The 113,250-nt window shown below is 73.8% G+C and carries 104 protein-coding genes; 62 read left to right on the top strand and 42 right to left on the bottom strand.

Annotated elements, in window-relative coordinates; all coding sequences use genetic code 11:
• Positions 1-43 precede the first annotated feature (43 nt).
• Positions 44-763: a GNAT family N-acetyltransferase gene (locus AB0J71_RS29705; protein WP_364417066.1), complete on the top strand. Its 720-nt coding sequence runs from the start codon at positions 44-46 to the stop codon at positions 761-763.
• 106 nt (positions 764-869) lie between these two features.
• On the opposite strand, the gene AB0J71_RS29700 is transcribed toward AB0J71_RS29705, so the two are convergent.
• Positions 870-2,261 carry a PLP-dependent aminotransferase family protein gene (locus tag AB0J71_RS29700; protein WP_364417064.1) on the bottom strand — a complete coding sequence of 464 codons (1,392 nt, stop codon included), beginning with the start codon at positions 2,259-2,261 and terminating at the stop codon, positions 870-872.
• A 70-nt stretch (positions 2,262-2,331) separates the two neighbouring features.
• On the opposite strand from AB0J71_RS29700, the gene AB0J71_RS29695 reads away from it, so the two are divergent.
• On the top strand, positions 2,332-2,784 hold the full coding sequence (locus tag AB0J71_RS29695; RefSeq protein ID WP_364417062.1) for a carboxymuconolactone decarboxylase family protein: 453 nt from the start codon (positions 2,332-2,334) through the stop codon (positions 2,782-2,784).
• 87 nt (positions 2,785-2,871) lie between these two features.
• Positions 2,872-4,068, top strand: a complete 1,197-nt coding sequence (locus AB0J71_RS29690; protein WP_364417060.1) for an MFS transporter — start codon at positions 2,872-2,874, stop codon at positions 4,066-4,068.
• A gap of 209 nt (positions 4,069-4,277) precedes the next feature.
• Here AB0J71_RS29690 and AB0J71_RS29685 read toward each other — a convergent pair whose 3' ends face one another.
• Together AB0J71_RS29685 and AB0J71_RS29680 are read right to left on the bottom strand one after the other, a co-directional pair.
• Positions 4,278-5,102: a PIG-L family deacetylase gene (locus tag AB0J71_RS29685; RefSeq protein WP_352327201.1), complete on the bottom strand. Its 825-nt coding sequence runs from the start codon at positions 5,100-5,102 to the stop codon at positions 4,278-4,280.
• 87 nt (positions 5,103-5,189) lie between these two features.
• Positions 5,190-6,581 carry a tetratricopeptide repeat protein gene (locus AB0J71_RS29680; protein WP_364417058.1) on the bottom strand — a complete coding sequence of 464 codons (1,392 nt, stop codon included), beginning with the start codon at positions 6,579-6,581 and terminating at the stop codon, positions 5,190-5,192.
• 150 nt (positions 6,582-6,731) lie between these two features.
• Here AB0J71_RS29680 and AB0J71_RS29675 point away from each other — a divergent pair, with 150 nt between their 5' ends.
• Positions 6,732-7,961 (top strand): cytochrome P450, encoded by a 1,230-nt coding sequence (locus tag AB0J71_RS29675; protein WP_364417056.1) that lies wholly within the window; start codon positions 6,732-6,734, stop codon positions 7,959-7,961.
• Here the strand turns inward: AB0J71_RS29675 and AB0J71_RS29670 are convergent.
• Genes AB0J71_RS29670 through AB0J71_RS29645 form a run of 6 tightly spaced genes read right to left on the bottom strand, consistent with a single transcriptional unit; the run spans position 7,936 to position 14,545 of the window.
• On the bottom strand, positions 7,936-8,433 hold the full coding sequence (locus AB0J71_RS29670; protein WP_352327198.1) for a MarR family winged helix-turn-helix transcriptional regulator: 498 nt from the start codon (positions 8,431-8,433) through the stop codon (positions 7,936-7,938). The genes AB0J71_RS29675 and AB0J71_RS29670 overlap by 26 nt on opposite strands.
• 45 nt (positions 8,434-8,478) lie before the next feature.
• The gene (locus tag AB0J71_RS29665) at positions 8,479-10,047 is read right to left on the bottom strand and encodes an amidohydrolase family protein (protein ID WP_364417054.1); all 1,569 of its coding nucleotides are present in this window, start codon (positions 10,045-10,047) and stop codon (positions 8,479-8,481) included.
• Positions 10,044-10,754 carry an ABC transporter ATP-binding protein gene (locus tag AB0J71_RS29660; RefSeq protein ID WP_352327196.1) on the bottom strand — a complete coding sequence of 237 codons (711 nt, stop codon included), beginning with the start codon at positions 10,752-10,754 and terminating at the stop codon, positions 10,044-10,046. Before AB0J71_RS29660 ends, AB0J71_RS29665 begins: the two co-directional genes overlap by 4 nt.
• Positions 10,751-12,508, bottom strand: a complete 1,758-nt coding sequence (locus AB0J71_RS29655; RefSeq protein WP_364417052.1) for an ATP-binding cassette domain-containing protein — start codon at positions 12,506-12,508, stop codon at positions 10,751-10,753. The genes AB0J71_RS29660 and AB0J71_RS29655 overlap by 4 nt, the downstream gene beginning before the upstream one ends.
• Positions 12,495-13,352: a branched-chain amino acid ABC transporter permease gene (locus tag AB0J71_RS29650; protein WP_352327194.1), complete on the bottom strand. Its 858-nt coding sequence runs from the start codon at positions 13,350-13,352 to the stop codon at positions 12,495-12,497. The genes AB0J71_RS29655 and AB0J71_RS29650 overlap by 14 nt, the downstream gene beginning before the upstream one ends.
• Positions 13,352-14,545, bottom strand: coding sequence for an ABC transporter substrate-binding protein (locus AB0J71_RS29645; protein WP_352327193.1), 1,194 nt, complete (start codon positions 14,543-14,545; stop codon positions 13,352-13,354). The genes AB0J71_RS29650 and AB0J71_RS29645 overlap by 1 nt, the downstream gene beginning before the upstream one ends.
• A 96-nt stretch (positions 14,546-14,641) precedes the next feature.
• Here AB0J71_RS29645 and AB0J71_RS29640 point away from each other — a divergent pair, with 96 nt between their 5' ends.
• Positions 14,642-15,577, top strand: a complete 936-nt coding sequence (locus AB0J71_RS29640; RefSeq protein ID WP_364417050.1) for a TIGR03619 family F420-dependent LLM class oxidoreductase — start codon at positions 14,642-14,644, stop codon at positions 15,575-15,577.
• Positions 15,578-15,618: 41 nt separating this feature from the next.
• Here AB0J71_RS29640 and AB0J71_RS29635 read toward each other — a convergent pair whose 3' ends face one another.
• A complete protein-coding gene (locus tag AB0J71_RS29635) occupies positions 15,619-16,011 on the bottom strand; it encodes a nuclear transport factor 2 family protein (RefSeq protein ID WP_352330080.1) in 393 nt (130 codons plus the stop codon).
• Between the two features lie 12 nt (positions 16,012-16,023).
• Entirely contained in the window at positions 16,024-16,794 is a 771-nt protein-coding gene (locus AB0J71_RS29630) for a MoaF C-terminal domain-containing protein (RefSeq protein WP_352330079.1), read from the bottom strand.
• A 66-nt stretch (positions 16,795-16,860) separates the two neighbouring features.
• Between AB0J71_RS29630 and AB0J71_RS29625 the strand changes: the two genes are divergently transcribed.
• Both AB0J71_RS29625 and AB0J71_RS29620 read left to right on the top strand, forming a co-directional pair.
• Entirely contained in the window at positions 16,861-17,649 is a 789-nt protein-coding gene (locus AB0J71_RS29625; protein ID WP_364417048.1) for an SDR family NAD(P)-dependent oxidoreductase, read from the top strand.
• Positions 17,650-17,715: 66 nt separating this feature from the next.
• Positions 17,716-18,555, top strand: coding sequence for a DUF1206 domain-containing protein (locus tag AB0J71_RS29620; protein WP_352330076.1), 840 nt, complete (start codon positions 17,716-17,718; stop codon positions 18,553-18,555).
• 87 nt (positions 18,556-18,642) lie between these two features.
• On the opposite strand, the gene AB0J71_RS29615 is transcribed toward AB0J71_RS29620, so the two are convergent.
• Positions 18,643-19,737, bottom strand: coding sequence for a glycerophosphodiester phosphodiesterase (locus AB0J71_RS29615; RefSeq protein WP_364417046.1), 1,095 nt, complete (start codon positions 19,735-19,737; stop codon positions 18,643-18,645).
• Positions 19,738-19,810: 73 nt separating this feature from the next.
• Positions 19,811-21,277, bottom strand: coding sequence for a 5-carboxymethyl-2-hydroxymuconate semialdehyde dehydrogenase (gene hpaE, locus AB0J71_RS29610; protein ID WP_364417044.1), 1,467 nt, complete (start codon positions 21,275-21,277; stop codon positions 19,811-19,813).
• Positions 21,278-21,555: 278 nt separating this feature from the next.
• Here hpaE and AB0J71_RS29605 point away from each other — a divergent pair, with 278 nt between their 5' ends.
• The 8 genes from AB0J71_RS29605 to AB0J71_RS29570 all read left to right on the top strand — a co-directional run bounded on the left by AB0J71_RS29605 (position 21,556) and on the right by AB0J71_RS29570 (position 30,810).
• Positions 21,556-22,815 (top strand): ABC transporter substrate-binding protein, encoded by a 1,260-nt coding sequence (locus tag AB0J71_RS29605; RefSeq protein WP_352328229.1) that lies wholly within the window; start codon positions 21,556-21,558, stop codon positions 22,813-22,815.
• Entirely contained in the window at positions 22,815-24,698 is a 1,884-nt protein-coding gene (locus tag AB0J71_RS29600; RefSeq protein ID WP_364417042.1) for an ABC transporter permease, read from the top strand. The genes AB0J71_RS29605 and AB0J71_RS29600 overlap by 1 nt, the downstream gene beginning before the upstream one ends.
• Positions 24,695-25,384: an ATP-binding cassette domain-containing protein gene (locus tag AB0J71_RS29595; RefSeq protein WP_352328227.1), complete on the top strand. Its 690-nt coding sequence runs from the start codon at positions 24,695-24,697 to the stop codon at positions 25,382-25,384. Before AB0J71_RS29600 ends, AB0J71_RS29595 begins: the two co-directional genes overlap by 4 nt.
• A complete protein-coding gene (locus AB0J71_RS29590) occupies positions 25,381-26,067 on the top strand; it encodes an ATP-binding cassette domain-containing protein (protein WP_364417040.1) in 687 nt (228 codons plus the stop codon). The genes AB0J71_RS29595 and AB0J71_RS29590 overlap by 4 nt, the downstream gene beginning before the upstream one ends.
• Positions 26,054-27,541, top strand: a complete 1,488-nt coding sequence (locus tag AB0J71_RS29585; protein ID WP_364417038.1) for a GMC family oxidoreductase N-terminal domain-containing protein — start codon at positions 26,054-26,056, stop codon at positions 27,539-27,541. The genes AB0J71_RS29590 and AB0J71_RS29585 overlap by 14 nt, the downstream gene beginning before the upstream one ends.
• A complete protein-coding gene (locus AB0J71_RS29580; RefSeq protein ID WP_352330958.1) occupies positions 27,538-28,974 on the top strand; it encodes an aldehyde dehydrogenase family protein in 1,437 nt (478 codons plus the stop codon). The genes AB0J71_RS29585 and AB0J71_RS29580 overlap by 4 nt, the downstream gene beginning before the upstream one ends.
• Positions 28,974-29,834 (top strand): 3,4-dihydroxyphenylacetate 2,3-dioxygenase, encoded by an 861-nt coding sequence (gene hpaD, locus AB0J71_RS29575; RefSeq protein WP_352330956.1) that lies wholly within the window; start codon positions 28,974-28,976, stop codon positions 29,832-29,834. The genes AB0J71_RS29580 and hpaD overlap by 1 nt, the downstream gene beginning before the upstream one ends.
• Positions 29,835-30,117: 283 nt before the next feature.
• A complete protein-coding gene (locus tag AB0J71_RS29570; RefSeq protein ID WP_364390575.1) occupies positions 30,118-30,810 on the top strand; it encodes a GntR family transcriptional regulator in 693 nt (230 codons plus the stop codon).
• Positions 30,811-30,859: 49 nt separating this feature from the next.
• Here the strand turns inward: AB0J71_RS29570 and AB0J71_RS29565 are convergent, their stop codons facing one another.
• Positions 30,860-32,026 (bottom strand): acyl-CoA dehydrogenase family protein, encoded by a 1,167-nt coding sequence (locus AB0J71_RS29565; protein ID WP_364417036.1) that lies wholly within the window; start codon positions 32,024-32,026, stop codon positions 30,860-30,862.
• Between the two features lie 154 nt (positions 32,027-32,180).
• Between AB0J71_RS29565 and argG the strand changes: the two genes are divergently transcribed.
• Complete coding sequence (gene argG, locus AB0J71_RS29560; protein WP_364390527.1) at positions 32,181-33,629, top strand: argininosuccinate synthase; 1,449 nt, start codon at positions 32,181-32,183, stop codon at positions 33,627-33,629.
• A gap of 115 nt (positions 33,630-33,744) precedes the next feature.
• Here argG and AB0J71_RS29555 read toward each other — a convergent pair whose 3' ends face one another.
• On the bottom strand, positions 33,745-33,960 hold the full coding sequence (locus AB0J71_RS29555) for a hypothetical protein (protein ID WP_364417034.1): 216 nt from the start codon (positions 33,958-33,960) through the stop codon (positions 33,745-33,747).
• A gap of 174 nt (positions 33,961-34,134) precedes the next feature.
• Between AB0J71_RS29555 and AB0J71_RS29550 the strand changes: the two genes are divergently transcribed.
• From AB0J71_RS29550 to AB0J71_RS29535, 4 genes are read left to right on the top strand one after another with little or no spacing between them, the layout of a single operon-like run.
• Positions 34,135-35,085, top strand: coding sequence for an ATP-binding cassette domain-containing protein (locus tag AB0J71_RS29550; protein ID WP_364417032.1), 951 nt, complete (start codon positions 34,135-34,137; stop codon positions 35,083-35,085).
• Positions 35,082-35,876 carry an ABC transporter permease gene (locus AB0J71_RS29545; protein WP_364417030.1) on the top strand — a complete coding sequence of 265 codons (795 nt, stop codon included), beginning with the start codon at positions 35,082-35,084 and terminating at the stop codon, positions 35,874-35,876. Before AB0J71_RS29550 ends, AB0J71_RS29545 begins: the two co-directional genes overlap by 4 nt.
• 11 nt (positions 35,877-35,887) lie before the next feature.
• The gene (locus AB0J71_RS29540) at positions 35,888-37,129 is read left to right on the top strand and encodes a histidine kinase (protein ID WP_364417028.1); all 1,242 of its coding nucleotides are present in this window, start codon (positions 35,888-35,890) and stop codon (positions 37,127-37,129) included.
• Positions 37,120-37,764, top strand: coding sequence for a response regulator transcription factor (locus AB0J71_RS29535; RefSeq protein ID WP_352327515.1), 645 nt, complete (start codon positions 37,120-37,122; stop codon positions 37,762-37,764). The genes AB0J71_RS29540 and AB0J71_RS29535 overlap by 10 nt, the downstream gene beginning before the upstream one ends.
• A gap of 13 nt (positions 37,765-37,777) precedes the next feature.
• On the opposite strand, the gene AB0J71_RS29530 is transcribed toward AB0J71_RS29535, so the two are convergent.
• On the bottom strand, positions 37,778-38,605 hold the full coding sequence (locus AB0J71_RS29530; protein ID WP_352327517.1) for a metallophosphoesterase: 828 nt from the start codon (positions 38,603-38,605) through the stop codon (positions 37,778-37,780).
• 116 nt (positions 38,606-38,721) lie between these two features.
• Between AB0J71_RS29530 and AB0J71_RS29525 the strand changes: the two genes are divergently transcribed.
• On the top strand, positions 38,722-39,558 hold the full coding sequence (locus AB0J71_RS29525) for an aldo/keto reductase (RefSeq protein ID WP_352327514.1): 837 nt from the start codon (positions 38,722-38,724) through the stop codon (positions 39,556-39,558).
• A gap of 43 nt (positions 39,559-39,601) precedes the next feature.
• Here the strand turns inward: AB0J71_RS29525 and AB0J71_RS29520 are convergent, their stop codons facing one another.
• Positions 39,602-40,951, bottom strand: a complete 1,350-nt coding sequence (locus tag AB0J71_RS29520; protein ID WP_352327513.1) for an amidohydrolase family protein — start codon at positions 40,949-40,951, stop codon at positions 39,602-39,604.
• Between the two features lie 185 nt (positions 40,952-41,136).
• Between AB0J71_RS29520 and AB0J71_RS29515 the strand changes: the two genes are divergently transcribed.
• Genes AB0J71_RS29515 through AB0J71_RS29495 form a run of 5 tightly spaced genes read left to right on the top strand, consistent with a single transcriptional unit; the run spans position 41,137 to position 46,577 of the window.
• Positions 41,137-41,883, top strand: coding sequence for an ABC transporter ATP-binding protein (locus AB0J71_RS29515; RefSeq protein ID WP_352327512.1), 747 nt, complete (start codon positions 41,137-41,139; stop codon positions 41,881-41,883).
• Positions 41,883-43,601: an ATP-binding cassette domain-containing protein gene (locus tag AB0J71_RS29510; protein WP_364417026.1), complete on the top strand. Its 1,719-nt coding sequence runs from the start codon at positions 41,883-41,885 to the stop codon at positions 43,599-43,601. The genes AB0J71_RS29515 and AB0J71_RS29510 overlap by 1 nt, the downstream gene beginning before the upstream one ends.
• Positions 43,598-44,749, top strand: a complete 1,152-nt coding sequence (locus AB0J71_RS29505) for an ABC transporter substrate-binding protein (RefSeq protein ID WP_352327510.1) — start codon at positions 43,598-43,600, stop codon at positions 44,747-44,749. Before AB0J71_RS29510 ends, AB0J71_RS29505 begins: the two co-directional genes overlap by 4 nt.
• Positions 44,749-45,621: a branched-chain amino acid ABC transporter permease gene (locus AB0J71_RS29500; protein ID WP_352327509.1), complete on the top strand. Its 873-nt coding sequence runs from the start codon at positions 44,749-44,751 to the stop codon at positions 45,619-45,621. Before AB0J71_RS29505 ends, AB0J71_RS29500 begins: the two co-directional genes overlap by 1 nt.
• A complete protein-coding gene (locus tag AB0J71_RS29495; protein WP_352327508.1) occupies positions 45,618-46,577 on the top strand; it encodes an aldo/keto reductase in 960 nt (319 codons plus the stop codon). Before AB0J71_RS29500 ends, AB0J71_RS29495 begins: the two co-directional genes overlap by 4 nt.
• 40 nt (positions 46,578-46,617) lie before the next feature.
• On the opposite strand, the gene AB0J71_RS29490 is transcribed toward AB0J71_RS29495, so the two are convergent.
• Positions 46,618-47,811 (bottom strand): S8 family serine peptidase, encoded by a 1,194-nt coding sequence (locus tag AB0J71_RS29490; protein ID WP_364390520.1) that lies wholly within the window; start codon positions 47,809-47,811, stop codon positions 46,618-46,620.
• A 37-nt stretch (positions 47,812-47,848) separates the two neighbouring features.
• Complete coding sequence (locus AB0J71_RS29485) at positions 47,849-49,081, bottom strand: MFS transporter (protein WP_364417024.1); 1,233 nt, start codon at positions 49,079-49,081, stop codon at positions 47,849-47,851.
• A gap of 64 nt (positions 49,082-49,145) precedes the next feature.
• Here AB0J71_RS29485 and AB0J71_RS29480 point away from each other — a divergent pair, with 64 nt between their 5' ends.
• Together AB0J71_RS29480 and AB0J71_RS29475 are read left to right on the top strand one after the other, a co-directional pair.
• Positions 49,146-50,105: a LysR substrate-binding domain-containing protein gene (locus tag AB0J71_RS29480; protein ID WP_364417022.1), complete on the top strand. Its 960-nt coding sequence runs from the start codon at positions 49,146-49,148 to the stop codon at positions 50,103-50,105.
• A gap of 66 nt (positions 50,106-50,171) precedes the next feature.
• Complete coding sequence (locus AB0J71_RS29475; protein WP_364417020.1) at positions 50,172-51,785, top strand: benzoate-CoA ligase family protein; 1,614 nt, start codon at positions 50,172-50,174, stop codon at positions 51,783-51,785.
• Between the two features lie 15 nt (positions 51,786-51,800).
• On the opposite strand, the gene AB0J71_RS29470 is transcribed toward AB0J71_RS29475, so the two are convergent.
• The 6 genes from AB0J71_RS29470 to AB0J71_RS29445 form a co-directional block, all read right to left on the bottom strand.
• Positions 51,801-53,312: an acyl-CoA synthetase gene (locus AB0J71_RS29470; protein ID WP_364390516.1), complete on the bottom strand. Its 1,512-nt coding sequence runs from the start codon at positions 53,310-53,312 to the stop codon at positions 51,801-51,803.
• Positions 53,313-53,399: 87 nt separating this feature from the next.
• On the bottom strand, positions 53,400-55,559 hold the full coding sequence (locus tag AB0J71_RS29465) for a choice-of-anchor J domain-containing protein (RefSeq protein WP_364417018.1): 2,160 nt from the start codon (positions 55,557-55,559) through the stop codon (positions 53,400-53,402).
• A 119-nt stretch (positions 55,560-55,678) separates the two neighbouring features.
• The gene (locus tag AB0J71_RS29460; protein WP_364417016.1) at positions 55,679-56,665 is read right to left on the bottom strand and encodes an LLM class flavin-dependent oxidoreductase; all 987 of its coding nucleotides are present in this window, start codon (positions 56,663-56,665) and stop codon (positions 55,679-55,681) included.
• A 14-nt stretch (positions 56,666-56,679) separates the two neighbouring features.
• Positions 56,680-57,438 (bottom strand): aminotransferase class IV, encoded by a 759-nt coding sequence (locus tag AB0J71_RS29455; RefSeq protein ID WP_352328792.1) that lies wholly within the window; start codon positions 57,436-57,438, stop codon positions 56,680-56,682.
• A complete protein-coding gene (locus AB0J71_RS29450) occupies positions 57,435-58,418 on the bottom strand; it encodes an adenylate/guanylate cyclase domain-containing protein (RefSeq protein ID WP_352328791.1) in 984 nt (327 codons plus the stop codon). Before AB0J71_RS29450 ends, AB0J71_RS29455 begins: the two co-directional genes overlap by 4 nt.
• Positions 58,419-58,448: 30 nt before the next feature.
• A complete protein-coding gene (locus AB0J71_RS29445; protein ID WP_352328789.1) occupies positions 58,449-59,225 on the bottom strand; it encodes an FCD domain-containing protein in 777 nt (258 codons plus the stop codon).
• Between the two features lie 89 nt (positions 59,226-59,314).
• Between AB0J71_RS29445 and AB0J71_RS29440 the strand changes: the two genes are divergently transcribed.
• The 10 genes from AB0J71_RS29440 to AB0J71_RS29395 all read left to right on the top strand — a co-directional run bounded on the left by AB0J71_RS29440 (position 59,315) and on the right by AB0J71_RS29395 (position 72,682).
• A complete protein-coding gene (locus AB0J71_RS29440; RefSeq protein ID WP_364417014.1) occupies positions 59,315-60,814 on the top strand; it encodes an ABC transporter substrate-binding protein in 1,500 nt (499 codons plus the stop codon).
• Complete coding sequence (locus tag AB0J71_RS29435) at positions 60,811-61,749, top strand: ABC transporter permease (RefSeq protein WP_364417013.1); 939 nt, start codon at positions 60,811-60,813, stop codon at positions 61,747-61,749. The genes AB0J71_RS29440 and AB0J71_RS29435 overlap by 4 nt, the downstream gene beginning before the upstream one ends.
• Positions 61,746-62,579, top strand: a complete 834-nt coding sequence (locus tag AB0J71_RS29430; RefSeq protein WP_364417011.1) for an ABC transporter permease — start codon at positions 61,746-61,748, stop codon at positions 62,577-62,579. The genes AB0J71_RS29435 and AB0J71_RS29430 overlap by 4 nt, the downstream gene beginning before the upstream one ends.
• On the top strand, positions 62,566-63,480 hold the full coding sequence (locus tag AB0J71_RS29425) for an ABC transporter ATP-binding protein (RefSeq protein WP_352328784.1): 915 nt from the start codon (positions 62,566-62,568) through the stop codon (positions 63,478-63,480). Before AB0J71_RS29430 ends, AB0J71_RS29425 begins: the two co-directional genes overlap by 14 nt.
• A gap of 85 nt (positions 63,481-63,565) precedes the next feature.
• A complete protein-coding gene (locus tag AB0J71_RS29420) occupies positions 63,566-64,345 on the top strand; it encodes an ATP-binding cassette domain-containing protein (RefSeq protein WP_364417009.1) in 780 nt (259 codons plus the stop codon).
• A complete protein-coding gene (locus AB0J71_RS29415; RefSeq protein WP_352328290.1) occupies positions 64,342-65,523 on the top strand; it encodes a M20 family metallopeptidase in 1,182 nt (393 codons plus the stop codon). Before AB0J71_RS29420 ends, AB0J71_RS29415 begins: the two co-directional genes overlap by 4 nt.
• The gene (locus AB0J71_RS29410) at positions 65,523-66,659 is read left to right on the top strand and encodes a P1 family peptidase (protein WP_364417007.1); all 1,137 of its coding nucleotides are present in this window, start codon (positions 65,523-65,525) and stop codon (positions 66,657-66,659) included. The genes AB0J71_RS29415 and AB0J71_RS29410 overlap by 1 nt, the downstream gene beginning before the upstream one ends.
• A complete protein-coding gene (locus AB0J71_RS29405) occupies positions 66,656-68,068 on the top strand; it encodes an aldehyde dehydrogenase family protein (RefSeq protein ID WP_364417006.1) in 1,413 nt (470 codons plus the stop codon). The genes AB0J71_RS29410 and AB0J71_RS29405 overlap by 4 nt, the downstream gene beginning before the upstream one ends.
• A gap of 43 nt (positions 68,069-68,111) precedes the next feature.
• Positions 68,112-69,521 carry a WD40 repeat domain-containing protein gene (locus AB0J71_RS29400; protein ID WP_364417004.1) on the top strand — a complete coding sequence of 470 codons (1,410 nt, stop codon included), beginning with the start codon at positions 68,112-68,114 and terminating at the stop codon, positions 69,519-69,521.
• 59 nt (positions 69,522-69,580) lie between these two features.
• Positions 69,581-72,682, top strand: a complete 3,102-nt coding sequence (locus AB0J71_RS29395) for a chondroitinase family polysaccharide lyase (RefSeq protein ID WP_364417002.1) — start codon at positions 69,581-69,583, stop codon at positions 72,680-72,682.
• A gap of 134 nt (positions 72,683-72,816) precedes the next feature.
• Here AB0J71_RS29395 and AB0J71_RS29390 read toward each other — a convergent pair whose 3' ends face one another.
• Both AB0J71_RS29390 and AB0J71_RS29385 read right to left on the bottom strand, forming a co-directional pair.
• Positions 72,817-73,371, bottom strand: coding sequence for a DUF4142 domain-containing protein (locus AB0J71_RS29390; RefSeq protein WP_364417000.1), 555 nt, complete (start codon positions 73,369-73,371; stop codon positions 72,817-72,819).
• 104 nt (positions 73,372-73,475) lie between these two features.
• Positions 73,476-74,240, bottom strand: coding sequence for an SDR family NAD(P)-dependent oxidoreductase (locus AB0J71_RS29385; protein ID WP_364416998.1), 765 nt, complete (start codon positions 74,238-74,240; stop codon positions 73,476-73,478).
• A gap of 151 nt (positions 74,241-74,391) precedes the next feature.
• Between AB0J71_RS29385 and AB0J71_RS29380 the strand changes: the two genes are divergently transcribed.
• The 6 genes from AB0J71_RS29380 (at position 74,392) to AB0J71_RS29355 (ending at position 83,872) form a co-directional block, all read left to right on the top strand.
• The gene (locus tag AB0J71_RS29380; RefSeq protein ID WP_364416996.1) at positions 74,392-75,021 is read left to right on the top strand and encodes a class I SAM-dependent methyltransferase; all 630 of its coding nucleotides are present in this window, start codon (positions 74,392-74,394) and stop codon (positions 75,019-75,021) included.
• 97 nt (positions 75,022-75,118) lie between these two features.
• The gene (locus AB0J71_RS29375) at positions 75,119-75,970 is read left to right on the top strand and encodes an aldo/keto reductase (protein ID WP_364417103.1); all 852 of its coding nucleotides are present in this window, start codon (positions 75,119-75,121) and stop codon (positions 75,968-75,970) included.
• 226 nt (positions 75,971-76,196) lie between these two features.
• Positions 76,197-77,141 (top strand): TIGR01777 family oxidoreductase, encoded by a 945-nt coding sequence (locus tag AB0J71_RS29370; protein WP_352329332.1) that lies wholly within the window; start codon positions 76,197-76,199, stop codon positions 77,139-77,141.
• 73 nt (positions 77,142-77,214) lie between these two features.
• A complete protein-coding gene (locus AB0J71_RS29365; protein ID WP_352329330.1) occupies positions 77,215-77,739 on the top strand; it encodes a type II toxin-antitoxin system prevent-host-death family antitoxin in 525 nt (174 codons plus the stop codon).
• 351 nt (positions 77,740-78,090) lie between these two features.
• A complete protein-coding gene (locus AB0J71_RS29360; RefSeq protein WP_364416994.1) occupies positions 78,091-79,575 on the top strand; it encodes a DHA2 family efflux MFS transporter permease subunit in 1,485 nt (494 codons plus the stop codon).
• Between the two features lie 130 nt (positions 79,576-79,705).
• On the top strand, positions 79,706-83,872 hold the full coding sequence (locus tag AB0J71_RS29355; protein WP_364416992.1) for a hypothetical protein: 4,167 nt from the start codon (positions 79,706-79,708) through the stop codon (positions 83,870-83,872).
• A gap of 7 nt (positions 83,873-83,879) precedes the next feature.
• Here AB0J71_RS29355 and AB0J71_RS29350 read toward each other — a convergent pair whose 3' ends face one another.
• Entirely contained in the window at positions 83,880-85,070 is a 1,191-nt protein-coding gene (locus tag AB0J71_RS29350; protein ID WP_364416990.1) for an alpha/beta hydrolase, read from the bottom strand.
• Positions 85,071-85,080: 10 nt separating this feature from the next.
• The gene (locus tag AB0J71_RS29345; protein ID WP_352327977.1) at positions 85,081-85,371 is read right to left on the bottom strand and encodes a hypothetical protein; all 291 of its coding nucleotides are present in this window, start codon (positions 85,369-85,371) and stop codon (positions 85,081-85,083) included.
• Between the two features lie 110 nt (positions 85,372-85,481).
• Between AB0J71_RS29345 and AB0J71_RS29340 the strand changes: the two genes are divergently transcribed.
• Positions 85,482-86,459 carry an alpha/beta fold hydrolase gene (locus tag AB0J71_RS29340; protein WP_352327978.1) on the top strand — a complete coding sequence of 326 codons (978 nt, stop codon included), beginning with the start codon at positions 85,482-85,484 and terminating at the stop codon, positions 86,457-86,459.
• Positions 86,460-86,511: 52 nt separating this feature from the next.
• Here AB0J71_RS29340 and AB0J71_RS29335 read toward each other — a convergent pair whose 3' ends face one another.
• The gene (locus tag AB0J71_RS29335; protein ID WP_352327979.1) at positions 86,512-86,799 is read right to left on the bottom strand and encodes an iron-sulfur cluster biosynthesis family protein; all 288 of its coding nucleotides are present in this window, start codon (positions 86,797-86,799) and stop codon (positions 86,512-86,514) included.
• Between the two features lie 117 nt (positions 86,800-86,916).
• On the opposite strand from AB0J71_RS29335, the gene AB0J71_RS29330 reads away from it, so the two are divergent.
• Positions 86,917-88,314 carry a methyltransferase domain-containing protein gene (locus AB0J71_RS29330; protein WP_364416988.1) on the top strand — a complete coding sequence of 466 codons (1,398 nt, stop codon included), beginning with the start codon at positions 86,917-86,919 and terminating at the stop codon, positions 88,312-88,314.
• Here the strand turns inward: AB0J71_RS29330 and AB0J71_RS29325 are convergent.
• A complete protein-coding gene (locus AB0J71_RS29325; RefSeq protein ID WP_364416986.1) occupies positions 88,311-88,760 on the bottom strand; it encodes a pyridoxamine 5'-phosphate oxidase family protein in 450 nt (149 codons plus the stop codon). The genes AB0J71_RS29330 and AB0J71_RS29325 overlap by 4 nt on opposite strands.
• A 182-nt stretch (positions 88,761-88,942) precedes the next feature.
• Here AB0J71_RS29325 and AB0J71_RS29320 point away from each other — a divergent pair, with 182 nt between their 5' ends.
• The 3 genes from AB0J71_RS29320 to AB0J71_RS29310 all read left to right on the top strand — a co-directional run bounded on the left by AB0J71_RS29320 (position 88,943) and on the right by AB0J71_RS29310 (position 91,134).
• Complete coding sequence (locus AB0J71_RS29320; RefSeq protein WP_352327982.1) at positions 88,943-89,488, top strand: DUF4142 domain-containing protein; 546 nt, start codon at positions 88,943-88,945, stop codon at positions 89,486-89,488.
• A 14-nt stretch (positions 89,489-89,502) separates the two neighbouring features.
• The gene (locus AB0J71_RS29315) at positions 89,503-90,138 is read left to right on the top strand and encodes a hypothetical protein (RefSeq protein WP_364416984.1); all 636 of its coding nucleotides are present in this window, start codon (positions 89,503-89,505) and stop codon (positions 90,136-90,138) included.
• Positions 90,139-90,243: 105 nt separating this feature from the next.
• Positions 90,244-91,134: a PRC and DUF2382 domain-containing protein gene (locus tag AB0J71_RS29310; protein ID WP_364390499.1), complete on the top strand. Its 891-nt coding sequence runs from the start codon at positions 90,244-90,246 to the stop codon at positions 91,132-91,134.
• A gap of 78 nt (positions 91,135-91,212) precedes the next feature.
• Here the strand turns inward: AB0J71_RS29310 and AB0J71_RS29305 are convergent, their stop codons facing one another.
• The 5 genes from AB0J71_RS29305 to AB0J71_RS29285 form a co-directional block, all read right to left on the bottom strand.
• A complete protein-coding gene (locus AB0J71_RS29305; protein WP_364416982.1) occupies positions 91,213-92,502 on the bottom strand; it encodes a flavin-dependent oxidoreductase in 1,290 nt (429 codons plus the stop codon).
• Positions 92,499-93,467 (bottom strand): ABC transporter substrate-binding protein, encoded by a 969-nt coding sequence (locus tag AB0J71_RS29300; protein WP_364416980.1) that lies wholly within the window; start codon positions 93,465-93,467, stop codon positions 92,499-92,501. The genes AB0J71_RS29305 and AB0J71_RS29300 overlap by 4 nt, the downstream gene beginning before the upstream one ends.
• Before the next feature lie 91 nt (positions 93,468-93,558).
• Positions 93,559-94,302 carry an ABC transporter permease gene (locus tag AB0J71_RS29295; RefSeq protein WP_352329425.1) on the bottom strand — a complete coding sequence of 248 codons (744 nt, stop codon included), beginning with the start codon at positions 94,300-94,302 and terminating at the stop codon, positions 93,559-93,561.
• Complete coding sequence (locus tag AB0J71_RS29290) at positions 94,299-95,093, bottom strand: ABC transporter permease subunit (RefSeq protein WP_364416978.1); 795 nt, start codon at positions 95,091-95,093, stop codon at positions 94,299-94,301. Before AB0J71_RS29290 ends, AB0J71_RS29295 begins: the two co-directional genes overlap by 4 nt.
• A gap of 246 nt (positions 95,094-95,339) precedes the next feature.
• On the bottom strand, positions 95,340-97,055 hold the full coding sequence (locus AB0J71_RS29285; protein WP_352329431.1) for an exo-alpha-sialidase: 1,716 nt from the start codon (positions 97,053-97,055) through the stop codon (positions 95,340-95,342).
• A gap of 247 nt (positions 97,056-97,302) precedes the next feature.
• Here AB0J71_RS29285 and AB0J71_RS29280 point away from each other — a divergent pair, with 247 nt between their 5' ends.
• From AB0J71_RS29280 to AB0J71_RS29260, 5 genes are all read left to right on the top strand, one after another.
• The gene (locus tag AB0J71_RS29280) at positions 97,303-98,193 is read left to right on the top strand and encodes a hypothetical protein (protein ID WP_364390495.1); all 891 of its coding nucleotides are present in this window, start codon (positions 97,303-97,305) and stop codon (positions 98,191-98,193) included.
• Positions 98,194-98,262: 69 nt separating this feature from the next.
• Complete coding sequence (locus tag AB0J71_RS29275) at positions 98,263-98,535, top strand: hypothetical protein (RefSeq protein WP_364416976.1); 273 nt, start codon at positions 98,263-98,265, stop codon at positions 98,533-98,535.
• Between the two features lie 46 nt (positions 98,536-98,581).
• The gene (locus tag AB0J71_RS29270; protein WP_352328235.1) at positions 98,582-99,967 is read left to right on the top strand and encodes an FAD-binding oxidoreductase; all 1,386 of its coding nucleotides are present in this window, start codon (positions 98,582-98,584) and stop codon (positions 99,965-99,967) included.
• 84 nt (positions 99,968-100,051) lie between these two features.
• Positions 100,052-101,620 carry an MFS transporter gene (locus tag AB0J71_RS29265; protein WP_352328236.1) on the top strand — a complete coding sequence of 523 codons (1,569 nt, stop codon included), beginning with the start codon at positions 100,052-100,054 and terminating at the stop codon, positions 101,618-101,620.
• A gap of 25 nt (positions 101,621-101,645) precedes the next feature.
• On the top strand, positions 101,646-102,785 hold the full coding sequence (locus AB0J71_RS29260) for an FAD-dependent oxidoreductase (RefSeq protein WP_352328237.1): 1,140 nt from the start codon (positions 101,646-101,648) through the stop codon (positions 102,783-102,785).
• 36 nt (positions 102,786-102,821) lie between these two features.
• Here the strand turns inward: AB0J71_RS29260 and AB0J71_RS29255 are convergent, their stop codons facing one another.
• Positions 102,822-103,280 carry an Lrp/AsnC family transcriptional regulator gene (locus tag AB0J71_RS29255; RefSeq protein WP_352328238.1) on the bottom strand — a complete coding sequence of 153 codons (459 nt, stop codon included), beginning with the start codon at positions 103,278-103,280 and terminating at the stop codon, positions 102,822-102,824.
• A gap of 95 nt (positions 103,281-103,375) precedes the next feature.
• Between AB0J71_RS29255 and AB0J71_RS29250 the strand changes: the two genes are divergently transcribed.
• The 3 genes from AB0J71_RS29250 (at position 103,376) to AB0J71_RS29240 (ending at position 105,860) form a co-directional block, all read left to right on the top strand.
• Positions 103,376-104,257, top strand: a complete 882-nt coding sequence (locus AB0J71_RS29250) for an LLM class flavin-dependent oxidoreductase (protein ID WP_352328239.1) — start codon at positions 103,376-103,378, stop codon at positions 104,255-104,257.
• A complete protein-coding gene (locus tag AB0J71_RS29245) occupies positions 104,244-104,669 on the top strand; it encodes a nucleoside deaminase (protein ID WP_352328240.1) in 426 nt (141 codons plus the stop codon). Before AB0J71_RS29250 ends, AB0J71_RS29245 begins: the two co-directional genes overlap by 14 nt.
• Positions 104,670-104,894: 225 nt before the next feature.
• Complete coding sequence (locus AB0J71_RS29240; RefSeq protein WP_364417101.1) at positions 104,895-105,860, top strand: acyl-CoA desaturase; 966 nt, start codon at positions 104,895-104,897, stop codon at positions 105,858-105,860.
• Here AB0J71_RS29240 and AB0J71_RS29235 read toward each other — a convergent pair.
• Positions 105,827-106,129 carry a hypothetical protein gene (locus tag AB0J71_RS29235; protein WP_352328241.1) on the bottom strand — a complete coding sequence of 101 codons (303 nt, stop codon included), beginning with the start codon at positions 106,127-106,129 and terminating at the stop codon, positions 105,827-105,829. The genes AB0J71_RS29240 and AB0J71_RS29235 overlap by 34 nt on opposite strands.
• 76 nt (positions 106,130-106,205) lie before the next feature.
• Here AB0J71_RS29235 and AB0J71_RS29230 point away from each other — a divergent pair, with 76 nt between their 5' ends.
• The 3 genes from AB0J71_RS29230 (at position 106,206) to AB0J71_RS29220 (ending at position 108,391) form a co-directional block, all read left to right on the top strand.
• Entirely contained in the window at positions 106,206-106,769 is a 564-nt protein-coding gene (locus AB0J71_RS29230) for a hypothetical protein (RefSeq protein WP_352328242.1), read from the top strand.
• Positions 106,770-106,875: 106 nt separating this feature from the next.
• On the top strand, positions 106,876-107,409 hold the full coding sequence (locus tag AB0J71_RS29225; protein WP_352331068.1) for a copper resistance CopC family protein: 534 nt from the start codon (positions 106,876-106,878) through the stop codon (positions 107,407-107,409).
• Positions 107,399-108,391 (top strand): hypothetical protein, encoded by a 993-nt coding sequence (locus AB0J71_RS29220; RefSeq protein ID WP_352331070.1) that lies wholly within the window; start codon positions 107,399-107,401, stop codon positions 108,389-108,391. Before AB0J71_RS29225 ends, AB0J71_RS29220 begins: the two co-directional genes overlap by 11 nt.
• Positions 108,392-108,412: 21 nt before the next feature.
• Here the strand turns inward: AB0J71_RS29220 and AB0J71_RS29215 are convergent, their stop codons facing one another.
• The 4 genes from AB0J71_RS29215 to AB0J71_RS29200 all read right to left on the bottom strand — a co-directional run bounded on the left by AB0J71_RS29215 (position 108,413) and on the right by AB0J71_RS29200 (position 112,003).
• Positions 108,413-109,609, bottom strand: a complete 1,197-nt coding sequence (locus AB0J71_RS29215) for a hypothetical protein (protein WP_364416974.1) — start codon at positions 109,607-109,609, stop codon at positions 108,413-108,415.
• Positions 109,610-109,718: 109 nt separating this feature from the next.
• Positions 109,719-110,336 carry a pentapeptide repeat-containing protein gene (locus AB0J71_RS29210; protein WP_364416972.1) on the bottom strand — a complete coding sequence of 206 codons (618 nt, stop codon included), beginning with the start codon at positions 110,334-110,336 and terminating at the stop codon, positions 109,719-109,721.
• Between the two features lie 17 nt (positions 110,337-110,353).
• Positions 110,354-111,514: a cation:proton antiporter gene (locus tag AB0J71_RS29205; RefSeq protein ID WP_352329071.1), complete on the bottom strand. Its 1,161-nt coding sequence runs from the start codon at positions 111,512-111,514 to the stop codon at positions 110,354-110,356.
• A 6-nt stretch (positions 111,515-111,520) separates the two neighbouring features.
• Positions 111,521-112,003 (bottom strand): cation:proton antiporter regulatory subunit, encoded by a 483-nt coding sequence (locus AB0J71_RS29200; protein WP_352329073.1) that lies wholly within the window; start codon positions 112,001-112,003, stop codon positions 111,521-111,523.
• Between the two features lie 242 nt (positions 112,004-112,245).
• On the opposite strand from AB0J71_RS29200, the gene AB0J71_RS29195 reads away from it, so the two are divergent.
• Together AB0J71_RS29195 and AB0J71_RS29190 are read left to right on the top strand one after the other, a co-directional pair.
• Positions 112,246-112,890 (top strand): response regulator transcription factor, encoded by a 645-nt coding sequence (locus AB0J71_RS29195; RefSeq protein ID WP_364416970.1) that lies wholly within the window; start codon positions 112,246-112,248, stop codon positions 112,888-112,890.
• Positions 112,891-112,983: 93 nt separating this feature from the next.
• Positions 112,984-113,250: ATP-binding protein (locus AB0J71_RS29190; protein ID WP_364416968.1), on the top strand; the 267-nt coding region annotated here is incomplete at its 3' end.

Here is a 113,250-nt window from a genome sequence, read left to right as displayed (position 1 = left end):
GGAACGGAACCTGGCGGAACACGCCTGTCACCTCCACCGAAGCATGACCGGCGCGACCGTCACGCAGACCGATGACCTCCTGATCGCCGACAGCGGCCTGGACGACGACACCTTCAACATCGTCGCCACGGCCCGCTTCACCGCCGCCGACGCCGAGGCGCGCATCAGCGAGACCGCCCGGACGTTGGCGCGCACCGGCCGCCGTTTCTCCTGGTGGGTGGGGCCCGCCTCGACACCGCCGGACCTCGGTGCTCGCCTGACGGCGGCCGGTCTGCCGGCGTCCGAACGCGAGACGGCGATGTGGGCCGAGCTGGACGGCGCCCTGCCACCGCCCGCCGTCCGGGGGCTGGACATCCAGAGGGTCGCCACGCCGGGACAGCTCGCCGACTACGCCGCGGTTCTCGCCGCGAACTGGGACCCGCCTGCCGACACCGTCCGCCGCTTCTTCGCCCGCGCCGCCCCGCAGGCACTGGCCGCGCACTGTCCGGCCCGGTATCTGGTCGGCTACGTGGACGGCCGTCCGGTCTGCTCCGCCGAAGTGTTCCATCACGCGGGGGTCGCCGGCATCTACAACATCTCCACCCTGGCCACCCACCGCCGACGGGGCTACGGCGGCGCCATCACGCTCGCGGCACTCCGCACGGCCCACGACCGGGATCATCGCATCGCGGTCCTGCAGGCGTCAGCCGACGGCGAGCCCGTCTACCGCCGCCTGGGCTTCCACCCCTGCGGCCACTACACCGAACACCCCGTCAACCCCTGAACGCCGGGCGCTGGTGCACAGCCTCTCATCGAGGGCCCGGTCCCGGTGAGGCGGTGGATGCCGCACTCGACAGCCGTGTGGTGCGGATCTCGTCGGGCCGGCCTCATCAACCCGGTGTCACCGGGGCCGGCAGGGCCAGGCAGAGGGCGTCCAGCGCGGCGGCGAACGCGTGCTCAGCCGGTGTGCCGTACCCGACGACCAGGCCGTCGCGTGCCGGCATGGCGCTGTCCGGATGCCGGTAGGGGCCCAGGCCGTCCAGGGCGAGGCCGAGGCGGCGGGCGGCGCGCAGGGTGGCCTCCTCCGTGCCGGGAGGAAGGTCGAGCACGGCGTGCAGGCCGGCGGCGATGCCGCTGACGGTGATGTGCGGGGCGCGCTCGGCGAGCGTGGCCGTGAGCAGGCTCCGGCGGCGCCGGTAGATCGCGCGCATCCGGCGCAGCTGGCGGTCGTAGGCGCCGCAGGCGATGAAGTCGGCCAGGGCGAGCTGGTCGGTGACGCTCGACCAGAACTCGCGCGAACCTTTGGCGGCGAGCACGTCGTCCACCAGCCGGGTGGGCAGCGCCATCCAGCCGAGCCGCAGCGACGGGGACAGGCTCTTGCTGGTCGAGCCGAAGTAGACGACGCGGTCGGGGTCGAGGCCCTGCACGGCGCCGACCGGTTCGCGGTCGTAACGGAACTCGCCGTCGTAGTCGTCCTCCAGCACCAGGCCGCCCGTGGCGCGGGCCCAGTCGATGACCGCGGCCCGCCGCCGGGGGTGCAGGGCGCCTCCGGTGGGGTACTGGTGCGCCGGCGTCAGCAGGACCGCTCGCACGTCTGTCGCGGGAAGGTCCTCGATCCGGGCGCCGTGGGCGTCCACGGTGAGCGGGACGGTCCTCAGCGCTGCTTCGGTCAGCAGAGACCGGTGGAAGGCGAGCCCGTAGGCCTCGACGGCGACCGGGCCGCGCAGTACCTGGCACAGCAGCCGCAACCCGTGCGCGTACCCCGAGCAGATCACGATGTGCTCCGCCGTGGTGCGTACGCCTCTGGTGCGCGCCAGGTAGTCCACCAGCGCCTGACGCACCTCGGGCCGGCCGCGGGGGTCGCCGACGCCGAAGGCGTCGCTGGGCGCGGCGGTCAGCGCCCGCCGGGCCGACGTGGCCCAGGCCGAGCGGGGGAAGGCGGCGGCGTCGGGGGAACTGGGCATCAGATCATGGACGATCCGCGGGCGGGACGGACGCGCGGGAGCTCGCCGCAGGTCCGGCTCCACCGGCGCGGCGCGGTGCGCGACCTGGGTGCCCGACCCCTGACGCGCGGTGAGCCAGCCCTCCTCGACGAGCTCGGCGTAGGCGGCGGCCACCGTGTTGCGGGCGATGCCCAGGTCCACGGCGAGGGCGCGGTAGGGCGGCAGCCGGGTGCCGGGCGCCAGCCGTCCCGACCGTATGGCCTCGCGCAGGGTCCGCATCAGCCGTACCCGGGCGCCGCCGCTGCCGGTCAGCTCCAGATGCAGGTCGCTGCCGTTCACGAATTGGCCCAGGAAAGAGTCATGAGAATGCACCATATCGTGGGCCGATCACGCTCCTAGCGTGGTGGCCATGACGAACGTCGCCATTGCCGAACGGATGAACCTCTCGCGTGTCGCCCCCAAGGTCTTCAAGGCCGTGCTGGCCCTGGACGCCGCGGCTCGCGAAGGGCTGGACCCGGTGCTGATCGAGCTGGTGCAGATCCGCGCCTCGCAGATCAACCGGTGCGCGTACTGCATCGACTACCACACCGGCGACGCCCGCCGGGCCGGTGAGAGCGAGGCGCGGATCTACCAGCTCAGCGCCTGGCAGGAGGCCGGCCTCTACACCGCGAAGGAGCGCGCCGCACTGGCGCTCACGGAGGCGGTGACCCTGCTGCCGCGAGGAGTCGAGGACGAGGTGTACGACGAGGCCGCGCGGCACTTCGACGACAAGGAACTGGCCCAGCTCATCGCGCTGATCTTCACGGTCAACGCCTGGAACCGCATGAACGTGACCACGCGCAGGACCCCCGGCACCGAGTAAGCCCCCCGTGTCCCTGTTTCCGGGCGGTGGCCGCCTTGTCGCGGCCACCGCCCGCGCCTTGACCACACCCGGAAAGGTCCCCCACCCATGACCACCATCGACGCGAGCTCGCCGGACGCGGCCCAGGGTCCCGGCCCTTCACCGGTCCGGGGCTGGTCCGCGATCCTCGCCATCACGCTGGGCATCTTCGCCCTGATGACGTCCGAACTGCTGCCCGTCGGGCTGCTCACCCCCATCGGCGCCGCCCTCGACCTGTCCGAGGGCACCACCGCGCTCATGGTCACCGTGCCCGGGCTGGTCGCCGCCGTCGCGGCGCCGCTGGTCACCGTGGCCACCGCCCGGATCGACCGCCGCCTGGTGCTGGTCGTGCTGATCGGCATCGTGGGCGCGGCCAACCTCGCTTCCGCCTTCGCCACCAGCTTCGCCGTCGTCCTGCTGGCCCGCTTCCTGATCGGCATCAGTGTCGGCGGCTTCTGGTCCCTGGCCGGCGGCATCGCCCTGCGCCTGGTGCCCGAACGCCACGTGGCCCGCGCCACCGCGGTCGTCTTCGGCGGCGTCGAAACCGCCTCGGTGCTCGGCGTGCCCGCCGGCACCCTGACCGGTGACCTTGCCGGCTGGCGCACCGCGTTCGCCGCCGTCGGCGTGCTCGGCCTGATCTCGCTGGCCTGCATGGTCATCGTGATGCCGAAGGTGGCGCCGCAGCGCACCCTGACGTTCGCGGACCTGCCGCGCGTGCTGCGCACCCACCGCGCCGTACGCACCGGCATCGCCATGACCTTCCTGGCCATCACCGGGCATTTCACCGCCTACACCTTCCTGCGGCCCATCCTCCACGGCGACGGCGTCGCCGACGGCATGGTCAGCGTGCTGCTGCTCGTCTTCGGCATCGCCGGCATCTGCGGCAACTTCCTCGCCGGCGCCCTGGTCGCCACGCGCCTGCGGCAGACCGTGTGCGGCATCGGCCTGCTGCTCACCGCCGCCATGGCCGCCGTCGCGATCGGCAGCCACGATGTCCTGTCCGCGGCCGCGGTCCTGGTCGTCTGGGGACTGGCGTACGGCGCCGTCCCGGTCACCTTCCAGACCTGGATGCTCAACGCCGCCCCTACCGCCACCGAGGCCGCGTCCTCCCTGTACGTCTCGACGTTCAACCTGTCCATCGCCCTCGGCGCCTTCGCCGGCGGCCTGGCGGTCGACGCCGCCGGCCCGGTGAGTGTGCTGTGGATCGGCGGCGCCCTGGCCGTTCTGGTGCCGCCGCTCGTCACCGTCGCGGGCCGCCGGACATGACGACGGCCCGCACCGCCTCAAGGCATTTCACGAACTGCCCATCCTTCGGCAGAGGAGGTGACACGGTCGCGCGCCCGGGAGCGTTTCACAAGCGACCACCCGTGAGACACCGCACGCAGCAGACCACGTCGAGGGCGAACGCCGTTCCACGGGTGAGTGCACATGGGCAGGCACGCGAAATCACCGCGGGACAGTCCAGCGGGGGAGGGTCAGGGGCGGAGGCCGGTGAAGAGGTCTTCCTCGTGGTCGGGGGCGTTGACCTTGTTCAGCTTCCGTTCGAAGGCCTCGTGGGAGAACGCCTGTTGCTGGGCCTCGTCGGGCATGCGGAGGAGGAAGATGTTCTCGCCCTGGCTCTCGTGGGCCTTGAGGGCCTTGAGCTTGCGCTCGACGTAGGGGGTGACGTCGACGACGGCGTTGACCCGCTCGTCGGGGGTGCCGAAGTCGTCGGACGGCTCGAAGCCGCCCAGGTCGACGCCGCTGTCGCGCATCAGCTCGAACATGCGCTTGATCGCCGCCCGGGGGATCGCCGTGTAGTAGAACTTGTCGGGGACGCCGGTCGCCTCGACGGCGGCCACCGTGATGCGGTGGGCCTGCACGTGGTCGGGGTGGCCGTAACCGCCGCCGCCGGTCTCGTCGTAGGTGATCACCACCTGCGGGCGGTAGCGCTCCATCAGCTCGCCCAGCCTGGCGGCGGCCACCTCGACCGGCACGTTGGCGAACGCGTCGGGATGGTGGTTGGTGTCCCAGCCGTCCATGCCGGAGTCGCGGTAGCCGAGCAGCTCCAGGTGGTCGATGCCGAGGTGGGCGACGGACTCGCGCAGCTCGGCCAGCCGCCGCTCGGCCACCCTGGCGGCGTCGTGACCCTCCTCGCCTGGTTTGACGCCGCCCGTGTCGTCACCCTGCTCGCCGTTGGTGCAGGTGACCAGCACGGTGCGGATGCCCTCGTCGGTGTAGCGGGCGAGGACGCCGCCGGTGCTCAGGCACTCGTCGTCGGGGTGGGCGTGGACGACCATCAAGGTGAGTTCCCGATCCATGAAGGGAACCCTACTCGGCGCGTGCGACACTTCCGGCCGCGCGTTCGCGGCGACCGTCAGGGAGAGACGGGCGGGACGAGCAGCGGGTCAGGCCTCGGCGATCAGCGTCGCGGCCCTGCGGCGGGCGACGGCGGCGGCCGCGCGGTCGCCCAGCCCCTCGGCCACCGCCGCCTGCTTGAGCCAGTTGAACGGGCTGCCCGGCCGTACGCCGATGCGCTCGCTCACCAGCGCCCGCGCCAGCTCGTGCCGCCCGCCCCGCAGCGCCGCCTCCAGCAGCGTCTTCTGCACGGCGTCCCGCTGGGCGTGGCTGCCGCCGAACTCGCCGACCCGGTGCCTGATCGGGTGCAGCAGGTCGACCACCGCCGCGAAGTCGCCCCGCCCGTACGCCACCAGGGCCCGGCACACCGGCAACCCCACCCGCATCGTCATCGCGACGTTGGTGACCCCCGGACGGCCCTCCAGCGTGTACGCCTCCCGCGAGGCGATCAGCTTCTCCGCCTCCCCGATCCGCCCGGCCCCCACGTACGACATGACCGCGTGCACGTCGTTGAAGGCGTAGAACGGCTCGGCCATCAGCGGCGGCCACGCGTCGGCCAGGGCCTGCCAGCGTTCGTGCTGGTCGGAGCCCTCCAGCAGGAGCCGCCAGAGCAGCGCGGCGGCGTCCAGCAGCTCCATGGACGTGCGCCCGCCGGCCAGCGCCGCGTCGTGCACCTCCAGCGCCCGCCGCTCGTCGCCGGCCTCCAGGGCGTAGAGGGCGTAGTGCCACCAGGTGTGGACGTTGAAGAACGTGCCGGTGGACCAGTCGCCCAGGCGGGCGTCGAGGTAGCGCACGCCCTCGCCGAAGCGGCCCTGCATCTCGTAGGTGTGCACGACCGCGTGGATGCCCCACACGTCGCGCGGGTCGAGCTCGACGGCGCGCAGGCCGACCTGCTCCGAGCGGTCGTAGTGGCCGGCCTCCTCCAGGCCGAAGGCGTACATGCCGAGCACCTGGCCGAAGTGCCGGTCGTCCTCGTGCCAGGCGGTGAGCGCGCCGCCGATCCGGTCGCGCAGCGAGCGGGCGTCGCCGGTGAAGAAGTCGAGCTGGTGCCCGGCGGCCAGGGCCAGCGCGTCGCGCGGATGGGCGACGGTGATCTCGGCGAGCAGCGCGCCGCAGGTGGTCAGGTCGCCGTCGAGCAGCGCCTGGACGGCCGCCACGTGGGCACGCTCGCGCGGCAGCAGCGACGACTCGTCGGCCTGGCGGCGGAAGGACGCGAACCGGGCCCGCGCGGCACGGGCGCCGGCCGCCTCGGTGGTCAGCAGGTCGAGGTAGGCGGACAGCACGTTGCCCATCGGGAAGCCGGGGGAGTCGGCCAGCGCGGCGGCCGCCTCGGCGGCGACCTCGGCCCGGAAGTGCAGCAGCTCGTCGATCGCCCGGTCGTAGTGGCGCGCGGCGGCGGCGCTCGCGCCGGTCATGGCCAGGCCGTGCTGGTCGGTGGTCACCCGGCCACTGTAACCGCGCGACCGCCGGCGGCTCAGGGCGACGGCCCGCCGGCCGCACAGCTCATTCGCTTCCGTACGACCCCACGACAACCCTTGTCCGGATAAGTCGCCAGCCGTAATGTTTGTGGCCGAACAAGGTGAAGGAGAGCCATGCGCCTGGCAGACGTCGACCTCGCCGACCCCGGCCGGTTCACCGACGGAGTGACCCCGTGGCGCATGTTCGACGTGCTGCGCCAGCAGTCGCCCGTCCACTGGCAGGACGAGCACGGGCACGGCAGGGGCTTCTGGGCGGTCACCAGGCACGCCGACATCGTGGCCGTCGGCCGCGACCCGGAGACGTTCACCTCCGAAGGCTTCACCAACCTGGAGGAGGTCGACGAGCGGCAGGCCGCGATCCGCCGTTCCCTGCTGGAGACCGACGGCCCCCGCCACCACGCGCTGCGCCGGCTGCTGCTGCGCGACTTCTCGGCCAGGGCGGTGGCCGGCTACGAGGTGTTCCTGCGCGGCCTGACCGCCACGACCCTGGACGCCGCCCTGCCCAAGGGCGAGTTCGACTTCGTCAAGGAGGTCGCCGCCGACTTCCCGATCAACGTGCTGGCCCGCATGCTCGACGTGCCCGACACCCAGCGGCTCATCGACTGGGGCAACCAGATCATCGAGAACACCGACCCGGAACGCCTGCGCGACAGCGAGGAGTTCAAGGACCTGCCCTTCCGCAGCCCGGCCTCCCTGGAGGTCTTCGAGTACGGCCGCGAGCTGGCCGCCCGCCGCCGCGGCGGCCAGGGCACGGACCTGGTCAGCCGGCTCGTCAACCAGGAGCCCGTGGACGGCCGGCCGCTGTCGGACCGCGACTTCGACAACTACTTCCTGCTGCTGGTCGTGGCCGGGAACGAGACGACCAGGCACGCCGTCTCGCACGCCATGCTCGCCCTCATGGAGCACCCCGCCCAGCTCGACCGGCTGCGCGCCGACCCGGCGCTGATGCCGCGGGCCGTGGACGAGTTCCTGCGCTGGGCCTCGCCCGTCTACCACTTCCGCCGTACCGCCACCCGCGACGTCACCCTGCACGGCCGCCGCGTCGCCGCCGGCGACAAGGTCGTCATGTGGTACGCCTCGGGCAACAGGGACGAGCGCGTCTTCCCCGAACCCTACCGGTTCGACGTGGGCAGGGACGCCGACGAGCACCTGACGTTCGGCAGGGGCGGCCCGCACTACTGCCTCGGCGGCGCGCTGGCCAGGCTGGAGATCCGGGTGCTGTTCGAGGAGCTGCTGCCGCGCCTGTCGTCGATCGAGCTCGCCGGCGAGGTGCGCAGGATCCGCTCGAACTTCGTCAACGGCATCAAGGAGCTGCCGGTCAGATGCTCTCCAGGTGCTCCATGACGCGCCGCAGGGAGCCGGCCAGCTCGCGCCGCTGATCGCTGTCCAGCTCCTTGACCACGAACGCCTCCTGCCGGTTGAACTCCGGGAACAGCTCGCGCATCAGCCGCTCGCCGGTCGCGGTGAGCGCCAGCATGACCCGGCGGCCGTCCGTGGGGTGCGGGAAGCGCCGCAGGTGCCGGTAGGACTCCAGGGTCTTGACCACGCCCGTGAGCGTGCCCTTGGAGATGCCCGCCTCGGCGGCGACGTGGCGGGTCTCGCTCTCGCCCCAGATCCACACCACCCACATCACCACGAACCCCGTCCAGGTCAGGCCGGTGTCGCGCAGGACGGTCTGCTCCAGGTGGTTGCGGATGGCCGAGGACGCGCGGTAGACGTTCGACACCGCCCACATGGCCTCGAAGTCGATGTTGAGGTCGCCCAGCCGCTGGCCGATGGCCTCCTCGGTCTGGCGCAGCGTGTGGTGTCCCGTCATGGCACGAAAGTATATTCGGTACCTAACAATCTTCACGTCCCCCGCTCACGAACGGGACCAAACGACCCGGCCGCCGAACACCGTCAGGTCCACCGGCGCGGCCACGACGTCGTCGTCCGCCGTCGCCGCGCTGACGCACAGGTCGGCGATCTTGCCCGGGGTGAGCGTGCCCTTCCAGCCCTCGGCGAAGTCCTGCCGCGCTCCGGCGATCGTATAGGTGGCCAGGGCCTCGGCGAGCGAGATGCCCTCGCCGTCCCGGGCGACCAGCGCCGCCACGCCCGCCCGCCAGTCCGGCGCGGTCACCGGCGCGTCGGAGCTGCACGCGGTCAGCACGCCCGCGTCGATCGCCGAGCGGGCCGGCCACTCCTGCTCGGCCGCCCGTGCGCCGAACAGCTCGCGCGTGGTGCCCGACTCGACGCGTTGCAGCACCGGCTGGAGGTTGATCCCGTAACCCAGCTCGCCCAGCGTGGCCAGCGCCTGCTTCGAGGCGAACTGGCCGTGGATCACGTAGTGGCGGGGGTCGGCCCTCGGGTGCTCGCGGGAGATCGCGGCCAGTGCGTCCACGACGGCGTCCACGCCCCGGCTGCCCACGACGTGCACGCCCGCCTGCAGGCCGGCCACGTGCACCAGGCGCAGGATCTCGTCCAGCTCGGCGACCCGCTCGGCGTCCGTGCCGCCGTGCGTGCACAGCGAGCCGTGCCCGCCCGACGGGTACGCCTCCCGCATCCAGGCCGTCTCCGACGGCGGGATCCCGTCGGCGAACACCTTCACGCCCAGCAGTCGGACCAGCCGCTCGTCCACGCCGTCCAGGTCGTCCGGCAGGCGGTCGAGGTAGGCGGCGGTGTCGGCGACCGAGGCGCCCGACATCGGGCTCGGCAGGCCCAGCACGCTCACCCGCGCGGTCAGCTCGCCGGCCCGCGCCAGCTCCGCGTACGCGCCCAGCACCCCCGGCCCCATGCCGCCCGCGAACGCCTCACCGCCGCCCGGCCCGAGGCCCGGCTCGGTGAAGCTGGTGATCCCGGCCCGGTTCAGCTCGGCCACCACCTCGCGCAGCACCCGCCTCAGCCCGCCGGGCGGCGGCGGCACCAGGCGCTGGACCAGGCCCTGGTCCCCGTGGTGCAGCAGGCCGTCGCCGTCGTCGGGCAGCCCGGCCAAGCGCAGCGCGGCGGAGTTCGCCCACGTGGTGTGGCCGGAGAAGTCCTGGAGGAGGACGGGATGGTGGGGGGCGACGTCGTCCAGGTCCGTCCTGGACGGCGACCGGCCCTCGGCCAGCCGGCCGGGGTTCCAGCCGATCCCGCGCACCCACTCGCCGGGGCCGGCGGCGCGCACCGCGGCGGCGACCCGCTCCCGCACCTCGGCGATCGACCCCACCGCCACGTCCACGCAGAACGGCGGGCGGGTCAGGCCGTAGCCGCAGGCGTGCAGGTGGGAGTCGTTGATCCCGGGCAGCAGGACGCGGCCCCGCAGGTCCACCACCTCGGCCGCGCTCCACCCGGCGGCGTCGCCGACGTGCACGATCACGCCGTCGCGCACCGCCACGCCGGTCGCGTACGGCCGCGCCGGGTCCATGGTGAGCACCCGCCCGTTGACCAGCAGAAGATCGGCGTTCGTCATGAATCAGCTCCCAAATAGGCGCGCCTGAGCGCGGCATCCGACTCGCGCAGCGGCGCCGGGTCGCCGCCGTAGGTGATCGCGCCGTGGACCAGCACGTACGCGCTGTCGGCCAGGGCCAGGGCCGCGTGCGCGAACTGCTCGACCAGCAGCACCGCGCAGCCCTCGTCGGCCAGCCGCCGGATCACCGGCAGCAGCCGGCGCACGACGCCCGGGGCCAGGCCGAGCGACATCTCGTCGAGCAGCAGCGCCACCGGGCCGGTCCCGATGGCCCTGGCCAGGACCAGCATCTGCTGCTCGCCGCCGGACAGCAGCCCGGCCCGCACGTCCAGCCGCCGCTCCAGCTCGGGGAACAGCTCCAGCGCCCGCCCGGGGTCGCCGGCCAGGGCCAGGTTCTCGCGCGCGGTGAGCGTGGCGAACACGGCCCGGCCCTGCTCCACGTGCGCCAGGCCGTGCCGGGCCCGGTGGGTGCGCGGCCGGCCGGTCAGCGTGGTCCGGCCGAGCACGATCTCGCCCCCGGCGGCGGGCAGCACGCCCGAGACCGCTTCGAGCAGCGTGGTCTTGCCCGCGCCGTTCGGGCCGAGCAGGACGGTGACCTGCCCGCGCGCGGCGGTCAGCGTCACATTCCTGACGACCGGCTGGCCGCCCCTGGCCACGGTCACGTCCCGCAGCACGAGGTCCATGGGGTCGCCTCCCGTCCGCCCGCTCACGCGGCGGGCTCCTGACCCAGGTAGGCCCGCAGGACGCCGGGCTCGGCGAACACCTCGGCGGGCGGGCCCTGGGCGATGACGCGGCCGAAGTCCAGCACGGTCACGGCCGTGCACGCCGCCCTGACCAGGTCCAGGTCGTGCTCGATGAGCAGGACGGCGGCGCCGTACCGGGCGGGGACCCGGCGCAGCCAGGCGCCCAGCCGTTCGCTCTCGGCGTGGCCGAGGCCGGCGGCGGGCTCGTCCAGCACCGCGACCGCGGGACGGGCCAGCAGCGTCCCTGCCACCTCCAGCAGCCGCCTGCTGCCCACGTCGAGCGCGGCGATCGGGTCGCCGGGCGCCGCCGCCACCAGCCCGGCCAGGCACTCCGCCAGCGCGGCGTCGCTCAGTGGGCGGCGCGCGGCGAAGCGCAGGTACTCGCGCACCGACAGGCCCACCGGCACCCGGTCCTGCTGGAACGTGCGGCGCAACCCGGCCCTGGCGCGCCGGTGGACCGCCGTGCCGCCCCGGGCCCCGGCGACGGCCACGCCGCCGACCTCGACCAGGCCGCCGCCGGCGGGCACGAACCCGCTGATCGCGTCGACCAGGGACGACTTGCCCGCGCCGTTCGGGCCGACCAGCCCGTGCACCTCGCCGGCGAGCACGGTGAGTCCGACGCCGTCCACGGCCACGACCTGGCCGTACCGCACGCCGACGCCCTCGATCCGCAACGCCGGCGGCCGTCCGTCCGGACCGGGCGCGGGCAGCTCGGGGTCAGCCGCCGCGGCGGGCACGGCCGGCGCGGCGCCGGACCCGCGGGCGCGGCTGACGCGGCGGGCACGGCGGGCGCGCAGGGCGGCGCGCAGGCCGTCGCTGATGCCCGAGCCCTGCGTCATCGCCTGCACCGCGCCCACCGCGAAGACGACGTTCGCCCACTGCTGCGGCACGCCGAACCGCCGCAGCAGCTCGCTCACCAGCACGCCCAGCGCCCCGCCGATGAGCGCGCCCTCCGCGTGGTGGGCGCCCGCCATCACGGCCACCGCGTAGGCGACCAGCGACTGGCCCGGGTCGAAGTTGCGCGAGACCACCATGGCGAGCTGTCCGGCCAGCAGCGCCCCCGACGCGCCCGCGATGAAGGCGCTCACGGCGAAGGCGCTCAGCTTGGCCCCCGGCACGCTGGTGCCGGCCGCCGCCGTGGCCCGTTCGGACTCCTTGAGCGCCCGCCACGACGCCCCGAGCCGGGTCCGCCGCAGCACCGCCAGCGCCACCGCCACCAGCGCGAAGACGCCGCAGCAGAACAGGAAGAACTGGCGGTCGGAGGCCAGCCCCGCCGGACGGCCCACCACCACGCCCTGGCTCACGCCGGGGAAGGAGTTGGCGGCCATCACGACGTCCACGGTCGCGGCGAAGCCCAGCGTGACGATCGCCAGGTGCACGCCGCGCAGCCGCAGCGCCGGCAGGCCGATGAGCAGCCCGAACGGCACGGCGGCCAGGCCCGCGAGGGGCAGCCAGACGTACAGGCCGCCGGGGACGCCCCAGACGTTGAGCTGGGCGGTGGTCCAGGCGCCGATGGCGGCGAAGGCCATCTGGCACAGCGACACCATCCCGGCCTGCCCGGCCACCACGCCGAGGCTCTGCAGCAGCACCCCGGAGATGACCGCCGACATCGCCAGGAACACCCAGTACGCCGGCAGCCCGGCGGCCAGCCCGTAGGCCGCCGCCGCCATCAGGACGCCGGCGAGCGCCCACCGCAGCACCGGCCGGTCAGCGGGACGCATCCCACACCTCCCGCCGCCGGCTCCACACGAGGATCAGCAGGATGGCCGCGAACGGCACCACGTCCCGGTACTGCTGCACCACCGCCGACCCCGCGAGCACCCCTTCGAGCAGCCCGAGCGCCAGGCCGCCGGCCAGCGCCCCGGCCAGCCGCCGCAGCCCGCCGAGCAGCGCCGCCGCGCAGGCGGGCACGATGAGCATGCTCAGCGACAGGATGTCGCTCGACCGCACGGGCGCCACCACCAGCAGCACCAGCGACGACAGCGCGCCGGCCAGGGCCCACACGGTCACGGTGAGCGCCCTGGTGCCGATGCCCAGCAGCTCCGTGGTCACCGGACGCTCGGCCATGGCGCGCAGGCGCAGGCCCAGCGGCGTCCGGGTGAGCAGCAGCCAGGTGCCCGCGCCGATCACCACGGCCAGGGCGAGCAGCACGACCGCGCCCTGCGTCACCACGACGCCGGCCAGCGTGGCGACGCGGCCCGCGGCCGGGTTCGGCAGCACCCGGGGCTCGTCGCCGAAGGCGATGTAGGCCAGCGCGATGATCCCGATGAGCTGCGCGATCGACACCGCGGTACGGGTCTGCGGCCCGCTCTCGGCGAACCACCGCGTCATCACGAACCCGCACCCGGCCGACACCAGCGCCCCCGCCGCCACCCCGGCCAGGGCCGCCGCCCAGTACGGCCACCCCGTCCCGGCGAGCGCGGCCATCACGTACACCCCGGCCACGCCGGTCGCCGCGACGGCCAGGTTCACCGTCGCGGTCAGCCGGTACATGGCGGTGAGCAGGAGGCCGAGGGCGGCAAACGTGCCGCCCGCGGCCAGCCCCGAGACCAGGCCCTGGAACATCAGCCGAGCGTCCCCGGGTAGCGCACCCACTCGCGGGTGACCACGTGCCACGCCCCGCCCCTGAGCTGGACGATCTTGCCGGCCCGGTTGGAGAAGTGCCTGGGGGCCTGCCCGAACTCGTACGGGGTGCCGGTCATCGGGGTCTGGACGGGCTTGAGCGCCTGGAAGGCCGCCGTCACCGACTGCCGGGTGATCGGGCCCTTGATCGTCTTCAGCGTGTCCACGAAGTAGGTGGCCGCCAGGTAGCCGCCCTGCCCGAAGGAGGTCAGCGGCACGTTCCTGGAGGTCATGAGCGTGCGCCAGTCCTTCAGCGCGGGCGAGTCGGCCTCGGTGAACGGCTCGAACTCGGCGTTGGCGTACATGCCGTCGCCGTCGGCGCCCAGGGCCTTGGCGACGGCCTCGGTGTAGGGGGCGGTGGTCATCAGCCAGTCGATCCCGCTGACGCCCTGCTGCTTGACGACCTTCATCCAGGAGATCGCCATCGGCTCGGTGCCGTTGTACAGGACCGCCTGGCAGCCCTCCCGCCGGGCCCGCAGCACGAACGGCGTCGGGTCGGAGTCCGGCTTGACCGTGCGGTCGTCCAGGGCGAGCTTCTTGCCGGTGAGCGCGGTCCAGCTCTTCACGGCCCCGCCGTAGGCGTCGTTGGTGTTGCCGAGGATCGCCAGGAACATGCAGACCTTGTCCCGTTTGAGCACCTCGGAGGCGTAGTAGAGGTTGATCGCCATGTTGAGGTACGGGCCGGTGTTCACCGGGGAGATCGCCGGGGAGTCGAAGCAGGTCGGGTCGACGCCGGTGCCCTGGACGGAGACGATCCGCGACTGCTGGTAGAAGGGGGCGTTCACGGCGCAGTCGAGCAGGCTGGCCGAGCCGACCAGCGCCACCACGCCCTGGTTGGTGACGACGTCCCGGGCGGCCTGGGCGGCGGCGGCCGGGTCGCCCTTGTCGTCGGCGCTGACGTACTCGATCTTGTGGCCGTTGACGCCGCCCTGCTCGTTGACCCGGTCGAAGACGGCCTTGGCGGCGGCCGAGGAGTCGGGGAAGGTGACCGCGCCGCTCAGCGAGCTGACGCCGCCCACCTTGATGACGTCGCCGGCGCCGCCGGACGAGGCGGCCGGCGGGTCGTCGGACAGGCCGCACCCGGCGGCCAGCAGCAGGACGGCGAGCGGGACGGCGAGTGCCCTCATGGGGATCATGGGCGACCTCTCTGCGGATTTTGGAGGGATCGTAAGGTGCCAAACGATTGGGTTCAAGAGCTAGCTTGATGAAGATCGTTCGGGTATGAATGCAAGATGAAGCAACCGCGCATGCAACTCGTGCTGTCCGAGAACTGGACGATGACCTCGGCCCGCGACCTGCCGGTGCTGGTCCGGTGGGCACGCGAGGCCGAGAACGCCGGGTTCGACTCGGTCATGATCAGCGAACACCTCGTGCTCGGCCCCGACGCCGGCGCCCGGGGCCGCATGGCCAACCCCCGCGAGTACGCGCTGCCCGGCAACCAGGACCCGTTCACGCCGTGGCCGTACTCGCTGGGCCTGCTGGCGGCCGTCGCCTCGGTCACCACCCGGCTGCGCCTGGCCGCCGCCGCGGTGCTCGCCCCGCTGCGCCACCCGCTGGCGCTGGCCCGCGAGCTCGGCACGCTCGACCTGCTGTCGCAGGGCCGGCTCGTCGTGCTGCCCACCGTGAGCTGGAGCCGCGACGAGTACGCCGCGCTCGGCGTGCCCTTCGAACGGCGCGGCGAGCTCCTCGACGAGCACCTGGAGATCTGGGAGCTGCTCTGGCGGGACTCGCCGGTCACCTACCACGGCCGGCACTACCGGTTCGACGAGGTGTACTTCGAGCCGAAGGCCTACCGGGAGAGCGGGCCCGCGCTGTGGTTCGGCGGCGCGCGGATGAGCGACCGGCTGCTGCGCCGGATGACCCGCTGGGGCAGCGGGTTCAACCCGCTCGGCTACCCGCCCGCCGAGGACATCAAGGCCCTGGCCGACGGCATGAAGGCGGCCGGTCGTGACATCGGCGAGCTGGAGCTGGCCGGCGGCACGCGGGCCGTCTTCCCCGACGCCGTCTCCTGCGCGCCGCTCGGGCCCGCCCTGGAGCACATCCCGGCCCGGATGGCCGAGGGGTACACCACGTTCTGCATCAAGCCGTCGCAGTTCATCGACGACCCGGACGGCGTGGGCGCGTTCTGCCGCGAGGTCATGCGGCGCGTGGGCGAGCTGACCGGCTGAGGACGTCGCGCGGCCGGCCCTCATCCGGCCGCGCGACGGGATCATGGGACGAGCGCCTCCCGGACCAGGGCCGTGTCGGTGAACTGCTCGAACCGGGTGGCCACGCCGTCCTCCAGGTGCCAGACGTGGGTGAAGCGCACCCTCATCGACTTGCCGGTGGCGCGGTAGGTGCCGCTGTAGTGGCCGATCACGACGACCACGTCGCCGCCGTCCACGAACTCCTCCGGCTCGGCCTGGTAGCCGTCCCACTCGCTGCCCAGCTTGGCGAACACCTCCGACAGCACCTGCTGCGGCCCCACGTACGTGCCCGCGTACGGGAAGCCGGCCATCTCCGTCCACCGGGCCTGCGGGCCCAGCAGGGACACGATGCCGTTCACGTCGCCGGCCGCGGAGGCCGCGTAGGAGGCGCGTACGGCGTCGAGATTGTCGCTCATCTGTGTTTCTCCTCAGACCGGTTCCTCACCGGCCGGATAGGTGACCTGACCCAGCGGCTCGATGTGCGCGCCGCCGGGGGAGTGGTGGATCTCGCCCTCGCCCGACAGGCCGAAGAAGGTGCCGACCGTGCGCAGGGCCGTCCAGTCGTAGAGCCAGGTGGCCGCGACCGGGATGCGGAACTCGCGGAAGGTGAACACGTACAGGCCGTCGGCGATCTTCCAGGTGGCGGCCAGGTCGACGTCGCCGTGGCCGCGCTGCGCGCCGGCCAGGCACTGCCAGGCGTAACGCTCGGAGCTGAGGTAGACGTGCTCGTAGAGGTGCTCGGGGCTGTAGCGGTACAGGGCCCGCCGGCCGATCAGCTCGCGGGTCGGCGCGGGCGGCTCGCCGGTGACCTCCCGGCCCTCGATCACGCCGGGCGTGAACGTCTGCGACACCCGCGGCTGCCCCGGGACCGGCTCGGGCGCGATGACCGAGACCACGCGCAGCGCCCGGCCCGTGCTGGTGTGCAGGACGGTGACCGTGTACTCGCGGGGCCGCTCGGCGTGCGCGCGGCCCACGTAGAACAGGTCCTCGCGCATGGCCACGGCCTCGTACGGCTCGGCGGGGCCGCCGTCGGCGTGCAGCTTGTAACGACCGGCGAAGGCCAGGGACGTCTTGCTGCCGTCGTCGAAGGTGAGGTCCACCTCGGTGCCCGCGAGCGCGTACGTGGCCGGCAGGCGATTCGTGGCGATCCCGGGCGCGAAATCGTCCATGTTCTTCCAACCGGCAGGGCGATCGGTCATGGCCGCTCCTTCCTCCACGAATTCGTCTATGAAATCATATAGCTTCCCGTTGTAAAGGAGTAGGCGATGAGGCTCAAGGGAAAGGTCGCGCTGATCACCGGGGCGGGCACCGGCATCGGCGCGGCGACCGCCCGCAGGTTCGCCGCCGAGGGCGCCTCGGTCATGCTGACCGGCCGCCGTCCCGGGCCGCTGGCCGAGGTGGCCGCGGACCTCGGCGACGCGGCGGCCGTGGCCTGCGCGGACATGTCCGACACCGACCAGGCGCGGGCGGCGGTCGAGGCGTGCCTGGGCCGCTTCGGCGGGCTCGACGTGGTGGTGGCCAACGCGGGCGGCCACGGGGGCGGGCCGGTCGGCGAGACCGACGACGCGTCCTGGCGGCTCAGCCTCGACGCCAACCTCAACACCTGCTTCGTGACCTGCCGGGAGGCGCTGCCGGCGCTGGTGCGGTCGAAGGGGGCGATCGTGGTCGTGTCGTCGATCGCGGGCCTGGCCGCCGGCCCCGCCGTGTCTGGATATGTCACGACGAAACACGCGCTCATCGGCCTGACCCGCTCGATCGCCCGCGACTACGGGCCCCAGGGCGTCCGGGCCAACTGCCTGTGCCCCGGCTGGGTGCGCACGCCGATGGCCGACGAGGAGATGGACGTGCTGGTCGCCCGGGACGGCATCACCCGCGACGCGGCGTACGAGCTGGTCACCAAGGACGTGCCGCTGCGCCGCCCGGCGACGGCCGACGAGATCGCCGCGATCTGCCTGTTCCTCGCCTCGCCGGACAGCGCCGTCATGACCGGCAGCGTGGTCGTGGCCGACGGCGGCGCCACCGCCGTCGACCTGCCCACCCTCGCCTTCGACTGATCGTCCACGCCTAGAAGGCCGTTTCCCGGGCAAAGGGGAGTTCTTCGCAAACCCCCAGGAGGAACGGTGAGCACCGCACAGAGCGCGGGCCGCGACGCCATGGACGCGGGCCGTGAGGCCAAGAACGCGGCCCGCAGAGCAGCGGACAGCCCGGCGATGAACACGCTGGCCCGCATCGGGCTGGCCTGCCGCGGCGTGCTGTACGCGCTGATCGGAGTGCTGGCGTTGCAGATCGCCTTCGGCGACGGCTCGCGCCAGGCCGACAAGTCGGGAGCCATCACCACCATCGCCGGCCTGCCCTTCGGGCAGGTGCTGCTGTGGATCATGACGGTGGGCTTCGCCGGGCTGGCGTTGTGGCAGGCGTCGGAGGCGCTGTTCAGTCACCGCAAGGCGAGTGACCGCGCGCAGTCGGCCTTCCGCACCGGCGTGTACGTCCTGATCTGCGTGACTTTGCTGAGCGTGCTGCTGGCCGGTCAGGCCAAGTCCGACGACAAGCAGTCGCAGAACCTGACCAGCAAGCTGCTCGACCTGCCCGGCGGCCAGGTCATCGTCGGCCTGATCGGGCTCGGCATCGTCGCCCTCGGCATCTACTGGATCCACGAGGGCGTCACCAAGAAGTTCGAGCGCGAGCTCGACCTCGGCCGCATGTCGCCCAAGGCCCGCAAGGTGATGGAACGGCTCGGCCAGGCCGGCTACATCGCCCGCGGCGTGATCACCGGCGGCGCCGGCGTCTTCGTCGGCTACGCGGCCGTCACCTTCGACCCCGACAAGGCGGGCGGCATCGACGCCACCCTGCGGCGCTTCGCCGACACGCCGGTGGGGCCGTGGCTGCTCGCGGTGGTGGCACTCGGGCTGCTGCTGTTCGCGGGCTACTGCTTCGGCGAGTCCCGCTGGCGCCGTACCTGACGCGTCCCGGGCGGCGCACGCGCGGCGGGTCCCCGGCACGGGGGCCCGCCGCTTCGTGTGCGCGCCGGGTCAGTGTGCGCGCCCGCGTCAGGAGGGGCGCCCGCTGATCACCGCGCGGCCCATCGCCGGGTCGTCGCAGAACGCGCCGTCGATGCCCAGCTCGACGAGCCTGCTCAGCCAGCCGGCCACGTCGCCGGTGGCTCGCGGGTAGGCCGGGCTGGCCGGGTTCCCCCTGCGGTGGTCGGCGGGAAGCTGGGAGTTCTCGTTGCGGATCGTCCACACGTGCACCTCCAGCCGCCTGCGGTGGGCGTCCTGGACCAGCGTGGTCGGGGGCAGCGTCGCGCCCGAGGCGTCCACCGGGACCACCCGGCGGGTGTCCACGCCGATCCCGGCGGCGTACCGGGCCACCTCGCGCAGCCCGTCGGGGGTCACCATGTCGTCGTAGGTGCGGGTGCTGCCGGCGGCGACCCAGTCGTAGGGCGCGCCGCCCGAGGTGATGAGCTGGATGAGCGGCAGCCGCGTCCGTCCGCGCAGCTCGCGCAGGTTCGCCGTCTCGAAGGACTGGATGTACGCCTTGCGCACGTGGTACCGGTTCAGCACCTCCAGCAGCGGCTCCTCCAGCGACAGGCCGATCGAGTCGAAGTACGTCGGGTGCTTGGTCTCGGGATAGACCCCGACGCCGTGCCGCTGCGCCAGCTGGACGACCTCCTCGAACGTCGGGATCTCGGCCAGCCGGTCGAAGGCGGTGTTGTCCGGCCGCAGGTCGGGCACGCGTTCCCGGGCCCGCAGCGTCTTCAGCTCGGCCAGCGTGAAGTCCTCGGTGAACCAGCCGGTGACCGGCCGGCCGTCCACGGTCCTGGTGGCGCGCCGGTCGGCGAACTCGGGGTGGGCGGCCACGTCGGTGGTGCCGGAGATCTCGTTCTCGTGCCGGGCGACCAGCACGTGGTCCTTGGTGGAGACGAGGTCGGGCTCGATGTAGTCGGCGCCCATGGCGATGGCCGCCTCGTAGGACAGCAGCGTGTGCTCGGGCCGGTGGGCGCTGGCGCCCCGGTGACCGATCACGACGGGGGCCTGGCCGCGGCGCTCGGCCGTGGCGGATGGCGTCTGGGTCAGCACGACAGCGACCGTACCGCCGGCCAGGACGGCGGCCAGCACGCTCGCGAACAACCTGCGCGTCGTCATGCGGGCACGGTAGACCGCCGAGGTGGCCCGGACGTTACGCCCGGGCGCACAGTGATGGACGCGGCCGGCGGGTTCAGCCGAGGCCGAAGCGGGGGATCGGCAGGTCCTCGGTGGCGACGTGCACGATGTGCGCCTCGGTGTAGACGTCGATGCTGTACCGGCCGCCCTCCCTGCCGAGGCCGCTGGCCTTCACGCCGCCGAAGGGCGTGCGCAGGTCGCGGATGTTCTGGGAGTTGATCCAGAGCATGCCGGCCTCGACGGACTGGGCCAGGCGGTGGGCGCGGCGCAGGTCGCTGGTCCACACGTAGGCGGCCAGGCCGTACCGGGTGGCGTTGGCCAGCTCCAGGGCCTCCGTCTCGGTGGAGAAGGGGGTGACGCAGACGACCGGGCCGAAGATCTCCTCCTGGAAGATGCGCATCGCGGGCGTCACGTCGGCGAAGACCGTGGCGGCCAGGAAGTTGCCCTCGGGCAGGCCGTCCGGACGGCCGCCGCCGGCCACCAGGCGGGCGCCCTCCTCGACGCCGGCCCGCACGTACGACATGACCCGCTCGTAGTGCTCGGGGTGGATGAGCGCGCCCAGCTCGGTCGCCAGGTCGTGCGGCGGCCCGACCCGCACCCGCGCGGCGCGCTCGGCGAGCCGGCCCACGAACTCCTCGTAGACGGTGTCCTGGACGAGGATCCGCGAGCTGGCCGTGCAGCGCTCGCCGTTGAGCGAGAAGACGCCGAACACGGCCGCGTCGAGCGCCCGGTCCAGGTCGGCGTCGTCGAAGACGAGCAGCGGGGACTTGCCGCCCAGCTCCATCGACAACGTCTTGAGGCCGGTGGCGGCGTCGCGCATGATCGTCTGGCCGGTGGCGGTCTCGCCGGTGAAGGAGATCACCGGCACGTCGGGGTGGGCCACCAGCGCCGCCCCGGCCCGCTCGCCGATGCCGTGGACGAGGTTGAACACGCCCTCGGGCAGCCCGGCCTCCTCCATGATCTCCGGCAGCAGGCTGGCCGAGAGCGGCGACCACTCGGCCGGCTTGAGCACCACCGGGCAGCCGGCCGCCAGCGCCGGGGCCAGTTTCCAGGTCTCCAGCATGAACGGCGTGTTCCACGGCGTGATCAGCCCGGCCACGCCGACCGGCTTGCGCACGACGTAGTTGAGCTGGGCCGAGCCGACGCGGTAGACGTCCTCGCCCAGGCTGCTGATGACGTCGGCGAAGAAGCGGAAGTTGTGCGCCGCCCGCCGGGCCTGGCCCCTGGCCTGGGTGATGGGCAGCCCGGTGTCGCCGCACTCCAGCTCGGCGATGCGCTCGTCGCGCGCCTCGATGGCCGCCGCGACGCCGCGCAGCACCGCCGCCCGCTCCTCGCCCGGCATCCGCGGCCACGGACCGTCGGTGAACGCCCTGAGCGCGGCGCGCACGGCCAGGTCGACGTCCTCGGCGTCCCCGGAGGCGACGGTCAGCGCGGGGCGGTTGGTCGCGGGTTCCAGCGAGGTGAACGTCTGGCCGGACACGCTGGGCACGTGGGCCCCGTCGATGTAGTGCTCCAGGTTCAACGGGCGATCTCCTTGCACTGGGACGGCGGCCCCCCCGGCCACGGGTGCGATCGATCCCCTGTCGGACGTGCGGCCGGACCGCCACCTCATGGCACTCCTCCTCCGCCCCGCCACGATGGTTTCCCAGGTCGAAGGCCCAGCGGTAGGCCCCTCGCAACCCGTGAAATCGTATAGGACATCGTCGATGATACATGGGGAACCTATGGACAGAAATATCTGATGTCGTACATGATTTGTCCATCGGGGCTGGACGCACGGCGCTTCGAGGAGGGGTGCGCATGCGATGTCCACGACGCCTGGTGTGGTTCGCCGCGATCGCTCTGGTGGTCTCCGCCTGCGGGACGAGCCAGGACGGCGGCGCCGCCAGGACGGCCTGCGGCACGGGCGAGCCCGCCACCGGGACCCCGATCACCGTCGGCGCGATCGTCACCGCGAGCGGCGGCATCGACTTCAGCTCGGCCACCAAGGCGGCCAAGGCGTACTTCGACTGCGTCAACGCCGGCGGCGGCATCGGCGGCCGTCCGGTCGAGTACCTGGTCGAGGACGACGGCCTCAACCCGCAGAAGGCCTCGGCCCTGGCCACCAAGCTGGCCGGCGACCGGGACCTGGTCGCCCTGGTCGGCGGCTCCAGCTTCGTCGCCTGCGGCGTCTCCGGCCCGATCTGGGAGCAGAACGGGCTGTTCGACGTGCTCGCGGTCGGCGTGCCGCGGGCGTGCTTCGAGTCGCCGCGCATCGCCCCGGTCAACGCGGGCCCGAGGGTCAGCGCCGTGGCCGCCGCCCAGTACGCCGTCGAGGTCAAGGGCGCCAGAAGGGTCGCCCAGATCAGCAACCGGGTGCCGGGCGTCGGCGACTGGACCCAGGACGGCGTGCGCGCCTACCTCAGGACCAAGGGCCTGACCTCGGCCGGCGACGTGCTGCACGACCCCGGCGTCAAGGACGCCACCGCCGTGCTCCTCGAAGCCATGCGGGGCCGCCCGGACGCGATCATCCTCCAGGACCCCGCCCCCGACGACGCCGCCATCCTCAAGGCGGCCCAGGCGCAGGGCCTCAAGGACAAGGTCACCTTCGTCTGCCTGACGCCCTGCTACGACACCACCTTCCCCGGCCAGGTCGGCAGCTACTGGGAGGGCTTCGTGTCCAACTCCGAGTTCACCATGCTCGACGCCGGCACCCCCGACAACAAGCTCTGGCGCCGCGTCATGGACGAGTACGCCGACGACAAGGCCCCCCGCGACTCCTTCTCCCAGGGCGGCTTCCTGGCCGCCAAGATCTTCGTCGACACCCTGACCAGGACCGGCGGGACGATCGACCGCGCCTCGGTGAGCCGGGCACTGTCGCAGGTCAAGGGCTTCCGCAGCGACCTGCTCTGCGCCCCCTGGTACTTCGGCCGCGCCGCCCGCCACAACGCCAACCACGACACCCGCTACGTCACGATGAAGGGCGGCGGCTGGTCGAAGATCAAGGACTGCACGCCGACCCAGGACCCCGACCTTGCGCCGCTCCTGCGGGAGGAGAAGCAGTCGGGGCTGACCGGCTGATGTTGCCGTTCGTCATCAGCGGGCTCGCGCTCGGCGCCGTCTACGCGCTGTCGGGCGTGGGCATCGTCGTGCTCTACCGGGCCACGGGCGTGCTCAACCTGGCCTACGGCGCGCTCGGCGCGATCGGTGCGCTGCTGTCCTGGCAGCTCCTGCAGGACGGCTGGCCGGTCGTGCCCGCGCTGGCGGCCGCGCCGCTGCTGTCGGCGCTGCTGTCCGGCCTGTACGGCGGCCTGGTCGGCCCGCTCGTCGCCGCCCGCGACCCGCTGGTCAAGGCGGTGTGCACGCTCGGCCTCGCGCTCATGCTGCTCGGCCTGTGCTACTGGACGTGGAGCGACGACCCGCGCACGCTCACCCTGCCGACCGACACGGCCGGGTTCGACGTGGGCGGCGCCCGCGTCACGCTCACCCAGACGCTCGCGCTGGCCCTGGCCGTGGCGCTGACCGCCGGGACCGCCGTGCTGCTGCGCCGGACCGGCTTCGGCACCGCCATGCGCGCGCTGGCCGACGACCGCGAGATCAGCGCGCTGCTCGGCGTGCCCATCCGGCGGGTCGAGACCGTCACCTGGGCCGCGGGCGGCGCGGTGGCCGGGCTGACCGGGCTGGTGCTCGGCTCGCTGACCCGGCTGGAGGCGGGCACCCTGACCTTCCTGGTGATCGCCTCGCTGGCGGCGGGCGTGGTCGGCCGCTTCCGGTCGCTGCCGGTCACGCTGGCGGCCGGGCTGGCGATCGGGCTGGCCGAGGCCCTGGGCGGGGCGTGGGAGCAGACCGCGCCGTACCGGTCGGTGGCGCCGTTCGCGGTGGCCGTCGCGGCGATCCTGTGGCTGCAGCGCACCGGGGCGCGGGCCAGGCGCGGCGGCACGGTCGAGGTGCGCCCCGCCGACGCGCTGCCGGCGCGGACCCGGCCGCTGCCGCCCGGCGACGCGCGCTCGGTGCTGCGCGTGGTGCTCGGGCTGGCCGCCGGGGCGGCGGCGCTGGCGGTGCTCGTGCCCCTGGCCGTGGACGGCTACTGGGTGCGGGTGCTCACCTCCGCGGTCATCTTCGTCATCCCCGCCGCGGGCATCGCCCTGCTGTACGCCCGGCTCGGACTGGTCTCGCTCGGCCAGGTGGCGCTGCTCGGCGTCGGCGGCTGGGTGGCGCTGCGGCTGGCCTTTGCCACCGGGTGGCCGTTCCCGCTGGTCGTGCTGGCGGCAGGGGCGGTCACCTGCCTGGTCGGCATCGTGTACGGGCTGCCCGCGCTGCGCCTGTCCGGCGTGGACCTGGCCCTGGTGACGCTCATGGCCGGCGGGGCGTTCCAGGTGGCGTTCTCGGCGACCGGGTTCCCCGACGGCGGCCCCGGGTTCCTCGGGCGGGTGGCGGGCAGCGGGACGCAGCAGGCCATGCCGCGGCCCTCGATGGCGGCCTCCGACGCCGGGTTCTTCCGGTTCGCCGTGCTGTGCGCGGTGCTCGCGCTCGTCCTCGTCGTGCTGCACCAGCGCGGGCGGCCGGGCCGGGCGTGGGCGGCGATCAGGAGCGGCGAGGCCGGCGCGCTGGCCGTCGGCGTGGCCCTGACCAGGTACAAGGTGTGGGCGTTCGCGCTGGCGGCGTTCGTCACCGGGACCGCGGGGGCGCTGCTGGCCGCCAACACCGGGCGGCTGGACCCGATCTCGTTCCGGGCCTCGGACTCGGTGCTGCTGTTCGCCGTCGTCCTGGTCGGCGGCGCGTACGGGCTGACCGGCGTGGTGCTGTCCGGCGTGGTCGGCCAGGTCGTGCCCGCCGCCCTCGACGCCGCCGGGCTCGACGGCAACCTCATGCTCGTCGTCTTCGGCGCGGGCACCGTGCACGCCCTGGTCACCGCGCCGCGCGGCATCGGCGGGCAGCTAGAGGACCTGCGGCGGCGCGCATGAGGCTGGAGATCGAGGACCTGCGGGTGCGCTTCGGCGGCGTGCGCCCGCTGGACGGCGTCACCCTGACCTTCGACTCCGGCCTGTGCGGGCTCATCGGGCCCAACGGCGCGGGCAAGACCACCCTGTTCAACGTGTTGTCCGGCTTCGTCCGGCCGGTCTCCGGGCGGGTCACGGCCGGCGGCGCCGACCTGCTGGCGCTCGCGCCGCACCGGCGGGCCCGGTGGGGGCTGCGCCGCACGTTCCAGCAGGAGCAGGTGGTCGCCGAGCTGAGCGTGGCCGGCAACCTGCGCCTGGCCGCCGACCACCTGGGCGGCCCGGACGAGGGCCTGCTCGCGTTCTGCGGCCTGAGCGACCCCGGACGCCCGGCGGCCGAGCTGACGCTGCCGGAACGGCGGCGGCTCGAACTGGCCCGCGCCCTGGTCGGCACGCCCAGGATCGTGCTGCTCGACGAGCCGGCCGCCGGGCTGTCGGAGGCCGAGTCGCGGTCGCTGGCCGAGGTCGTGACGGCCGTGCCGGACCGGTTCGGGGCGCTCGTGGTGCTCATCGAGCACGACGTGGCCCTGGTCGGCGAGGTCTGCGCCACCACGGCCGTGCTGGACTTCGGCCGGCTGGTCGCGGCCGGCCCGACCGCGGCGGTGCTGGCCGACGAGCGGGTGCGCGCCGCCTACCTGGGGGAGGCGCCGTGAGCCTGGAGGTGCGCGGCCTGCGCGTGCGCAGAGGCGGGCGCGAGGTGCTGCACGACGTGACGCTCGACGTGCCGCCCGGCCGGATCACCGCGCTGCTCGGCGCGAACGGCGCGGGCAAGAGCACGCTCGTGCTCGCCGTGGCCGGGCTGCTGCCGGTCGAGGCGGGCACCGTCACCGCCGACGGCGACGAGCTGACCGGGCTGCGCCCCGAACGGGTCCGGGCGCTGGGCGTGGCCGCCGTGCCCGAGGGGCACCGGGTGCTGCGCTCGCTGAGCGTGGCCGACAACCTGCGGGTGGCCGGCCCCGACCCGGGACCGGCCCTGGCCGCCTTCCCCGAGCTGGCCGGGCTGCGCGACCGGCGGGCCGGCACGTTGTCCGGCGGCCAGCAGCAGATGCTCGCCCTGGCCCAGGCCGTCACCGGCGGGCCGCGGTACCTGCTGGTGGACGAGCTGTCCTTCGGCCTGGCCCCCGCCGTGGTGTCCAGGCTCGTCCCCGCCCTGGCCGCGCTCGCCGAGGCCGGCGCCGGGGTGCTGCTCATCGAGCAGTACACCCGGCTCGCCCTGGAGCTGGCCACCCGCGTGCACGTGCTGGACCGGGGCCGGGTCGTCCTGCGCGGCACGCCGGACGAGCTGCGCGGCCGGCTGCGGTCGGCCTATCTGGGAGCGGGCGATGGAGACCTTTGACGTCGTCGTGGTCGGCGCGGGCTCGGCCGGCGCCGCGGTGGCCCGCCGGCTGGCCGACGACGCGGCGCTGCGCGTGCTGCTGCTGGAGGCGGGCGGCCCCGACGTCAACCCCGACATCCACGACCCCGGCGGGGTGTTCCGGCTGTGGGGCGGCCCCGAGGACTACGACTACCGGGTGGCGCCGCAGCGGCGGCTGGGCGGGCGGCGTCCGCACTGGCCGCGCGGGAAGGTGCTGGGCGGCTCGTCCTCGCTCAACGGCATGATCTTCGTCAGGGGCGCGCCGGCCGACTACGACGCCTGGGGGCCCGGCTGGTCGTACCCCGAGGTGTTGCCGTACTTCAAGCGGCTGGAGGACTTCGACCGCGGGCCCAGTGACCACCACGGCGTCGGCGGGCCGGTACGGGTGATCGCCGACTACGCGCCGCACCAGGTCAACGCGGCGATCGTGGCGGCCGCCGTGGAGCAGGGCCTGCCGTTCAACCCCGACTGCAACGGCGAGCGCCCCGACGGCGCCGGGTTCTGCCAGCTCACCATCCGGCACGGCCGCAGGCACAGCACGGCCGACGCCTACCTGCGCCCGCGCTGCGACCGGCCCGTCCTGGAGATCCGCACCGGGGCGCGCGCCCGCCGGCTGCTCCTGCGCGGACGGCGCTGCGTGGGCGTGGAGTACCGCCAGAACGGCCGCCTGCACCGGGTCGGGGCCGCCGCCCAGGTCGTGGTCAGCGCCGGGACCGTCGAGTCGCCGCGCCTGCTCCTGCTGAGCGGCCTCGGCGACGCGGCCGAGCTGCGCCGGCACGGCATCAAGGCGGTGGAGGACCTGCCCGGCGTCGGACGCAACCTGCACGACCACGCGCTCGTCCCGGTGATCGTGGCCGCCCGGCGGCCCGTGCCGCCCGCGATGCCCGGCCTGCAGCCGATGCACAGCCAGCTCTTCTGGCGCAGCCGCCCCGGGCTGCCCGGCCCCGACGTGCAGCCGCTGTTCTTCCACATCCCCCTGTACGACGAGGGCATGACCGGCCCGCCGGACGCCTTCACGCTCATGGCCGGGATCGTCCGGCCGGAGAGCAGGGGGCACCTGGCGCTGACCTCGGCCGACCCCGACGCGCCGCTGCACATCGACCCCGCCTACCTGGAGGCGGCCGCCGACCGCGCGTGCATGCGCGCGGCCGTCGAGCTGTGCCGGGAGCTGGCCCACGCCGCCGCCCTGCGGGAATGGGCGGGCGCGGAGCTGTATCCCGGTGACCGCGAACTGTCCGAGCACATAGAGAGGACCTTGGTGACCTACCACCATCAGGTCGGGACCTGCGCCATGGGAACCGTCGTGGACCAGCGGCTCAGAGTCCACGGCATCGACGGGCTGCGCGTCGCCGACGCCTCGGTGATGCCCGCCGTCACGTCAGGGAACACGAACGCGCCCGCCATCATGATCGGCGAGCGGTGCGCGGACATGGTGCGAGAGGAGATCGGCTCATGACCGGCCTGTACATCGGCGGCGCCTGGGGCCCGGCCGCGGACGGCGCGACGTTCGCCACGCTGGACCCGGCCGAGGCCACCGTGATCACCGAGTGCGCCGAGGCCGGCCCCGCCGACGTGGACCGCGCGGTGGCGGCGGCCAGGGCCGCGCTGGACGACCCGGCCTGGGCCGAGATGCCCGCCGCCGCCCGCGCGAGGCTGCTGTGGAAGGTGGCCGACCTGGTGGAGGAGCACGCCGACGAGCTGGCCGAGCTGGAGACCAGGGACAACGGCCAGCCGCTGGCGGTGGCGCGGAACGTGACCGTCCCCGGCACCGCCGAACATTTCCGATATTTCGCGGGATGGTGTACGAAAATCGAGGGCTCGGTGTTGCCCGTCTCGTACCCCGACACCCTGCACTACACCCGGCGCGAGCCGGTCGGCGTGTGCGCGCTCATCACTCCGTGGAACTTCCCGCTGATGATCGCCGCCTGGAAGCTCGCCCCCGCCCTCGCCTGCGGCAACACGGTGATCGTCAAGCCCGCCGAGCAGACCCCGCTGACCACGGTCCGGCTGGTGGAGCTGATGGCGCTGGCCGGGTTCCCGCCCGGCGTGGTCAACCTGCTGACCGGCGGCCCGGAGACCGGCGCGGCGCTGGCCGGGCACGCGGGCGTGGACAAGATCTCCTTCACCGGCTCGACGGCGGTCGGCCGCTCGCTCGTGCACGCCAGTGCGGACAACCTCAAGCGCCTGACGCTGGAGCTCGGCGGCAAGACCCCGAGCATCATCGCGGCCGACGCCGACATCGACGCCGCGGTGGCGGGCAACGTCCAGGGCGCGCTGTTCAACAGCGGCCAGGTCTGCGCCGCGTACTCGCGCTTCTACGTCGACCGCAAGCGCGTCGACGAGTTCACCTCGAAGATGGCCGCCGCGGCCGACGCGCTCAAGGTCGGACCCGGCCTCGACCCGGCCACCGACCTCGGCCCGCTGATCAGCGAGGACCACCTGATGGCCGTGGACGCCCACGTCCGCAGCGCGCTGTACGATGGCGCGCAACTCGTCACCGGCGGCAGGCGCGCCGAGGGCCCCGGCTTCTTCTACCGCCCGACCGTGTTCGCCGAGGTGACCGACGCCATGGCCGTGGCCCGCGAGGAGGTGTTCGGGCCCGTCATCCCGGTGCTGGCCTACGACGACCCCGACGAGATCGCCGGCCGCGCCAACGGACTGGAGTACGGCCTGGCCGCCTCCATCTGGACCAACGACCTGTCGACCGCCCACCGCCTGGCCGCCCGGATCCGGGCGGGAGCCGTGTTCATCAACATGATCCATGTGCCCGACGCCGCCACCACGTGGGGCGGCTACAAGGCCAGCGGGTGGGGGAGGGAGATGGGCCCGTACGCCATCGACGCCTACACCGAGGTCAAGGGCGTCTGGACGCACCTGGGGAGGGTGTGATGGGAGAGCTCGTCCTGGCAGCCAAGATCACGCATGTGCCGTCGATCTGGCTGTCGATCCAGCCGGGCAGGCACTTCGGCATCCGGCGGCCCGCCGAGCTGGCGCTCACCGAGGTGGGCAGGCGGGCGCGGGAGCTGGGGGTGGACACGTACCTGATCGCCGACACCCACTGGATGAACAGCATCGGCTTCCACCTCAACGGCAAGGAGCGCCACCGCGGCTCCTACGCCAGCCACGAGCTGCCGCACTTCATCCACGACCTGGAGTACGACTATCCGGGCGACCCCGAGCTGGCCGAGCTGATCCGCGCCGAGATCGCCGCCGGTGGGCAGAAGGCGCTCGTGCACACCTACCGCGACCTGGGCCTGGAGTACGCGACGCTGGTGCCGATGCACTTCATGAACGAGGACTCCGCCGTGCGGGTGCTGCCGATCGGCTGCAACATCTACTCCTCGATCGACGAGAACCGGCGCATCGGCGAGGCGCTGCTGCGCGGCATCCGGCAGAGTGACCGCCGGGTCGCCTTCCTGGCCAGCGGCTCGCTCTCGCACGCCTTCCCCTCCAACGAGACCGCCGAGTCGCTGCTCAACGAGGTCAGCAGCCCGCTCAACCGGAAGATCGACATGGCCGTGCTGGACATGTGGGCCGAAGGACGCATCGGCGAGTTCCTGGACATGTTGCCCGACTACAACGTGCGCTGCGCGGGGGAGGGCGCGATGGCGGACACGGCGATGTTGTTCGGGCTGCTGGGGTGGCGGTCGTACAAGGAGCGGGGGGAGCAGTTGTGCCCGTACTTCGGCTCGACGGGAACCGGACAGGTGGTCGTGGACTTCCCCGTGCCCGCGTACGATAAGATCTAAAATCATATGTGAAATAGGACAGACGGAGGTTCTGGATGGCGGGGCTGATCTCCCGGTGGGCCGTCCCCCGCTCCTCCGGCGCCCCGCGCGGACGGGCCGTCCGCGCGGGGGACCAGGCGCCGCGCGTGCTCGTGGTCGGGCAAGATGAGGGGATGACAGCGGGCGTCCAGCGTATCGTCGAGGTGACTCCGGGGGCGGAGCCGGTGAGGGCTCCGGGCGGTCGCGTCGAAGCGCCGGCGGGCGCGGGCTTCCGCGACGCCATCATGAAGGTCCTGCAGAGGTGATGGTGAGCAGCACAAGAAAACCGGCCCAGGCCAAGCGGCCCAAGGGCTCCAAGGCCGAGATCAGCTACGACCTGCTGCGGGCCCGCATCCTCGACGGCACGTACGGCCCCGGCTACCGGCTGGTCATGGACCAGCTCGCCCGGGAGACCGGCGTCAGCACGATCCCGCTGCGCGAGGCCGTGCGCAGGCTGCAGTCCGACGGGCTGGTCGAGGTCGTGCGCAACATCGGCGCCCGGGTCGCCGTCTTCGACTCGGTGCAGGTCGAGCACACCCTCAACGTGCTGGCCCGGCTGGAGGGCTACGCCACGGCCATCTGCGCGCCGCACATGGACGCGGCCAAGATCCAGGAGTCGCGGGAGATCAACGAGCGGATGAAGGAGGCGCTGGAGGAGTTCGACCCCACCTCCTTCACCGCGCTCAACCGCGAGTTCCACTTCTCCCTCTACCGCCACTGCCCCGACGAGCACCTCAACGCCCTGCTGGAGTCGGAGTGGGCGCGGCTCGACCACATGCGCCGCTCCAGCTTCACGTACGTGCCGGGGCGGGCGCGCAGGTCGGTGGAGGAGCACGACCACCTGCTGAGCCTGATCGAGGGCGACGCCGAGGCCGAGGTGATCGAGCAGGCGGCCCGCAACCACAAGATCGCCACCGCCGCCGCCCTGCACACCGCCCAGGTCTCCCGGCAACACTGACCTCCCGGCAGCGCCGCCGTCCTGCGGGGGGCTCTGGCGGTGTCGCGGGTCAGGGCTCCAGGGTGAAGAGCGTCCACTCCTCGCCCTGGGCCAGCCCGGCCAGCTCGCGGCCGCACTCCCGCAGCGCCTGCGGGCCCGAGGTGATGTGCTGGGCGCCGGCGTGCGCGTCCCGGAACAGGCGCTGGAGCAGGCCGTCGCGCAGCGCCGTCGTGCCGCCCGAGGCGTAGGCGAACCCGGCGACCTCGGTGAGCGTCGAGGTGGCGTGGTTGAGCGCGAGCCGCACCATCGTCTCCTGGCGGGTGGACAGCGTGCCGCCCGCGTCAAGGGTGCGTTCGACGTCGTCCCACGTCTCGCGGACCAGGGCGCGCGCCGCCCGCAGGGCCGCCTCGGCGCGGGCGAAACCGGTGTGGAAGGCGTCGCTGACGGCGAGCTGACCCGGACGTCCGGCGCGGGCCGCGACGTGCCGGCCCAGCTCGTCCAGCAGGCGGCGGCCGAGGCCGAGCGCCCAGGCGGAGTGGGCGATCAGCGCCTGGTCCAGCAGGCCCAGCCGGTAGATCGCGCCGCCGCGCAGGGGCTCCCGCTGGGCGAACGGATGCGTGCGCGACTCCGGCACGAAGACGCCGTCGATGGCGTAGTCGAGGCTGCCGGTGGCGCGCAGGCCCAGGACGTCCCAGTTGCCGAGCAACTCGGCGTCCTCGACCGGGGTGATGAAGATGCGCTCCTCGCCGGTGCCCTCCACGACGCCCAGGCTGTGCACGTACTGGGCGTGCGGCATGGCCGAGGCGAAGCCCCAGCGGCCGGTCAGCCGGAAGCCGCCGTCCTCGCACACGGCGGTGCCCGGCCGGGTGCCCTGGCCCGCGAACAGCGGCGTGCGGGGGCCGCCGAAGATGTGCTCGACGGCGTCGTCGCCCAGGTAGGCGCCCGCCGTGCCGTTCTCCAGCGTGGTGGCCATGACGACCCAGCCGGTCGAGGCGTCGGCGTAGGTCAGCTCCTCGAAGAGGCCGAGCAGCTCCGACGGCGACAACTCCGAGCCGCCCAGCGGGGCGGGCAGCCAGATGCCGAACAGCCCGGCCTCGTGCAGGGCGGCCACGACGGGGTCGGTCAGCCGGCCCAGCGCCTCGGCCTCGGCCGCCTCGCTCTCGATCAGCGGGCGCAGGTCGCGGGCGCGGTCCAGGTGGGTGGGGCCGGCTGAGTGCAGTCGCGGCTTGTCGCTCATGTCCCGGTGCTCCTGTTCGTGATCGTCGGCGGTCCTTCCTCCGTCAGATCACGTCCCCACCCGGTTGTCCACCCCGCGCCGGAAATCCCGGTCCCGCACCCGGATGAGGGGCTGGCTTTGCATGAACATGCGTTGCAATGCATAATCTTCTTCTATGTCCAAGGTTCTCACCTCCCTGCCCACCGGCGAGCGGGTCGGCATCGCCTTCTCCGGCGGTCTCGACACCTCGGTGGCCGTCGCGTGGATGCGCGACAAGGGCGCCGTCCCGTGCACCTACACCGCCGACATCGGCCAGTACGACGAGCCCGACATCGCCTCGGTGCCCAGCCGCGCGCTGGCCTACGGGGCCGAGCTCGCGCGCCTGGTCGACTGCCGCGCCGCGCTGGTCGAGGAGGGCCTGGCCGCGCTCACCTGCGGCGCGTTCCACATCCGCTCGGGCGGCCGGGCCTACTTCAACACCACGCCGCTCGGCCGCGCCGTCACCGGGACCCTGCTGGTGCGGGCCATGCTCGAGGACGAGGTGCAGATCTGGGGCGACGGCTCCACGTTCAAGGGCAACGACATCGAGCGGTTCTACCGCTACGGCCTGCTGGCCAACCCCCACCTGCGCATCTACAAGCCGTGGCTCGACGCCGACTTCGTCTCCGAGCTCGGCGGGCGCAAGGAGATGTCGGAGTGGCTGCTCGCGCACGGGCTGCCCTACCGCGACAGCACCGAGAAGGCGTACTCGACCGACGCCAATATCTGGGGCGCCACCCACGAGGCCAAGACCCTCGAACACCTCGACACCGGCATCGAGACCGTCGAGCCGATCATGGGCGTGCGCTTCTGGGACCCCGAGGTCGAGATCCTCCCCGAGGACGTCACCATCGGCTTCGACCAGGGCCGCCCGGTCACGATCAACGGCAAGGAGTTCGGCTCCCCGGTCGACCTGGTCATGGAGGCCAACGCGATCGGCGGCCGGCACGGCCTGGGCATGTCCGACCAGATCGAGAACCGCATCATCGAGGCCAAGAGCCGCGGCATCTACGAGGCCCCCGGCATGGCGCTGCTGCACGCCGCCTACGAGCGCCTGGTCAACGCCATCCACAACGAGGACACCCTGGCCACGTACCACAACGAGGGCCGGCGGCTCGGCCGGCTCATGTACGAGGGCCGCTGGCTCGACCCGCAGGCGCTCATGCTGCGCGAGTCGCTGCAGCGCTGGGTCGGCACGGCGGTCACCGGCGAGGTCACCCTGAGGCTGCGCCGCGGCGAGGACTACTCGATCCTCGACACCACCGGCCCGGCCTTCAGCTACCACCCCGACAAGCTGTCGATGGAGCGCACCGAGGACTCCGCGTTCGGCCCGGTCGACCGCATCGGCCAGCTCACCATGCGCAACCTGGACATCGCCGACTCGCGCGCCAAGCTGGAGCAGTACGCCACGCTCGGCATGGTCGGCACCACCCACCCGGCGCTCATCGGCGCCGCGCAGGCGGCCTCGACCGGCCTCATCGGCGCGATGCCGCAGGGCGGCGCGGAGGCCATCGCCTCGCGCGGCGAGGTCTCCGAGGACGACGAACTGCTCGACCGCGCCGCCATGGAACTCGGCACCGACTGACCGCCCCGGGCCGTCCCCGGGCCGCCCCCCGGGCCGCCCACGCGGCCCGGGACCTCGCTCCGGCTGTGCCACCCGCCCGGCCCCGCCCCGGCCGGGCCACCCGCGAGGGGCGGGGTCAGCCGAAGTCCGGCCGGGGGGCGCGCGGAGCGCTCGCAGCCGCCTCGGCGAAGACGGTCTCCTCGGTGAAGACGGTCGCCTCTGCGTAGGCGGCCGCCTGCTCCGGCACCGCCGGCGGCAGCTCCATGAGCGCCTGGATCGCGGACCTGCGCTTGTCCAGGCCCGCTTCGTCGATGCTGATCCGCCGCCGGTTCCGGCTCTTGTCTTCGGTCATGCTCGGCAACCGTAGTGAGCCGCACGTCAACGCGGGGCAACGGCACCGTCTTGTTTGGGCGCGGCCGCCCCGGCCGGACGGCGCCGCGACCTGGTCTGTTCCGGTTTTCCGCCATCGAGGTCGGCGGCCGGGCCCCATGGTGGCCCGCCCTCCTGCTGCCTAGCGTTGACCCTCGTGATCAGTCTGAAGGGTTTGACCAAGCGGTACGGCGACCGGACGGCGGTGGACGACCTGTCGCTGGAGCTGAGACCCGGCGCGGTGACCGGGTTCCTCGGGCCCAACGGCGCCGGGAAGTCCACCACGATGCGGCTCGTCCTCGGGCTCGACCGGCCCTCGGCGGGCACGGCGCTCGTCGGCGGCGTGCCGTACCACCGGATCAGGAACCCGCTGCGGACGGTCGGCGCGCTGCTCGACGCGCGGGCGCTGCACCCCGGGCGCAGCGGGCGGGCGCACCTGACCGCGCTGGCCCGCAGCAACGGCATCCCCGTGCGGCGGGTGGACGAGGTGCTGGAGAGCGTCGGCATGGCCGGGGCGGCGAACCGCCGGGCCGGGGCGCTCTCGCTCGGCATGAGCCAGCGGCTCGGCATCGCCGCCGCGCTGCTCGGCGACCCGGCGGTGCTGCTGTTCGACGAGCCCGTCAACGGGCTCGACCCCGACGGCGTGCGGTGGGTGCGCCGGCTCATGCGGTCGCTGGCCGCCGAGGGCCGCACGGTGTTCGTCTCCAGCCATCTGATGAGCGAGATGCAGCTCACCGCCGACCACCTGGTGGTGATCGGCAAGGGCCGGCTGATCGCCGACGCGCCCCTGGCCGAGGTCATCGGGCGCAGCTCGCTGACGGCCGTGCTGGCCCGCACCCCGCACGCCGGGGAGCTGGCCGGACGCCTGCGCGCCGCCGGGATCGCCGCCGAGCGCGTCGCCGAGAACGAGGTCGTCGCCACCGGCGCGCCCGTCGAGCGGGTGGGCGACCTGGCCTACGAGGCCGGGATCAGGCTGCACGGCCTGCGCACCCGGGAGGCGTCCCTGGAGCAGGCCTATCAGGAGCTGACGGAGAGCAGCGTGGAGTACGGGACGACGCACGGGTCGGCGCACGGGTCGGCGTACGGGACGACGGAGGCGGGCGCGTGACGGCGGCGTTGTGGCAGGCGGCACGGGCCGAGTGGGGCAAGTTGTGGTCGGTCCGGTCCACGTGGTGGTGCCTGGCCGGCGCGGCGGCGCTCATGGTGCTGACCGCCGTGGCCCTGGCAGCCGCCGCGGCCACCGACGCGGTCCGCGAGGGGGCGCCCGGCGCGCGGGTGACGGCGAGCGAGTCGGTGGTGTCGGCCACGTCGTTCGTGCAGTTCGCGCTGGTCGCCCTGGCCATGCTGGCGATCACGTCGGAGTACTCCTCGGGCGGCATCAGGGTCACGCTGCAGGCCACGCCGGTGCGCGGGCTCGTGCTGGCCGCCAAGGCGCTGGTGGTGGCGCCGGTGATGTTCGCCGCCGGAGTGCTGTCGGGGGCGGTGGCGACGGCGGCGGTCTACGTGGTGCTGCAGGCCGACGTGTTCGGCGGGCTGGTCGTGCTGCCGTTCGGGGAGGCCGTGCGGGACGTGGCGGGCGCGGGCGCGTTCTTCGCCCTGGTGGCGGTGACCACGCTGGGCGCCGGGGCCGCGATGCGCAGCGCGGCGGGCACGCTGACCGTGGTGTTCATGCTGCTCCTGGGCCTGCCGCTGGTGCTGCTGATGACCGGGAGCCAGGCGGCGCTGGACTTCTCGCTGCGCATGCCGACGTTCGCCGGGCTGGCGTTCATGGGCAGCGAGGACAACCTGACCGGCGGGCCCGTCCCGTACTCGGCGGGGGAGGGCCTGGCCTGGCTGCTGGGCTGGGCGGCGGCGGCGCTGGCGGCGGGCTACGCCGTGCTGCGCCGCCGCGACGCCTAGACTTCGGGCCCGTGTCGGACAACTTCGGGCCCATGCCAGGCAACCAGGAGAACACCGGCAGCCGGGCGGTCAAGGCATTCGAGCCCATGCCGGGCAACCAGGAGAACACCGGCAGCCGGGCGGTCAAGGCGCTGGCCGGGGTGCTGGCGGGCATGGGGCTCGGCGCGGTCGAGCTGGCCTTCCTCTGCCTGGCCTGGCCCGCCATCCTGGTCCCGGCCGCGCGCCCCCTGGCCCGGCGCGGCGCGGCGCGGCTCATGGCGCTCGAACGCGCCCGGCTGACCCGGTGGTTCGGCCACCCCGCCCCCACCCGCGACGGCGGCTACGCCTACCTCGCCGCCCGCGCCGCCCTGGGCGTGCTCGGCGGGTACGGCTGCGCCGTCGCCCTGTTCGTCGGCGGCCTGCTGCTGGGCGGCGGGGCGTGGGACCTGATCGTGGGCGGCTCTGACCCCGTCCCCGTCGAGCTGCCGGGCGTCCGGATCGTCACCACCGGCGGCATGCTGGGCCTGACCGGCGGCGTGGCCCTGCTGACGGTGACCGCGCTGCTCGCCCTGGCCGCCGGCGTGCTCGAACGCCGCCTGGCCGCCCACTTCCTCGGCCCCGGCGGCCGGGAGCTCATGCGCCGCCGCATCGCCGAGCTGACCGCCACCCGCTCGGGCATCGTCCGGGCCGTGGACGACGAGCGCCGCCGGATCGAACGCGACCTGCACGACGGCGTCCAGCAGCGCGGCGTGGCCCTGGCCATGCTGCTCGGCCGGGCCCGGCACGGCCACGACCACGAACGGACCGCCGAGCTGGTCGACCAGGCCTACGCCGAGTCCCGCCGCCTCCTGGACGAGCTGCGCAGCGTCGCCTGGCGCATCTACCCCACCGCCCTGGACGAGCTGGGCATCGAGGCCGCGCTGGCCGGGGTCGCCGAACGCGCCGCGGTGCCGGTCACCGTCCACTACGGGCTGTCGGCCCGGCCCGCCACGGAGATCGAGACCGCCCTGTACTTCGTGACCAGGGAGGCGATCACCAACGCGGTCAAGCACGCCCGTGCCCATGACATCCTGGTCGTCGTGGCCGAGGACGAACGGACGGTGAGCGTGGCGATCTCCGACGACGGCGGGGGCGGCGCCGATCCCGCGGGCGGCGGCCTGTCCGGGCTGGCCCGCCGGGTCCTGGCGCTCGACGGCGCGTTCACCGTGGACAGCCCGCCCGGCGGGCCCACGAAGATCGTCGCCACGCTGCCCAAGGAGCCGCCGTGCGGCTGATCCTGGCCGACGACTCCGTGCTGCTGCGCGAGGGCCTGACCCGGCTGCTCGCCGAGGCCGGGCACGAGGTCGTCGCGGCCGTGGGCGACGCGCCCGCGCTGCTGGCCGCCGTCGCCGACCATCGGCCCGACGTGGCGGTGATCGACGTGCGCATGCCGCCCGGCCACAAGGACGAGGGGCTGCGGGCGGCCCTGGAGATCCGCGCGCGCCGGCCCGAGGTGGGCGTGCTCGTCCTGTCCCAGTACGTCGAGCCCCACTACGCCGCCACCCTGCTGGCCGGGCCCGCCGAAGGGCTCGGCTACCTGCTGAAGGACCGGGTCTCGGAGGTGGCCGACTTCCTCGACTCGCTCGAGCGCGTACGCGCCGGCGGCACCGCCTTCGACCCCGAGGTGGTGCGGCGGCTGCTGGCCCGCACCAGCCGCGCCGACCCGCTGAGCCGGCTCAGCCCGCGCGAGTCGGAGGTGCTGGCGCACCTGGCCCAGGGGCTGGTCAACGCGGCCATCGCCGAGCGCCTGCACGTCTCGGCGTCCACCGTGGAGAAGCACGTCAACGCCATCATGGACAAGCTCGACCTGCCGCGCGACACCGGCTACAGCAGGCGGGTGCTGGCGATCCTGCGCTACCTGGAGGGCTGACCCGGGCCGGCGCTCACACGTCGATCACGCGGGGCAGCGCCGGCGGGTTCGGCCGCGGCCGCCACTCACGCGGGTAGCCGAGCGAGACCTCGATGAACGGCACGCCGTCGTGGTGGGTCAGGCGCGGGATGTGCAGGTGGCCGTACACGACGGCGGCGGCGTCGTATTCGCGGTGCCAGCGGGCGGTGCGCTCGGTGCCGCACCACTGCGCGAACTCCGGATGGGTGAGCACCCGCGTCGGCTCGCGGACCAGCGGATAGTGGTTGACCAGCACGGTCGGCAGCCCCGCGGGCCGGGCGGCCAGCCGCGCCTCGGTGTACTCGACCCGGGCCGCGCACCAGGCGTCCCTGCCGGGGTGGGGGTCGGGGTGGAGCATGACCTCGTCGGTGCAGACGATCCCCGCGTCGTAGGCCGTGCGCAGGGCCTCCTCCTTGGTCGTCGCGCCCTCCGGACGCCAGGTGTAGTCGTACAGGACGAACAGCGGCGCCACCGTGACCGGGCCGCGCGCCCCCTCCCACACCGGGTACGGGTCCTCCGGCGTGAGCACGCCGAGATCGCGGCAGAGCTCCACCAGGTACCGGTAGCGCTCCTCGCCGCGCAGCCGCACCGGGTCGCGGGCCGGCGTCCACAGCTCGTGGTTGCCGGGCGCCCAGACCACCCTCGCGAACCGGTCGGCCAGCAGCCGCAACGCCCAGCCGATGTCCGTCGTCAGCTCGCCGACGTCGCCCGCGACGAGCAGCCAGTCGCCGTCCGACCCGGGGCGCAGCTCCTCGACGAACGCGCGGTTGTCGGGATGGTGCACGTGCAGGTCGCTGACGGCGAGCAGGCGGGGAGCGGTGATCACGACTCGGATCGTACGCCGCCCGCGCCGCGATGTGGCGCGCGGTCCGCCGCGCAGGTTGATCATCGCGGCGGCGGGTAGGTACGTCACCTGCCCGCACCACGAAGAGGACCGCCATGACGACCGCGCCGACCCTCGTGCTCTCCGACGGCCGCGCCATGCCGCGCCTGGGCCTCGGCACCTGGCCGATGGACGACCGCCAGGCCCGCCAGGCCGTCGGCCACGCCCTCTCGCTCGGCTACCGGCTGATCGACACCGCCGCCAGCTACGGCAACGAGCGCGGCGTGGGCGCGGCGGTCGCCGAGTCGGACGTGCCGCGCGAGGAGCTGTTCGTCACCACGAAGCTGCGCGGCGCCCAGCACGGCTACGACCTGGCGCTGCGCGGGTTCGAGGAGAGCCGGTCCCGCCTCGGCCTCGACTACGTCGACCTCTACCTCATCCACTGGCCGCTGCCCGGCCACGGGCTGTTCGTCGACACCTGGAAGGCGTTCGTCCGGCTGCGGGAGGAGGGGCTGGCCCGCTCGATCGGCGTCTCCAACTTCACCCCTGAGCAGATCGAGCGGGTGGTCGACGCGAGCGGCGTGTGGCCCGCGGTCAACCAGGTCGAGCTGCACCCCGGCTTCCCCCAGCCCGGCCTGCTCGCCTGGCTCACCGGGCACGGCGTGGCGACCGAGTCGTGGAGCCCGCTCGGCGCCGGCGGCAAGCTGCTCGACGACCCGGCCGTCACCGAGATCGCCGCCGCGCACGACCGCACCCCCGCGCAGGTCGTGCTCCGCTGGCACGTGCAGCTCGGCGCGGTGCCGATCCCCAAGTCGGCCGACCCCGGGCGGATGCGCCACAACCTGGAGGTCTTCGACTTCGAGCTGTCGCCCGAGGAGATGGCGCGCATCTCGGCCCTGGGCGGCGGCGGCAGCCGCCTCGGCGGCGACCCCGACCACCACGTGGAGCTGTAAACCCCAAGAGTGCCCCCCGACGCGCCCCCGCGAGCGGCCCCCGTCAGCGTTCGTAGACGATCCTGCCGTCCACCATCGTCATCGCGACCGGCACCTCGGGCAGGTCGGCCGGGTGCGCGTCCAGCAGGCTGTCGTCGAGCACGCACAGGTCGGCGACCTTGCCCGGCTCCAGCGAGCCCTTCCACGACTCCGCGCCCTCCTGCCAGGCCGGGGTGCTGGTGTAGGCGCGCAGCGCCTGGTCCAGGGCGAGCCGCTGGTCGCGCGCGCCCTCGACGGCCCACCGGGTGGCGGCCGCGGCCACGCCGTGCCGCCAGTCGGGGGTGAGCATGGGGGCGTCGGAGCTGAGGCTGAGCCGTACGCCGGCGGCCAGCGCGTCCCGCACCGGCCAGGCGTGCCCGAGCGCGGCCTGGCCCAGGGCGTCGCGCAGCATGGGGGAGGCGGCGGCGGCGATGCCCGGCTGGGTGGTCAGGCCGATGCCGGCCGCGGCCATCGTCTTGAGGGTGTCCGGATGCAGGACGTCGCCGTGGACGAGGTAGTGGCGTCGCCCGGGGGCTCCGGCCAGGGCGCGGGTGACCGTCCTGGTCGCGCGGCTGCCGGTGGCGTGCACCGCGACCTGGTGCCCGGCCGCGGCGGCGGTCTCGATCATGGTCGTCAGGGCGGTCTCGCGTTCGTCCTCCGAGCCGCCCTCGACCAGCGGGGCGCCGTGCGTGCCGTCCTCGTACGGCTCGTCGCTCCAGGCCGTGCGCATCGGCGGGATGCCGTCGGCGAAGATCTTCACCCCGGTCACCTTGAACCAGCCCGGCACCTCGGCGGGCGGCGTCAGGTCGCGCAGCCCGGCGACCAGGTCGGGCAGTGAGCTGCGCCCGTCCACCTCGGCGAACAGCAGCAGCGCGCTCACCCGCGCCTTGAGCTCGCCCCGCGCGGCCATCCCGGCGTACTCGCGCAGGACCTCGACGCCGAAGCGCCCGCCGCCGTCGTGCTCGCACGGGCCGAGGCCGGGCTCGGTGTAGCTGGTGATGCCCAGGGAGGCCAGCAGGTCGCCGGCGCGCAGGATCGCCGCCCGCCGCTCCTCCTGCTTGCCCAGCCGGGAGTCGGGGACGAGGTCGGCCGTGCCGGTCAGCCGGTCCAGCAGGAGGTCGGGCCAGCGCAGGCCGAGCCACGCGCCGTGCAGGTGGCTGTCGTTGATGCCGGGCAACACCGATCTGCCGCGCAGGCGCACGACCCGCGTCCCCGGGCCCACCATGGCCTGGACCTGCAGTGGAGTGCCGACCCTGACGATGCGTCCGTCCTTGATCGCGATGCCGGACGCGAGATGGCCGGCCGCGTTCATCGTGTGGACGACGCCGCCGGTCATGACCAGATCCGCCGACCTGTTGTCAGCCGCAGATTTCATATCCGCTCCGCTCTGGACACTCTCATTTCCATCCGCATAACGTACATGGAATCAGATACGATTTCGTGCCGGGAGGTGACGATGCCTCTACCTTTCGAGGCACGGCGCATCATCGATCGGGCCCCTCGCGGACCGGCGCACGCGCCGCCGGCCGCCGCGGCCGACGACCGCCGCCGGAGCCGCTGATGGGCGCTCCCGCGGACGACGTCCTCGACGTACGGGGCCTCAGCGTCTCCAGGGGAGAGGTGCCCGTCGTGCACGAGGTCAGCCTCGGCGTCGCGCCCGGCACGGTCACCGTGCTGCTCGGCGCGAACGGCGCCGGCAAGACCACCCTGCTCGACGGCATCGCGGGCCTGGCCCCCGCCGCCGGCACGGTCGCCCTCGCCGGCACGCCGCTGACCGGCCTGCCCACCTACCGCCGCGCCCAGGCCGGACTCGGGTACGCCGAGCAGGCCCGCACCGTGTTCCGCACGCTCACGCTGGAGCAGAACCTGCTGGTCTCCGGCGACGGCGACCCGGCCATGGTCTACGACATCTTCCCCGAGCTGGACCGCAGGCGCACCCTGCCGGCCGCCAACCTGTCCGGCGGCGAGCAGCAGATGCTCGTCATCGGCCGGGCGCTGATCGCCGGGCCCAAGGTCGTCCTCATCGACGAGATGTCGCTCGGGCTCGCGCCGGTCGTGGTCCGCCGCCTGATGGGCTCGGTGCGGGAGCTGGCCGAGCGGGGCATCGGGGTGCTGCTCGTCGAGCAGTTCGCCAACCTGGCGCTGGAGATCGGCGCCCGCGCGTACGTGCTGCGCAAGGGCCGGGTGGTCTTCGAAGGCCCGTGCGAGGAACTGCGCGGGGCGCAGGACCGGCTGCACGAGTTCTACTTCGGCGCCGTCACCGACGACGGCCTCGCCCGGGCGGCCGGCACGGAAGGCGGGAGCTGATGAACGCGCTGCTGAAGACCTGGGGTCCCGGGCTGGGGCTGGCCGTCGCGGCGTGCGCGGTGCTGCCCTGGGTGCTGCCGCCGTACTGGATCTACCTGGCGGTCGCGGCCGTGGTCAGCGGCGTGCTCATGCAGAGCTACGGCGTGATCGTCGGGCGGGCCGGGGTCATGTCGTTGTGCCAGATGTCGTTCGCGGCGATCGGGGCCTGGGTGGTGCTGCGGCTGAACCTGGCCGACGCGCCCGGCGGCTTCCTGCTGTGGCTGGTGCTCGGCGGCCTGGCGGCCGTGCCGGTGGGCGTCGCGATCGGGCTGCCCGCGCTGCGCATCCGGGGCGTCAACCTGGCCGTCGTCACGCTCGGCTTCGCCGTCTCCACCGACATCGTGCTGAACGCCAACCAGTTCCCCGGCACGACCGAGCTGAAGACGCTCGTCCGGCCGGAGCCCTTCTCCTCCGACGCGGCGTACTTCGTGCTGGCCATGGCCGTGTTCGTGCTGATCGCGATCGGCCTGGCGCTGGTCAACCGGACCAGGATCGGGCGGTCGTGGCTGGAGCTGCGGCACTCCGAGCGGGCGGCGGCGGCGCACGGCATCTCCGTGGCCCGCAGCAAGCTCACGGCCTTCGCCATCAGCGCGTTCATCGCCGGCATCGGGGGCGGGCTGATGGCGGGACAGCTCGGCCTCGTCGTCTCCGGAAACTTCGCGATGATGCAGTCGCTGGGGCTGTTCGCGGTCGCCGTGCTCATCGGGCCGCACAACACCGAGGGCGCCGTCCTGGGCGGCGTCTTCGGCGCGGTCATGGCCACGGTCCTGGAGAAGCTGCGCCTGCCGCAGGACCTCGGCGGCATCCTGTTCGGCGTCATGGCGATCTTCGCCCTGCGCAGCGGGGTCAGCCAGACCGACTTCACCCGCGCCCGCCGGCGCGAACGGGCCGCCCGCCCCCTGCTGGAGGCCGCGTCCGCCGCGCCCGCCGCGGAGCCCGCCCCGCTTCCCCCGGCGGCGGGCGAGGGCAACGTGCTGGAGATCCGCGGGCTGAGCGTGCGGTTCGGCCAGGTCGTCGCCCTGGACGGGGTGGACCTGACCGTGCCCGCCCTCGGCGTCTCCGGCCTGATCGGCCCGAACGGCGCCGGCAAGTCCACGCTGATCTCCGCGGTCACCGGCTTCGCCGCCCGCTACGAGGGCTCCGTCGTGCTCGCCGGGCAGCCACTCGACCGGCTCAGCCCGAGCGTCAGGGCCCGGCGCGGGCTGCGCCGCACGTTCCAGACCACCGCCATCGCCCCGGAGCTGACGCAGGAGGAGTACCTGGCGATCGTCGCCGGGCGGCGCCTGCCCAGGCAGGAGACGGAGGAGGTGTTGCGCTTCTTCGGCTGCCCGCCCGGTGAGGTGCCGGTCTCGATCCTCGACGCGGGCACCAGAAGGCTGCTCGACGTCGCCGCCGTGATCGCCGCCAGGCCGAAGGTCGCGCTGCTCGACGAGCCGGCCGCCGGCCAGTCCGCCGCCGAGTCGCTGCGGCTCGGCCGCCGCCTGGCCCAGGTCCCGGCCCGCTTCGGCGTGTCGATCCTGCTGGTGGAGCACGACATGGATCTCGTACGAGCCGCCTGCGGCCAGGTCACGGTGCTGGACTTCGGGCACGTGATCGCCTCGGGGCCGACGCTCGACGTGTTGGACGCACCGGCCGTCAGGGCCGCCTACCTCGGCACCGTCTTGGAGGAGACATCGTGAAACGCGTACTCGTGGCCCTGCCCGTCCTCGGCCTGCTGACCGCTCTGACGGCCTGCTCCGGCGGCTCGGGCACCGACGGGCCCATCAAGGTCGGGGCCGTCAACGGCGTCACCGGCCTGTTCCAGACTCCTGAGGTGCCGCAGGCGGTCAAGGCCGTCTTCGAGGAGGTCAACAAGGCCGGCGGGATCAACGGCCGCAAGATCGAGCTGATCAGCAAGGACGACGCGATGAACCCGCAGCGCTCCACGGAGGCGGCGCGCGAGCTGATCGACTCCGAGGAGGTCGTGGCGTTCGTCGGCTCCTCCAGCGCCGTGGACTGCGGGCTCAACCGCGCCACCTACAGCAAGGCCCAGATCGTCTCGATCCCGGCCGTGGGCGTGGACCCGGCCTGCTTCACCAGCCCGAACATCGCGCCGGTCAACCCCGGCCCGTTCAAGCTGCTGACCGCGATGCTCTACTACGCCTCCGAGACGCTCAAGCACGACAAGGTGTGCCTGGCCTTCACCGTGCTGCCCGGCAGCGGCGGCGGCATCGACGCGGCCATCAAGGAGTGGAGCGACATCACCGGCAAGACGCTGACCGTCAAGGACACCTCGGTGGGACAGGGAGACCCGACGCCGTACCTGGTCAAGCTCAAGAGCGGCGGCTGCCAGGCGGTCGTCTACAACGCCCAGGTCGGGCCCTGGTTCGCCCAGGCCAAGACCCAGGGCATGCAGGACGTCGACTTCATCCTCATGGCCAACGCCTACACCGACGCCAACGCCGCCCTCATCCCGGCCGGCATGAAGGCCCAGGCGGGCACCGAGTGGCAGCCGTACACCGACGAGACGCTGCCGGGCAACGAGCGGTGGGCGAAGATCGTCAACGACAACAAGATCCAGAAGACCGCGTTCAGCCAGGGCGGGGTGATGGCGGCCGACGTGTTCGTCCAGGTCCTCAAGACGATCAAGGGGGACATCACCCGGGAGTCGGTGACCAAGGCGTTCAAGTCGATGCAGCCCATCACCTACCCCATGGTCGGCACGCCCTGGGTGTTCGGCCCCGGCCAGACGCACAACCCCATCGAGGGCAGCCGCTTCGTCAAGGCCGAGAACGGCAAGTGGACGGTGCTGCCCGAGGGCTTCATCGTCCCGAAGCGGAACGGCTGATGCTCGACTCCGTGGTCGCGGGCCTGACCAGCGGCGGCGTGTACGCGCTGCTCGGGCTCTGCGTCGTCCTGACCTACCGGCTCGTCGCGGTGGTGAACTTCGCGATGGCGGCCGTGGGCGCGATGGGCGCCTTCGTCATGGTCACCCTCACCGACGCCGGCCTGGACGTCTGGCTCGCGCTCCCGCTCGGGGCGCTGGCCGGCGGCCTGGTCTCGGCGCTGCTCGGCCTCGGCCTGGTGCGCTGGTTCGGCGAGCACGACCTGCGCACGAAGGCGGCCGTCACCGTGGCGGTGTTCGTCGCGCTGATGTCGGTCGGGCTGCGGCTGTTCGGCAACAACACCAGCGGCGCGCGGCGCTTCCCGCAGCCGTTCGACGCGCCCGCCTTCACCGTGGGCGAGGTGGTCGTGCCGCAGGCGGTGCTGGTGTCGTTGTCCTTCGCGGTGCTCATCACGGTCGGCGTGGGGCTGCTGCTCGGGCGCACCCGGGTGGGGTTGCGGCTCCAGGCGCTGTCGGAACGACCGGCCACCGCGCAGGTCGTCGGCATCCCCGCGCCCCGGCTCGCGCTGGCCGTCTGGGTGGCGATCGGCGCGGTCAGCACGCTGGTCATCGTCCTGGTCGCGCCGCGGCTCGGCGGCGACTTCTCCACGCTGGGCAACCTGGTCACGACCGCGCTGGCGGTGGCCATGGTGGGGGCGTTCAGCAGCCTGTGGCTGACGCTGGCCGGTGGGCTGCTGCTGGGCTGCCTGGAAGGGGTGACGGCCTCGCTGGAGGCGGTGCAGCAGTACCGCGGGGTGCTGCCGTTCCTGGTGATGGTGGCGTTGTTGTGGTGGCGCAGCCGCCACCAGGTCTGGGACTCGGAGGCCAACGTATGACGGTCAAGGTCCCCCAGCGCCAGATCGGCGCGCACGGCCCCGAGGCGTCGGTGTTGTCGCTGGGGTCCTGGCACACCTACGACCGGATGGACTTCGGCGCGGCCGTCGAGCTGCTGCGGCACGCCGTCGAGATCGGCGTCAACCTGTTCGACGTGGGCGTCTACGGCCTGCCCGGGCAGCGGCCGGTCTTCACCGACGTGCTCTTCTCGGCCATGGTCAGGGCCGCCGGCCTGGCCCGCGAGGACTACCTGCTGTCGGTCAAGCTCTGGCTGGACGACCATCCCGGGCGTCCGCTGCGCGACCAGCTCGAACGCGCGCTGCTGCGGGCCGGCACCGACCACGCCGACCTGGCCGTGGTCGGCGACGTGCACCGGGACGACCTCGACCTGCGCCGCCTGGCCCGCGAGCTGGCCGCGCTGGAGGCCGAGGGGCTGCTCGGCTGCTGGGGCGTCAACAACTGGTCGGCCACCTCGATCCTGACCATCCGCAACCACGCCCGCGACCTCGGCTCGCCGGGGCCGCAACTGGCCCAGCTCAAGTACAACCCGTGCCGCCGCTCGATCCCGGAAGGGGTGCCGTTCTCCGAGGTGTTCGACGCCGGCGTCTCGCTGCAGGCCAGCGACGTGCTCGAAGGCGGGCTGCTGGCGGGGAAGGACAGGCCCGCCCGGCCGGTCTTCCCCGACCCCGGCGGCGTGCGCGCGCGGGCCGCGACGGCCGCCGCCGGGCTGGCCGAGGTGGCGGCCGGGCTGGACGCGACGCCCGCGCAGGTGTGCGTGGCGTTCTGCCTGACCCATCCGGCGGTGGCCAGCGTGCTGTTCGGCGTCACGAGCACGGCCCAGCTCGCCGACAACGCGGGCGCGCTCGCCCTGCTCGACCGGGTCGGCGCGGCCCGGCTGCGCGAGCTGGCCGCGCCGTTCTGGGCCGACGCCGACACGGTGGACCCCGAAGGCCCCTGACGGTCTCACCACCGCGGCCGGGGAGACCGGCCGTGCCGGCTCAGCGGGGGGCCTGGACCAGCCCCGCCCCCAGGTCCGCGGTGTCGGCGTCCGGGACGAACACGTCCGTCGCGGCGGTCAGCAGCAACCGGCCGGTGACCGCAGCGGCCCGCGCGCGGTCGCTGCTCGCCCGCAGCTCCTGCCACCACAGCGCCGCCGCCCCGGCCACGTGCGGCGCGGCCATGCTGGTGCCGCTCTTGCTGGTCAGCCCGCCACCGGTACGGGCCGAGACCACGTCCACGCCCGGCGCGCACACCTGCGGGAAGGTGTTGGAGAAGCGCGCGACCCCCAGCCGCCCGGACGGCAGCCGCTGCACCGCGCCCACGGCCATCATGCCCTCGGCGGCCGACGGCAGCTCCGGCCCGACCTCGAAGTCCGGCCGCAGCTCCCGGTGGCTGGCGTTCCCCGTGGCCGCGACGACGATCGTGCCGGCCCCGAACGCCGCCCTGGCCGCGATCATCCGCATCAGCGAGTCGTAGAGCCGCAACGTGGCCCGGTACGACTCCAGCGCGATCGACGTGGCCAGGAACTGCGGCAGCCCGCGCTCCTCCAGCTGCCGCATGGCGGCCGGGAAGTCGATGCCGAGCGACATGGTGATGACGTCGGCGTCGTTCCCCAGCGCCCAGAGCAGGCCCTTGACCGTCTCGGCGGTCGAGCCCTTGCCGTCGTCGCCGAGCACCTTGCCGATCAGCGCCCGTTCCACGCCGGGCGCGACGCCGATGCGCATGCCGTCGACCGGGCGGCCGAAGACGGTGCCGGCGCAGTGGGTGCCGTGGCCGACCTTGTCGCCCCGGCCGGACCCGGTGAAGTCCTCCTCCACCAGCGTCATCCCGGTGAAGGCCGGGTGCGTGGCGTCGATGCCGGTGTCGAGGACGGCGACCACCGTCCCCGCCCCCGTACGGCTGGAGGCGTCGGCGCCCAGCGCCCGCACCCCCCACGTGACCTGCGCGCCCGCCTCCGCCTCCGGCGGCGGGGCGTCGACGTCCTCGGGCGCGCCCGGGACGGTGGTCGGCATCGGCCGGGCGACCGCGGCCACCGACGGGTCCCGCGCGAGGTCGGCCACCTCGCGCTTGCCGAGTCCGGTGACCTCGACGTGCGGCTCGCTCGGCGGCTCGGCCACGGCGGCGGCCCGCTCGAACGGCGCGGCCATGCGGGTCCTGCTCAGATCGCGCAACACGATGAACTGGTCGGCCATCGTCTTCCCCTCCCGGGAGTAGCCCACCCCTGTGATGTCAGGCGTACTCCTGCAGGGGTCGCCTGGCAACAGCCCGTGCTCGCCGGCCCGCGGCGAGCACGGCCACGATCGCCAGCAGCAGCCAGGCGGAGGTGAGGACGATCAGCCAGGTCCATCCGGCGTGGCCGTAGACGGCGCTGCCGGCCGTGCCGCCGGCGCCGCTGCCGAGGTAGTAGCACAGGGTGTAGATCCCGGCGGCGCGCCCGCGGGCGGCCGGCGGGGCCTGCGCGGCGACCCACGCGTTGGCCACGGCGTGCGCGGCGAAGAACCCGGCGGTCAGCACGGCGAACCCGGTCACGACCGCGGCCAGGGGGCCGAGCGCGGTCAGCGCCGAGCCGGCGGCCGTCACGGCCAGGGCGGCGACCAGGGCCGCCCGGCGTCCCAGGCGGTCGGCCAGCCGGCCGGCGGCGGCCGAGGAGGCGGTGCCGAGTGCGTAGGAGAGGAAGACCAGGGAGGCCGCGGCGGGGGAGAGCGACAGCGGGGGCGCGGACAGCCGGAAGGAGGCGGCGTTGTAGAGGGCGACGAACGCGCCGACGCCCAGCGCCCCCACCGTGTACGGCGCCAGCAGCGCCGTCCCGATCCGGCCGCCGCCCCCGGCCCGTGGGGCGCGTCCGGCGGGCTCCGGGGCGGGCGGCGGGGCGGGCAGCGGGGCGGGCTCCGGGGCGGGCAGCGTGCGGGCCGCGTACGCCGAGCAGAGCAGCGACCCGCCGGCCACCACCAGCAGCGCGCCCCGCCACCCCCACGGCCCGGCGGCGAACCCGGCGCCCAGCCGGCCCAGCATCCCGCCCACCGAGTTCCCGGCGATCATCACGCCCACCGCCCCGGCCAGCCTCGTCGCCCCCACCAGATCGGCCAGGTAGGCCGCCCCGACCCCGGCGAACCCGGCGACCGCCACCCCCTGCGCCGCCCGCATCGCCACCAGCACGGGGAACGTCGGCGCCAGCGGCAGCGCCAGCCCGATCAGCGCCGAGGCCAGCACGGACCACACGATCATCCGCCGCCGCCCGACGACCTCCGCCAGCGCGGCCAGCGGCAGCACCGCCACCGCCAGCGCCGCCGTGGCCACGCCGACGGCCAGCGACGCGCCGCCGGGGTCGAGCCGGAAGTCGGCGGCCAGCTGCGGCAGGACGGGCTGCGGCGCGTACAGCAGGGCGAAGGAGGAGACGCCGGCCGCCGCCACGGCCGGACCGGCCCGCCGGGTGCCGACTCGTTGAGCTTCGATGACCGCCACGCCTGGAAACGCTAAGCAAGGCTAATAAATACGTCCAATGCGGAAATAGGCGATAATTCATGCTGTGGTGGATGAATACGAGCTCGTGGACGAGCGGCTGGCCGCCGGGCTGGCTCCCACGCTCGCCCTGCTGGCCGCCGTGGGGGAGACCGGGCACGTCACGCGGGCGGCCGAGCTGCTCGGCATGCCGCAGCCCACCGCCAGCCGCCGCCTGGCCGCGCTGGCCGACCTGGTCGGCGCGCCGCTCGTCGTCCCGTACGGGCGGGGCATCCGCCTGACCAGGGCCGGGCGCGTCCTGGCCGCCGCCTCCGGCCGGGCGCTGGCCACCATGGAGTCGGCCGCCCGCGAGGTGCGCGAGGAGATCGACCCCGGCAGCGGCCGGATCGTGCTCGGGTTCCTGCACCTGCTGGGCCGCACGCTCGTCCCCTCGCTCATCCGGGGCTTCCGCGAGCACCACCCGGGCGTGCGGTTCAGCCTGGCGCAGGGCTCGCGCCAGGACATGCTGCGCGCGCTCGCCGAGGGCGAGATCGACCTGGTGTTCGTCGCGCCCCTGCCCGACGGCGACCCGGGCCTGGCCGGGCACCCGCTCGCCGACCAGGAGCTGGTGCTGTCCGTGCCGCCCGGTCACCGGTTCGCCGGACGCGCCCGGGTGCGGCCCGCCGAGCTGGACGGGGAGGAACTGGTGACGCTCGAACACGGCTACGGCGTCCGCCAGATCACCGACGACCTGTGCGCGGCGGCCGGGTTCACGCCCAGGATCGCCTTCGAGGGGCAGGAGTCGGAGACCGTGCGCGGCCTGGTGGCGGCCGGGCTCGGCGTGGCCGTGCTGCCCCGGCTGACGCCCGCCGAGGGCGTCGTGCAGATCCCGCTGTCGCCCCCGGTGTTCCGGACGATCGGCGCGTGCTGGCCCGCCGGGGCCCGGCTCACGCCCGCCGTGCGCGCCTTCCTGGACCACGTGCGCTCCGGCGCGGCCGACGTCGGCCCGGGGTTGCGGCCCTGCCGACACCCGTCCTCGCAGAAGTAGTTGACGGCTCATCGATTCTCTATGGAGGATTCAGCTGCACACGCCCTTCTGCGGATGGGGACGACCATGCCTGCCGAGTCGTTCAACGCCGGCGTCCATCTCACCGACCGCCTGGTCGAGGCCGGGCACGGCGACCGCGTCGCCGTCACCGGGCCGCTGGGCGCCATGACCTACGCCCAGCTCGCCACGCACGTCGCCGAGCTGGCCGGCGGGCTGCGGGTGATGGGCGTGCGGCCGGAGGAGCGCGTGCTGCTCGTCCTGCCCGACCGGCCCGAGACGCTGATCACGATCCTGGCCGTGCTGCGGATGGGCGCGGTCGCCGTCCCCGTGCCGGCCCTGTACGACGGGGCCGAGCTGGGCGCGCTGATCCGCGACTCCAGGGCGCGGGTCGTCGTCTCCGCGCCCGAGTTCGAGCCGGCCGTGCAGGAGGCGCTGCTGTCGGCGCCCGAGGTCGTGGCGCTCGTGCTCACCGACGCGAGCCAGGCCCCCGGCCACGTCGCACGCATCGCCACCGCGACCGGAGGGGGCCCGGCGGCGGCGGTCGAGCCGGGCGTGCCGGTCTGCCTGTGGTCGGACGTGCTGGAGGCCGGCCGGGGCGCGACCGGCTCGTACGACACCTGGCCCGACTCGCCCGCGCTGTGGCTCTACACCGCCGGCACCACCGGCGCGCCCAAGGCGGCCATGCACCGCCACGGCGCGCTGCGCGACGTCTATGAGGGGTTCGGGCGGCAGGTGCTCGGCGTGCGCCCCGAGGACAGGTGCCTGTCGGCGGCCCGGCTGTCCTCCGCCTACGGGCTCGGCAACTCCCTGATCCTGCCGCTGGCCGCCGGCGCGACCACGATCCTCGACCCCGCCGCGCCCACCCCGGCCGGCGTGGCCGAACGCCTTCTGGCCGAGCGCCCCACCCTGTTCTTCGCCGGCCCGTCGTTCTACGCCGCGCTGCTGGCCGCCGAGGCCCCGAAGGACGCCTTCGCCTCCGTCCGCCTGGCCGTCGCCGCGGGCGAGGCGCTGCCCGCCGAGCTCCACCGCCGCTTCACCGGCCGCTTCGGCGTGGACCTCATCGACGGCCTGGGCTCGGCCGAGTCGCTGCACGTCTTCCTCTCCGGCCGTCCGGGCCGGGCCCGCCCCGCCGGCTCGGGCGCCGTCGTGCCCGGCTACGAGGTGCGCCTCCTGGACGACTCGGGCGCGCCCGTCCCCGACGGCGAGCCCGGCCACCTGTACGTGCGCGGCGACTCGATCGCCACCGGCTACTGGTGCCGCACCGCCGCCACCCGCCAGGCGTTCCAGGGCGAGTGGCTGCGCACCGGCGACACCTGCGCCCGCGACGCCGACGGCTCCTACCGTTTCCTGGGCCGCTCCGCCGACCTCATCAGGACGGGCGACGCCTGGGTGTCCCCCCTGGAGGCCGAGGCCCGGCTGCTGGAGCACCCCTCGGTCGCCGAGTGCGCGGTGGTCGCCCACACCGGCGCCGACGGGCCGGACCGGCCGGTCGCCTGCGTGGTGCCCAGGCCGGGCCGCCCGATCGACGCGGGCGAGCTGATCGCGTTCTGCCGCGCGGGCCTGGCCGCCGACCGGTGCCCGCACGAGGTGCTGGTGCTGGACGAGCTGCCGAGGACGGCGACGGGCACGATCCAGCGCGCGGTGCTCCGGCAACTGGCCGCCGACCTGCTCGGCAAGTGACCGGACCCCGGGGGCTCAGAAGGCGTCGCGCAGCTCGCGCTTGAGCACCTTGCCCGAGGCGTTCTTCGGCAGCGCGTCCACGAACACCACGTTCTTGGGCGTCTTGAAGGCGGCCAGCCGCTCGCGCAGGAACGCGTTGAGCTCGGCGGCGGTCAGCCCCGCGCCCTCGCGCAGCACCACGGCGGCCGTCACGGCCTCGATCCACCGCTCGTCCGGGACGCCGAACACGGCCGCCTCGGCGACCGCCGGATGCTGGTAGATGACCTCCTCCACCTCGCGGCTCGCCACGTTCTCGCCGCCGGACTTGATCATGTCCTTCTTCCGGTCGACCACCGACAGGTAGCCGTCGGCGTCCATGACGCCGAGGTCGCCGCTGTGGAACCAGCCGCCGCGGAACGCCTCGGCGGTCTTGTCCGGGTCGTTCCAGTAGCCGAGCATGGCGTGCGGGCTGCGGTGGACGATCTCGCCGACCACGCCCGGCGCGACCGGCCGGTCCTCGTCGTCGACGATCCTGGTCTCGACGTTGAGCGCGGGCCGCCCGGCCGAGCCCAGCCGGGTCAGCTGCTCCTCGGGACGCAGGATGGTGGCCAGCGGCGCCATCTCCGTCTGGCCGTAGAAGTTGAACAGGCGCACGTCCGGCAGCCGGGCCGAGATCTCCTTCAGCACCTCGACCGGCATGATCGAGGCGCCGTAGTAGCCCTTGCGCAGCGAGGACAGGTCACGGCGGTCGAAGTCGGGGTGGCGCAGCAGGGCGATCCAGACCGTGGGCGGGCAGAACAGCTTGGTCGCGCGTTCGCCCTCGATGGTGGCCAGGATCGAGGCGGGGTCGGCGCCCGGCAGGATCAGGTTCGTGGCGCCCAGGTAGATGCCGGGCGTCAGGAAGCAGTGGAGCTGGGCGCAGTGGTAGAGGGGCAGCGCGTGCACCTCGACGTCGTCGGAGCTCATCTCGCCGTCGACGACGCAGCTCACGTACTGGGCCAGCAGGCTGCCGCTGGACAGCGTGGCGCCCTTGGGCCGGGACTCGGTGCCGCTGGTGTACATGAGCTGGATCGGGTCGTCGGCGGCGATCTCCACCTGCGGCTCGGCGTCGTCGCCGCGCCAGGTGGAGAAGGACTCCCAGCCCTCGGCCGCGCCGATCACGCCGCGCACCCGCACCGCGGGCCCGGCCGCGGCCTCGGCCACCGGCAGCAGCGCCTCCTCCGCCAGCATCCCGGTCGCGCCGGAGTGCTCCAGGATGTAGGCCACCTCGCGCGGCCCGAGCATGAAGTTGATCGGCACGGAGATCGCGCCCAGCCGGGCCAGCGCGAAGTAGGCCACCACGAACGCGTGGTTGTTATGGCTGAACAGGGCGAACCGGTCGCCCTTGGCCACGCCGCGCGCCGCCAGCGCGTTGGCCGTGCGGTTGACCTCCAGGTCGAGATCGGCGTAGCTCTGCCGGACGTTGCCGTAGATCACGGCGGTCTTGGCGGGGAACCTGGCGGCCGAGCGCCGCAGGAGGTCGCCGATCGTGTGCTGGCGCGTGGTCATGCTGGGCACCCCCATGCCGAATGATGTTCGGCGATCGTACCCGACGAAGGAGGCGCCCGCCGACCCCCGGCGGACGCCTCCTCGGGCTCACCCCGGCTGGGTGACGCCGTTGACCTTCAGCGTGTACGGCGCGTACTGCTGCACCTGCTCGGTCGGCTCGTCATAGGCCACGATCGCGACCACTGACGGGAAGACCGCGAACGGCGCGAGCTGCAGCCGGTTGAGGCTGATCGAGCCCTTGCCGTCGAACTGGGCCTGCAGCACCACCGAGTGCTTCTCGTCCAGGCCGACCAGACGCACGTTCCAGTTGCTGACCGGCGTCGGGGAGATCTCGGTCGGGGAGTCGAACGGCTCCAGGCTGGCGCCGTCGCTCACCGCCGTCGCGCCCACCGTGACGTCGTCGATCTTCCAGCCGCCCTCGTTGACCCCGCCGTCGCTGACGTACTGGAAGCCGACGAGGATCTCCTTGCCCGCGTAGGCGGACAGGCTGTAGCTGTGCGGCTGGAAGCCGGTGGTGGTGCCGTTGACGGCCGGGCCGAGCGGGCCGGCCACCGTCTTGTCACCGGGGATCGCGGTGTAGGTCTTGCCGCCGTCCGTGGAGACGATCACGTAGCCGTAGTCGAAGCCGGACTCCGCGCCGTACTTGGCGAGGAAGCGCAGCGTCGGGTCGGCGGCCGGGACCGTCACCTTGGTCACCGCGGCGACATTGAGGTTGCTGGCGTTGCCCGACCACAGCACCGGGTTGCCCGCGCGGTCGGGGTCGTCGGAGACGACGGTCCAGGCCAGCGGGATCGGCGGCAGCGTCTTGGCGCCCTGGAAGGACAGCGAGGTCGGCGCCGCGCCGCCCGGCTTGCGGATCTGCACGTAGTCGGCGCCGTTCGGAGCCGCCCCCGGGGTGTTGTACGCGGCCGGGTTGGCGAGGTTGACCGTGGAGTTCAGGCTCGCGGTCGTCACCCGCTTCTTCGGCACGCCCAGCACCACGCCGCGGCTGCCGACGACCTTGTCCACCAGCACCATCGTCTGGTAGTCGTGCAGCACCTGGTACAGGTCCGTGCTGCCGAGCGCCGCCTTCACGCTGGCCAGGCCCTGCAGGGAGCCGTCACGGTGCAGCTTGGACAGGAAGTCCGCGCCGTACCGGTCGTACAGGAACAGCATGAACGAGTAGGCGTTGCCGTAGTCGGCCAGCACCGCGTCCGGGTTGCCGCCGTCGCCCCACAGGTTGAGCGAGTTCTGCGGGCCGCCGCAGTTGCGCGGGTTCGGGTTGTACGGCGTCTGGACGATGCCGAAGCCCTGGAAGCAGTTGATGTGGTTGTCGAAGCCCTTCTCGAACACCGTCGCCTTGGGGTTGCCGTAACCCGTCACCGAGATGGCGAAGTCCGACAGGCCCTCGTTCATCCAGGTGGTCTCCAGCGGGTCGGTGTAGTAGTGCAGCAGGTGCTGCCACTCGTGGGCGAAGACGCCCTCGTACTGGAAGGGCCGGGCCGAGCGCGAGGTGCACACGTCGGAGGTCGGGTTGTCCGGCGGGTTCGCGCCGGTCCTGTGCAGCCAGTCGAACGCGTCGATCGTCATCACGTTGCGGTCGAGCAGCTCGTTGTACTGGGAGGAGAAGAAGCCCGCGATGTACGTGGTCGCGGCCGGGAAGGTGTAGTAGTTGTCGTCCCGGACGTTGTCGATCAGCGTCACCGTGCGGTCGCCGGCGCCGGTGTAGACGCCGCCGTTGCCGTTGGCGTCGGGGCCGAGCACGGCGTTCGTGCCGTCCCGGTCCGGCGGCGTGCTGAAGGTCGCGGTCTCCTTCGGGAACATGTTCGTGTCGAACTGCTGCACCAGGTTCGTGACCTGGGCGTCGGTGATCTCCGTCGTCCCGGGCACCTGCATCCGGCAGTCGCCGGCCGGGAAGGCCAGGTCGTTGGCGACCCAGACCTCGATCTTGTCGCCGACGCCGCGCAGCGTGTAGTCCTTGCGGTACAGGCGGCCGTTGTAGTCGTCCGTGGCCAGCCACTGCCGTACGGTGCCGACCGGCGGCGTCTCGGCGGCGGCCTTGGCCGTGGCCTTGCGGGCCTCGTATTTCGCGGGGACCTTGACGGGCTTGCCGTCGATGGTGAAGTCCTTGCGGGTGAGCTCCTTGACGTCGCTCGGCGGCGCAGCCGTGGCGGCCGCCTGCGGGGACTCGGCCGACGCGGGTATCGCGGTCAGCGTGGGCAGTAAGAGAAGTGCGGCAGCGATTCCGATGATTCGGGTGCGCGCCATTGAACCCCCTAGGTATGGGTGTTGCCCGGATGGAACAGGGGTGACATCCGGTAATTACCGGAACCGAATTAGCGCGCGCAATGGGGGCATTTGCCAACAAAATGCGGTGGAATTGGCGATCAAACCAGAACGGCCAGCCGCCGATAGGACTCCAGCCGCCGTTCCAGGTCGTAGGTGTTCATCGTGACCAGCACCTCGTCGGCGCCGGTGGCCTCCACCAGTGAGCCCAGCGCGACCGCCACCTCCGGCGCGGTGCCGTGGATCTGCCCCTTCAGCGCCTCGGCCAGCAGCGCCCGCTCCCGCCCGGTCAGCTCCAGCCGGGCGATCTCCTCGGCCGGCACCAGCGGCGGGAACGCGCCGCTGGTGCGCGAGCGCGCCGTGGACCACGCCTCGGGCAGCTGGAGCTGCGCCGCCTCCTCGCGCGTCGCCCCGACCGCGACGCTGACCGCCGCCATCACGTACGGCCGCGCCGCCCACTCCGAGGGCCGGAACCCCGCCCGGTAGCGCGCCGCCGCCTCCACCGCCCGCGGCCCGGCCCCGATCACCATGGGCAGCCCGAGCTCCGCCGCGAGCTCCGCCCCCGCCCCCATGGCCAGCACGAACACCTGCGGGCGCAGCCCCTCGGCCGGCACGGCGTGCACGCCCGGATACGCCCGCTGCCCCCCGGTGAAGTACCCCAGCAACTCGCCGACCTGGTCGCCGAACCCGTCCGCGGCCTCCTTGCCCTGCCCGAGCGCCCGCCGGACGCCGCCGGTGAACCCCACCGACCGCCCGAGCCCCATGTCGATCCGCCCGGGATGGAGCGACTCCAGCACCCCGAACTGCTCGGCCACCACCAGCGGCCGGTGGTTGGGCAGCATCACGCCGCCGGTGCCCACCCGGATCCGCCCGGTCGCCGCCGCGACGGCCGCGGCCAGCACGGTCGGCGCCGCCCCCGCCACGCCGGGCACGCTGTGGTGCTCGGCCACCCAGAACCGGTGGTAGCCCAGCTCCTCGGCCTGCCGGGCGAACGCGACGGTGTCCCGCAGCGCGGTGGCCGCGTCGGAACCCCGGCGCAGGAGCGAACGGTCGAGAATCGAGTACAGGGTCACGCCTGCGTGCAACACCGCACGCCCCGGGATCAATCCAGCGGGTCCCACGGGACGGCGTCGTAGCAGGAGAGCAGCCGGTCCAGCGTCGGGCCGTCCTGGCGCAGCGGGACGCCGTCGACCTCGCCGACCGGCACCACGCCGTGGGAGTTGCACAGGAACACCAGGTCGAAGCCCGGCAGGTCGGCGACCCGCAGCGGGCGCCGCTCCTGGGGCACGTCGATGCCCTCCAGCAGGCCCATGGCGGTGCCGCGCAGCATCGGCGCGTCCGGCCACACCAGGCGGCCGCCGGACCAGCAGCCGACGTTCGTGATCGCGCCCTCGCTGATCAAACCGTCGGCGGTGGTCAGCAGCGCCTCGTCGAAGCCCAGGGGCGCGACGGTCCGCCGCAGGTGCGCCTGGGCGAACCCGGCCGCCTTCTTGATGTGCGGCAGGTAACGCTGGTAGACGACCGCCGTGACACGCTGCGGGCGGGCGGAGACCTCGGTGGGCGGGGCGGCGGTGGCCACGACGCGCGGGCGGCCGTCGTGCTCGACGACGTAGACCCGCACGCCCGCGTCGCGCAGGTCGTCGCCGAGCACCGCCCTGATCGAGCCGAGCACGGCCGCCGGGTCGAGCCGGGCGCCGAACAGCTCCAGGTTGGCCGCCGCCAGCCGCTCCAGGTGCAGGGCCAGGCCGCGGGTGCGCCGGTCTCTGACCTGCATGGCGGTGAAGTGCCCGTAGCGGGCCTCCAGCGCGAAGCGCGCGTCGGCGTCCACCGGCCTGCCCTCGACCACCGCTCGTACGATCATGTGTCCAGCATGTCCTGTCCACCGGCCCCCGCGCGCATGATCGTGAAGGGCGCCAGCTCGCCGAGCCCGCGCACCGACAGCCGGTCGACCGCGCGCAGCAGGAACGCCCGGTCGCCCTCCAGCTCCTCGGCCATCTCGGGGTCGGCCAGGATCGTTCCCGGCAGGGAGAGTGCGGTGAGCCGGCTGGCCAGGTTGACGGTGGTGCCGAACACGTCGCCCATGCGCCAGATCACCGGCCCGGCGGCCAGGCCCACCCGCAGCTCGGGCATGTCCCGGCCGCGATGGGTCTCCACCAGGCGCAGCGCGATCTCGGCCGCCACGTGCGACTTGTCGGCCACGAACAGCACCGAGTCGCCGAGCGTCTTGACCACCCGCCCGCCCGAGGACGTCACGACGTCGGCCGAGCGACCCTCGAACCTGTCGACCAGCCGGGCCAGCTCGGTCGCCGTGATCTGCCGGCTGAGCCGGGTGAAGGCCACCAGGTCGGCGAACCCCACCGCCATGCGCACGGCGCTCATGTCCTGGTCGGCCAGCCGGCCGGCGGCGGCGGCGAGCTGCCGCTGCCAGGCGTAGACCAGCAGCCGGGCCAGGTCGGGCACCACCCGCTCGGCCCGCCGCCGCCAGGCCCGCGGGCGTTCGGCCAGCGGCACGCCCGCCTGGTCGAGCGCCTCGGCGCCCAGCTCGGCCTGCGACTCGGCGAGCCGGGCCGTCGCCCGCCCGATCGAGCGGGCCATCAGCAGCATGTGCTCCTCGTCGTAGGCGCCGGAGCTGACCATCGAGAGCATGGTGCGCAGCGCCTCGACGTCGGAGTCGGTGAACTCGACCGCGTCGTCGGCCACGTTGGCGAACCCCAGCGCCCGCCACAACCGGCGCGCCCGGTAGACCGGGACCCCGGCCATGTGGGCCACCTGGTGGCTGGTGTAGCGGCGCGGCGCGCGCAGGAACGCCTCCGCCACCCCGTCCCCGTCCTCGCGTGACACGCGTGCAACATAACACCCCTGTGGCGGGCGTCACTCCAGGAGGGCGCGCAGGGCGGGCCGCTCGGCGTCGGGCAGGTGGACGGCGTAGTAGTCGTACATGGACCGGCGCAGCAGGCGCGCGGCCGAGGCCCCGTCGCCGGCCCGCACGGCGGCCAGCACCTCCTCGTGGTGCCGGATGCTGCGCCGCATCAGCGACTCGCGGTCGGGCGCGTCGGCGATCTTCCCGGCGATCAGCCCCAGCACGACCGAGCGGACCACGTCGGTGCAGACCTGGATCAGCGTGTTGCCGCTGGCCGCCACGATGACGTCGTGGAAGGCCACGTCGGCCGCGCTGAAGGCGTCGTGGTCGGCGGCGTCGTGGTCGGAGGCGGCGGCTGAGGCGGCGGCGGCGCGCATGCCCGCGATGGCCGCCTCCATCTCGGCGAGCTGCTCCTCGGTGCGCAGCCGCGCGGCCAGCAGCACGGCCGAGGAGTCGAGCACCATCCTGAACTGCACCAGCTCGGCCAGCGACAGCTCGGCCACCCGCGCCAGCGTGGTCATCGACTTGTGTAAGGCGGCGGGGGAGAACGGCAGCACCTCCGCGCCGTTGGGATCGCCCGGCCGGGACCGCACCAGGCCGCGCGCCTGCAGCACGCGCAGCGCCTCCCGCACCGTGGAGCGCCCGACCGAGAACTGCACCATCAGCTCACGCTCGCTCGGCAGCCGCGCCCCCGGGCCGAGAGCCCCGCTCTCGATGGCCTCCTCGACCTGTTCCACGACCCGCTCGTAAGCGCGTACGGCCCGCACCGGCTCGAACCGTGCACCCATGGGAAGCCCCCTTGACCCGAGCCGTCACGGACTGGCAATGTGCGTAGCCTACTGGTCAGACCAGTGCACTAGCCAGGAGGCTGTAAGACATGAGGCGAATCGGAATCTGGATCGCCGTGGGCGGTCTCCTGCTGGTCACAGCCGCCTGTGGCGGCGGTTCCGGCTCGGGCGGTTCCGGCACCGGAGGCACCCCCAAGGCCCGGTCCCTGTCCGTCGGGTTCGTGGCCGAGCCGGCCAACCTCGACTTCACCGCCACCGAGGGCGCGGCCATCCCGCAGGCGTTGCTGGTCAACGTCTACGAGGGCCTGGTCAAGCTCGACCAGGACGGTTCGATCAAGCCGCTGCTGGCCGAGAAGTGGTCGGTCTCCGACGACCGGAAGACCTACACCTTCACCCTGCGCAAGGGCGTCACGTTCAGCAGCGGGGCGCCGTTCACGGCCGACGACGTGGTGTTCTCGCTCGACCGGGTCAGGAGCGACTGGAAGCTCAAGATCAAGGCCCAGCTCGACGTCATCGACAAGGTGGCCAAGACCGACGACGCCACCGCCGTCGTCACCCTCAAGCGGCCGAGCAACGGCTTCCTCTACGCCATGGCCACCCGCCTCGGCGCCATGTTCAGCCGCACCGGCGTGGCCGACCTGGCCAACAAGCCCGTCGGCACCGGGCCGTACACGCTGGGGGCGTGGAAGCGCGGCGAGTCGATCCAGCTCGCCGCCAACCCCTCCTACTGGGGCGCCAAGCCGGCGCTGTCGGCGATCACGCTGAAGTACTTCAAGGACGCCACGGCGATGAACAACGCGCTGCTGACCGGCGGCATCGACGTCATCTCCGCCGTGCAGGCCCCCGAGTCGCTGCAGCAGTTCGCCGATCCGAACCGGTTCCAGACGGTCGAGGGCACCACCAACGGCGAGGTCGTGCTGTCGATGAACAACGCCCGGCCGCCGTTCGACGACGTCAAGGCCCGCCAGGCCGTCCGGTACGCGATCGACCACAAGGCGCTGCTGGACACCGCGTGGGCCGGGCGCGGCCAGCTCATCGGCTCGATGGTGCCGCCCACCGACCCCTGGTACGAGGACCGCACCGGCGACTACCCCCACGACCCGGCCAAGGCCAAGGAACTGCTGGGCGGCAAGACGCTGACCGTCAAGATGCGCATCCCCAACCTGCCGTACGCGGTGGCCAGCGCGCAGGTCGTGAAGTCGCAGCTGGCCCAGGTGGGCATCACGGCCGACATCGAGCCGCTGGAGTTCCCGGCCCGCTGGCTGGACGTGGTGTTCAAGCAGGGCGACTACGACCTCTCCATCATCAACCACGTCGAGCCCCGGGACATGGGGATTTTTGCCGATAAATCGTATTACTTCCACTACGACAATCCCGAGTTCGGCAAACTCCTCGCCTCCGCCGACGCCGGCACCGAGCAGCAGCAGACCGACGACCTGAAGAAGGCCGCCAAGCTGCTCTCCGACGCCGCCGCCGCCGACTGGCTCTTCCTGTTCCCCAACCTGATCGTGGCGAAGAAGGGCGTCACCGGGCTGCCGAAGAACGCCATCGCGGAGTCCTTCGACTTCACCGGTCTCGCCAAGCAGTGACGCTCTACCTGCTCAAACGGCTGGCGGTGCTGATCGTGAGCGCCGCCGTCGCCGCCGTCGCGGTGTTCGCCTTCATGGCGCTGCTGCCCGGCGACCCGGCCGAGATCGCGCTCGGCGTCAACGCCACCCCCGACGCGGTCGCCGCGCTGCGCCGGCAGTTCGGCACCGACCGCCCGCCGGCCGTGCAGTTCCTCGACTGGATCGGCGGGCTGGCCCACGGCGACTTCGGCGTCTCCTACGTCACCAGCTCGCCCATCGGCCCGCAGATCGGCGAGCGGCTCGGCGTGACGGCCGTGCTGGTGCTGGGCGGCATGGTGCTGGCGCTGGCCGTCGCGGTGCCGCTCGGCACGTTCGCCGCCGTCCATCACCGCAACCCGCTCGGCGCGGCGATCAGCGCGGCCAGCCAGCTCGGCATCGCCGTCCCCGCCTTCCTCGCCGGCATCCTGCTGGTGTTCGTGTTCGCGGTGAAGGCCCAGGCGCTGCCCTCCGGCGGGTACGTCCCGATCGCCGACAGCCCGCAGGAGTGGCTGCGCTCGCTGCTGCTGCCGTGGTTGTCGCTCGGGCTCGTCCAGGGCGCCGTGCTCACCCGTTACGTGCGCAGCGCCGTCCTCGACGTCATGCGCGAGGACTACCTGCGCACCGCCCGCGCCAAGGGCCGCGGCAGCACCGGCGCCCTGTGGCGGCACGGCCTGCGCAACGCCTCGATCCCCGTGGTCACCGTGCTCGGCCTGCAACTGGCCACCCTGCTGGTCGGCGCGGTCGTCGTCGAGCGCGTCTTCGTCCTGCCCGGGCTCGGCGACCTGCTGCTGAACGGCGTCGCCGGGCGCGACCTGCTGCTCGTCCAGGGTGTGGTGATGGTGCTGGTGGCCGCCGTCCTGCTGATCAACTTCGTGGTGGACGTCGCCTACCGACTGCTCGACCCGAGGCTGCGATGAGGGGCCGCGCGAACGCCGCGCTGCTGATCGGCGGCGCGCTGGTCGGGCTGGTGACGCTGGCCGCGCTGGTCTCGTTCGTCTGGACGCCGCACGACCCGACCCTCGTCGACGCCGCCCGCAAGCTGCGCGACCCCGGCGGCGGCTACCTGCTGGGCGCCGACAAGTTCGGCCGCGACACCCTCAGCCAGCTCATGGTCGGCGCGCGCACCACCCTCTACGTCGGCGTGGTGGCCGTCGGGATCGCCGCCGTCCTCGGCGTGCCGCTCGGCGTGGCCGCCGGGATGACGCCGCGCGGCTGGTTGTCGGAGCTGATCATGCGGGTCAACGACCTGGTGTTCGCCTTCCCTGCGCTGCTGCTGGCCGTCATGCTGGGCGCGGTCTACGGCGCCGGCACGCTCACCGCGATGATCGCGATCGGGGTGGCCACCGTGCCCGCGTTCGCGCGGGTGGCCCGCGCCGCGACGCTCCAGGTCATGGTGACCGACTACGTCCTGGCCGCGCGGGCCGCGGGCCGCCGCCGGGGCGCGATCGCCGTGCGGCACGTGCTGCCGAACATCGGGTCCGTGCTGATCGTGCAGGCGTCGGTGTCGTTCGCCATCGCGATCCTGGCCGAGGCGGCGCTGTCGTTCCTCGGGTTCGGCACCCGGCCGCCGACCCCCTCCTGGGGGCGGATGTTGCAGGAGTCGCAGGAGCTGCTCTTCTCCACCCCGCGCCTGGCGCTGTGGCCGGGCCTGGCGATCGCGCTCGCCGTCCTCGGGTTCAACCTGCTCGGCGACGGGCTGCGCGACCACCTCGATCCGAAGCTCAGGAGGGTCCGTGCTGACGGTTGAGGGGCTTTCCGTACGGGCCGGCGAGGTGGGGCTCGTGCACGACGTGTCGTTCTCGATCGGGCCCGGCGAGCGGGTCGGGCTGATCGGCGAGTCCGGGTCCGGCAAGTCGCTGACCGCGCTGTCGCTCATGGGCCTGCTGCCCGAGGGCGTCACGGCCGCCGGCACGGCCAGGCTCGGGGAGCGCGACCTGGTCGGCGTGCCCGAGAAGCGGCTGAAGGACCTGCGCGGGCGCGAGCTGTCGATGGTCTTCCAGGAGCCGATGACCGCGCTCAACCCGCTCATGCGCGTCGGCGCGCAGGTCGCCGAGGCCATGACCCTGCACGGCGTCGCCCGCGCCGAGGCCGGGCGGCGCGCGCTCGCCCTGCTGGAGCGCGTCCGGCTGCCCGAACCCGGGCAGATCGCCCGTGCCTACCCCCACCAGCTCTCCGGCGGCCAGCGGCAGCGCGTCATGCTCGCCATCGCCCTGGCCAACGAGCCGGGGCTGCTCGTCTGCGACGAGCCGACCACCGCGCTCGACGTCACCGTGCAGAAACAGATGCTGGAGCTGATCGCCGAGGTCGCCCCCGCGCTGCTGTTCATCACCCACGACCTGGCGGTGGTGGCCTCCGTCTGCGAGCGGGTGATCGTCATGTACGGCGGCCGCGTCGTCGAGACCGGGCCCATCCGCGAGGTCTTCACCCACCCCCGCCACCGCTACACCGAGGGCCTGCTGGCCGCCTCCCGGCTCACGCCGCGCGGCACCAGGCTCCCGACGATCAAGGGCAGCGTGCCGCCCGCGGGCGCCTTCCCCGAGGGCTGCGTGTTCCGCAACCGCTGCCCGCACGCCACCCCGCGGTGCGAGACCCCGCCGGCGCTGACAGGAGACGGCCATGCCCACGCATGCTGGCACCCCACAGAATGAGCCACAGAATGAGCCACAGCATGAGCCACAGCATGAGCCGCAGAACGAGCCGCAGAACGAGCCGCGGCTTGAGCCCGCGGGCGACGTGCTGATCGAGGCGCGCCGGCTCAGCCGCGTCTACCACCGCCCGCGCACCTCGCTCACCAGGCCGGGCGCCCCCGTCCACGCCCTGCGGGAGGTGTCGCTGACCGTCCGCCGGGGCGAGCGGTTCGGCATCGTCGGCGAGTCCGGCTCCGGCAAGTCGACGCTGCTGCGCCTGCTGTGCGGTCTCGACCGGCCCACCGCCGGGTCCGTCGTCTTCGACGGGCGGGAGATCACCGGCCTGCCGGAGCGGCGGCTGCGCTTCCTGCGGGAGAACCTGCAGATCGTCTTCCAGGACCCGATGAGCTCGCTCGACCCGCGCATGCGTGTGCGCGACCTGGTGGCCGAGCCGCTGGTCGCGCTCGGCCTGCCGGTCGGCGGGCGGGTGCCGGAGCTGCTGGAGGAGGTCGGCCTGCCCGCCTCGGCCGCCGACCGCTACCCCCACCAGTTCTCCGGCGGTCAGCGGCAGCGCATCGCCATCGCACGCGCGCTCGCGCCCCGGCCGAAGGTGCTGGTCGCCGACGAGCCCGTCAGCGCCCTCGACGTGTCCGTCCGCGGCCAGATCCTCAACCTGCTCGCCGACCTGGTGGACGAGCTGGGCCTCACGCTCGTGTTCGTCTCGCACGACCTGTCGGTGGTCCGGCACGTGTGCGAGACGGTGGCCGTCATGAGCGGCGGCGAGATCGTCGAGACCGGCCCGGTGGACGACGTCTGGGCCGCGCCGCGCCACCCGTACACGCGTGACCTGCTGCAGGCCGTACCGACCCTGGAGGGATTGTTGTGATCGAGGTCGACGAGCGGGGAGTCGTGGAGTTCACGCAGGCCCTGGTGCGCATTCCCAGCACCAACGACCCCGCGCGCGGGCGCACCGAGCGGCCCGCCGCAGAGCTGGTCGAGGCCAGGATGCGCGAGTGGGGCTGGGAGCCGGTCGTGAGCGAGGCCGCCGCCGGGCGGCCCAACGTCGTCGCGGTGGTCGAGGGCGGCGGCGGCGACGGGCCGACGCTGATGTTCGAGGGCCACACCGACGTCGTGACCGAGGGCGACCTGTCCACCTGGACCGTCGACCCGTTCGGCGGCGAGATCCGCGACGGGCGGTTGTGGGGCCGGGGCAGCGCCGACATGAAGTCCGGCCTGGCCGCCACCCTCTACGCCACCCGCGCGCTCCAGCTCGCCGGCCCGTTCCCCGGCCGGATCAAGGTGTGCGCGCTGGCCGACGAGGAGGGCCTGATGATCGGCGCCCACCACTTCGTCGCCTCCGGGCTGGCCGACGGCGTGGACGGCGCGATCGTCGCCGAGCCCGAGGCCGGGGAGATCTGCGCGGTGGCCAAGGGCGCGCTGCGGCTGCGCGTCGACCTGACCGGCAAGATGGCCCACGGCGCGATGCCGCAGCACGGCCGCAACCCCGTCCAGGGGGTCGGCACGCTGCTGGTCGCCCTGCGCTCCCTCCAGCGGGAGCTCCAGGAACGGCATCCGGCCCACGAACACCTCGGCGAGGTGTACGTCACCCCGACCGTGGTCCGGGCCGGCAGCGAGGAGCAGGTCAACGTCATCCCCGCCACCGCGTCCGTCTTCGTGGACGTGCGCACGATCCCCGGGCTGGAGCACAAGGTCGTGGCCGACCGGGTGGCCGCCCTCGCCGCGGCCGAGGACGGGATCGAGGCGTCGGTGTCGGTCCTGGTGGACCGGCCGCCGGTGGACGTCCCGGTGACCGACCCGGTGGTGGCCGCGCTGGCGGCGGCCCACCGTACGGTGACGGGCGAGGAGCCCGTCTACGGCGGCGTGCCGGGCTCGACGGACGGGACCGTGCTCACCCACTGGGGCGGCGTCCCCTCCGTGGTGTACGGCCCCGGCGGCAAGTGGATCGCCCACCAGGCGGACGAGTACGTCGAGGTCGCCGAGATCGTCCGGTGCACCCGGGTGTTCGCCGAGGCGGCGCGGCGCTTCCTGCACCGGGACTTCTGATGCTCGCCGAAGCCGCCCCCGGGATGCGTCCCGGGCCGACGAACTCGCTGGTGGACGTCGCCGGGCTGCGCGTCGGGCACGCGCACCGCGTGGGCGGCGGCTACCGCACGGGCACGACCGTGGTGCTGGCGCCGCCGGAGGGCGTGGTGGCCGGCGTCGACGTGCGCGGCGCCGCTCCCGGCACCCGCGAGACCGAGTTGCTGGATCCGCGCAACCTCGTCGAGCGCGTGCACGCCGTCGTGTTGTCGGGCGGCAGCGCGTACGGGCTGAGCGCGGCGTGCGGGGTGATGGACGGGCTGGCCGACGCGGGCGTCGGGTTCCCGGTGGCGGGTGGCGTGGTGCCCATCGTCCCGGCGGCCGTCATCTACGACCTCGGGCGCGGCGGCGACTTCCGCGCCACCCCTGACGCCGCCCTCGGCGCCGCCGCCTACGCCGCCGCCCGCGCTCCGGCGCACGAACCGCCCTTCCCCGCGCCCCCGCCCCGCCGCGGCGGCAGCGCCTCCCGGCACGGTGGCGCGGGCCGGTACGTCACCGCGGCCCAGCACACCACCGCACCCCCCACGGCCAGCGGGTCCATCGGGGCCGGGGCCGGGGCGATGGCGGGCGGCCTGGCCGGCGGCGTCGGGACGGCCAGCGCCGTCCTGCCCGGCGGCGTCACCGTGGCCGCCCTGGCCGTCGTCAACGCCGCCGGATCCGTGCTCGACCCCGCGGGCGCCACCCTCGCCGGCGTCCGCTACGGCCTGCCGGGCGAGTTCGGCCACCTGCGCCGCCCGGACCCCGCCGAGGCCGGGGCGTGGCAGCCGGACAAGGTCACCTCGTTCAACACCACCATCGGCGTGGTGGCCACCGACCTCACCCTCACCAAGGCCCAGTGCGGCAAGCTGGCCGGGGTGGCCCACGACGGCCTGGCCAGAGCCATCCGGCCGGCCCACACCATGGTCGACGGCGACACCGTCTTCGGCCTGGCCGCCTGCGCCCGCCCGGCCCCCGGCCCCGACGGGCTCCAGGACGTCCTGGCCGCCGCAGCCGACGTGTTCAGCCGGGCGGTGGCCCACGCCATGCTCGCCGCCACCGGCCGCGAGGGCGCGCCCGCGTACCTCGACGTGTTCCCGAGCGTCCTAGGGGGAGACAGATGACCTGGCCGGACGGCCTGCCCATCGGAGACGGATGGGCCGCCACCGAGGACACCACCGAGGTGATCTTCCCCTACGACGGCTCGGTGGTGGCCCGCGCCCCGCTGGGCACCCCCGCCCACGCCGCCCGCGCCCTGGAGGCGGCGCTGGCCGTCGCGCCCGCCATGGCCGCGCTGCCCTCGCACGCCCGCCGCGCGGCGCTCATGGCCGCGCACGACGCGCTCGCCGCCCGCCGCGAGGAGTTCGAGCGCCTGCTGGTCCTGGAGACCGGCAAGCCGCTGGTCGACTGCCGGGTGGAGGTGGCCAGGACACTGCTCACCCTCGCCACGGCCGCCGAGGAGGTCGCCCGGCTGCACGGCGAGACCGTCCCGCTGGACCTGCTGCCGTCGGGGGAGGGGCTGATCGGGTTCTGGACGCGGCGGCCGATCGGCGTCGTCGTCGGGATCACCGGCTACAACTACCCGCTGCTCCTGGCCGCCCACAAGATCGCCCCGGCGGTCGCGGCCGGCTGCCCGGTGATCGTCAAGCCCGCCCCGGCGACGCCCCTGTCCACGCTCCGGCTGGTGCACCTGCTGCGCGAGGGCGGCCTGCCGCCCGCCGGCGTCCAGCTCGTCACCGGGGACGTCGAGGTCGGCCGCACGCTGGTCGAGGACCGGCGGATCGGCGCGGTGTCCTTCACCGGCTCGGCCGCCGCCGGGCACGCCATCGCCCGCGCCGCCGCCCCCACCAAGGTGCTGCTCGAACTCGGCTCGAACGCCGCCCTCGTGGTCGCCGCCGACGCCGACCTGGCGGCCGCCGCCGACGCCGTCGTGCGCGGCGGTTACTACGCCTCCGGGCAGGCGTGCATCGCCGTGCAGCGGGTGCTGGTGGAGGAGCCCGTACGGGAGGAGTTCCTGGCGCTGCTGGCCGCCCACGTCAAGGACGTCGCCGTCGGCGACCCGCGCCTGCCCGGGACCCGCGTGGCCCCGCTGATCGACCCCGCCGCCACCGACCGCGTCCTCGCGTGGATCGGCGACTCGGGCGCCGAGGTGATCGCCGGCGGCGTGCGCGAGGGACGGGCGATCGCGCCGACCGTGCTGTCCGGCGTGCCCGACGGCGCCGCCGCGTGGGACGAGGAGATCTTCGGCCCGGTGGTGTGCGTCCGCGGGGTGCCGGACCTCGACACGGCCTTCGAGGCCGTCAACCGCTCCCGGTACGGCCTGCACGCCGCCGTCTACACCCGCTCGCTGGCCACCGCCTTCGCCGCGATCGAACGTATCCAGACCGGCGGCGTGGTGGTGAACGAGGTGCCCGGCTTCCGCGCCGACAACATGCCGTACGGCGGCGTCAAGGATTCGGGCAGCGGTCGCGAGGGCCCGCGCTTCGCCATGGAGGAAATGACGGTGACCAGAATGGCGATCATCCGCCCCTGACGGCCGCTGTAGGGTGGCGCCAGACTGCGAGGGGGCGCCTGCCTTGGCTGAACGAGCGGACGAGCCGGTGGTTGTCCCGCGGGCGCGCGGCAGCAGGGCCCTCGCGGTGCTCGCCGCCCTCCTGGCCGTCGCCCTGGCGTGCGCGGGCACGGCCTGGTGGCGCGAGCACGGGCAGGCGCGGGACCGGGAGCGCGTCGCGCTGGCCCACCGGCTCGCGCTGCACGCCGCCGAGCTGCGCGGGGACGATCCGGCCAAGGCTCGCGACCTCGGCCTGGCCGCTGTGGGCCTGCACGCCGACGACCGGACCCGCGCGGGGCTGACCGACACCCTCCTGCTGGGGCGCAGGGAGGACCTCTGGCTCCGCGACTTCGGCGGCGCCCGGCACGCCGAGCTGAGCGGCGACGGGCGCGTCGGCCTGGTCGCCGGGGACGGGAAGGCCGAGGTCTGGCGGCTCGGCTCCGGGAGAGCGGTCGTGCTGGACGGCCCCGAGGGCGCGATGGCGGCGCTGGCGCTCTCCCACGACGGCCGCACCGCTCTGACCGCCGTCGACGACGGCGCCACGACCGTGTGGGACCTCACCGACCCCGCCCACCCGGCCCGGCGGGCGACGTTGCGGGGCGTGGCGGGGAAGGGGTCGCTCGACGACGTCCAGGCGGTGGCCGTGAGCCGGGACGGCCGGGTCGCCGCGGTCGCCGACTTCGCCGGGAACCTGCTGGTGTGGGACCTGACCGTACGCGACCACCCGGTCCGGCGCTCGGTCACGGCCGTCCACGACTCCCGGACGGAGGACCTCGACCTCAGCGGCGACGGCAGGACGGCGGTCACCACGTCCGAGGACGGCCCGGTGACGATCTGGAACCTGGCGGATCCGGCGCACCCGGTGAAGGCCGCCGAGCTGACCCCGGCGATCTACACCGGCACGGCCGCCGCCCTGAGCGGCGACGGACGCGTCCTCGTCGTCGCGCGGCGCGACCCGGGGGCCGACTGGCGGAGCCAGGCGGAGGTCTGGACGCTCGGCGACCCGGCCCGTCCGGCCCTGACCGCCGTCATCGGGATGCCTCCGGCGGACATGCTCGACGTGGCCCTCACGCCGGACGGCGGGACCGCTCTCCTGGCGGGCTCCAACGGCAACGGATCGCTCTGGGACCTGTCCGTGCCTTCCCGGCCGGTCCGGCTGGCCGGGCTGCGCGGGTACCCGTCGGAGGTCAGTGGGGTGGCGTTGAGCGACGGCGCCCGCAGCGCCCTGCTGGCCGCCCCCGAGAGCACCACCTTCTCCCTCTGGGACCTGCACGACCTGCGGCAGGTGGCCACCGGCCCCGAGCGGGACCTGTGCGACCACGGCTCGCAGACCTTGAGCAGGACGGACTGGGACCGCTACACCGACGGCGCGGACCCTTCGGACTACGGCGGCAGCGCCGGCGGCGGCGATGTGAGCCTCTGCTCCCTCCGATGAGGGTAACGGTTTGACCAGATGTCTTTACCTTGCCGCAACGGTCGCGTTGGATGGCGCGCATGGTGGAGATCACGCGCAGAACGGTGTTCAAGGCGGGTGCGGCAAGCGCTTTCCTCGCGGGCGGCGTCCCGGGGACGACGGCCCTGGCGGCGTCCGGACCGGCCATGGAGGGATCGGCCACGGAGGGATCGGCCACGGAGGGGCTGGAGCAGCGGGCCATGGCGATGGACCCGCCGGTGTTCCTGCTGGAGAGCGCGGTCCCGCCGCACTTCGCCGCCGGGCCCGGCTCCACGTTGTCGATCAGCGACCGGGTCGCCGTGTGCGGGACGCGGTCGCTGCGCTGGGAGCACGCGGCCCGCGACGTGATCACCGTGCGGGCCCCGCTGCGGTGGGCGCCCGACCCCTACCGGCTCGGCGACGACCAGGCGTGGCAGGGACTGGTGGACGCGTTCTGCGTGTGGGTGCACAACGCCGAGCCGGTGGACGACGTGCTGCGGTTCGAGTTCGGGCGGGGCGAGCGCACCGACCTGTGGTTCGAGTTCCGGCTCGGGTTCAGCGGGTGGCGTACGGCGTGGGTGCGGTACGCCTACGACATGCACGGCAGGCCCCACCCCGACATGGACACCCTGCGGATCGTCGCCCCGCGCAGGACCGGGACCCTGCACCTGGACCAGCTCATGCTCAACGTGCCGCTGCGTCCCGACGCCCCCTGCCGCGACCACCAGCTCCCCGACATCGCCCCCGAGGGCGATGAGTACGACAACCAGCACTGGCAGGCCCTCCACCGCTTCGACCGGCTGCTGGCCACCGTCGAGCCCGACCTGTCGCCGCCGTCCGCCGCCGAGCTGGCCTCGCTGCGCGCCCTGCACGCCCGCTACCACGACGAGTACCTGACCGCCCAGGTCAAGCCGGACGTGCCGGGGCTGACGGCCCAGGTCGCCGCCCTGGAGGGCCGCCCCACGCACGCCTACCAGTCGCAGATCTACCCGGCCGCGATCGCCGCCGAGCTCAAGGCGTTCGTGAACCCGGTCACGCTGCGCGCCTGCACCGACCTGATGAAGACGATCGCCCAGGCCCACCAGGCCGCCCCCGCCGAACGCCCGGCGCTGGCCGCCCTCTACCTGCGCATGGTCGCCCACCTGCGGGAACAGGGCTGGACGAAGGGCAGCTGCCAGGGCACGATCCACCACCTCGGCTACGACGTCCGCGGCCTGTACGACTCCGTCTACCTCATGCGGGAGGCCCTGCGCGAGGCGGGGGAGTTGGAGCGGGTACGAGCGGACCTGGAATGGCTGAGCGGACTGGGCCGGATCTTCCGCGGTTTCGGCTTCCGGATGGCCCGGGGCAGCATGATGGACCTGTACAACACCACCGTCCGCGGCATGCTGGCGGCCGTGCTGCTGCGCGACGGCGAGGCGCAGCAGGTGGCGTACCTGCGGGCGCTGCGCGACTGGCTGAACGCCACCCTGCTGCCCACCGACGGCATCCAGGACGGCATCAAGGTGGACGGCACCGCCTTCCACCACGTCGGCTTCTTCCCCGACTACGTCCGCGACGGCTTCGCCGGGCTCGCGCCGCTCGTATACGTCCTGCACGGCGGCTCGTTCGCGATCTCGCCCGAGGCGTTCGGCTGGCTGCGCAAGGCGCTGCTCACACAGCGCGTCTACGCCAACAAGAACCACTGGCCGATCTCGATCAGCGGCCGCAACCCCAGCGGCGCCACCGCGCTGTCGATCGTCCCGTTCGAGTGGCTGGCCCCGATCGACGACGAGATCGCCGCCGCCTTCCTGCGCCTGCTGCCCGGCAGCCCGACGCCGCGGCAGAAGGAGCTCGCGGCCCGGCTCGCCGCGCGCGGCATCACCCCGGAACCGGCCCCGACCGGCGCCTGGGCGCTCAACTACGCGGCGCTCGCCGTGCACCGCCGCGACGAATGGCAGATCACCGTACGCGGGCACAACCGCTACCTGTGGAGCACCGAGATCTACGTCGGCGCCAACTGGTACGGCCGCTACAACACCTACGGCCAGATCCAGGTCCTGCACCGCGGCGACCCCGTCACCAACCAGGACAGCGGCTACGCCCAGCCCGGCTGGGACTGGAGCCGCCGTCCCGGCACCACGGTCATTCACAAACCGCTCGACCAGCTCAAGGGCGACCTGACCGGGGCGATCGAGGAGATGCTCCTCACCGACTCCCGTTTCGCCGGAGCCTGCACCATCGACGGACGCAACGCCCTGTTCGCCATGGACCTGCACGGACACCCCAAGTACGACGGCACCCACCGGGCCCGCAAGTCGGTGTTCCTGTTCGACGACCGCGTCGTGGCCCTGGGCACCGGCATCACCAACGACGACACCGCGGACGAGACGGAGACCACCCTCTTCCAGACCCGGCTGCCGGCCAGGAACGCGCCCACCGTGGTGGACGGCGCCGCGGTCACGGCCTTCCCCCACCAGGCGCTCGACGGCGGCCCGCGCTGGCTGCTCGACGACAAGGGCATCGGCTACTACCTGGCGTCCGGGCAGAGAGTGGCCCTGACCCGCTCGGCCCAGACCTCCCGCAACAACGCCACGGAAGAGCCCACCAGCGGAGACTTCGCCACAGCCTGGATCAGGCACGGCACCGCACCTCGCAACGGGACGTACGAGTACGCGATGGTGGTGAACACCACGGCCGAGCGCATGGCCGGCTTCGCCGCCGCGATGGGGGACGCGGCGAGCGCCCCCTACCGGGTGCTGCGCGCCGACACGGCGGCCCACGTCGTGCGGGATCGCGACACCGGCATCACCGGGTACGCGGTGTTCGAGCGCACCAGTCTGGAAGGTCTGGTCCGCGAGGTCGACACGCCTTCGATGCTGCTCGTCCGTACGGAGGGGGAGACGCTGGTGATCGCGGTATGCGATCCGGACCTGCGCCTGTACGGCGGGATCGACCACGACCAGTACGACAAGGGCCGCTACGTCGGCCACTACAGCCCGTGGTCGCGGCCCTGGCTGGCCGGCCCGAGCCACCCGCACCGCATGAGGGTGACCCTGGACGGGCGGTGGCGGGCGGACGCCGGCCAGCCGTGCCGGGCCAGGATCACCGGGCCGCGCACGGTCCTGGAGTTCGAGACCGTGCACGGACGGCCGGTGCAGGTGCGGCTGAGCCCCGCGACCTGACCCGGGCGGGGGCGGGGGCGCCCCCGCCCGGAGATCACGCCCGTGACCGCGACGACCGCCGTCCCGATCGGACCGTTCACGTCCCGGTCAGCTGGTTCGCGTCCCGGTCACGGGGTGGGATGGTGCACGCCCGATCAGCGGGTGTGCCGCTCGAGTTCCGCGCGGATCTCGCGCAGGTGGTGCCGGACCGCGGGGGCGCCGTCGCGCGCCAGGTCCCGCACCCAGCCGGAGTGACCGTCCCGCAGCTCGCGCCTGATCAGCGTGAGCGTCTCCTCGTGCGCCCCGGCCTCCAGGCGCAGCCACGCCCGGTCGAACCGGTGACCGGAACGGCGGGCGAGCACCGCGTCCAGGCCGTCGCGCTGGGCGGCGCTCGGCGCGTCAGGAAGGCTGACGCGCAGCCGGTGCGCGACCTCGCGCAGCCGGGCGTCGAGCTCACGATGGTCACGGATCAGCCGCCAGGCGATCTCCCGCACGTCCTTGTCGTGCGACCTGCGGAGCGCGGCCTTCCCGGCCGCGATCTCGGCGAGATTGCCGCGGTGCGCCTGCCGCAGGTACGCCCGGTCCCGAGCCGAGGCGTGGAACGCCTGGACGGACGGGGCGGCTGCGGCGCCGGGCGCGGCCACCGGCCGGACGGTGGTGGCGGCCTGGGCCGCGGCGGGTGCCGTGGCGGACACGGTCAACGCCAGCACGGCCGCGATTCCCGCGGGTGCTAAGTGGCTCCGTGCTGTTCTCATGGGTCCCTCCCTTCAATGGGACCCGTGCCCGCTGCCCCATCCGGTCGGGAGTATTCGTGTCAATTGGGCGGATCGAAACGGCCGTCCACGGCGGTCCAGCCGCCGTCCACGTACAACACCGAGCCCGTCACGAAGCTCGCCGCGTCGCCGGCCAGGTAGACCACCGCGCCGGCCATCTCGGGCGCGGTGGCCCACCGGCCGAGGGCGCTCTTGGCGGCGTACGCGGCGTACCAGTCGGGGTTGTTCTTGATCTGCCTGGTCAGCGGGGTCTCGACCACGCCGGGCGCGATCGCGTTGACGCGCACGCCGTGCGGGCCGAACTCGGCCGCCGCCGTCCGCAGCAACTGCACCAGCCCCGCCTTCGTGGCCGCGTAGACGCCCTGCCCCGGCTCGGTCACCGACGCCCGGATCGACGCGAACCCGATGATCGACCCGCGCCCGCGCCGCACCATCCCGGCGCCGAACGCCCGCACCACGTCGAACGAGGCCCGCAGGTTCAGCCCCACCACCCGGTCGAACTCCTCGCCGGAGTAGTCGAGCAGCCGCTTGCGCACGTTCGTCGCCGCCGTGAACACCAGCACGTCGGCCGGCTCCTCCGCGGCGGCCGCCCGGACGGCGTCGGCGTCCAGCACGTCGAGCAGCCGGGCCGTGCCCCCGCATCCGGCGGCGGTCTCCTGCGCGGCGGCCAGGTCCCGGTCCGCGCACACCACGGACGCCCCATGCGCGGCCAGGGCGAACGCCGACTCCCTGCCGATCCCGCTGCCGGCCCCGATCACCACGGCCCGCCGCCCGTCGAGGCGGAACAGCGCGTCATATCCCGTCATGCTGAGAAACACTAGCGACTGGTCAGACCAGTACACCAGGTTCTCCCGCTCCCGACCGCCCGCCCCGCGCCGGGCCGCCCGGGATCCCGGCGTGTGGAGGCGTACGGCAGCAGGCCCGAAACTGTCGGCGGCGCCTGCCAGGATGCGGCCCATGACGACCATCGCCGGCTTCTGGGACGCCGCAGCCGACTCCTTCGACGACGAGGCCGACCACGGGCTCCGCGACCCCGAGGTCAGGGCCGCCTGGGCGGCACGACTGGCCGAATGGGTGCCCGCCGGGCCGCTCGACGTGCTCGACCTGGGCTGCGGCACGGGCTCGTTGTCGTTGCTGCTGACCGTCCAGGGCCATCGCCTGACCGCCGTCGACCTGGCTCCGCGCATGGTCGAACGCGCCCGGGCCAAGCTGGCCGCCACCGGCGCCACGGTGCTGACGGGAGACGCGGCCGACCCGCCCGTCGGCGACCGCCGCTTCGACGTCGTGCTGGCCCGCCACCTGCTGTGGGCCATCCCCGATCCGGCGGCGGCGCTGGCCCGCTGGGTGTCGCTGCTGCGCCCCGGCGGCCGGCTGGTGCTGGTGGAGGGCCGCTGGCAGACCTCCGGCGAGCAGTCCGACTACGTGCCAGGTGAGCACTTCCCGTGGATGGGCGGCGTCACCGCCGACAACCTGACCACGGCCCTCCGCCCCCTGGTCGGCGACCTCCGGGTGCATCCCCTGCCCGACCCGGCCCTGTGGGGCAAGGAGATCACCGACGAGCGCTACGCGGTGGTGGCCACGCTCTGAGAACACAGGCCCCCGGCATCTCTGAGCACAGGGCCGGTGCGGCGGTGCGGCGGCCGTACGATGGGCCCTTTCATCGGGGGAAAGGGCGGGCGCGGTGGTGGGCAGGACGTTCGAGATCGCCGGTGAGCTGCGAGTACGACGCCTCGGCTACGGCACCGCCCAGCTCACCGGCCCCGGCTACTGGGGCCCGCGCCTGACGCCCGGCGACGCGGTCGCGCTGCTGCGCCTGGCCGTCGACCGCGGCGTCACGCTCATCGACACCGCCGACAACTACGGCCCGGACATCGCCGAGGAGCTGATCGCCCAGGCCCTCCATCCGTACCCCGGCGACCTCGTGCTGGCCACCAAGGGCGGCGTGATCCGTACCGGGCCGGACAGGTGGCACGCCGCCGGACGCCCCGAGGATCTGCGCGCCATGTGCGAGGCGAGCCTGCGCCGTCTGCGCACCGACACCGTCGACCTGTACCAGCTCCACCGCATCGACCCGGCTGTGCCGCTCGCCGACCAGCTCGGCACGCTGGCCGAACTGCGCGAAGAGGGCAAGATCCGGCACATCGGACTCGACACCGTCACCCTGGAGCAGCTCGACGAGGCGCTGACCGTCCTGCGGCCGGCGTCGGTGCAGAACCGGTTCAACGTGCTGGACCGGGAGTCGGAGCCGGTGCTGGCGCGGTGCGAGGGACTGGGCATCGCGTTCCTGCCGTGGTTCCCCCTCGGGAACGGCTCCCTCGCCGCGGGGGCCGGTACGGGGACGGTGATCGAACGGGTGGCCGCCCGGCACGGCGCGACGTGCGGGCAGGTGGCGCTGGCGTGGCTGCTGCATCGCTCCCCGGTCCTCCTGCCCACGCCCGGCACCGGCTCGGCCGCCCACCTTGAGGAGAACCTGGCCGCCGCCGACCTCACCCTGACCGACGAGGACACGCGCACCCTGGACGCCCTCACGCCCTGATCCGCCGCGCCGACGAACTCCCGCCCGCTCGCCAAGCCTCGACCAGGCCCCTCCGCTCCTTCCTGCTCCTCCGCCCTCCGCCGCCCTCCGCCGCCATCGGCCGCCCTCCGCCGCCATCGGCCGCCCTCCGCTGCCATCGGCCGCCCTCCGCCGCTACGAGTGCAGGACCCGACGGCGCTCGGGGCCGCCCTGAACGCGTTCAAAAGACAGGAGTAGGGTCGGCAGAGTGAAGACCGTGATTCCCGGAGGAACCGGGCAGGTCGGCGAGATTCTCCGCCGGGCACTGACCTCCGCCGGCCACGAGGTCGTGGTGCTGACCCGCAGGCCGTCCCGGAAGGGCGAGGTCGCCTGGGACGGCGAGACCCTGGGCGCGTGGGCGCGCGAGATCGACGGCAGCGACCTCGTGGTCAACCTGGCCGGGCGGAGCGTGAACTGCCGTTACACCCCCGCCAACCTGCGGGCCATGATGGACTCGCGGGTGCGCTCCACCCAAGCCGTCGGACGGGCGATCGCCGCCGCCGCACGTCCGCCCCGGGTCTGGCTGCAGATGAGCACCGCCACCGTCTACGCACACCGCTTCGACGCCCCCAACGACGAGGCGACCGGCCTGATCGGCGGCGAGGAGCCCGGCGTCCCGGGTTACTGGCGCTACAGCGTCGAGATCGCCAAGGCATGGGAGCGGGAGCAGGAGCGGGCCGAGACCCCGCACACGCGCAAGGTCGCCCTGCGCACCGCCATGGTGATGAGCCCCGACCGCGGCGGCGTCTTCGACGTGCTGCTGCGCATGACCCGGCTCGGCCTCGGGGGGCCGCTGGCGGGCGGCGCCCAGTACGTGTCCTGGATCCACGACCGCGACCTCGTCCGCGCGGTCGAGTTCCTGGCCGGGCGGGACGACCTGAGCGGACCGGTCAACCTGGCCGCGCCCGAGCCGCTGCCGCAGGCCGCGTTCATGCGGACGCTGCGGTCCGTCCGGGGCGTGCCGGTGGGCCTGCCCGCGACGCGGTGGATGGCCGAGCTCGGCGCGTACGCGCTGCGGTCCGACACCGAGCTGCTGCTCAAGAGCCGCCGGGTCGTCCCGGGGCGGTTGCTGGAGGCGGGTTTCGCCTTCGAGTACCCGCGGTGGCGGCCGGCCGCCGAGGACCTCGTCCGGAGGGTGCGTCGCGGGAGGTGAGCACACCGGACGCCGCGCGGCGGCGGGCGAGCATCCTTGCGCGAATATCGTAAGGTGCCTTACGGTTTCCCTCATGATCAATTACAGCGAGATGGAGGACAGGCTGGGCGTGCCCATCGGGGTCGAGGAGGCGCGGTCCCGCTGGGGGGCGCTGGTGGGCGCGGCGGGTGAGGGGCAGATCACGCTGATCACGCGGGAGCGCTGGGAGTGGGCCGCGCTGGTGCCGCTGTCCAAGGTCCCCGGAATGCTGACCGGTTTGCCCGTGGTGTCGTTGTCCACGGCCAAGGCCAAGCTGGGGGAGCTCGTCCGGCAGGTCTCGGAGCCGTACGACGACAGCCCCGTCCTCCTTGCCCGGCACCGGACGCCGGTCGCCGCGCTGATCGCGGCCACCCGCCTGCTCGGCCCCGGCTCCGCCGAGTGGGCGGCGCCGCAGCGGGCGGCCGACGTGGAGGCGCTGCTGCGCGACGGCTGCACGGTCACCCTGAGCCGTCATCCGACCGGGTCCGGCGTGATCGCCGTCGCACGTGACGGCGACGGCGGCGAAGTGGCCGTCGGCACCGGTGACACCGTCGAACAGGCCCTCCGCACCCTAGGCTGACCCTTCCCCACCGGAGGCGCCGACCCCGCCCCCTCCGACCCCGCCCCCTCCGCTTCCGGCCCTTCCGCCCTCGCATGCCGACGCACGGACGTGCGAACGGACCTGCGAACGGACCGGCGAACGGCTGCGGGAACGGCCGCCAGAACCGGGAGAGGGTGCGGGCTGAGTGGGGGGCCGGTGGGGCGGCTGCTCGCCGTCGCGCCTACCTGCGCCTCGCGCCCGCACCCCCACCCGCGCTTTCGCCTGTGGCCGTACGTTTCTCGGCCTGGATCTTGACAATCGGTCGGGCGGACTCTTTCCTAGAGGGGGATTCTAGAAAGAGTGGGCGCATGAACGTTCAGTCGGTCCGGTGTGACTGAGTCCGAGGCCGTCGCAGTGGTGCCCGCGGCCGGGGCGGCGACGGAGGACGAAGCCGCGCAGTTGCGGTACGCCTGGCGGGCCGTCTCGGTCACCAGCCTCGGCATGTTCCTGACCGGGCTCAACTCCAGCTCGCTCAACGTCGCCCTGCCCGCCGTCGTCGCGCACTTCCACGTCGGCGCCTTCCAGGCCAGTTGGGTGCTGCTCGCCTACATGCTGGTCAGCTCGGTCGGGCTGGTGGTGTTCGGGCGGGTGGCCGACCTGTTCGGCAGGCGCGGCACGTACTTGCTGGGGTTCGTGGTGTTCACCGTCGCGAGCCTGGCGGCCGGGTTCGCGCCCTCGATCGAGGTGCTGCTGGCGGCCCGGGTCGCCCAGGCGTGCGGCTCGGCCATGATCCTTGCCAACAGCTCGGCCATCCTGGCCGGCGCCTTCCCGCCGGCCCGGCTGGGCCGTGGCATGGCCGTCTACATGGCCATCATCTCCGTGGCGGGGCTCGTGGGGCCGTCGTTCGGCGGGTTCCTGGCCGGCGCGGCGGGCTGGCGGTGGATCTTCTGGTTCAACGTGCCCGTCGGGGTCGCGGCCATCGTCTGGGGCGCGGTCACTCTCCGCCCGGTGCCGAGAGGCCCGCGCGAGCGGCTGGACGTGCCGGGGATCGTCCTGCTGTTCACCTGGCTGAGCGGCCTGCTGCTGGCCCTGTCGCAGGGCAGCTCGCTCGGCTGGCTGAGCCCGTGGGTGGTGGCGGGCGGGGTGGCGTTCGCGGCGGCGGCCCCGGTGTTCGCGCTGGTCCAGTGGCGCAGCCGGACGCCGCTGCTCGACCTGCGGCTGTTCGGCGACCGCGGCTTCGCGCTGGCGAACCTGGCCGCCGTGCTCAACTCGCTCGGGCAGTTCTCGATCGTGCTGGTCATCTCGCTGTTCCTGCAGTCCACCCGGCAGTTCGAGCCTGCGCAGGCCGGGCTCGCCGTGCTGCCCGTCTCGGCCGCCTCGGCCCTGACCTCGCTGGTCGCCGGGGCGTTGACCGGACGCTTCCACCCGCGCACGGTGGCGGTGGCCGGCTCGGCGGTGAGCGCGGCGGGCATGGCGGTCATGCTGGCCGCGCTGGACCCGTCCGTGCCCTACGTCTGGCTCGGGACGGCGCTCGGGCTCGTGGGCGCGGGCAGCGGGCTGTTCATCACCGCCAACACCACCGCGATCATGATGGACGCGCCGCAGGACCGGCTCGGTGTGGTCAACGGTGTACGGCTCATGCTGGTCAACGTCTCGACCGTGATCAGCACCGCCATGTCGCTGGCCATCGTCGCCGCGTCCGTGCCGGCCGCCGAGCGGCACCTGGTGTACGCCGCCGACCCCGCCCGGCTGTCCGCCGTGGCGGGTGTGCTGCAGGACGGTTACCGGCTGGCGGTGGGCGTCCTGCTGGTGCTGGCCGTGGCGGCCACCGTGGTCACGGCGGTGAGCCGGACGGGGGCGCGCCGGGCGGTGTAATAGCCGGGGGGGCGTCGGCGGAAACTGGAGTTCCATGTTGCGCCACATTTGACGATGAGTGAGGAAATATGGTCATCTCGTGACCATTGTTTCCGATGGGATGAGTTAGACGGGTTCGGGGGAACGCTTCATGCCGCACGCCTTTCTGCGCGTGCTCGCTTCGACGTCCATCGCGGCCACCGCACTGGCCGGCCCGCCCGCCGCAGCCTCCGGTCATGCCTCGGCTGCGCGCGTCGTCCAGGCGTCGACGGGTGGTCGGGTGATGGCGCGGGAGGTGCCCGCGGTTCCGGAGCCGCCGCCTGCCGTGGTGCGGGTCCCGTCGGGGCCGTCGCCCGCCGTACGGCCCATGGGGAAGGGGCCGGTGGGGCCGGAACGGCTGGAGATCACCACGCCCGCCGGGACGGGTCTCGCCGACGCCGTCGCTGCCCAGGCCGCTCGGCGGCAGGAACGGCAGGGGCTCGGCCGGCGGGCCCCCGACCCCGCCGCCCTCCTGCCCGACACGACCGGCGCCGCCCCGCTGACCCTCCTGCGCCCGCCCCCGTCCGTCACCAGAGCCCTGGACGCCCTGCGCCTGGCCACCCGCCCCCCGCTCCGCCCCCAGGGAGGCCGCGCGGCCGGTGGGGCTCTGCCAAGGAGGCAAGGGATGACGTATCGGTTGTGTGTGGTGGGGGTGGAACGGGCGGTGGCGTGTTCGGCGCGCCGGCCCGTCGCCGTGCCGGTCGCCGTGGACGTCACCGGCGACGGCCTCCCGGACCTGGCGGCCGATCTGGTGCCCGCCGCGAACCCCGTGAACGGGGGCATCGGGCTCGGGTTCGCCGTCAGGAGCCTGTCCGGCAAGAGGGTCAGGGCGCTGGTCTGGGCCGAGTACGACGGCAAGGTGACCGTCGGGTTCGACGGCCTGCGCGGCGGCGCGTCGCTGTCGGTGCTCGACCGAGGGACGTTCACCATGGACCCGGACGGCCGGACGGTGAGGGCGAACGTCACCCGCGAGGACCCGGGACCGTCCGCCGTCACCCTGGCGGGGCTGACCGGACGCGCGGCGGTGAGCCTGCGCCAGACCCCCGCCACCGAACGGCTCACCGCCGAGGCCACCCTCAACCCACCAACCCCGTCCGCCACCACCAAGCCCTCCAAGCCGGCCGCCACCACCTCGAAGCCCGCCGAACCGGACGCCACCACCTCCCCGGCGGTCGAACTGAACGTCACCGCCTCCCGTCCGGCCAGGCTGGACACGGTCGCCGTCTCCCCGGGCCGCTACACGCAGGCCGTACTGGACCGCATGCCCACCCGCGCCCACGTGCGCCTGTCCGGCGGACGGATGCGCTTCACCGCCCGCGCCCCGATCGCCCGCGCCGAACTGCACGACCACCTCTACCGCGACGGCCGCCTGGCCACGGCGGCCAGCGCCGAGCTGCGCGAGGTGCCCCGCTCCTTCACCGCCGCACACCTGTCGTCCGGCGGCAGGCAGACCCTGACCGTCGAGTCGTCCGGGCCCGCACGGGCGGGCTCGGCCAAGGTGCTCCACTACGACCGCGCCGCGTCCAGGACGGTGCTGCGCGCCGAGCTGAGCGGTCTGCCGGCCCGAATCCGGTTGGACGCCGACCCGGCCGCGCACCGCGTCACGCAGACGGCCAGCTCGCCGATCGGCCGCATCGCCGCGGTCCTGCAACGCGGCGGCGGCGCGATCTCCAGCCCCGCCGGCGGCCACGTCACCCTGGTCAGGAACGGCGACGCCACCGGGGTGTCGGCGCTGCTGTCCGGCGTGTCGGGGTTCGACGTCACCTACGGCGGCGCGCCGCACGCCCACCTGACGGCCAGGGCGAGCGGCCGGCCCTTCGTGGTGGCCGGCCTCGACGGGAGGCGCCTGGCACGACTGGAGATCTCCAACACGCCCGCCGAGGCCGACCTGTCCCTCGACCCCGCCGCCGGGACGGCCGTCTACCGGGCCGGCGGTGTGATCGACCGTGTCCGGGCGGCCTACGCCGACGTCCGGAGCGGGCCGACGATCGACGGCACGGTCCGCGGGGTGCGTGGGGACGTCAGGACCGCGTGGACGCTGGGCGAACGCTCGACGGTCGAGGCCGCCACGTCCGGCCGGCTCCGCGACCTCCGCCTCTACGCGGCCAGGCCGTACGTCACCACCCTCGACGGCGCCTCGGCCGGGGACGACGTGCGGGTGGCGGTGGAAGGGGTGCCGAAGCGGGCCGAACTGGCCGCCGACACCGCGGCCGGGACCCTCGCCTGGACCGCGAGCGCCCCCGTGGCCAAGGTGTCGGCGCTGGCCAGGATCAGGACGGACGGCCGGGTGCTCAGGGCCGCCGCCGACGTGACCGGCGTCCCGGCCCGCTTCGAGGCCGCCTGGAAGGGCGGCGTCTACCGTTTCCGCGGGCTGTCCGGCCCGGTGGGGTCGGCGGCCCTGGCCGTCGCCAACCACGACGGCGCCACGTCCCCGTACGGCCCGCACCTGGCCGCCCACTACGACCGGGCCGGCGGCGACCTGGACGCGAGCGTGCTGGTCAAGGGCCTGTCGCGGGTCGAGCTCAGCCCGTCCGGCCAGGGGTTCCTGGCCCGGTTCCGCGCCGCCCGGCAGCGCCTTGCCATGGACGCCGACATCGTCCTGGGGGACGTGCGCTTCGGCGTCCTCGGCAGGGTGGGGCCGGTGCCGGGCGACCTGGCCGTCGCCGCCACGCCCGAGGGCAGGCTCACCTACTCCGGCTCCCGGCTCGGCGTGACCGCCCGCGCCTGGCTCGGCAGGACCGCCGCGCTGGCCCGCATGCGTCCCGCGCCCGCCGTCGAGGGCGGCCTGTCGCTGGTGGACGGCGGCTGCCCGGCCGGGGGCTGCGGGCCGGGCGCATTCTGCACGGCGGGACGCGGCTGCTACGGCCTGCAGGGCTACCTCGACGTCACCGGCCTGCCCGGCCAGGTGACGATCGACCCGGCGGGCGGCACGTTCGCCTTCTCCGGGTTCGCGCCCAGGCGCCGGACCCTCGCCCTCCACCTGGACAGCAGCGTGCTCGCGCCGGTCCCGATCAGGGCGCGGGCCACGCTGACCCGGTTGCCGCCGAGGATCACCCGGTTGTCCCTGGGCCCGCTGGACGCCGGGCACGTCGCCTACCGCGTCGAGCCGCCGGCCACGCTCGGCGCGCTCGACGTGCGGGCCGAGGCGGGCGGGCTGCGCGGCCACGTCGCCCTCGACCCGGTGCCGGCCGCCGTGGACGTGCGGGGCACGTACGGGGCCAGGACCCGGATCCGGGTACGGAACTCCGCGCCGGTCGACCGCCTGACCGCCGAGGTCACCCTGCCCGGCCGGGGCAGCGGCGGGCTGCGGCTGAGCGACGTCCCGGCGGTGCTCGGCCTGGACGCCGACGCCTCCGCCGCCGGGCTCAGCGTCCCCGCGCTCACCTACCGGGGCGGCACGAGCACCCTGGACGGCCGGCTGGCCGTGGACGGCCGTCTGGTGGACCCGTCCGGGCGGCTCGGCGGCGTCTCGCTCGCGGTCGAGGACCTGGCCGCCGACACGACGATCCGCCTCAATCCCGACCAGTCGCTCGACCTGGTCTCGAAACCCGGGCCGACGGCCCGGATCGCCGTGGGCGCCGGGTTGCGCGTGGGCCCGGTCCAGCGGCAGCCGATCGCCGTGTCCAAGGAGGTCCCGTACACCTCGGGGTTCCTCATCTACCAGGTCGGCGGGGACTTCGCGCTCGGCGCGAGCGCGGTGCGGGAGGTGTCGCTGGCGGTCCGGCGGGTGTCCTGGTTGCGGGTACGGCCGGGGCGCATCCCGTTCGGGCTCAAGGCGCCGGCCGCGGCCGGGTTCCTCGCGCCCGGCTTCGAGGGCGCCTACGACCGCCTCCGCCTGGCCGCCAAGGGCGTGGACCTGCGGCCGGACGTCTCCCTGCGGGTCAGGCTGAGCAGGAGGATCGGTCCGGACGCCTTCACCGGCTCCCTGCGGCTCACCCGGGCCACCTCGCTCGCTCTGCGCCGCTACGACCAGCGCATGCGCCGCATCGGCGCCCGCCAGGAGATCGCCGCCGCCGGGATCGGGCTCGCCTGCCTCACCGTGGACGCCAAACCCGGCTTCGCCTCCGGCGGCAGGGGCGGCTCGATCACCCTGCGCGGCTCGGAGGGCCCGCAGATGGTGTCCTTCCTCGACCCGGGCGGGCAGGCCCCCGACTACGCGGTGGACCTGCTGACCCACTTCATGTCGCCGTTCCCGGACGCCGGCTGGAAGGTGACGGCGGCCACGGCCGGCTCCTGCGCCCGCCCCGGCCGCCCGGAGCCTCGAACCCACGACCGCTGAGCCGAGGTCACCACGGGCCCCGGTAGCCGGGCGGGGGCGTGACGCCCTCGTACGCCGGCACCGCCCGGCCCGCCAGGAACGCCCGCAGCGTCGCCAGGTACGCCCCCCGCCCCTCGGCGTAGGCGAGCCCGGCGCCGGGGATCGCCCGCCGGACGTCGGTGGCCGCCGACCAGCTCTCCCCGTCGCACGGCCCCTTGACCACCAGGACGGGAGCCGTCACCCGGGCCAGCCCGTCCCGCATCCCGGGCGGTGAGGGCCGGTCCACCAGGCGCGCATACCCGCCCGAGCCGTCCGACCGGGGCAGGCGCGGCTGCTCGGCGGGCCGGTCCTGCGGGCAGACGGCGGAGGCCTCTGCGCGGGCGTCGAGCTCGGCGTCGCCGGCGAACGCGTGCGCCGCCGCCGGTTCGACCCGCAGCAGCGTGTGGACCGCCAGCATCCTGGGGCTGGGCGGGCCGTCGTCCAGCAGCGTCGCGGCGCGGGCCCGGTCGAGGCCGGCGGGGGAGGCGAGCACCGCCCTGGACACCGCGTCCGGATGGGCGGACAGGTAGGCCGCCGCGAGCCGGGCGCCCTCGCCGCGCGCGACCAGATTCAGGCGTCGGGCGCCGATCGCCTGCCGCACCTGCTCCAGGTCCGCCACGTCGCGCCCCACCCCGTACGCGGCCGGGTCCGCCAGCCGCGCCGAACGTCCGGAGCCCACCCGGTCGTAGACGTACACCTCGTGGCCGTCGGCGGCCAGCCGCCGGTAGAACGCCGGATCGGCGGCCAGGTCCGCCAGGCCGGCCGCGCCGGACAGGAAGACCACCGGCTCCGGGCGGGTGACCCGCTTCGGCGCGACCCGTGCGTACGCCAGCCGCGACCCCGTCGGCAGCCGCCACTCGCGCTGCCCGGCCACCGGCGACAGGGCCGCGGCCGGCGCCGGCGGCGGGGTCAGCGTCGCGTCCGCGACCCGCCAGACCACCGCCACCTCCACGGCCAGGATCAGCGCGGCCCGTGACCACCGCCCCCAGGTCGCCCGCGGCCGGGGCACGCACAGCAGCAGCCCGAGGTAGAACACCGCGGCGAACACCGCCAGGCCGGTCACCGCGAACATCGCGGGCCGCGCGCCCACCATCGCCGTCCCGGCCAGCGCGGCCAGCCCGGCGACGGGCGACAGCGCGAGCACCGCGGCGCCCGCCACCATCCCGGCGAAAGACCTCACAAAGGGGACGTTAGCCCCCGACGGGGGAGGGGAGCGAGCGGCCCAGGCGGATGCGCACCCGGTCGCCGGTGCGCAGCGTCTCCCGCACGGTCCACACCCGCTCGTCGATGACGGTGCCGTTCGTGGTCATGTATCCGCCGACCCTGAGCACCGGACGTCCCGAGGCGTCGCCGAGGAGCTGGGCGCGCGACTCGGAGTCGTCGGTGAACAGCACGAGGAAGTCCTCGGCGTCCGCGGGGGCCTCCAGCACCAGGCCGGGGTAGAGATGGGAGGAGGGAACCTCGATCACGTATTCGATCACGCGACCTCCCCTACCCCGTACGCGGCCTTTCAGCTTCCGCCGGCGGAGGATAGCGCTTACCTGGGCTGATGAGGTGAAATATCAGGGTTGCCTACAGCTTGGAGTCCCCCGTGTCCTTGTTCGACCTCCCGATCGAGCAGTTGCGCGCCTACCTCCCCGACCGCGACGAACCCGCCGACTTCGACGACTTCTGGTCCCGTACGCTGGCCGAGGCCGAGGCGTTCGACCCGGCCGCCGAGTTCGTGCCCTACGACCTGCCGCTGAGCGGCGTCGACGTCTACGACGTGTCGTTCGCCGGGTGGGGCGGTCACCGGATCGGCGGCTGGTTCATCCTGCCGCGCGGCGTGCGGGAGCCGGTGCCGTGCGTGATGCACTACATCGGTTACGGCGGCGGGCGCGGGTTCCCGAAGGACCACCTGCTGTGGCCCGCGGCCGGCTACGCGGTGTTCGTGATGGAGACCCGGGGACACGGCGGCGCGAGCCCCACCAGCCCCGGCACGACCGGCGACCCGCACGGCAGCGCCAATGTCCAGGCGCCGGGCATGATGACGCGCGGCATCCTCGACCCCGAGGACTACTACTACCGGCGCGTGTTCACCGACGCGGCCAGGGCGGTCGACGTGGCCGCGGCCCACCCGGCGGTGGACGCCGGGCGCATCGTGGTCTCCGGCGGCAGCCAGGGCGGCGCGATCGCGCAGGCCACGGCCGCCCTGCGCCCGTCGGTGCGGGCCGCGCTGGTGGACGTGCCGTTCCTGACGCACTTCCGGCGGGCTGTGGAGATCACCGACCGGGATCCGTACCAGGAGCTGGTGCGCTTCCTGGCCTCCCGGCGGGAAGGCGCCGACCAGGTGTTCCGCACGCTGTCGTACTTCGACGGCGTCAACTTCGCCGCCCGCGGCCGGGTGCCCGCGCTGTACTCGGTCGCGCTCATGGACTACGTCTGCCCGCCCTCCACGGTCTTCGCCGCCTACAACCACTGGCAGGGGCCGAAGGAGATCACCGTCTGGCCCTGGAACGGGCACGAGGGCGGGTCCGGCTACCAGGCCGAGGAGCAGGTCCGCTACCTGCACAAGCTCCTGGCCGGCTGACCCGGGTGCGGGGCCGCCGTACCGGCGTGATCACCGGTACGGCGGCTGCCCGTCACACCGCCTGCGGGGTCACCATGAACGACACGCTCCCCTGCGCGTCGGCCCCGGCGTCGAGGGACTTGTCGTCCAGCACGGTCGCGGCCACGGGATCGAGGTAGACCCGCGCACCCTCGGTCTCCACCACCTCGTCGGCCGGCTCAGGGGCCGTGGCCAGGGAGAGGGTGAGCGAGTTCGCGCCCTCGCCCTGGGACGAGATGCGGATCCCGCCCTGGGCGGGTTCCGGCGCGGACGCGGTCAGGTCGCGGATCGCCTGGGCTGCGTTGGCTGTCAGGGTGAGCACTAGGGCTCCTCCAAACGGTCGACGTACAGAAGTTGCCTGCCATTCCCCTCATCCCGGAGCCCAACCCTCCTTGGCGTTTTCTTTACCGCGAATCCCCGGCCGGTGGACAATCGCGGCATGGACGCCGTCCGGCTGAGGCAGGCCATGGTCGCGGGCCTGCGCGAGCGCCAGGAGATCGCCGACGACGTGGCGGACGCGCTGCTCGCGGTGCCGCGCCACCTGTTCCTGCCCGGCGTCGACCCCCGCACCGCCTACCGCGACATACCGATCGTCACCCGGCGGGACGAGCACGGGCTGCCGGTCAGCTCGTCGTCGCAGCCGTCCGTCATGGCGACCATGCTCGGGCAGCTCGGTGTCGAGCCCGGCCATCGGGTGCTGGAGATCGGCGCGGGCACCGGCTACAACGCGGCGCTGCTGGCGCGCCTGGCCGGGCCCGAGGGGCGGGTGGTGAGCCTCGACCTCGACGCCGGCGTCGTGCGGGACGCCCGGCGCAACCTGGCGGTCGCCGGGTTCCCGCAGGTCGAGGTGGTGTGCGCGGACGGGGTCGAGGGGTTCGCCGGGGCGGCGCCGTTCGACCGGGTGATCGCCACCGTCGGCGTGTGGGACCTGGCTCCCGCCTGGCTCGACCAGCTCGCGCCGGGCGGGCGGCTGGTGGTGCCGCTCGACCTGGGCGGGGTGCAGGTCTCGGTGGCGCTGGAACGTACGGGCGGCCATTGGGCCGGACGTACGGTGGCGCCCTGCGGGTTCATGCGCCTGCGGGGGCCGTCCGCCGGGCCGGAGTCGGTGGTCGTGCTGCGCCGCGACCCCGACCTGTGGCTGGCGCTCCCGGTGGCGCGCGAGCTGGGAGACCTCGTGACCGCCCTGGAAACCGCCCCGACGAACGTCGCCGTCACCTTGCCCGACCCACTCCCGCAACCGCCCACGACGGCGGACCCGACGGCAGGACGGGACCCGCTCACGACGACAAGCCCGCCAGCGGGACGGGACCCGCTCGCGGAGGCGGGCACGCCAGCGGGACGGGATCCGCTCGCGGAGGCGGGCGCTGACGTGGCGTTGTGGCTGGCGCTGCACGAGCCGCGCTGGTGCATGCTCGGCGGCAACCGGCACGGCGGCTACGGCGGCACCTTCGGCCTCACCGACGGCTCCGCCATCGCCGTACTCGCCTCCAGCGCCTCCCACGCCCCCGGCCCGTCCGGGCGGAACCCCGGCGCCGCCGATCCGGCGGCCGCGGCGGGTGGTCCTGGGCGCGCCGAACTGGTGGCCGAAGGGTACGGGCCGGGCGGCACGGCGCTGGCCGAGGAGCTGGCGGCGCACGTCACGGCATGGGCCGCCGCGGGCCGCCCCCGCACCACCGACCTACGCCTCACCGCCTACCGCAACCCCGCCCCGGACAGCCCCGCCCCGGAAAGCCTCGCCTTCGACGGGCCCGTGGCCGGGGGCCGGGCCGTCCGGGGCCGGGGACGGGAGTTCGTCATCGTGAAGCGGCACACCACGCTGGTGCTGGGGCTCGGTTAGACGACCCACTTCCCGTCGAGCATGAGGTCGCGCCCGGCGAGCTCGTTGACCTCGCGCCACGCCTGCACCAGCACCGGCGTGACCCAGAAGTACGTGTACGGGCCACGCGACACCCGCGGGTCGAACCCGGTCTTCACCGCGAACGCGTCGCCGACGTCGCCGGGGATCGTGGCGGCCGGCTGCGCGGTCACGGTGCCGTGGACGAGGACGACGTCCCTGGTCAGGCCCAGGCCGAGGCGCACGGTGCCGCCGTCGAGCAGGTTGCGGGCCGTGGGCGTGGCGTCGGCGGTGGAGAGCAGGAGCCGGTGCCCGTCCCACAGGAACGACAGCGGCGTCATGTACGGGCCGCCGTCGCCCGCCGTGGCCACCCAGACGTCGACGTCGTGTTCGAGCCGGTCGAGCGTGTCCCGCTTGCGCTGCTCCGGTGATCGGGCCGGTGGCGTCATCCTTCTCCTCGCACTTCTCGGCGGCCGGGTCGGCCGCGGCACGTCCGTCAACATGATGACGGCTCCCGGCGGCGGCCCGCGACTCCGGTCCAGGGGTGCGACGCGGCGCGCCTGAGGGGGAAGTCGTGAGCACGTGGTTACTCTCTGTGTCGGAGAAGTGTCACCATGTCATAGGAAACCTCATGCGTACTCGTCTGACCATGCTGCTGGCCGCCGCGGCCGTCGTCGCCCTGTCCGGGTGCGGCGAAAGCGCCACCACCAACACCGCGGGGCTGGCGCCGCGGACCGACGCTCAGCCGTCCGAGCAGGACAGGACCTGGATGGCGGCCATCCACCAGGGGAACCTGGCCGAGATCGAGGCGGGCCGCCTGGCCGAGAAGAAGGGCGCCACCGACCAGGTCAAGTCGATCGGCCGGATGCTCGTCGACGACCACACCCAGTTCGACAAGAAGGTGACCGAGACCGCGAGCCAGCTCGCCATCCAGCTGCCCGCCGCGCCGAACTCCGCCCAGGCCGCCCTGGCCAAGCGCCTGCAGGACGCCAAGGGCAAGGAGTTCGACAAGGAGTTCGTCGTCGGCATGGTCAAGGCCCACAAGACGGCGATCGAGGCCACCAAGGAGGAGATCTCCAAGGGCTCCTCGCCGGCGGTGGTGGCGCTGGCCAAGTCCGCGTCCCCGACGCTGCAGGAGCACCTCAAGGCGCTGAAGAAGGCGCAGGAAGACTACTGACGGGGGCGTCGGCGATGCCCGACGGCGCGGGCGCTCCGCCCGCGCTCGACTCCTTCGCCCGCGTCGCGGCGCGCGTGCTGGCCGGGCTCCGGCACGGCCGCGCGCTGCACCGGCGCGGGCTGCTCCTGGCGGGCACGCTGACGGTCGAGGCGGCGCCGCTGGGGGAGCCGGGTGAGCACGAGGTGCGGGCCCGGCTGTCCAAGGGGCTGTCCCTGCCGGGCCGGCTGCCCGACGTGCTGGGGCTGGCCGTGCGCCTGCCGAACGGGGTGGACCTGCTGCTGTCCACCGGCGCGGGTCCTGTGCCGGTGCCGCGCCGCACCTTCACGTCGGGGCCGTACTCCAGCCTCACGGCGTACGTGTACGGAACCGGCCTGTACCGGCTGGTCGCCCGGCCGGAGGGGGAGCGCGTGCCCGCCGATCCCGCGCTGCTGCCCGGCGCGCTGGCCCGCGGCCCGCTGCTGTTCCACCTGTGGGCGGGCGGTCGCTACCTGGCCCGCCTGCGCCTGCACACCGCGCTGCCCGGCGAGGACCTGACCTTCGACCCCGTGCTCAACAGCGCCCCCTGCCTGCGTCCGGCCGGATGGACGGCCAGGCTGCGGCGGGCCGCCTACGCGGGCTCCCGGGAGGGCCGCGGCGTGCCTCCGCCGTAGGCCTGTCCATGGCAAAGACTGGCCGACCCATGTGTGCAAATGCGACTCTCTGGGGTATTTGTCCTTTTTGAACCAGGACGAACAATCGGGGGGATCGTCGTGGCTATGCAAACAGAGATCCGGAGCCTGCTCGAGTGCCATGTGATCGGGTCGGACGGACAGTCGATCGGCAAGGTGGGCCAGGTCTACCTCAGTGACCGCACCGGCGAGCCGGAGTGGGTGACCGTGCGCACGGGGTTCTTCGGCATGAAGCAGACCTTCGTGCCGCTGGCCAACGCCCGCCGTTCCGGGGACGAGATCAGGGTCCCCTTCGACAAGGAGATGATCAAGGGCGCGCCCAACATCGACGTGGACGGCCGCCTGTCGCTGGAGGAGGAGGCCGAGCTCTACCGGTACTACGGCATGCAGCCGTCCACCATCCCGTCCCAGCGCTCGCCCGCCGCGGGGGAGCGGCAGGCCGAGCGGGCCACCGGAGAGCCCCGGGCGGCCGGGGAACGCGGCATGCGTCCGGGCATGACCGGCCAGCCGCCGACCGGCCAGACCGGCGCGACGGGTCGGCCGGGCCCGATGCGCGGCCGGGACGTGGGCGACCGCGACATGGACATGACCGCGTCGGAGGAGCAGCTCCACATCGGCAAGGAGAGCCGCGAGAGCGGGCACGTCCGGCTGCGCAAGTACGTCGAGACCGAGAACGTCCAGGAACGGGTGCCGCTCGCGCACGAGGAGGTCGTGATCGAGCGCGAGCCCATCAGGGACGGCGAGCCCGGCACGTACGAGATCGGCGAGGACGAGCAGCAGATCACCCTGCACGAGGAGCGGCCGGTGATCGGCAAGGAGACCAGGCCGGTCGAGCACATCCGCGTGCACAAGGAGCGCGTCGAGCGTGAGGAGACCGTCGAGGGCCAGGTCAGGAGAGAACACCTGGAGGTCGACGAGGACAGCGAGGCGCGCGAGCACACCCGCAACCGCGGCGACGACCTCCCGCCCAAGCGGTAGGAGGCCACGCCCGGTCCCGCGCGGGGGCGCCCACGCGCCCCCGCCTCACCACATCCACCTCCAGAACCCGTCCCGCGGTCAGCGCGAGCTCTCGGGTTGACCGGCGTTCAGGGGAACCGACTCCTGGCCGGCGTTCGGGGAAACAGGCCCCTGGCCGGTGTCCGGGGGGACCGACCAGCTGGGGCGGGCGTTCAGGGTGGCCGGCTCGAAGCCCGCGAGCTGCTTGTAGTGCAGCGCGATCTTCTCCAGCGTGTCCCTGGGGATGACCTCCTCGATGTCGGCGAACCCGTCGGGGGCGCGTTCGTGCACCAGCCTCAGGACGACCTCGGGCCCGTCCTCGCGGTTGGCCAGCACGATCCGGTTCGTGACCGGCCGCCGCCGGCTCTCGTAGAACTCAAGGCCCTGGCCGGTGGCCAGCGCGTGGGCCAGCACGCGGGCGTCGATGACGGCCTGCGTGCCGCCGTTGGACCCGGTCGGGTACATCGGGTGCGCGGCGTCGCCCATCAGCGTCACCGTGCCCGACGACCAGTACGGCAACGGGTCGCGGTCCACCAGCGGGTACTCGTACGCCTTGTCGGCCGAGGCGATGAGACCGGGGATGTCGAGGGCGTCGGAGCGCACGTCGGCCACGTGGTGCAGGAACTTGCCGATCTCCACCTCCCGGTTCCAGTCGCCCCTCGGGACGGTCTCGGGGGCCCGGTGCTGGATGGCCCAGTTGACGAGCTGCGTGCCGTCCGGGTCCGGCGGCGCGATCGGGTAGATGACGATCTTCTGGGTGCCGTCGCCCGCCATGATCATGGATCGGCCGGTCAGGAACGGCCGGGCGCGCGACGTGCCGCGCCACAACACGTGACCGCCCCACAACGGCTCGCCCTGGCCGGGGAACAGCGCGGCCCGGACGCCGGAGCGGATGCCGTCGGCGCCGACGAGCAGGTCGGCGTCGTGGTCGAGGCCGGTGACGGGGGAGCCGGTCACCACGGCGTCCGGGCCGAGCCGCTCGCGTACGGCGTCGAGGAGCAGGAGTTGCAGCCGGCCGCGGTGGATCGAGTACTGGGGCCAGGCGTGGCCCGCGGCCCGGCCGCGGGGCTCGGTCCAGATGCGCTGCCCGCGCCGGGTGACGAAGGTCAGGTCGGCCGTCTCGACGCCGACGCGGGCCAGCCGGTCGCCCAGGCCGAGCTCGATGAGCTCGCGCACGGCGTGCGGCAGCAGGTTGATGCCCACGCCGAGCGGCCGGATCTCCTTGACGGCCTCGTGCACGGTCACGTCCGTGATGCCGGCCGCGTGCAGGCTGAGGGCGGCGGTGAGCCCGGCGATGCCCGCCCCGGCGATGACCACCCGCCGCGGACGCCGTCCCGCGAGACCCGTCATGAGGAGCCGCCGGGAAGGAGCAGGGCCGAGACGTCGAACGGCGCCTCCAGGTACCCGTTGCCCGTGAACTCCAGCATGACGTCGGCCACCCGCTGCAACCGGGCCTTCTCGACGGTGGTGGAGTAGCCGCCCAGCGTCATCAGGTCGGCCGTCGCCTTGTCGATCTTCGTGTACTTGAGCAGCGCGGCCTTGGCCTGGGCCGGGTCGGCGATCGCCAGGTCCACCGCCTTGCGCAGGCCGCGCTGGAAGGCGGCCACCGTGCGCGGATTGTCGGCGGCGAAGCCCTCGGTGGTCAGGTAGCCGGCCATCGGGAAGTCGGCGGTCGCGCCGGTGAACAGGTCCGACAGGCTGCGCGCCCCGCTGGTGGCGGCTGCGGTCTGCCAGAACGGCTCGGGCAGCACGGCGGCGTCCACGTCGCCGTTGGCCAGGGCGCCGGCCATCTGCGGGAAGGGCCGTTCGACGAAGGTGATGTCGGCGGGCGCCACGCCGGCGGGCTTGAGCAGCGCGCTCACGGCCAGGGTGGCGACGTTGCCGAGGGTGTTGACGCCGACCTTCCTGCCCTTGAGGTCGGCCAGCCTTGTGACGGGCGAGTCCTTGCGCGTCATGAGGACGAAGTTGCCGGGCTTGGCCGCGTAGGCGTCGCCGACGACCTTCAACCGGCCCACGCCGCGCGCGGCGGCCAGGATCGCCGAGACATAGTTGCTGTGCAGGACGTCGAGCTTGCCGCTGATCAGGTCGGGCATCGCGGCGGCCCCGCCCTGGATCACGACGGGCTTGACGGTCAGCCCCTCCGCCGCGAAGAACCCCTTGTCGATGGCGATCTGCACGGGCGCGGCCTCGGGAAGGGCCAGCATGCCGAGGTTCAGCACGGCCTTCTCCGGCCCGCCGGACGACGGCCGGGGATCCGCCCCGCCGCATCCGGTCATCGCCAGGGCGAGGGCGACCGCCGCGAGTAACAGACGCATGAAAACGCTCCCAGAGAGTCGAGTTCGCGAACAAAAGCGTGCCGGGGAAAAGGAACAGCCGTCCGGCAATCTTCCGCATTCCCGGGCGGCTTCATTCGGTCGCGCCATAATGCGCCACCAACCGGCGTTCCAGAACCAGGAAAACCTGATTGAGCAGATAACCCAGAACGCCGAGCACGGTGACGGCCGCCCACATGCCCGGCAGGTCGAAGGAACGCTGCGCGGCGCGCAACCGGAAACCGACGCCGTCGGTGGCGAAGAACTCGGCGATCACCATGAGGATGAGCGCGAGCGACAGGCTGAGCCGCAGCCCGGCCAGGATCTTCGGGGCCGCTGCGGGCAGCACGACCCGCAGCAGGCACTGCCCGGCCGACAGCCTGAAGACCCGCGCGGTGTCGAGGTGGAGCCGGTCCACGTTGCGGGCGCCGTCGGCGGCGTTGACCAGCACCGGCCAGACGATGCCGCACGCGATGGCCGCGACCTGCATGAGCGTGCCGGTCGAGAACAGCGCCAGGAACACCGGCAGCAGCGCGGGCGGCGGCAGCGCCCGGCAGAACTGCACCGCCGGGTCCACGAACCTGGACAGCAGCGGCGAACGGCCCATGGCGACCCCGGCCGCCACGCCCGCGACGCCGGCCAGCACCCAGCCGGTCAGCAGCCGGCCCAGGCTGTGGGAGAGGTCGTCCAGGGCCGTCCGGCTGATCCACAGCTCGCGCAGGCGCAGCGCGATCGTGGACGGCGGCGGGAAGTAGGGGTTGCCCGCCGCCCTGGTGGCCAGCTCCCAGAGGGCCACGACGACGGGCACGGCCCACAGCCGGGCCACGGACCTGATCATCGTGCCGCTCCCGTCAGCGTCGTGTGCCAGCGCAGCAGCCGGCGGAAGGCGTGGGCGAGCAGCGCGTTGGTGAGCAGGCCGAGCGCGCCGGCCCACAGGGTGGCGGCGATGGTCAGCCGCAGGCCGTCCGGGCTGCTCTCGGCCACGATGATGAAGTGGCCGATGCCGCCGGCGCCGGCCAGCAGCTCGGTGCTGACGGCCAGGATCAGGGCGATCGCCGCGGCCACCCGCACGCCGGTCGCCACGAAGGGGGCCGCGCTCGGCAGGCTGACCCGCCACAGGACGGCCCGCGGGCCGAAGCCGAAGGCCCGCATCGTCTCCTTGGCCAGCGGGTCGACCTCGCGCAGCCCGTACATGGTGTTGAGCAGGACGGGCCAGGTGGCGGCGTACACGATCATCGCGACCTCGGTCTCCAGCCGGCCGGTGAAGACGAACGCGGCCAGCGGGATGAGCGCCACCGAGGGGATGGGCCGCAGGAACTCCAGCACGGGACGCAGGGCCCGCTCGACCGGCGGCAGGCTGCCCAGCAGCAGCCCGGCGGGCACGGCCACCGCCACGGCGGTCAGCAGCCCGAGCGCCCACGCGCCGCAGGTGGCCAGCACGTCGGCCAGGAACGCGCGGTCGGCGGCGAGCCCGGCGGCGGTGGCCAGGACCGTCGAGGCGAGCGGCAGCTCCTGCTGGGAGACGAGCCCGCGGCGGCCGGCCGCCGCGGCGGCGCACAGCAGCGCGACGGTGCCCGTCACGCCGCACACGACGGCGTTGTCGAAGGGGCGGGAGGGGATCAGGCGCACGGCGACGCCTCGGCGCCGGGGGAATGGGGCGGCAATTTATCGGCTCTCCGGAACATCGGTCCGGCCATTCGTCACCGCGGCAGGCCGGAAGGCGGGCAGAGCGGAACGGAAGTCACAGTAACCGAGCCGCGCCTTTCTGCCCGGCCGGGAAAACTCCGGTCACGAGAAGTCCGCCGGTTCCGGCGTCACTTTCCGTGAACTCCCGCCATTTCGGCCCGCCGGATAATGCGCATTTTCCGGCCGGGTTCAGCGTCCGTAGAGTTCGAGTTCGTTGAGCATGCTGCAGGAGTCGCCGATCTCGGCGTCGCAGTCGTCCGCCGGCTCGGTGACGATCATGACGTGCGCGCCGGTGCGGGCCACGGTGTGGTAGCGCATGGCGTAGTCGGTCCGGTCCTCGACCGTGACGACGGGCTCGCCCCAGGAGCGGCCGTCGGCGGAGACGTACACGCGGGCGCCGGCCGGGTACCCGGGGCGCAGGCTGAGGCCGATCCGGTTGATCGCGTACGGGCGGTCGAGGTGCAGGACGTACCGGCCGGGGCCGGCGGCGACGGCGCTGGACCAGTAGTCGGTGCTGCCGTCGAAGGCGGCCGCCGGGCCGGTGCGCGGCCGGCCGGGGCGGGTCCACCGCAGGTCGGTCTCGACCTTGAGCGCGCCGCGGCGGTACAGGGCGGCCAGGTCGAGCAGGTCGGGGCCGGGGGGCGTGACGGTGAACAGCCGGCGCTTGATCGCGTACCAGCCGCCGTTCTCGAACTTGCCGTGGGCCGGGCAGGCCGTCTCGTTGAGCAGCCCGTCGGGGCGCACCCCGGGCAGCTTGCAGTTGTCGAACACCTGGATCAGCCGGTGCGGGCCGACCGCGGCCACGGCGGTGTAGCCCGAGGAGCCGTGCACGTCCCGCACGCCGTCGCTGTTGCGGTACGTCACCGTCTGCTGCCGCCACTCCTCGCCGATCCCGTCGGGGGCGATGGCCAGCCAGTTGTGCGGACGCCCGGCGCTGAGCACGAGCACGCCGTCCGGCATCAGCAGCAGCCGCGGCGCCACGCCGCGCACCAGGCAGTCCTGGCCGTCGATGCGCAGCGGCCGGACCGGCGACCAGGTGCGGCCGCCGTCGGAGGAGCGGCTCTGGTGCAGCGTGGAGGGCGGCTCGCCGTCCCGGCGCAGCACCGCCAGCAGGGAGCCGTCGAGCGTCTGGGCCAGGGCGGCCTCGTTGTAGACGAACGGGCCCTGGGGCGGCGCGATCACGCCGCGCCTGGCGAACGTGCGGCCGCCGTCGTCGCTGGCGAACACCTCCGGCTGGTAGGACTCGGTGTCGCCCTGGCGGATGTAGGCCGTGAACAGGATCGTGCCGTCGGCGAGCTGGATCGGCAGGCCGTGCGCGGCCCCCCCGGAGGCGGCGGCGTCGGGGGAGGAGACCGTGGCGTCCCAGCGCACCCAGCTCTCGTCACGGGCCGAGGCGGAGGCCGAGGCGGCGGACAGCACGCCCAGCTTGGCGGCGCCCGGCCCGGAGCGCCGCAGGTAGTACTCCAGGGCCAGCAGCCGGCCGTCGCGCAGCTCGATCGGCGCCTCCCGCAGCGGCGTGGGGTTGCTCGGGCCGAACGTGACGCCGCCGTCGTCGGAGGTCGCCGACTCGCTGGAGAGGGTGACGACCTTGTCCACGTTGGTGGCGTAGGTGACCAGCAGCTTCCTGACCGGAGCGCCGTCGCGGCCCACCGTGTCCAGCGCCGCCACGCTCGGGAACCCGGCGAAGTCGAGCCGCTGCTCCGACGACGGCTCGCGCTCGGCCGGCGTCGGGTACGGGTAAATCCACCGCGGTGAGACATCAGTGTCGATCAGGTAAGGCCCCTCCGGAACCGACTTGCCGGTGAACTCCGGCAGACGGCAGAACGTCTCGCCGGCGTGCGTGACCCCATGGGCCGCGGGCAGCCCGGCGGCCAGGAACACCGCCGCCAGCGCGGCTCTGGGCATCGCCACCGGGGACTCCTTCCTCTCGTGGCCGCTCGCGGGCGGCCGCCTCGCGACGGGCGAGGCCATGCCTTGTCTCTGCCCCCTCCGGCCCCTTGTTTCACCTGCGTCCCAGGGTTGCCAACCGTGGATCCGATAGGTATTCGTTAAGTGTCAGTTGACAGCGACGGGCCGCGACCCGAGGATCAGAGCTGCAGGATTAAGTGTCAATTTACGCAGGAGGGACCTTCGGGTCTGGAGGTGGCCTCAGATGAGCATCGAGCCCAGGGCGCGAGTCGCCCCCGAGCGCGTGCCGCCGGTCTGGGCGGCGGACCCGGCGCCGGTGGCGCCGGAGACGGCGGCGCAGCAGAAGGTCGTCCAGCGCATCTGCGCCAGGGTGGCCCCCGAAGGGGTCGAGGTCGGCGTCGGCGAGCTGCCTCCCGGCGGCCTGCAGGTGTGGATCGACGCCCCCGTCCACGTCGACCCCCGCGAGGCCTGGGTGCTCCACCACCGCATGGCCCGCGAGGTCAGCCTCGTCGGCTGGCACTGCGAGGCCGACAGCGACCGGCTGCTGGTGCTCGGCTGGAGCGCCGCCTGCCTGCACAACCGCATCAGGCTGCTGCAGAGCGGGCTGAAGCGCCTGTCCGACTTCGAGCACACCGCGCAGCGGGCCGTGCAACTGGAGGGCGAGGACCCGCGCGGCCGCACCGCGGCCGACGTCGCCGCCGCGACCCGCGCCGCCGTCGAGCGGCGGCTGCGCTGGCCGGCCCGGCTGGCCGAGCTCGACGGGTTCGACCGCAGCTCCGGCCTGGCCCACCTGCAACTGCTCCTGGCCCAGGTGGTCGGGCTGGAGTCGAAGGTGGCCGCGGCCTGCGAAGAGCACCTGATCATGGCCCGCGCCCTGGCGTGGTCCGTGTGCGAGCACTACGCCGCCCACGGCGACCTGCCCAGGGCGCAGCGCGAGGTGCTGGCCGAGACCCGCCGGTGGGTGCACGCCAGCTCGATCATCCGCGGCGCCGCCGCCGTACGCCCGGCCGGGACGCCCCGTCCGCACATGGGGCTGACCGAGCGCCGGATCGCCGCCAGCGTCATCAACCACGGCGTGCCGAGGGCGACCCCCACGGCCGTCATCCCCCGCTCCGGCCACCAGGAGGGCACGTGACGACCCGCGTGCCGCTCCCCGGACGGCAGCACGCACAACCCGTACGAACCCTGTAGGAGAGCTCCCGTCATGCGAACCCCACCGCATCTGCCCGCGCTCGTCCGGCACGAGTCGTCCGACACCGAACGCACCCGCGCCCGCCGCCACCCCTACGGCCCGCACGACGTGCCCATGCAGGCCGCGCCGCGCGGCTCACTCGACTTCCCCGCCCCCGCCCCCGCCCCCGCCGCCGTCCCGCCCGCGCCCTACGAGGCGTTCACCGAGCAGCGGCTGCGTGAGATCAGGGAGATGTCCACCCAGGCCATCGGCTCCATCGACGACCTCCTCCAGCACACCGCCTGACGTGATATCGCATCCCCCGAGGAGAGCCATGCAGGGACTATCGCGAGTGGATCTGCGGCCGCGTGACGTGGGCGCCCACCGACCGCGTTCGCTGGCGGGCACCGAGACCCCGCACACCCTGGACGAGGTACGCGCCCTCGTCCGCCGGGCCATGGTGAGCAAGAGCCGCCTGTACCCGGTCAGCACCGGCAGGAACTGGGGCATGGGCTCCGCGCTGCCGGTCACCGAGGACAACGTCGTCGTCGACCTCAGTCAGATGAACCGCATCCGCGGCCTCGACCTGGAGGCCGGCTACGCCGTCATCGAGCCCGGCGTGACCCAGGCCCAGCTCGCCGAGGCGCTGCGGGACACGCCGTGGATGCTCAACGTCACCGCCTCCTGCGCCGACACCTCGGTCATCGGCAACGCGCTCGAACGCGGCGACGGCTGCTTCCGCTCCCGGGTCCAGGACGTGGCCGGCATCGAGGCCGTGCTCGCCGACGGCAGCGTGATCACCACCGGCGGGCTCGACCCCACCGGCGTCTACCACGGCCGGGTCGCCGGGCCCGACCTGACCGCCGCGTTCGTCCAGCACAACCTGGGCGTCGTCACCGCCATGGCCGTCTCGCTGGTGCCGCGCCCGGAGACGATCGGGCTCGTGCACGCGCGCATCCGCCGCGACCAGGTCGGCGCCGCCGTCGGCGCGATGGCCGGGTTCCTGCGCCGCGGCAACCCCGCGGGCGGGCTCATGCGGCTGCGCGAGCTGGCCCTCGCGCCCAACCGCGACGACGGCTGGCTGCTGCCGGCCGGCGTGGACACCGGCAGGTTCACCGTGCTCGGGCCGCTGCTCGGCACCGGCGCCACCGTCGAGCTGGCCGAGGAGATGCTGCGCAAGGCGCTCATCGAGGTCGAGGGCGGCGAGACGCTGCGCGTGCTCGACGCCGCCGCCGTCGGCCCCGACGACCCGCTCTACACCAGGGCGCTCACCGCCCAGGGCATCCCGACCTGCCAGGGCGTGCGCAACGCGCTCGGCGTCACCTCCTGCGACCAGATCGACGCCGGCGGCATGGGCTTCCTCGTGCTGCTGCCGCTGATGCCGCTGCACGCCAGGAAGACCGAGCGCATCCTCGACGCCCTGCAGACCGCCGTCGACAACCACGGCATCGCCCTGATGGTGGAGTGGAACCTGGTCAGCCCGCACATGGCCAACGCCGTCATCCAGATCTTCTTCGACCGGGCCGACGCCGACGCCGCCCACCGCGCCCACCAGCTGCGCAACGACGCGAGCTGCCTGCTGCGCGGCCACGGCTGCGCCATCTACCGCTCCGACATCGACCACGCCGCCGCCGACGTCTGGTCCGAGACCAGCACCGCCAGCCTCGGCATGCTCCACCGGCTCAAGACCGCTCTCGACCCGGACGGCCTGCTCTCTCCCGGCCGTTACGGCGCCTGACCCCCGAACCACCCCGCGCCGGTCGCACCCACCGCAGTGTGCCGGCCGGCGGGGAACCTGAGGCTTTCTTGCGAGGAGGACCGAGTGCGTGAGACACCAGTGGCCGTCAGAGCAACCGGCGTGACCCGCCGTCACGCCGTGATGCTGCGGCTGGTCGGCGCGGGCGTGATGCTGACCGTGATGGCCGACACCACGGCCACCACCCTGGCCGTCGGCGTGCTGCGTTACACCCCCGCGGGCGCCGGCATGCCGCTGGGCGACCTGGTCTGGCTGACCAGCGCCGCCTTCATCCCGATCGCGGCGCTGCTGGCCACGGCCGGCCGCTGGGCCGACCTGTTCGGCCGCCGCCGGGTACTGGCGTTCGGGCTGGTGGTCTTCGTGGCCGGCGGGGTCGCCACCGTCGCCGCGTCGTCCTGGTCGTTCGTGCTGGCCGCGCGGGCGGTGCAGGGCGCGGGCGCGGCGGCGATGATCCCGGCCAGCCTCGGGCTGCTGCTCGGCGAGCTGCCCGAGTCGCAACGCCGGGGCGCGATCGCGCTGTGGAGCTCGGCCTCCGGGCTCGGCTGCCTGCTCATGCAGGCCGGCGGCGGCTGGCTGGCCGCCACCGTCGACTGGCGCGCCCTGTTCGTGCCCGACGTCGTCATCGGCGTCGCGCTGCTGATCGCCTGCGCCGCGCTCCCGTCCGGCAGGCGTGCCGCGGCCAAGGGCGTGCCGGACGTGCTCGGCGCCTGGCTGCTGGCCGCCGGGATCGCGGTGATCGTGCTGGCCATCTCCAAGGCCATGGCCTGGGGCCTGGACGTCGTGTGGCTGGCCGTCGCGGCCCTGGCGCTGCTCGGCGGCGCGCTGGCCCAGGCCAGGCACCACCGCCTGCCCGCCATCGACCTGGCGTTGTGGCGGCAGCGCAAGTTCGTCTGGGGCTGGCTGGCCACCTGGTTCTTCGGCGCCCTGTCCTACGGGCTGCTCACCGTGCAGCCGCTGTACCTGCTGCACCTCGGCTACCCCATGCTGGAGGTGGCGATGTGGCTGACGCCCACCTCGGTGGCCGTCGTCGTCACCAGCTACCTGGCCGGCAAGCTGCTCAAGCACATCGGCGCGTACGGCCTGATCTACGCCGGCTCCCTGCTCTGCGGCGGCGCGTGCGTGCTCGTACTGACCCAGTCCGGGCCGACGGTGTGGGGCCTGATCGCCAGCGTCGTGGTCGGCATGGGCGTCGGCGCGCTGGCGCCCGGCACCTCCGTGGCCACCACCCTGGCCGCCCGCCCCAGCCAGTACGCCTCCGCCGTCGGCGCGGCCACCATGGCGCGCATGGTCGGCGGGGCCGTCGGCATCGCCGTGGTGTCCCTCGTCATCGACCACCCGTTCATCCTGACCGGCCCGCTGGCCGGGCTGGCCGGCGCGCTCGCCATGTGCGTGGCCATCTCGGTGTTCATCGGGGCCATCGCACTCACGAAGATCACCCGGCTGCGGACCGACCCGGGCGACGACATGATCAAGGTGCCGCGCCGGCTGCTGCTGGAGCTGCGCATGACCCTCGCCACCGTCGCGGCGGAGGCCGACGCGCTGCTGCCTGTCGAGACCCGCACGACCCCCAGGGATCACATCCCGAGGCCCCGGGCGGCAGAGAGCTCGGAGACCTACGGAACCACGCACGTCTAGTTCAACCTCAAGAAGGGCTCTCGTCATGGCAACCACCTCGTGCGACGTGGCCATCGTCGGCGCCGGGCTCGGCGGCTGTTTCCTCGCACTGCTGCTGCGCCGCCGCGGGCAGCGCGTCGTCGTCATCGAGCAGGGACCTTCGATCCCCAGCGCGGGCGCCGACTTCCTCAAGCCCCCCGGCCTGCGGGTGCTGGCCCGCCACGGGCTGGCCGAGCTCGTCGAGCGCCACGGCCTGCGGCGCGACCTCATCCGCTACTACCACGACGGCGAGCCGATCAGGGAGTGCCGCTTCCCCGACGGGGGCTTCCTCATCCGCCCCTACCGCGAGCTGGTCGAGCTCATCTACGCCTGCTGCGCGATGGAGGGCGTCGAGTTCTGCTTCGACGCCGCCATCGAGCACGTCGAGCGCGACGGCGACCGCGTCGAGCTGCTGACGCTGTCCGACGGCAGCCGGCTGCGCGCCGACGTGGTCGTGGGCGCCGACGGCACGAAGTCGGCCGTGCGCCGGGCGCTCGACATCGACCAGGTCACCATGCCCTACGACCGGCTGCTGATGCGGGTGGCCACCGTGCCGCTGAGCGCCAGCGTCGCCCGGCTCAACCGGCTCTACTTCAGCTCCGGCGGCTGGCTCGCCTACCTCTACCCGCTCGACAGGGACCAGGCCAGGGTGTTCGTCGGCCTGCCCCCCGAGCAGGACGACGAGGTCTTCGGCCGGGGCGCCGCCGGCCTGCCCGACATGCTGAAGGGCTTCGTCACCGACAGCACCGACGCCTTCGCCTCCCTGCAGGCGGCCGCCTGGCAGCCGATCAGGGTCTCGTCGCTGCGGGTGGGGGCCTACCACCGGGGCAACGCCGCGCTGCTCGGCTCGGCCGCCTTCGCCTGCCACCCCATGACCGGCATGGGCATGAGCTACACCCTGTACGACGCCGAGATCCTGGCCGACGTCATCTCCGCGGCCGGCGGCGACCTGCCGCTGCTCGACAAGCTGCTCCAGGCCCGCTACGAGCCGCGCCGGCAGGCGCACCGGCAGCTCATCGACTACGGCGACGCCCTGGCCGCCACGTTCCACGACCGGCGGGCGTACCTGCGGGCCTTCCGCGCCGACCTGCACATCTACGGCGACGAGGCGGCCCCCCGCACCGCTCCCGCGCTGCAGCCGATCTGACCCCGCCGCCCTCCGGAAGGCCCCCGGCGCCCCGCCTCAGAGACGTACGGGCGGGGCCGCCGGGCCCCGGTAGGGCAGGGTCTGGCTGTAGACGATGTTGGTCGTCGTGCTGCCGAACCGGGCCAGCTCGTCGATGACGCGTTCGAGGTGAGGCATCGAGCCGGCCGCCACCTTCAGCGTGTAACAGTCCTCGCCGGTGGTGCGCAGGCATTCCAGGATCTCCGGGCGCTCGCCGAGCAGGCGGCGCAGCGGCTCGTGCCGGCTGCCGGGATACTTCAGGCGCACCACGGCCAGCACGCCGAACCCGACCTTGCCCAGATCGACCTCCGCCCGGTAGCCGGCGATGACGCCCAGCGCCTCCAGCCGCCTGACCCGCTCGGTCGTCGCCGAGGCGCTGAGGTTGACCCGGCGGCCCAGCTCGGTCAGCGGCAGGCGGCCCTCCCGTTGCAGCTCCGCCAGGATCGCCCAGTCGGTGTCGTCGAGATCCTCGGCCATCCGGCGAATATACCGGCAGATCCACGGCGATCCCCGCCGTACACCGTGAGCGGGGCCTTCAGCCCGGCGGGACGGCCTGGATAACCTTCGGTGTCATGAGAATCGGCGTGAACGTACCGAACTTCGGGCCCGGCACCGACCCGGCCACACTGCGGCGGTGGGCGCAGACCGTCGAGGGCCTCGGCTACGACCTGCTGATGATCTCCGACCACGTCGCGATCACGCCCGACGTCGCCGCGCAGTACCCGGGGCCCTTCTACGAGCCGTTCACCACGCTCTCCTGGCTGGCCGGGATCACCACGCGGGTCAGGCTCGGCACCTCGGTGCTCATCGTGCCGTACCGGCATCCGCTGGTGATGGCCCGGATGGCGGCCAACCTCGACCGGTTCAGCGGCGGCCGGCTGGTGCTCGGCGTGGGCATCGGCTGGGCGCGGCAGGAGTTCGACGCGCTCGGGGTGCCGTTCGAGCGGCGCGGCCGGCTGACCGACGACCACCTGCTGGCCATGCGCGCCGCCTGGTCCGCCGCCGACGACTACCGCGCCGGGCCCATCCCGTTCTGGGTCGGCGGCAACGGCGAGGCCGGGCTGCGCCGCGCCGTACGGCTCGGCCAGGCGTGGCACCCCCTGCGCAACACCCTGCCCTGGCTGCGCGAGGCCGCCGGGCGGCTGGCGGACGTCGCCGGCGAGCTCGGCCGCCCCGTGCCCGCGTTCGCGCCCCGCATCCTGCTGCGGCTGACCGCCGAGCCGGTCACCGGCCCCGGCCGCCACGCCGGGGAGGGCACCCTCGACCAGGTCCTGGCCGACCTCGACGCGCTGCGCCAGCTGGGCGCCGACACCGTCGTGCTCGACCCGTTCGCCGGCGACCCCGCCGAGACGCTGCACCCCCAGACGGCCTGGCACGCGCTCGCCGCCGTGGCCGGCCACTGGGACCTCGAATCCCGCGACCCGTCCAAGGAGGACGACGATGACCCCCGATGACGAGACCCTGCTGCGCCGCGCCATCGAGCTGGCCGCCCGCGCCCGCGCGAACGGCGAGGCCCCCTTCGGCTCGCTGCTGGCCGGCCCCGGCGGCGAGGTGCTGGCCGAGGAGCACAACACGGTCCTCGGCGACCGCGACATCTCCGCCCACCCGGAGCTGAAGCTGGCCCGCTGGGCCGCCCGCGAGCTGACCCCGGAGGTCGCGGCGGCCACCACCATGTACACCAGCTGCCAGCCGTGCGGCATGTGCGCCGGCGCCATCGAACGCTCCGGCCTCGGCCGTGTGGTGTACGCCCTGTCGAACGAGCAGCTGGCCGGCCTAAGAACCGGCCCCGGCTGGCCGCACGTCCCGCAGGAGGGCCCGGCCCTGTACGCCGAGGCCAGCGCGCCGCTGGAGGGCTACTACCGCTGACCCGCCCGTCCCCCGGCCGGCGGCCGCCGATGGTAGGGCCTGCACCACCATCAGGACGGGTGACAGCGGGGGTCCGCCGCGAGGCCGCCGCCGCGATGCTGAGGAGTGATCACGCCCGCCTCACCAGCATCGGAGAGAACCTTGACCGTGGTGGAAACCCCTCGCGCAGCGCCCCGGGGGAGCGACTTCGCGCACCTGTCGCGCCGCATCGCCCAGGCGGGGCTGATGGAGCGGCGGCCCGCCTACTACGCGATCAGGATCGGCCTGGTGGCCGCCCTGTTCGCCGGAGGGTGGACGCTGTTCGCCGCGGTCGGCGACTCCTGGTGGCAGCTCGGCGTCGCGGCGCTGCTGGCCGTCGCCTTCGCCCAGGTCACGCTGCTGGCCCACGACCTGGCCCACGGCCAGGTGTTCCGGTCGCGGCGGCGCAGCAGGATCGCCGGGCTGGTGGTCGGCAACCTGACCGTCGGGCTCAGCTACGGCTGGTGGATGGACAAGCACACCCGCCACCACGCCAACCCCAACCACGAGGACCACGACCCCGACGTCGCGCCCGACATCCTCATCTGGTCGCGGCGGCAGGCCGAGGCCAGCCGCGGCCTGCCCCGCTTCATCGGCAGGTGGCAGGCGTTCCTGTTCTTCCCCCTGCTCACCCTCGAGGGCCTGAACCTGAAGGTGGCCGGCTTCCGCGCCCTGCGCAGGGTGAAGGGCGGACGCACCGAGGGGCTGCTGCTCGTCGCGCACAACCTGGCCTACCTGGCGGGGGTGTTCGCGGTGCTGCCGCCCGGCAAGGCGCTCGCCTTCCTCGCCGTGCACCAGGCCTGCTACGGCGTGTACCTGGGCTGCACGTTCGCGCCCAACCACAAGGGCATGCCGGTGCTCACCGCCGAGGACTCCCTGGACTTCCTCCGCCGCCAGGTGCTGACCTCCAGGAACGTGCGCGGCGGCCGGCTGATGAACGTCGCGCTCGGCGGGCTCAACTACCAGATCGAGCACCACCTGTTCCCCGGCATGCCCTCGGCCAACCTGCGCCGCGCCCGGCCACTCGTCCGCGAGTACTGCCGCGAGCTCGGCGTCGAGTACGCCGAGTGCGGGCTCGTCGAGTCGTGGGCCCAGGCCATGCGGCACCTGCACGAGGTCGGGGCGCCGCTGCGCGCCCCTCAGGACGTGACCACCAGCTCCAGGCCCTCCTGATCCTCCCGGATCTCATGGCCGGCCGCGGCCAGGACCATCCGCAGCGCGAGCAGCACCGCGGTGCGGATGGTCGCGTACTTCACCAGGCGGGCCGCGGTGTCCGTGCCGGCCGGACCCCAGACGACCACCACCCCGCGGGACGGATCGAGCCAGACGGTGAGCCCCCCGTCGACCGGCGGCAGAGACGGTTCGACGTCGAAACCCGCGTCAGTCAACTCCTGCCGGACCACCAGTTCCAGATCCGGCCCGTCGCCTCGGGCGAAGTCCATCCGAATCCGCTGCCCTGGCACGGACACGCCGAACGCGCCGCCTGTTAAGTGTGGCGGTTGTGTAAGGATGGCGGCTGTGACCGCCGCGTCAGTCTGGCTGCGTCTGTCGCGGGCCGTCGTGTTCGCGACGGTCTGCGGCTTCGTGTCCGCGGCGGGGCACCTGCTGGCCGGTGGCGGGGCCGTCCCGCTCTGGGGCGGCGCGCTCGGGGTGCTGGCCGCCCTCGCCGCCGCGCTCACGATCAACGGCCGCGAGCGCGGCCCCGCGGCGATCCTGGCTGCCACCACGCTCACCCAGCTCGTGCTGCACCAGCTCTTCGAACACCTCGCGCCCGCCACGGGCACCGCCGCCGCGCACGGCCACCCCGCGCCCGCCATGGCGCTGGTCCACCTCACCGTGGCCGCGCTGACGGCGTGGTGGCTGCACCGCGGCGAGCGCGCGCTGTGGCTCATGATCCGCCTGTCCGCCGCGCCGCCCCCGATCCTCGGCCCGCTGCCGCTCGGGCCGGTCGAGGTGCCGATCGAGCTGCGCCGCCCCGGCGGGCGCGCTCCGGCGTACGCCGACGTCCCCACTCCGATGGGCAGGACCGCCTGCCGCACGGTCACCCGGCGAGGGCCACCCCGGCGGCTGCGCCGCCGCTGAAGTGCCGCGTCCGGTCCAGGACGCGTCCCCGTCCTCGCTCTTCTGTGCCCTTCTGTGCCCGGACGGCGCCCCGGCGCCGGTCCGGCCGTCCGCATCCGGAGTTCCCATGAAGCCCTCCTGGCCCTTCCGCCTGGCCGCGCTCGCCTGCGCGGCCCTCCTGGCGCTGCTGCCGTCCACCGCGGCGCTCGCCCACGACACGCTCAAGAGCAGCTCACCGGCAAAGAACGCGCAGTTGTCCGCGATCGAGCGGATCGAGCTGGAGTTCAACGCCCACGTCCAGTTCCCCTTCGTCGTGCTGCACGACGCGGCGGGCAAGGCCGTCGAGGTCGGCAAGCCCCGCGTCGACGGGCCCAAGGTGGTCGCCGACGTGCCCCGGCAGCCCGCGCCCGGTTCGTACGTGATCGCCTGGCGTGTCGTCTCCTCGGACGGACATCCGATCGAGGGCGAAATCCCGTTCGTCATGAAAGGATCTATTTCTCAACCGGCAGCGGCGCCCTCGCCCGTCGAGGAACGGCCCGCCGCGACGGGCGTCCCCGGCTGGATCTGGGGCGGGCTGGCGGTGCTCGTCGTGCTGGGCGCGGTCCTCCTGATCAGGGGCGCGCGCCGCGGCCCTGACCAGGAGGACGTGGATGCTGGTTGAGCGGGCCAGGGAGCTCGCGCGGCAGTGGGTGCTCGACGAGGGCGCCCGCCTGCCCGGGTTCGAGGGGGCGTTCCTGACCGGGTCCGCGCTGTGGGCGGCCCCGGGCACGGAGCTGGGCCCCACGTCCGACGTGGACGTGATGGTGCTCGCCGACCCGCCGCCCGCGATCGGCAAGTTCCGCTACGAGGGCGTCCTGCTGGAGGTCTCCGGCATCGCCCGCATCGGCTCCACCCACGAGGTGCTGAGCGACTACCACCTGGCCGGCAGCTTCCACCTGCCCAGCGTGCTGGCCGACCCGACCGGGCGGCTCGGCAAGATCCAGCGCCTGGTGGCCCGCGACTTCGCCGAGCGGCCCTGGATCATCGCCCGCTGCACGCAGGCGATGGACCGGGTGCGCGGCTGGATCAACTCCATGGACGAGAACGCGCCCGTCCCCGAGCAGGTGGCGTCCTGGCTGTTCGGCACCGGCGTGACCACGCACGTCCTGCTGGTCGCCGGGCTGCGCAACCCGACCGTGCGCCGCCGGTACGCCGCCGTGCGCGAGCTGCTGGCCGGGCACGGCCGGCTCGACTGGCACGAGCACCTGCTCGAACTGCTGGGCTGCGCGCGGATGACCCGGCAGCGGGTGGAGCGGCACCTGGCGGCCCTGGAGGCGGTCTTCGACGCGACGGCCGGGCTGGAGGCGCCCTCCTACCGCTTCACCTCCGACATCACGCCGCAGGCGCGTCCGGTCGCCATCGACGGCAGCCGCGAGCTCGTCGCCGCCGGGCTGCACCGGGAGGCGGTGTTCTGGCTGGTCGCCACGTACGCGCGCTGCCTGGACAAACGCGCCGCCGCAGGGGCGCCGGCCGGGTACGAGGCGGGCTTCCAGGAGCTGCTGGCCGACCTCGGCGCCGAGACGTTCGCCGACCGGCGCCGCCGCGGCGACCACGTGCTGGCCGCCCTGCCCAGCCTGTGGCAGACGGCCATGGCACTGTGCTGACGGGCCCCCGGGCCGCCCGCCTCAGGTCCGGCGCAGCGAGCGGGTCAGACCGGCGGCGATCGTCGTGGCCAGCACCCAGCCGGCCATGATGAGCCCCCAGGCCAGCCACTGCGCGCCGCCCTGCGGGTTGTAGGCCTTCTCCTGCCCGAGGTCGATGATCGGCAGCAGCAGGTCGAGGGTGTAGACCAGCGCGTGGAACGGCGGCGCCTCACCCGGCTTCAGCGGCGGCGGCACGTCGAGCCCGAACACGACCGTGCCCGCGGCCAGCAGCGCGGCCAGCCAGGCCGCCGCGCGCAGGGGGCGGAAGCCGTAGCCGACGGTGGCGTCCTGGAGGTGGCCCCAGAAACGGGCGTACCAGGGGAGCGTGGCGCGGCGTTGACGCTGGCCGGCCAGCAGCGTCTCGCGGGCGTCGGCGTCGCCGCCGAGACGCCGGTACATCGCGGCCAGCTGCTCGTAGGCGCCCGGCAGGTAGCCGTCGGGGTCGGCACGCAGCCAGCGCAGCCGCCGCGCGGCCGGCAGCATGGGGTCGAGCACCTCGTACGACAGCCCGTCCATGCGCATCGCCCGCGGCCACCCGGCGGGGTCGTCACGCAGGACGCCGATCCGCGCGTACCGTAACTCCACCACCCCATCGACCGGCGCGGCCGTGCGCAGCGCCAGCTCGCGGGCCTCCAGCCGCCAGCACTTCAGCGCCACCTCGCCGGGCGCGGCCAGGGTGGCGCCGTCGAGGCACAGGCGGCTGCCGACCTGGGCGCTGGTCAGCCTGATCCGGCCGCCGGGCAGCCGCAGCTCGCCGGTGACGTGGCTGCCCGCCAGCCGCAGATTGCCCTCGACCTGGACGTTCGAGGCGGTCAGGCCGGGCAGCAGCGAGCCGCTGAAGCTGAGGAAGCGGGTGCGGGCGTGGTAGAGGTCGGGGGCGGCGTCGAAGGCGCAGCTCTGGAAGGTGACGGGGAAGGGGAGCTCGGCGAACGCCAGGTTGAGCGCGCCGGTGATGCGCGCCCCGGCCAGGATCAGCCGCGGCTGGTCGGCGGGCTCGTCGAACCCGCCGAGCAGCAGCCCGGCCAGCACCTCGCCCCGGACCGTGCGGCCGGCGTCCCAGGACGCGGCCACGGCGGGGTCGTCGCCGGCGGGGTCGCCGGTGCGCAGGTCGACGGCGCGGCCGTGGGCGAGCGCGGCGGCCACGGCCCGCTCGGCGTCGTTGAGATCGGCGATCGGCACACCGCCATCATCGCCGACCCCGCCTCACGCGCGGACCTCAAGGCCCGGCGCCTCAGGAGCGGACCTCCAGGCCCAGAGCCTCAGGAACGGAGCTCCATGACCCGGGGCCTCAGGAGCGGACCTCCAGGCCCAGCGCCTCGGCGATGACCGTGGCCTGGAAGGGGTCGATGACCGCCTTCTTGAGCGTGACCGTGTGCGGGTCGAGCGTGCTCAGGTCGCTGCCGCGCAGGTCGCAGCCGGTGAGGTCGGCGCCGTGCAGCCAGGCCCCCGACAGGTCGGCCCGGCGCAGCTCGGCCCCGGCGAGCCGGGCCCCGGTCAGGTCGGCCTCGCGCAGCCGGACGCCGTGGAAGGCGCTGCCGCGCAGGTCGGCGCCGGGCAGCCCGGTGTAGGACCAGTCGCCGCCGTCGATCTTCAGCAGCCCGAAGGTGCAGCCGTCGAACATGCTGCCGGTCAGCTTGCACCCCCTGAACGTGGCGTCGAACAGGGAGCACCGGCTGAACAGGCAGTTGAGGAAGCGCGCGTCCTCGTGGGTGGAGACGTTGAGCCGCACGTTCCTGAACGTGCACTCCTCGAACGAGGCCCCCTGGTCGACCAGCTCGGTCAGGTCGACGCCCTGGAACAGGACCCGGTGGAAGGTCTCACCGGCGATCTCCGTCCTGTCCCAGTCGTCGGCGTGGATCGTCGTCTCGATCGGGGGCGCGGGCACCCCGTGCTTACGGTCGGCCATGCGAACAAACTAGCGGATCACGCCTTGTTCGCGATGGCCGTGATGAGCGGCTGGACGAGCTTGGCCGCCAGCGGCCCGAACGCCGCCAGGATCAGCACGTACGCCGCCGCCAGGGCCCCGAGGTCGGGATGGGCCCCGGCGCCCACCGCCAGGCCCGCGATGACGATGTTGAACTCGCCGCGCGGGATGAGGGCGATGCCCGCCCGTGCCTGACCGGCCTTGCCGATGCCCGCCCGTCTGGCCGCGTACGCGCCCGTCAGGAGCTTGGTCACCATGCTCACCAGCGCCAGCAGCGCGGCCAGCCCCGCCACCGGCAGGATCTTCGCCGGGTCGGTCTGGAACCCGAAGAAGACGAAGAACACCGCCGCGAAAAGGTCGCGCAGCGGCGCGAGCAGCGCCTGCGCGTCGTGCGCGAGCTGCCCCGACAGCGCGATCCCGACCAGGAACGCGCCGACCGCCGCCGAGACCTGCAGCTGCTGGGCCAGCCCGGCCACCAGCAGCGCCAGCCCGACCACCTTCAGCAGCAGCACCTCGGAGTTGGGGCTCGACACGAACGCCTCGATGAAGCGCCCGAAGCGCAGCGCCACGACGAGCACGACGCTCACCGTGCCGAGCGCGATGCCGACCGAGATCGCCCCGCTGACCAGGCTCAGGCCGGCCAGCAACGTGGTGAGGACCGGCAGGTAGACCGCCATGGTCAGGTCCTCGAACACCAGCAGGGACAACACCGTCGGCGTCTCCCTGTTACCGATCCAGCCCAGATCGGACAGCACCTTGGCGGTGATGCCGGAGGAGGTGGCGTAGGTGACGCCCGCCATGGCCACCGCCGCGACCGGCCCCCAGCCCAGCAGCAAGGCGCAGATCGCGCCGGGGGCGGCGTTCAGCACGAGGTCGACGATGCCGGCCCGCGCGTTGCTCGTGAGGCTGGTGACCAGTTCGTCGGCGTTGTACTCCAGGCCGAGCGTCAGCAGCAGCAGGACGACGCCCAGCTCCGCGCCGACCGAGATGAACTCCTCGCTGGTCGCCAGCGGCAGCACGCCGCCCGTGCCGAACGCCAGACCGGCGATCAGGTAGAGCGGGATGGGGGAGATGCCGCCGCGCAGCGCGAGCGCGCCCAGAACCCCCAGACCCAGTAGAACAGCACCGAACTCGAGAAAGATGACTGCGGTTTCGTGCACCCGCGGTTACCCGTCAGCCAGGATGCCGGCGACTTCCGCGGTGCTGTCCGCGCTGCCCACCACGACCACGACGTCGCCCTCGCGGAAGACGAAGTCGGGGCCGGGGCTGGCGAACACCTGGCCGCCGCGGACCACGGCGACGATCGAGGCGCTGGTACGGGTCCTGACCCGGGCCTCGCCCATGGTGCGCCCGGCGTAGGGGGAGCCGGACGGGATGGGGAGCTGGACGCTGACCAGGCCCTCGACCTGCTGGTGCAGCTGGTTGAGCCGCTGCACGATGCGGGGGGCGCCGAGGAGCTCGGCCAGGGCGTCGGCCTCCTCGTCGTTCAGCTTGACCGTCTGACAGGCGCGGTCGGGGTCGTCCTTGTCGTAGATCACCAGGTCGCGACGGCCGGTGCGGTGCGAGACGATGCCTACCCGCTGGCCGGCGCGGGTGGTGAAGTCGTGCCGAAGCCCGATCCCCGGCAACGCTGTCTGCTCTACCTCCACCTATCCCACCCATCCCAAAAAATACGCATATTTCTGGACAACACTACCAACGGTCTCCGCCCGCTTGACCTCCTCGTATCCCGCCGTTGCACGCCGTCCGGTGCCCGCCGGCTGCCCGCCGGCTGCCAGCCGCGTCCCCCGCCCGGCCCGCGCGGGAACGGCCCGCGCGGGAACGGGCGGCGCGGGCGGGACGCGGGTGGGAAAATGCCGGGGATGTTGCCGCGGGAGGGCGAGACGAAGCGATGCCGACCACTTCCCCCATCCGGCTGCTGCTCGTGGAGGACCACGCGATGGTGGCCGAGGCCATCGGCCAGGCGCTCGGCCGGGCGCCGGGCATCGAGGTGGTGGCGCAGGCGGGCACGGTCGCCGCCGCCCTCGCCGAGGCCGCCCACCGCCGGCCCGACGTCGTGGTGCTCGACCGGCGGCTGCCCGACGGCGACGGCGTCGAGGCGATCGGCCGGTTCGCGGCGGTCGCGCCCGCGGCCCGGGTGCTGGTGCTGACCGGGGAGGCCACCGCCTCCGTCGCCGCGCGGGTGGTGGAGGCGGGCGGGGCGGGCCTGCTGGTGAAGTCGTCCAGGCTGGAGGAGCTGGAGTCGGCGGTGCGCGAGGTGGCCGCCGGCGGCGTGGTGTTCGCGCCCGGCCTGCTGCCCGGCGTGCTCGACCGGCTGACCGGCCGGGTGCGCAGCCCGGGTGCGGCGCTGACCGCGCGCGAGCGCGAGACGCTGCGGCTGCTGGCCGAAGGGGCGAGCACGGATGAGATCGGCACGCGGCTCGGCGTGGCCCGCAACACCGCGCGCAACCACGTCCAGCACGTCCTGGAGAAGCTCGGGGCCCGGTCCAAGCTGGAGGCCGTGGCCGTCGCGCGCCGGGAAGGGCTGCTCGACTGACGCAGATGCACCAGACGGCGTCCCTCATCCGTACCGGAAGAGGTGGTTCCGCTGCGTCTCGTGATCAGTCCTGTACTGCCCGACAGTAGGAGGATGGGCAGTTTCGCTGCGCCGTACCAGGTGGACACCCAGCTCCCGGAAGAGATGGGCAGCATCACCGCGGCCCGTCAGAGAGCACGTGAGGTGCTGGCCGAGTGCGGCTATCGCGGACGCCGCGAGGACGTCCTGCTCGTGGTCTCCGAGCTGGTGACCAACGCGCTCGTCCACGGCGACGGCCCGCCCGCCTTACGCATCCGCTGCACCCCCTCCCACGTGCGGATCGAGGTGCGCGACCGCGGCCCCCGCCTGCCCGTGCCGCGC

Source organism: Nonomuraea sp. NPDC049637 (assembly GCF_040675235.1).
Classification (GTDB): Bacteria; Actinomycetota; Actinomycetes; order Streptosporangiales; family Streptosporangiaceae; genus Nonomuraea.
This window is presented reverse-complemented; position numbering and strand designations above follow the sequence as displayed.

Bases quoted from the DNA above. Each gene is read 5' to 3' on its own strand.
- AB0J71_RS29600 (WP_364417042.1), top strand. From the start codon at position 22,815: ATGTTGCCGTTCGTCATCAGCGGGCTCGCGCTCGGCGCCGTCTACGCG.
- AB0J71_RS29670 (WP_352327198.1), bottom strand. From the start codon at position 8,433: ATGACGGGACACCACACGCTGCGCCAGACCGAGGAGGCCATCGGCCAG.
- AB0J71_RS29520 (WP_352327513.1), bottom strand. From the start codon at position 40,951: ATGAAATCTGCGGCTGACAACAGGTCGGCGGATCTGGTCATGACCGGC.
- AB0J71_RS29280 (WP_364390495.1), top strand. From the start codon at position 97,303: ATGAGCATCGAGCCCAGGGCGCGAGTCGCCCCCGAGCGCGTGCCGCCG.
- AB0J71_RS29255 (WP_352328238.1), bottom strand. From the start codon at position 103,280: ATGGCCGAGGATCTCGACGACACCGACTGGGCGATCCTGGCGGAGCTG.
- AB0J71_RS29525 (WP_352327514.1), top strand. From the start codon at position 38,722: ATGACGACCGCGCCGACCCTCGTGCTCTCCGACGGCCGCGCCATGCCG.
- AB0J71_RS29580 (WP_352330958.1), top strand. From the start codon at position 27,538: ATGACCGGCCTGTACATCGGCGGCGCCTGGGGCCCGGCCGCGGACGGC.
- AB0J71_RS29675 (WP_364417056.1), top strand. From the start codon at position 6,732: ATGCGCCTGGCAGACGTCGACCTCGCCGACCCCGGCCGGTTCACCGAC.
- AB0J71_RS29455 (WP_352328792.1), bottom strand. From the start codon at position 57,438: ATGATCGTACGAGCGGTGGTCGAGGGCAGGCCGGTGGACGCCGACGCG.
- AB0J71_RS29555 (WP_364417034.1), bottom strand. From the start codon at position 33,960: ATGACCGAAGACAAGAGCCGGAACCGGCGGCGGATCAGCATCGACGAA.
- AB0J71_RS29395 (WP_364417002.1), top strand. From the start codon at position 69,581: ATGGTGGAGATCACGCGCAGAACGGTGTTCAAGGCGGGTGCGGCAAGC.
- AB0J71_RS29320 (WP_352327982.1), top strand. From the start codon at position 88,943: ATGCGTACTCGTCTGACCATGCTGCTGGCCGCCGCGGCCGTCGTCGCC.
- AB0J71_RS29245 (WP_352328240.1), top strand. From the start codon at position 104,244: ATGACCCCCGATGACGAGACCCTGCTGCGCCGCGCCATCGAGCTGGCC.
- AB0J71_RS29365 (WP_352329330.1), top strand. From the start codon at position 77,215: ATGATCAATTACAGCGAGATGGAGGACAGGCTGGGCGTGCCCATCGGG.
- AB0J71_RS29260 (WP_352328237.1), top strand. From the start codon at position 101,646: ATGGCAACCACCTCGTGCGACGTGGCCATCGTCGGCGCCGGGCTCGGC.
- AB0J71_RS29500 (WP_352327509.1), top strand. From the start codon at position 44,749: ATGCTCGACTCCGTGGTCGCGGGCCTGACCAGCGGCGGCGTGTACGCG.
- AB0J71_RS29380 (WP_364416996.1), top strand. From the start codon at position 74,392: ATGACGACCATCGCCGGCTTCTGGGACGCCGCAGCCGACTCCTTCGAC.
- AB0J71_RS29565 (WP_364417036.1), bottom strand. From the start codon at position 32,026: ATGAGCGACAAGCCGCGACTGCACTCAGCCGGCCCCACCCACCTGGAC.
- AB0J71_RS29310 (WP_364390499.1), top strand. From the start codon at position 90,244: ATGCAAACAGAGATCCGGAGCCTGCTCGAGTGCCATGTGATCGGGTCG.
- AB0J71_RS29405 (WP_364417006.1), top strand. From the start codon at position 66,656: ATGACCTGGCCGGACGGCCTGCCCATCGGAGACGGATGGGCCGCCACC.
- AB0J71_RS29195 (WP_364416970.1), top strand. From the start codon at position 112,246: ATGCCGACCACTTCCCCCATCCGGCTGCTGCTCGTGGAGGACCACGCG.
- AB0J71_RS29325 (WP_364416986.1), bottom strand. From the start codon at position 88,760: ATGACGCCACCGGCCCGATCACCGGAGCAGCGCAAGCGGGACACGCTC.
- AB0J71_RS29315 (WP_364416984.1), top strand. From the start codon at position 89,503: ATGCCCGACGGCGCGGGCGCTCCGCCCGCGCTCGACTCCTTCGCCCGC.
- AB0J71_RS29655 (WP_364417052.1), bottom strand. From the start codon at position 12,508: ATGCGTCCCGCTGACCGGCCGGTGCTGCGGTGGGCGCTCGCCGGCGTC.
- AB0J71_RS29330 (WP_364416988.1), top strand. From the start codon at position 86,917: ATGGACGCCGTCCGGCTGAGGCAGGCCATGGTCGCGGGCCTGCGCGAG.
- AB0J71_RS29495 (WP_352327508.1), top strand. From the start codon at position 45,618: ATGACGGTCAAGGTCCCCCAGCGCCAGATCGGCGCGCACGGCCCCGAG.
- AB0J71_RS29605 (WP_352328229.1), top strand. From the start codon at position 21,556: ATGCGATGTCCACGACGCCTGGTGTGGTTCGCCGCGATCGCTCTGGTG.
- AB0J71_RS29445 (WP_352328789.1), bottom strand. From the start codon at position 59,225: ATGGGTGCACGGTTCGAGCCGGTGCGGGCCGTACGCGCTTACGAGCGG.
- AB0J71_RS29515 (WP_352327512.1), top strand. From the start codon at position 41,137: ATGGGCGCTCCCGCGGACGACGTCCTCGACGTACGGGGCCTCAGCGTC.
- AB0J71_RS29625 (WP_364417048.1), top strand. From the start codon at position 16,861: ATGAGGCTCAAGGGAAAGGTCGCGCTGATCACCGGGGCGGGCACCGGC.
- hpaD (WP_352330956.1), top strand. From the start codon at position 28,974: ATGGGAGAGCTCGTCCTGGCAGCCAAGATCACGCATGTGCCGTCGATC.
- AB0J71_RS29685 (WP_352327201.1), bottom strand. From the start codon at position 5,102: ATGGATCGGGAACTCACCTTGATGGTCGTCCACGCCCACCCCGACGAC.
- AB0J71_RS29595 (WP_352328227.1), top strand. From the start codon at position 24,695: ATGAGGCTGGAGATCGAGGACCTGCGGGTGCGCTTCGGCGGCGTGCGC.
- AB0J71_RS29295 (WP_352329425.1), bottom strand. From the start codon at position 94,302: ATGATCAGGTCCGTGGCCCGGCTGTGGGCCGTGCCCGTCGTCGTGGCC.
- AB0J71_RS29220 (WP_352331070.1), top strand. From the start codon at position 107,399: ATGCTGGTTGAGCGGGCCAGGGAGCTCGCGCGGCAGTGGGTGCTCGAC.
- AB0J71_RS29355 (WP_364416992.1), top strand. From the start codon at position 79,706: ATGCCGCACGCCTTTCTGCGCGTGCTCGCTTCGACGTCCATCGCGGCC.
- argG (WP_364390527.1), top strand. From the start codon at position 32,181: ATGTCCAAGGTTCTCACCTCCCTGCCCACCGGCGAGCGGGTCGGCATC.
- AB0J71_RS29440 (WP_364417014.1), top strand. From the start codon at position 59,315: ATGAGGCGAATCGGAATCTGGATCGCCGTGGGCGGTCTCCTGCTGGTC.
- AB0J71_RS29430 (WP_364417011.1), top strand. From the start codon at position 61,746: ATGAGGGGCCGCGCGAACGCCGCGCTGCTGATCGGCGGCGCGCTGGTC.
- AB0J71_RS29410 (WP_364417007.1), top strand. From the start codon at position 65,523: ATGCTCGCCGAAGCCGCCCCCGGGATGCGTCCCGGGCCGACGAACTCG.
- AB0J71_RS29695 (WP_364417062.1), top strand. From the start codon at position 2,332: ATGACGAACGTCGCCATTGCCGAACGGATGAACCTCTCGCGTGTCGCC.
- AB0J71_RS29305 (WP_364416982.1), bottom strand. From the start codon at position 92,502: ATGACGGGTCTCGCGGGACGGCGTCCGCGGCGGGTGGTCATCGCCGGG.
- AB0J71_RS29210 (WP_364416972.1), bottom strand. From the start codon at position 110,336: ATGGCCGACCGTAAGCACGGGGTGCCCGCGCCCCCGATCGAGACGACG.
- AB0J71_RS29300 (WP_364416980.1), bottom strand. From the start codon at position 93,467: ATGCGTCTGTTACTCGCGGCGGTCGCCCTCGCCCTGGCGATGACCGGA.
- AB0J71_RS29705 (WP_364417066.1), top strand. From the start codon at position 44: ATGACCGGCGCGACCGTCACGCAGACCGATGACCTCCTGATCGCCGAC.
- AB0J71_RS29285 (WP_352329431.1), bottom strand. From the start codon at position 97,055: ATGCCCAGAGCCGCGCTGGCGGCGGTGTTCCTGGCCGCCGGGCTGCCC.
- AB0J71_RS29470 (WP_364390516.1), bottom strand. From the start codon at position 53,312: ATGACCACGCGCCAGCACACGATCGGCGACCTCCTGCGGCGCTCGGCC.
- AB0J71_RS29585 (WP_364417038.1), top strand. From the start codon at position 26,054: ATGGAGACCTTTGACGTCGTCGTGGTCGGCGCGGGCTCGGCCGGCGCC.
- AB0J71_RS29510 (WP_364417026.1), top strand. From the start codon at position 41,883: ATGAACGCGCTGCTGAAGACCTGGGGTCCCGGGCTGGGGCTGGCCGTC.
- AB0J71_RS29385 (WP_364416998.1), bottom strand. From the start codon at position 74,240: ATGACGGGATATGACGCGCTGTTCCGCCTCGACGGGCGGCGGGCCGTG.
- AB0J71_RS29630 (WP_352330079.1), bottom strand. From the start codon at position 16,794: ATGACCGATCGCCCTGCCGGTTGGAAGAACATGGACGATTTCGCGCCC.
- AB0J71_RS29275 (WP_364416976.1), top strand. From the start codon at position 98,263: ATGCGAACCCCACCGCATCTGCCCGCGCTCGTCCGGCACGAGTCGTCC.
- AB0J71_RS29570 (WP_364390575.1), top strand. From the start codon at position 30,118: ATGGTGAGCAGCACAAGAAAACCGGCCCAGGCCAAGCGGCCCAAGGGC.
- AB0J71_RS29475 (WP_364417020.1), top strand. From the start codon at position 50,172: ATGCCTGCCGAGTCGTTCAACGCCGGCGTCCATCTCACCGACCGCCTG.
- AB0J71_RS29640 (WP_364417050.1), top strand. From the start codon at position 14,642: ATGAAGCAACCGCGCATGCAACTCGTGCTGTCCGAGAACTGGACGATG.
- AB0J71_RS29650 (WP_352327194.1), bottom strand. From the start codon at position 13,352: ATGTTCCAGGGCCTGGTCTCGGGGCTGGCCGCGGGCGGCACGTTTGCC.
- AB0J71_RS29615 (WP_364417046.1), bottom strand. From the start codon at position 19,737: ATGACGACGCGCAGGTTGTTCGCGAGCGTGCTGGCCGCCGTCCTGGCC.
- AB0J71_RS29250 (WP_352328239.1), top strand. From the start codon at position 103,376: ATGAGAATCGGCGTGAACGTACCGAACTTCGGGCCCGGCACCGACCCG.
- AB0J71_RS29665 (WP_364417054.1), bottom strand. From the start codon at position 10,047: ATGACGAACGCCGATCTTCTGCTGGTCAACGGGCGGGTGCTCACCATG.
- AB0J71_RS29240 (WP_364417101.1), top strand. From the start codon at position 104,895: ATGGAGCGGCGGCCCGCCTACTACGCGATCAGGATCGGCCTGGTGGCC.
- AB0J71_RS29635 (WP_352330080.1), bottom strand. From the start codon at position 16,011: ATGAGCGACAATCTCGACGCCGTACGCGCCTCCTACGCGGCCTCCGCG.
- AB0J71_RS29490 (WP_364390520.1), bottom strand. From the start codon at position 47,811: ATGGCCGACCAGTTCATCGTGTTGCGCGATCTGAGCAGGACCCGCATG.
- AB0J71_RS29235 (WP_352328241.1), bottom strand. From the start codon at position 106,129: ATGGACTTCGCCCGAGGCGACGGGCCGGATCTGGAACTGGTGGTCCGG.
- AB0J71_RS29225 (WP_352331068.1), top strand. From the start codon at position 106,876: ATGAAGCCCTCCTGGCCCTTCCGCCTGGCCGCGCTCGCCTGCGCGGCC.
- AB0J71_RS29465 (WP_364417018.1), bottom strand. From the start codon at position 55,559: ATGGCGCGCACCCGAATCATCGGAATCGCTGCCGCACTTCTCTTACTG.
- AB0J71_RS29645 (WP_352327193.1), bottom strand. From the start codon at position 14,545: ATGATCCCCATGAGGGCACTCGCCGTCCCGCTCGCCGTCCTGCTGCTG.
- AB0J71_RS29690 (WP_364417060.1), top strand. From the start codon at position 2,872: ATGACCACCATCGACGCGAGCTCGCCGGACGCGGCCCAGGGTCCCGGC.